This is a genomic window from Pseudomonas sp. TMW22089 (assembly GCF_022496645.1).
In the GTDB taxonomy this organism is placed as follows: Bacteria; Pseudomonadota; Gammaproteobacteria; order Pseudomonadales; family Pseudomonadaceae; genus Aquipseudomonas; species Aquipseudomonas paraversuta.
In genome coordinates this window covers 57216-154990 of the sequence record NZ_SCFG01000011.1, presented here as the reverse complement: position 1 = coordinate 154990, position 97775 = coordinate 57216, and the positions used below count along the sequence as shown (strand labels likewise).

The following is a 97775-nucleotide window of genomic DNA, read 5'->3' as shown; positions in this document are numbered from 1 at the left end:
CCTTTGTAACATCAACCACTTGCGCTTTCGATCTCTCGTTAGCGGGAGGCGAATTCTACAGCGTTACACGCTGCTGTCAACACCTCATTTCCTGCTTCGATGACTTGAAGCTGACACTGCCGAAGAATCATCCAACTCATTGAAACTCAAGGAGTTTTCCGTTTCGACTGCGCCGGAAGTGGGCGAATTATAGGCCGTTGGAATTCTGAGTCAAGCATTCGTTGCGACTATTAAACAAAGCACCTTAATAGACAATGAAAAGCCCTGATTTGCGCACTATATTGCACATCGAGCCTTATTTAAGCATGATGCGCTGCTTCTGACACCTATAGCCCGGGCCCACCACGTAATGACCAAGCTCACCCAAAGCCTTGCATCGACACTATTCCCCGTCGGCTTGCTGCTTATTGCCATGGCCTCGATACAATCGGGTGCTTCGCTGGCTAAAAGCATGTTCCCCATAATAGGTGCCCAAGGCACTACAACCCTGCGATTGCTGTTCGCCAGCATTATCATGCTGTTGATCCTGCGACCCTGGAGAGCCAAGCTCACCGCCAGATCCTTAAAAACCGTGATCGTTTACGGGATAGCGCTGGGGGGCATGAACTTCCTCTTCTATATGTCACTGCGTACGGTTCCACTGGGGATTGCTGTGGCGCTCGAGTTCACAGGACCACTGGCTGTCGCTATTTATTCCTCGCGCAGGCCCATCGACTTTGCCTGGATTGGTCTGGCGATCATCGGCCTTCTACTGCTTATCCCCACCGGCGAAAGCACTCAGGGCCTCGACCCTGTCGGCACCGGCTATGCACTGGGCGCCGGAGTCTGCTGGGCGCTGTACATTCTATACGGGCAAAAGGCCGGCGCTGACAACGGCGTGCAAACCGCAGCTTTAGGCGTAATGATCGCGGCGCTGTTCATTGCACCCATCGGGATTGTCCATGCCGGTGCCGCCTTGCTGACCCCAAGCTTGATCCCCATCGCCATTGGCGTCGCAATATTGTCCACCGCCCTCCCCTACACTCTTGAGATGATTGCTTTGACACGCATGCCCACGCGTACATTTGGCACTCTCATGAGTATTGAACCCGCCTTCGGTGCACTGTCAGGTCTGTTGTTTCTGAATGAGGTCCTGTCCTTTAGCCAATGGATGGCAATCTCTTGCATTATCATGGCTTCGGTCGGAGCCACCTTGACGATGCGCAACCACTCGAAACCGGTATTGACTGACAATTAGTCGTCTATTTGACAGAAGTCTGGTAATTGACTCTCATTTAAGGGATGTTTGTTCGTTATGAATGTTGCTTGGCGCGGATAAGGACTTCCTCAAACGCCAACGATAGAGGATTGATCCACACCCGCACTCCGTGAACCCGACGCAAACGCTTAAGGACAGGAATGAAACGAATTTTGGCCGTTTTAGCCGTGCTTGCTGTTGCCGGCTGCGCCGCAACCTCCCAGCCAGCTGTAAAGCATGGCAAACGAGGCCTGCATATCAACTGCTCCGGCTTATCCTCTTCGTGGGACAAGTGCTACGCCCAAGCCGTCAAATCTTGCGGGGACAAGGGCTACAGAGTGATTGCCAAATCTGGAGATACCGCACAGGAGCCAGGGGATTATCCTTTCGGCTTGAATCCTGCCGGATACACCAGCCGAAGCATGATTGTGCTCTGCAAGTGACAGCCTTGAACATTCTGAAGCGCAGCTGAGCAAGCTGGCCGCGCTTCAGAACTGCCTCAGGCAACTTTCGAAAGAGGCACCGTTCGCGCCAGCAGCCACTCCAGCGCAGCCCCTTCAAGCAGCGGGCTCAAGCGTTCACGCACCTGTGCATGATAAGCATCGAACCACTCCAGCTCTTCACGGGTGAGCAGGCCGGGTTCCAGGCAACGGCTATCGATCGGGCACAGGGTCAATGTTTCAAACTTGAGAAACGAACCGAACTCCGAGGCGCCCGCCTCGCGATTCAATACCAGGTTTTCAATGCGCACACCCCAGCGCCCCGGACGATATGTCCCGGGTTCAATGGAGGTAATCATTCCCGGCTGCATTGCTGTATGGGGTGCCGGCACCGCCTGATAGGCAATGACCTGAGGCCCCTCATGCACATTCATGAAGTAGCCCACGCCATGCCCGGTTCCGTGCCCGTAATCCACGCTTTCAGCCCAAATCGGAGCTCTGGCAATCGAGTCCAGCAAGGGCGACAAGATACCTTTTGGAAACTGGGCCCTGGACAAGGCAATCACGCCTTTAAGGACACGGGTGCAATCGCGCTTTTGCTCCGCGCTCAAGGTGCCAATCGGTACCATCCGGGTGATGTCAGTGGTTCCGCCCAGGTATTGACCGCCAGAGTCTATTAACAGTAGGCCATCCCCTTCAATCACGGCATGTTCTTGCTCAGTCGCGTGATAGTGCGGCATTGCGCCATTGGCATTAAAGGCAGCGATAGTGTTGAAGCTCAGCGACACGTACCCCGGGCGACGCGCACGGGCAGCGGTCAACTGCTCATCAATGGTCAATTCGGTGATGCGCTCACGCCCCAGAGCAGTTTCCAGCCAGGCAAAAAACTCACAAAGAGCAGCACCATCCTGCTCCATGGCCTGACGGATATGAAACGCGTCATCCAGACTCTTCTGCGACTTGGCCAGGGTAGTCGGGTTCAGCCCTTCCACCAGCGTCACGTCAGGGTGCAGATGGCTGAGCAAGCCGCAGGTCACACGCGCCGGATCCACCAGTAACCGGGTCGATACTGACAATGCTGCCAGCGCGTCATTGATTTCAACGTACTCGCGCAACTCAATACCATCACGCCCAAGTGTCTCTTGCAGGGCGGGACTGACCTTGTTCAGGTCCACAAACAAGGTGGCTTGCGCCGAGTCGATCAATGCAAACGAAACAAATACCGGGTTGAAAGAAACATCCGAGCCACGCAGGTTAAATAACCATGCAATGTCATCGAGGGTTGCTATGAAATGCGCATCGGCCTTGCGCTGCACCAGTGAGTTACGCAACTGTGCCAGTTTGTCCACGCGACTGACTGTTGCTTGTGGCGGTAGATGCTCATACACCGCCTGGACCGGCAGCGCAGGACGATCCTCCCAGACCAGCCCCAGCAGATCGATATCTGTGCGTAAAACGGCACCGCGCTCTTTGAGTTTGCTTTCCAGTATTCGTGCAGAGGCCAGTGCCAGCACCGCCCCATCAACCGCTACCACAGCACCTTCAGGTGCCTGTTCGGCCAGCCACTCCAGTGGCCCCGGTTGACCTGGCATCAGCTTGACCAGTTCGATGGTACTACCGGCAAGCTCTTTGGCCGCCTGTTCCCAGTAACGGCTGTCAGCCCAAAGACCGGCAAAGGTCGGGGTCACAATCAAAGTGCCGACTGAACCGTGAAAACCCGACAACCATTGCCGGCCCTGCCAATAGGCGGGCAAGTATTCTGAAAGATGGGGGTCGGCCGAGGGTACCAACAGTGCCTGTATTCCGTTCTGGCTCATCAAGGCTCTGGCGCGCGCCAAACGCTGCACTACCAATCCCGGATTCAACGACTGAGTACTCATTCCGCCTCCTGCTAGTCACTACTAATATTATTCCCTCCGGATAATGAATCAGCGGCTAAGACTGGGCAACCGCCCAGAAAGGTGCAGGCGCGGTAACGGCTGCTTTAATCGCATTTACTGCGACATCAATATCCTGCTCGCGGGTAAAGCGCCCGAGACTCAATCGAATGGTTCGACCGGCTTTTTCAGCATCATGGCCCAACGCGAGCAACACATGGGACGGGGTTTTACTGGCCGAGTTACATGCCGAAGTAGCCGAATACGCCAGCACAGCGCTCAATGCCGAACTGTTGAAATGCCCTTCGCTGAAGGTCAGGCTCAAGGTATGGGGAATTCGTTGCGTTGGACAGCCATTGCATTGCACCCCCGGCACATCGGCCAACTGCTCCAGCAACCGCTGACGCAGAGCGCCGATATGCGCCAGCTCCTGGGCAAATGATTCGCTGGCCAGGGCAAAAGCAGCCCCCATGCCGGCTATCTGGTGAGTGGCCAGGGTTCCGGAGCGCAGCCCCGACTCATGACCGCCACCATGGATCTGGGCCTGCAAACGATCCTGTGCCCGTGGCCCCACATACAGGGCGCCAATCCCCTTGGGCCCGTAAACCTTGTGCCCCGAAAACGACATCAGATCCACGGCCCAGGCCTCCAGGTCGATGGCTACCTTGCCAGCGCCCTGGGCGGCATCAACATGAAACAACGCACCGTGTTCGCGAACCCGTAAACCAATACCCGGGATGTCATTCACTGTCCCGAGCTCATTGTTCACCAGCATCAGCGACACCAGCAGAGTGTCCTCTCGCAACGCATCGCTGACTTGCTGCGCGCTCACAAGCCCATGGCTGTCGGGCGCCAGATACGTCACATCAAATCCTGACTCTTCGAGGAACCGGGCCGTGTCCAGCACCGCCTTGTGTTCAATCTGACTGGTGATGATGTGCCCGCGCGCCTTGCCGCTGGCCAGTGCCACACCCTTCAACGCAAGGTTATTGGACTCGGTAGCACCCGAGGTCCAGATAATGTGCTCGGCCCTGGTATTGATCAGCTGTGCAACCTGTTCGCGAGCCAGCTCCACCGAGCCTCGGGCCTGCTGACCGAAAACATGTGAGCCCGAGGCCGGGTTGCCAAAGTTTCCTTCAAAGCCAAGACAATCGACCATCACCTGAATGACACGAGCGTCCACGGGTGTGGTGGCAGCGTAATCGAAATAAAGAGGTCTTTTGTTCATTGTGCAAACCTACTGAGCGTTCCGGAATCAGGCAGTGCTTGATATCAGAAGAGTGAAGCCACCTTGAAAACGTGGCCATTAGAAATACCCGATTAACCTGGGTGACAAAAGAAGCCGCTTCAACAAATGTCGTAGGAGCCTTCCAAAATTCACGAGATCAAAAAACCATAGCCCTATAAAGCGCTAAAAGTACCTGTCTGCGCAAGTCTGATATGCCATAAGGATATATAAATATGGAATTACGTTAGTTTACGGAATAACAAAAGCTCTTTATAAAGCAGCCTTCGGCTTTCCTTTTGTGGGTATAGCCCTCCCCCGATAAAAGGAGCTGTACATGCAGCTTTTGACACTGCCTGCCACTCCGGCACTCGCGACCTCCATACGGGCCACAGCCCAGGTTTTTGCAGACCCTGCCTCCAAGGCGTTGCTCGCGCATCTGCAACAAATAGCGCCCAGTGATGCCAGTGTGTTGATCATCGGAGAAACCGGCACCGGCAAAGAGATTGTCGCCCGCCATATTCACCAGCTCAGCCACCGCCATCAACAACCGTTTGTGGCGGTAAACTGCGGAGCCTTCTCCGAATCACTGGTCGAAGCCGAGCTGTTCGGCCATGAGAAAGGGGCATTCACCGGTGCACTCGGGGCTAAGGCCGGCTGGTTTGAAGAGGCTGACGGCGGCACGTTGTTTCTGGACGAAATCGGCGATTTACCATTGCCCATTCAAGTGAAACTGTTACGTGTGCTGCAAGAGCAAGAGGTGGTGCGGCTTGGGTCGCGCAAAAGCACGCCGATCAATGTTCGCGTGCTGGCGGCAACCAATGTGAATCTGGAGCAGGCTATCGATGCCGGTCACTTTCGCGAAGATCTGTATTACCGGCTGAACGTGGTCAGCCTTGTTCTGCAGCCCTTGCGCGAGCGCCAGGGCGACATCCTGCCGCTGGCAAGGCATTTCCTTCAAACCTACCGGCAACGACTGCAACACGGCCCTACAGCATTAAGTACATGCGCTGAACAGGTGCTTATGGATCACCCCTGGCAGGGCAATATTCGCGAGCTTGAAAACGTCGTGCACCACAGCTTGCTCCTGTGCAGCAATCAGACCATCACCGCCCGGGACTTGCGCCTGTCGCAGTCACGCAGCAAACGCCTGGAGCCTGCTGCGCCACAACCATCCACCACCACTGACCACTTGTTACAGCGTGCATTTCAAAAGCTGTTCGAAGAAGAACCTGGCGCCCTGCACGAAACCGTAGAGGACAGCCTGTTGCGCGCGGCTTACGAGTTCTGCCATCACAACCAGGTACATACTGCCAAACTGCTGGGCTTGAGCCGCAATGTCACCCGTACTCGTCTGATCAAACTCGGGGCTCTGGCCGTAAACACACGAAGGCTTGATGCACAAACGGCGTTGTGAGTGGACACCTCGGCAGCAACCCGGCATTGCTGCCGGGCTTTCCCTCAAGCCGGGGTTAACTCCTCAAGCCGGCGCGCTTCCAGCTCTCTTACCAGAGGCAGCACCCGACGTCCGAAATACTCCACCTCTTCCTGAAAATGCAGAAACCCCGCCAGCACCAGATCCACGCACAAGGCCTTGAGCGCCACGATCCGCTGTGCGATCTGCAGCGGCGTGCCAATCAAATTGGTTTTAAAACCATCGTTGTACTGCACCAGATCCTCAAAGGTTGACTTGGCCCAGTTACCTTCTCCCTCAACTGAAGACTTGCCCGCCTGTTTCGCTGCGTCACCAAAGGCATGGACCGCCTCAACGTCGGCATTTTCGATGATTTCCTGCAACACCGCCCGCGCCTCTTGCTCCGTGTCACGGGCAATGACAAAAGCATTCACCCCGACCTTCACCGAGCGCTGGTTGGCAGCCGCCTTGACACGAATGTCGTCGATCTGTGCCTTGATCCCTTCCGGGGTGTTGCCATTGGTGAAGTACCAGTCCGATACGCTGGCTGCCATATCCCGCGCAGCACGCGAACTGCCACCCTGAAATATTTCCGGATGCGGCAAACCCAGCGGCTTGGGCTTGAGGGTGTAATTGTTGACCCGGTAGAAATCCCCTTTGAAGGTGAAGTTATCCTGGGTCCAGATCCCCTTGAGGACACGAATGAACTCCTCCGAGCGGCGGTAGCGCTCGTCATGCTCCAGCCAGTGCTCACCGATGGCATTGAATTCACCCTTGAACCAGCCACTGACAATATTGACCGCAATCCGGCCCTCCGTCAGCTGATCAATGGTGGCCAGTTGCTTGGCTGCCAGCGCAGGCTTCCAGGGCCCCGGCAGGATCGCAGCGATGACTTTCAAGTGGGTGGTAGCAGCCAATAGCGCGTGGCTGAACGCTACCGACTCGTGCTGAAATTCTGCGCCGTAACCCGCAGTGAAACGGATCTGGGTCAGGGCATATTCAAAACCTGCCGCCTCCGCCAGGCGCGCCAGCTTGCGGTTGTAATCGATCCCCCAATCGGTACGTTGCTCAATCTTGCTGACCACCAGACCACCGCTGACGTTAGGCACCCAGTAGGCAAATTTTATGGCTTGCTGACTCATTGGCATGATCTCGGCGTTAGGAAATGTCCCAACCACAGAGCAGCATCTATGCCAACAGGTCTAAACCGCTCTTACCGCCACAGGAAACCGGCGCGAGCTGTCTGTCTGGCGCTTATTTGTTGAATGACTGTTGGCCCGACAACACTTTTCGAGCGCAAAAGGTCTATCGCCGCTGTCGACCGTTATCGGTAAGATGACGCCCTTCCCGCGCTTGTGCGCCGTACGCCCCGCCGAATTAAGTCGATCCCATGCCTTTTGAACTCAGCGTAGATTTGACCACCCTCGCCATTCTGGCCGCAGTGGCCTTTGTGGCCGGCTTTATCGATGCCATTGCCGGTGGCGGTGGCCTGCTCACCACCCCGGCCTTGCTCACTGCCGGCTTGCCCCCGCACCTGGTGCTGGGCACTAACAAACTCAGTTCGACGTTCGGCTCGGCCACTGCCAGCTTTACGTTCTATCGACGCAAACTATTCCATCCCAGAGAGTGGAAGCTGGCTATTTTCGGGACTTTGGCAGGCGCACTGATCGGTGCCATCGTGGCCCATTACATGCCCGCCGAGTGGCTGAACAAGATGCTGCCGGTGATTGTTTTTGGCTGTGGCCTGTATCTGTTGTTCGGTGGCACACCCAAAACCCCGATCGACAACGATGCACCGATCAAAAAGAAATGGCAGCTGCCACAAGGCCTGGGTCTGGGCTTCTATGACGGCGTAGCCGGCCCCGGAACAGGCGCCTTCTGGACCGTCAGCAGCATGCTGATGTATCCCATCGACCTGGTGAAGGCCAGCGGCGTGGCCCGCAGCATGAACTTCGTCAGCAACATTGCGGCGCTGTCGGTATTTGTTTTTTCGGGGCATGTGGACTGGGTGATCGGCCTGACCATGGGCTTTGCCGTAATGGTCGGTGCTTTCTTTGGCGCCCGCAGCGCGATCAGCGGCGGGGCCAAATTCATTCGCCCGGTGTTTATCACCGTGGTCCTGGGACTGACCGTACGCCTAGCCTGGCAACACTGGTTCGGCCAGGCCTAAGCGCCGCGCCACATACAGGTCGATGAGATAGCGCGCAATCGAGCGCGATGCTGGCAGCGGCGGCAAATGATGCACATTGAACCACTGTGCATCTTCTATCTCGTCCGCCTGGGGCACGATATCACCCCCTGCATATTCCGCATGAAAACCCAGCATCATCGAATGCGGAAATGGCCAGCACTGACTGCCCATGTACTGGATATTCGTAACCTCCAGCTGCACTTCTTCATGCACCTCGCGAATCAGGCAATCTTCCGCCGACTCCCCCGGCTCGGCGAATCCCGCAAGCGTGCTATATACCCCCGGCACAAAGCGCGGCGAACGCGCCAGCAGCACCTCATCGCCCCGGGTAATCAATACAATCATGCTCGGCGAAATACGCGGATAACTGCGCAGGTTACAGGGCGCGCAGTACATCGCACGCTCCCCGGGTACCTGCGTCATGGCCCGCCCGCAACTGCCACAGAAACGATGCTCTGTGGCCCAGGTGCCTATTTGCGCGGCGTAGCCCAGGACCTTGTAAAGGGTGTGATCGCCCTCCAGCATAAAAGCCCGCAAGCCCTGCCAGCGGCAGCCTTCAACCTGCGCCGGACGCTCCAGCTCCAGCAGATATACCGGCTCGCCGTCCAGATGCCCGATACCATGCTCGGCCAGCAGCGGCAGGTCCTGACGCTTGAGCCATTCACGGGGGAACAGCGGGCCATTATCGTCAAGCAGAAATCCGTCGGGGCCGCGCACCACAGCCAGGCCGCCAGGTAGGTCTGCATCCAGTACTGCCGTGGTCCAACGCGGTGTCATGAAACGATCCTTGGTCAGGTTAAAAAGTGTCAGTCGAGAAATTCAGGCTTTTGCTTGGTCATATGTGCGGTCATCGCCAACCGCAAGTCGCTTGACTGGAGCATGGCCGCGTTCCATGTCGCGACATACTCCAGACCGTCATCTACGCGGTGATCACGCATATAACCGATCATCTGCTTGGTCCCGCCAATGGCAATCGGCGACTTGCCGGAGATCTCTTGCGCGATCGCCATAACGCCTTCGAGCAACGCCTGATGATCACTGTAGACCCGATTGACCAGGCCGATCGTACGCGCCTCGTCAGCGAGCACCATGCGCCCGGTGTAGGCCATTTCACGCAGCATGCCATCGCCGATGATGCGGGGCAGACGTTGCAGTGTGCCGACATCGGCAGCCATGCCCATGTCGATTTCCTTGATCGAGAACTGCGCATCTGCTGCTGCATAGCGCATGTCGCAGGCGGCGATCAGGTCAATGGCACCCCCCAGGCAATAACCCTGAATGGCTGCCAGAACTGGCTTGCGGCACCCATCGACTGCATTGAACGAGGCCTGCATCTGCAGAATTTTACGCCGCAGTAAACGCGCGTTACGCCCTACATCCTTGCCCAGTTCATTGGCCACAGAGGCCAGCAACATCAGATCAATACCGGCCGAAAAGTGCTTGCCCGCCCCACTGAGTACCACTACGCGGACGGCATCGGTTTCATCGATCCATTGAAAGATTTCGACGATTTCGCTCCAGAACGCCGCATTCATCGCATTGACCTTCTCAGGTCGATTGATCTGCACGTGGGCGATGCTGCCCTGTAACTCAACCTTGAAAGCCTGGTAGTCGGACATAAGCTCAATCCTTTGTGGGGCGCAGTGCCGGTCAATAAGTCGCGGACTATAACAAGCACTGCGGGCCTCAGGCAGGCCGTTATTACGCCAAAAACCGGGCTACAGAATAAAACGCTCGATCGCCTGGGCGACACCGTCTTCAAGGTTGCTGCCCGTCACGTACATCGCCTGCTTGCGTATTTCTTCCGGGGCCTGGCCCATGGCAATCGAAATCCCTGCCCGATGAAACATCGCCGGATCATTGCCGCCATCGCCGATGGCCGCCGTGCGCACCAGCGGCACATCCAGAAACTCGGCCAGAGCCACCAGCGCATCGCCTTTGTTGGCCTTGAGTGCGGTGATATCCAGATAACGGGCCTGTGAGCGACTGGCGACCGCGAGCCCGCTCAACACCGGTTGCAAACGCTGTTCAAGGTCCAGCAATAACGGCGCATCGCTGCAGGTGGCTACGATCTTGTGCACCTTGTGCAGATAAGGCTCATAGCTTTCAACCACCTTTGGCGCATACCCGAGGCCGTGCTGCTCGTGAGCGACCATTTCGCCGGACGGATCACGTACCAGCCAGTCTTCATCGACAAACAGCCAGACCTCAACCGGGTGTTCCGCCAACAGGGCCAGGGTCTTTAGCACCCCTTCATAGTGCACATGATGGGACTGCAGGTATTCGCCCTGGGCGTTGACCAGCAACCCGCCATTGAACCCGGCGACCGGCAATTCAATGCCCAGTTGCTGGCTGATCTCGCGCATGGCTCTGGGCGGTCTGCCGGAGGCCAGCGTGAAATGAACACCCGCCGCCTGCAGCTTTTTCACTGCAGCCAGGTTGCGAGGACTGAGGCTGTGGTCAGGCGACAGCAGGGTGCCATCCATGTCACTCAGCACCAGCTCAATGGACTCTTGCTTCACGTCACTCATCCTATGTTCAGCCAAGCGCGACCATCGCGTGCCAGCAGTTGTTTTGCTGCTTCGGGACCATCCTGTCCAGCCGGATAGGACTGCACGTCCGTGTGTTCACGCCATGCATCGAGAAATGGCTGCACACCGCGCCAGCCGTTTTCAATATTGTCAGCGCGCTGAAACAAGGTCTGATCGCCCGTCAGGCAGTCGTAGATCAATGTTTCGTAGCCGGTGGAAGGCTGCATTTCGAAGAAGTCTTTGTACGCAAATCCAAGGGCGATATTAGCCATTTTCAGCCCCGGCCCCGGTCGCTTGGCCTGAAGGTCAAACCACATGCCTTCGTTGGGCTGAATCTGGATCCGCAAATAGTTTGGCTGCAGCCGGTCTACTTCGGTGTCACGGAACTGCGCATAAGGCGCGGGCTTGAAGCAAATTGCGATTTCAGTATCACGGGCACTCATGCGCTTGCCGGTACGCAGATAAAATGGCACCCCGACCCAGCGCCAGTTATCGATCATGACCTTGAGCGCAACAAAGGTTTCAGTGTTGCTGTCAGGGGCCACGTTGTTCTCTTCGCGATACCCCACGACCGGTTTGCCACCGGACTCACCCTGGGTGTATTGCCCGCGCACCGAGTTTTTCAGCGCTTCTTCCTTCGACCAGGGGCGGATTGCTCCAATCACCTTGGCCTTTTCACCCCGCACCGCATCGGCGCCAAAAGCTGCGGGGGGCTCCATTGCCACCATCGCCAGCAGTTGAAACAAATGATTGGGCAGCATGTCGCGCAGTGCGCCGGTGTGCTCGTAAAAACTGCCACGTGTCTCGACCCCGACGGTTTCTGCCGCGGTGATCTGTACATGGTCGATGTAATGATTGTTCCAGAAGGATTCGAAAAGCCCGTTGGAGAATCGGCTGACCAGAATGTTCTGGACTGTTTCCTTGCCCAGGTAATGGTCAATCCGGTAGATCTGCTTCTCGCTCATGACGGTCAGCAGACAGGCATTCAATGCCTGCGCCGTTTCAACGTCTGAGCCAAAAGGTTTTTCAATAACTACCCGGCGAAAAGCTTCCGGGGTTTCTTTTAGCAACCCGCCAGCACCCAACCGCTGCACCACTTCGCTGAAAAAGCGGGGGGCAGTGGCCAGGTAGAACACCGCGTTGCCGGTGCCACTGGCGATGATCTTCTGTTCCAGCGCGGCATAGGTGCTGTCATCCAGAAAATCGCCCTGCACGTAACTGATGTTCTTCGCCAGCGAAGCCCACAATTGGGCATTCAAGCCCTGGCCCTCAGGATGATCCACTTTGCTGGCGGCTTCATTGCGAATGAAGTCCTCCAGCTTTTTGGCAAAGCCCTCATCACTGATTGCATTGTGGTCGACGCCCACAATATGCAAACCATCGTCCAGCAAACCATCGCGACTCAAGTTGTACAGCGCCGGCATCAGCAAGCGCTTGACCAGATCACCGTGAGCCCCAAACAGGAACAGCGTGGTAGGCGGTGCCGGTTTGGTGTTGGATTTGCTGGACTGATCGGTCATTTCTTAGGTGTCTCCACATGGCCGCCGAAACCAAAGCGCATGGCCGACAACAATTTGTCGCCATACAGGCTTTGCTGGCGTGAGCTATAGCGGGCAAACAAGGCGTTCGACAATACCGGTACCGGGGTCGACTGCTCCATGGCCGCTTCGATGGTCCAGCGGCCTTCACCGCTGTCCGCCACGGCGCCCGAGTAGCCGTCAAGCGGCGCGTCGGTGGCCAGGGCATCGGCGGTCAGATCCAGCAACCAGGACGACACGACACTGCCACGACGCCACACTTCGGCGATATCACCCAGGTTCAGGTCAAAACGCTGATCTTCCGGCAGATTCTCACCGCCCTTCATCTTCATCAGGTTGAAGCCTTCGGCGTATGCCTGCATCAGGCCGTACTCAATACCGTTGTGCACCATCTTGACGAAGTGCCCGGCACCCGCAGGGCCTGCATGGATATAACCACGCTCTGCGCGATCATCTTCAGAAACACGGTCTTTGGTGCGCGCAATATCGCCCATACCCGGGGCAAGTGCGGCGAACAGCGGATCCAGATGTTTAACGACTTCAGTGTCGCCGCCAATCATCATGCAGTAACCGCGCTCCAGGCCCCAGACGCCGCCCGAAGTTCCGACGTCAACGTACTGCAGGCCTTTTTCGGCCAGCGCCCGGGAACGACGGATGTCATCTTTATAAAAGGTGTTGCCGCCGTCGATGATGATGTCACCGGCGTCGAGCAGTTGGCTCAGGGTCTCGATGGTGTCTTCGGTCGGCGCACCGGACGGCAGCATCACCCAGACAGCACGGGGCTTGGCAAGGCCAGCTACCAGCGCCGGCAAGTCGGTGACGCCTGTGGCGCCTTCCTGCTCGAGGGCACTGACAAAGTCGGTATTGCGGTCAAAAACCACGGTTGTATGCCCATTGAGCATCAGACGCCGCGCGATATTCCCGCCCATACGGCCCAATCCAATAATTCCCAACTGCATGTACTGTTGCTCCCAACGACAAATAAATAGGTGTACAGCACCTTAGTGCAGCATTGCTTAAGGTGCCCGGCTGAGGATTAGTCCTAGCGCATGCTGCATAGTTTCGCACAAGCAGCCACCCAGATTCGCGATTCAATACACTCAGAAGACGAACGAGCACGCCAAGACCGCAAAAAAATTAAAAGTTCACATCATTCAAGAAAGAAATCACAATCGCTCCCGACAGTGATCCAGTCCTGCAACGGGCAATTTGGATACTCGATTTAAAGTTGCCAGAGGCGAAGCGAACCATGACCACCGTATTGTCCGCACAACCTGCCCAGACCCTCTATGTCACAGTTCGCCGTGACGAGCTGCGTCAACTCAAGGACGAGTGCGTGCAGTTGCGCCAGGAGCTCGCACAATTGCGCCAGCAATTACAAATCGCCCAGGCCGGCCAGCTTTTTAATGGCGGCGCCGAGCACACCCGCCACAGCGACTGATCACGCCGATACAAGCGGCGAGCCAAAGCCTGCCGTCATCTGTGACAAAGTTTTCACATCCCGTTAGCAATACTGAAACACTTTGTGGCTGCTCAATATTGAGGCGGCCCTCACTTGTTGTGCCGGGCTAAACGGCATCTACGATTCAAGTTGTTATCAGCTGGAGCGCTGTATGGGGATGTTCAAACGCAGTAACACATCTGCGAAAGGTTTCGACTGGGCCGGACTCGGCTGGCTATTTCTGTTCTTCTGGTACTTCTCCGGCATTACCCAACTGCTGATCCAACTGACGGGTACCTCCGGGTTTTCGGGCTTTCGTCAGGCCTTCATAATGAGTTCCATCTGGCTCGCGCCGATGCTCATGTTTCCCAAGCACACCCGTGTAATGGCAGCCGTCATTGGCGTCTTGCTGTGGGCGTGCTCCATGGCCAGCCTCGGCTACTTCTTCATCTATCAGCAAGAATTCTCGCAAAGCGTCATCTTCATCATGTTCGAGTCGAACATCTCTGAAGCCGGCGAATACATGACCCAGTACTTCGCCTGGTGGATGGTACTGGCATTCCTTGCCCATACCGCCTTCGCCGTATTCCTCTGGACCCGCTTGCGCCCGGTATACATGCCCCGCGTACAAGCCTGGACAGTAGCAATCGCTTTGCTTCTGGCAGTTGTCGGTTACCCGATCATCAAGCAAACAATCAAGCACGACACCCTGGCCGCTGCCATGGAAAGCTTTGAAAGCCGGGTAGAGCCCGCAGTGCCATGGCAGATGGCGGTGGCGTATCGCCGTTACCTGGAACAACTGGACAACATGCAGGGCATGCTCGCCAGTGCCAGCAAAATTCCGCCCCTGACCAACCTCAAGGACAATGAAGCCGGCAAGCCCACCACGCTGGTGCTGGTCATTGGCGAGTCCACCAACCGCCAGCGCATGAGCCTCTATGGCTACCCGCGCGAGACCACGCCCAACCTCGACAAATTGCGCGACCAGCTGGCGATTTTCGACAACGTCGTGACGCCGCGTCCTTACACCATCGAAGCACTGCAGCAAGTCCTGACCTTTGCTGACGAAGAAAACCCTGACCTGTACCTCAGCACCCCATCGCTGGTCAGCGTGATGAAGCAAGCCGGATACAAAACCTTCTGGGTGACCAACCAGCAGACCATGACCAAGCGCAACACCATGCTCACCACGTTCTCCGAGCAGGCAGACCAGCAGGTCTATCTCAATAACAACAGGAACCAGAACGCGCGCCAGTATGACGGTGACGTGCTCGAACCCTTCAACAAGATCCTGGCCGACAGTGCACCACGCAAGCTGATCGTGATTCATCTGCTCGGCACGCACATGAGCTATCAGTACCGTTATCCGCCGACCTTCGACAAGTTCACCGATCGCACCGGCGTCCCTGCCGGCCTGACCGATGATCAGGTGCCGACTTACAACAGCTACGACAATGCCGTTTTGTATAACGACTTTGTGGTGTCGAGCCTGATCAAGGATTTTGCCAAGACCGACCCCAACGGCTTCCTGCTGTATCTGTCCGATCACGGTGAAGACGTGTTCGATTCGGTTGGCCACAGCACGCTGGGCCGCAACGAAGCCAGACCCACAGCGCCGATGTACACCATTCCGTTCATGGCCTGGGCTTCGCCAAAATGGCGTGAGAGCCATGCATGGAACTTCGCCAGCGACCTTGGCCGTCCTTACAGCAGTTCACAGTTCATCCATACCTGGGCAGACCTGGCCGGTTTGAGCGCTGACGAACTGGACGACAAGAAGAGCCTGGTGAGCGATCAATTTGTCGCCCGACCTCAATTGATCGGAGATCCGTACTCGCGCCCGCAAAAAGCCTTGATCGACTTCAGTCTGATCAAACCCAAGGCCCCTGCCGCGAGCGATGTGGCCAAACAGTAAAAACGCAACGGGGAGCCAATGGCTCCCCGTTCAGTTTCAGTTGATCCCCGCCCTGCCAAACAGCGCCGTGCCTCTACAGATATTTGTTCCAGAACAGCATCTGACCGTGGGCCGGGTTGAGCTGGCCCTCGCTAAATCCGAACTTCCTGTAGGAACCTTGAGCGACCGGGTTGCCCTCAAGCACCTCGAGAGTGATCTTGCAGCAATCACGTTCACGGGCAATCTCCTCGACCTTGAGCAGCATCTGCTGACTCAGGCCCAGACCGCGGAATGTATCGACCACCGACACGTCGTGCACGTTGACCAGAGGCTTGCCGGCAAAGGTCGAGAAGCCTTCAAAACAGTTGACCAGCCCCGCCGCCTCGCCATTGACAAACGCCAGCACGCTGAACGCATGGGGACGCTTGGCCAGCTCTGCAGGCAACTGCTCCAGCACCTGGGGCGACAACGCCTCACCGCCGCCCATAGGGTCTTTGGCATAGTGATTCAATACGTCTCTCAAAGCCTGGGCGTGAACCGGGTTTGTATAGTTTGCTTGCACTACCACGACATCCGACATTGCTTGGATTCCTTGACGACTGGGTTCTTGGTGTCCGATTTTGATGACACCCGACCTTAGCGTGCCTGAAGCGCCACAGACAAGTGCCCGCGTCATGTGTGGCCAGAGGGATCCAGGGTTTGCATCAGCACCTCGACTTGCGGCACCAGGCAGTCGGCGTCCGGGTAAATCAGTACATGGCGAAACTGTTGATTGTCCTGGCGATACGCCTCGGCATCCACAGCCGCAACATCTGCCATCTTCTGGCTGAGCAGCAGTAAATCGAAATCATGGACCTGAGCGTCATACAGGCTCACTAACGCCTGCAGGTCATACAAGGGGGCAATTCGGAAATACCCCGCAGCATTAAGCGACTTTTCTATTTTTAAAGCCTGAGCCCAATCGGCATCGGCAATCAGTATTCGCAATGACTTGGTGGGCATGATGTCTGAACCATCGTCAAATGCATTCTGTTAGACCGGGACACGCCAGCTTTACCACTGGCACCAAAGCGCAAATGGGTGCGCTCCGGGACATTTCAAGACACCGCTTGTCACGTCATTGATTCCTCAGCCGAGCCTCGGGCCATCTCCCCCCGGAGCGCCAGGCGGCACTCCGTGTCATGTTCGAGACTGCCGGCTACGCCCTCACTGCCAGCCGAACTTGCGGATGTAGAAACCTTTCACTGCTTGGGTCAGCGCCATGTAGGCCAGCAGAATCATTGGCAAGAACACAAAGTACAGCGGCGGCAACGCCTGCAATTTGAAGTAGCCAGCCAACGGCCCCATTGGCAAGAAGATACCTACCAGCATGATCACAGCTGTCATGACCATCAGCGGCATCGCTGCACGGCTTTGCAGAAATGGAATTTTCGGCGTCCGGATCATGTGCACGATCAGCGTTTGAGTCAGCAGCCCGACCACGAACCAGCCCGACTGGAAAAGAGTCTGGTGCTCAGGTGAGTTGGCTTTGAACACGTACCACATCAAACCGAACGTGAGGATGTCGAAAATCGAGCTGATCGGTCCAAAGAACAGCATGAAACGCCCTACCTCGGCGGGTTGCCAGCGCTGGGGCTTTTTAAGCATTTCTTCATCGACGTTATCGAACGGGATAGCAATTTGTGACACGTCGTACAGCAGGTTCTGGACCAGCAGGTGCATCGGCAACATAGGCAAAAACGGGATAAACGCACTGGCGACCAACACCGAGAACACGTTGCCGAAGTTCGAGCTGGCGGTCATTTTTATGTATTTGAGCATGTTGGCGAAGGTCCGGCGCCCTTCCAGTACACCCTCCTCCAGCACCATCAGGCTTTTTTCCAGAAGAATGATGTCCGCTGCTTCCTTGGCGATATCCACCGCACTGTCCACGGAAATTCCGATGTCCGCGGTACGCAGCGCAGGTGCGTCGTTGATCCCGTCCCCCATAAAGCCAACCACATGGCCATTGGCTTTGAGCAAGCGCACGATGCGCTCTTTGTGAGTGGGGGTGAGCCTGGCAAACACGTTGCTGGTTTCGACGGCCACCGCCAGTTCAGCGTCGGTCATGCGTTCGATGTCGTTACCCATCAACAGCCCTTGCTGCTCCAGGCCCACTTCACGGCAAATCTTCGCAGTGACCAGTTCGTTATCGCCAGTCAGAACTTTTACCGCGACCCCGTGTTCGGCTAACGCCTTGAGTGCTGGCGCAGTACTCTCCTTTGGCGGGTCAAGGAAAGCGACATAACCAATCAGCGTCAGGTCCTGCTCGTCTGCCAGGCTGTAAGTGTCACGACCCGTCTCAGTCATTGACCGTGCAGCAACCGCCACCACCCGCAAACCCTCTTCGTTAAATGCCGCGGTCACCTGGCGAATACGCGCCAGCAACCCATCGCTCAGGGCTTCTTCCCGTTCGCCATGGCGCACGGTTTTGCAAACGGCCAGCACTTCTTCGACAGCGCCTTTGCAGATCAGCAGATGAGGCTGATCCTGCTCGGCCACCACAACCGACATCCGCCGCCGTGTGAAGTCGAAAGGAATTTCATCGACCTTGTTAAAGGCTGTGCCCACATTCAACTCGCGGTGCACCTCGACATGCTCCAGCACCGCCACGTCCAGCAGGTTTTTCAGTCCGGTCTGGTAGTAGCTGTTGAGATAGGCCATTTCCAGAACGTCATCCGACTCTTGCCCCCAGACATCGACGTGGCGTGCGAGAAAGATTTTGTCCTGGGTCAAGGTGCCGGTTTTATCGGTACACAGTACATCCATCGCACCAAAGTTCTGGATCGCGTCCAGCCGTTTGACGATGACTTTTTTACGTGACAGAAACACTGCGCCTTTGGCCAGGGTTGAGGTCACGATCATCGGCAGCATTTCCGGGGTCAGGCCCACTGCCACCGACAAGGCAAACAGCAAGGCTTCGGTCCAGTCACCCTTGGTAAAGCCATTGATGAACAGCACCAGCGGCGCCATTACAAACATGAAGCGGATCAGCAACCAGCTGACTTTGTTGACCCCGGTCTGAAACGACGTCGGCCCCCGATCCGTCGCGCCAACCCGCTGTGCCAGCGCGCCGAAGTAAGTGTTGTTGCCGGTGGTCAGCACCACTGCCGTGGCCGCGCCGGATACCACGTTGGTGCCCATGAACAGAATATTGTCCAGTTCCAGCGGGTTACTGGTCTGGCTGTCGGACTGCCGCGCAAACTTCTCCACCGGCATTGATTCACCGGTCATTGCCGCCTGGCTGACAAACAGGTCTTTGGCGCTAAGCACCCTGCAATCTGCCGGAATCATGTCGCCCGCGGACAACACAATCAAATCCCCCGGGACCAATTGCTTGATCGGCAACTCAATGCGTTGCGCACCTCTGATTTGCTGAGTTACGCCGGAGAACTTGCCAAACATCGGGGTGGTGTCAGCATTGAAATCACGCCGCATGACCGTGGCGGTGTTACTCACCATCGCCTTGAGTGCGTCCGCTGCTTTGTTGGACTTGGCTTCTTGCCAGAAACGCAGCAACGTCGACAACACCACCATGGTGCCAATCACCACCGCAGCCTGAATGTCATCTGTGGCCAGAGAGACCGCGGCAAGCAAAGTCAGCAACAAGTTGAACGGGTTCTTGTAGCAATGCCACAAGTGCACCCAGCGGCTGAGTGGCTGCTCGTGTTCAACCTCGTTCAGCCCATGTTGCTGGCGCAGCGCCTCGGCCTCGGCCTCGCTGAGGCCATCGGTATGGGTGCCCAGACTGTCGATCAATACCGCGCTGTCGCGGTTGGCCGCAGCCACCAGGGTTTGTGCCAGCGTCGGCGGGACTTCCCGGCTGACCGTGGTGTTGGTCAAACTATCAAGCAAGGCCAAACGTCGGAAATGCCGGCCGATATGGCGAGTGCGCAAAAATCCGGCGAAGAATTCTTTGAGGGTGAGTTTCATCGTGCTACTCCTGCGCCGTCTGCACTCACCCTTTGAGAGTGACTACGCAGACGGCCTTGATCTGGAACCGTCGTTCATGGTTTGAGTCCGGATGCTCGCGCTTAATCAAACAATCGAACACAGCCCGGCAACCTGGGCCGATGTTGGCGCCGGCGCACCGGGATAAAAAAGTTGCCCATAACGATTCCCCTGACGGTCTACGAAACCAGGCAGCAGGCACGGCAAGAGCGCGCGCGAGTACCAAAAGGCACACGCGCGCAGCATGTCGCGACCATGCCGCCAAGGGCATTGATCACACACGTTTCAGTATCGATGAGAGGGCTTCCGGGGACGGGTCGTGGATGACCCGATAAAGGTGCCGTTTCTCGCTAGTCAGCAAGACAACGGCAGGGGAATCTGCGCGCTAGCTTGCCGAGAATATGCCGGTGTTCATAACCGGCCGACTACTGTGACTCGAGCTGCTACCCACTGAAAACCTGCGCTATTAATGAAAACGCCGGCAGCTTACGCCCGGCGTTTTAGAGAGTAAACCGCAGGAAGGCTGCCGTTTTATGAATCAGATGGATCTTCAGGCAGGGTTCAGTTTCATCCGGAGAATGTCATATGAGGCAGTATTGCGGCGCGCATAAAGGGCCGAAACTCAGGGGCTTTCCCATTGCCTGAGACGAACCCGGCAATGCTTCATTGCGTTGACAATATGTTTCTCCACCATGCTTCGCGACACACCGAGGCGCTCGGCAATTTCAGGATGCGACAAGCCTTCAAGCTTGCGCAGCAAAAAGCAGTCGCGGCACGCCGCAGGCAGCTCGGCCAGCGCCCGCTGGAGCAGGTCCAGACGCTGATTGCGGTCCATCAACACCTGCGGCGAAGGGCTGAAAAAACGCTCCTCAGAGTCCAGTACCTCCAGCGGCTCAACCTGGCGCAAGGCGTTGCGCCGATGACCATCGATCACCAGGTTGAGTGCCGTGCGATACAAAAATGCACGGGGCTGCTCAATGGGTGCATCACTGGTGCGCTCAAGCACTCGTACGTAAGCATCATGCGCGACATCTTCGGCCGCCTGAGCATTGCCCAGTCGGGCACTCAAAAACGTGACCAGTTCACGATAGTAGTTTTCCAACATGACTCCTGGCCGCAACGTCAGCGGCAACATTCCATGAGCGCAGAAACAGTCCGAATCGATAGCGGCGCGATGATGGCACTTCTGAAGATGCAATTTATAGCAATTCTCATCTAGATTTAAGATGCATGCCCTTGAATCGCACAGAAACATTAAGTAACACCTATAAAAACAAACAGTTAAATCCGCGCCCCACACCTTCGTCTACTCAACAGCTCCCCGTGTCTGTCGGTTCGCCGAGGCTGTTGGCTTTTGCCCTTAACAGCTGCAAAAACCTGATCACGGACCGATTTCCATTGGCCGGAACCCTGCATGAAACGCCCTGGACAGACCCGCCGCGCACTTCTCATCGCCCTGTGTTGCTTGCTGGCTGGCGCCCTGGCTGCGTGGTCATTTCTGCCCCTGGGTGGCGAAGCCTATGACACCGTGCCTGTTACCCGCGGCGACATTGAAAGCAGCGTGACCGCCCTGGGCACCCTGCAACCCCGGCAATATGTCGATGTGGGTGCGCAGGCCTCCGGGCAAATCAACAAAATCCATGTCGAAGTCGGTGCTGAAGTCAAAGAGGGCCAGTTGCTGGTCGAAATCGACCCCGCGACACAAAGTGCCAAACTCGAGGCCAGTCGCTTTGCGATTGAAAATCTGCAGGCCCAGTTGCAAGAACAACGCGCCTTGCACGATCTGGCCAAACAGAAATATCAGCGCCAGCTGCACCTCGCCAAAGGCGGTGCCACCCGAGAAGAAGACGTACAAAGTGCAGACGCAGAAGTGCGTACTACCCGGGCCCGAACCGAGATGTTCCAGGCGCAAATCCGTCAGGCCCGGGCCAGTTTGCGCAGTGACCAGGCAGAACTCGGCTACACCCGTATCTACGCCCCCATCTCCGGCACCGTGGTAGCGCTGGATGCGCGCGAAGGCCAGACCCTGAATGCCCAACAGCAGACACCCTTGATTCTGCGCATAGCCAAACTCTCACCCATGACCGTCTGGGCTGAAGTCTCGGAAGCGGATATCGGCTACGTCAAACCGGGCATGCCCGCATATTTCACCACCCTGAGTGGTGGCAACAGACGTTGGAACAGCAGAGTGCGGCAGATTTTGCCCGTACCGCCCAAACCGCTTAATGAAGCCAGCCAGGGGGGCGGCAGCCCGGCCAGCGCAGGCAAAAGCGGAAGTGCCCGGGTGGTGCTGTACACCGTATTGCTCGATGTCGACAACACCGATCAAGTGCTGATGCCCGAAATGACCACCCAGGTATTTTTCGTCTCCGGCCAGACCCAAGACGTATTGCTGGCCCCCATCATTGCGTTACAGGCCAGCACTGAAGGCGACCGACAAACCGCCCGTATCGTGGCCAAAAACGGCAAGTTGCAATTGCGCGAGATCCGCACCGGGATTAGTGACCGCTTGCGGGTGGAAATTCTCGATGGCCTGAATGAAGGCGATCGCCTGCTCATCGGCCCGGCCACCGGCAACGGAGGCTAGATGTCCACTCCCTTGATCGAGCTGCAAGAGATCCGCAAGGTCTACGGGGGTGACGGCACGCCCGAGGTTCAGGTACTCAAAGGGATCAGCCTGGCGATCCATGCCGGAGAGTTTGTCGCGATTGTCGGGGCCTCTGGCTCAGGCAAATCGACCCTGATGAACATTCTCGGCTGCCTCGACCGCCCGACCTGCGGCCGCTATTTGTTCGCCGGTGAAGACGTGGCCTGTCTGGACAGTGACGAACTGGCCTGGTTGCGCCGTGAAGCCTTCGGCTTTGTGTTTCAGGGTTACCACCTGATCCCCTCGGCTTCGGCCCAGGAAAACGTCGAAATGCCGGCCATCTATGCCGGCATGCCCGCCGCCGAACGCCACGCCCGCGCCGCCGCCCTGCTCGATCGTCTGGGGCTGGCCGAACGCACCGGTAATCGCCCGCACCAACTCTCTGGCGGCCAGCAACAGCGGGTATCGATTGCCCGGGCCCTGATGAACGGCGGACACATCATCCTCGCCGACGAGCCCACCGGCGCTCTGGACAGTCACAGCGGCGCCGAAGTCATGACGCTGCTGGATGAGCTGGCCAGCCAGGGTCACGTGGTGATCCTGATTACCCACGACCGCGAAGTCGCAGCCCGGGCCAACCGCATCATCGAAGTGCGCGACGGCGAGGTGGTCAGCGACAGCGCCAACGCTCAACCCTGTGGGCACACCGAGAATCCCGACGCCTTGCAGGCCGTCGATTTGCGTAAACGCCTGAATGAAGGCAGCGAAGCCCACGGGGCCTGGAAAGGCGAACTGGTGGACGCGGTACAGGCCGCCTGGCGGGTGATGTGGATCAACCGCTTTCGCACCGCCCTGACGCTGCTGGGTATCGTCATCGGCGTGGCGTCGGTGGTGGTTATGCTGGCCGTTGGCGAAGGCAGCAAACGTCAGGTCATGGCGCAAATGGGCGCGTTCGGCTCCAACATCATCTACCTCAGCGGCATGTCGCCCAGGCCCCGTGCGCCCCCCGGCATCGTCACCCTCAACGATGTAGCGGCACTTTCGACCTTGCCTCAAGTGCACATGATCATGCCCGTCAACGGTGCCGAAATCGGCGTGCGCCATGGCAACCTTGATCACACGATGTATACCGGCGGCAATGGCGTCGCCTTTTCTGCGATTTTCAGCTGGCCGGTGGTGCAAGGCAGCTTCTTCACCCAGGCGGATGAAGACGCCGCCGCCGCGGTCGCAGTGATCGGCAAGAAGGTCCGCGACAAGGTCCTCAAGGACGTGCCCGACCCCATTGGCCAGTACATCCTGCTGGAAAACGTACCGTTCCGCGTGGTTGGCGTGCTGGCTGAAAAAGGCGCCAGCTCTGGCGACTCCGACAGTGACACGCGCATCGTGGTGCCCTACTCCGCTGCCAGCGTGCGCCTGTTCGGCACGCACAATCCGGAATACGTGGTGATCGCTGCCACTGATGCGAGCAAGGTCAAACAGACTGAAACTGCCATCGAGCAACTGATGCTCAAACTGCACCACGGCACGCGGGATTTCGAGATCACCAACAATGCAGCGATGATCCAGGCCGAAGCCAGAACCCGTAATACGCTGTCGCTGATGCTGGGGTCGATTGCCGCCATCTCACTGCTGGTTGGCGGTATAGGGGTGATGAATATCATGCTGATGACCGTCCGTGAGCGAACCCGCGAAATTGGTATCCGCATGGCCACCGGCGCCCGTCAACGCGACATTCTGCGCCAGTTCCTGACCGAAGCCCTGATGCTCTCGGTGGTCGGTGGCCTGGCAGGTATAACCCTGGCTTTCATGGTCGGCGGGATACTGCTGATGTGCGATGTAGCTGTGGCGTTCTCACCGTTTGCGGTCCTCGGTGCCTTTGCTTGTGCACTGGTGACAGGCGTTATCTTCGGCTTCATGCCGGCCCGCAAGGCTGCCCGGCTCGACCCGGTCACGGCCCTTACCAGTGAATGATTCGATGAAGCTGCCCTTGAGCCTGCTGACCGCATGCCTGCTGCTGAGTGCGTGCAACCAGACCCGCCTCCACAACGAGCCTGCGCCGATCCCCCCTGCCAACTGGCAAGGCGCCCATACGCTGAGCAGTCCAGCGGGCAATCAGCAGTGGTGGACGCATTTTTCCAGCCCCGAACTGGACCGTCTGATTGCCCAGGCCCGGGCTGGCAGCTACGACCTTGCAGCCGCCGTCGCACGCGTGCAGCAGGCCCGGGCCAGTGCCGTGATCGCGGGGGCCCCGCTACTGCCCGAAGTGTCATTCGGCGCCAGCGCCAATCGCCAGAAGCTCTTGCACGGCAAGGGCTATAACCAGCTTGATGGCAACGATGACAAGCAGGCCGTGGACTATTTTGATGCCAAGCTGAGCGCCAGTTATGAAGTGGACTTTTGGGGCGGCAAATCCGCAGCACGGGACAGCGCCGTGCAGGCACTCAAGGCCAGTGAGTTTGATCAGGCCACGGTCGAGCTGACCTTGCTCAGCAGCGTGGCCAACAGTTATGTGCAAACCCTGGCCTTCAACGAACAACTGCGCATTGCCAGGCTCAACCTGGCCAATGCGCAGAACGTCATGCAGGTCGTGCAAACCCGCTATGACGCCGGCTCGGCCACGGCCGTGGAACTGGCCCAGCAAAAGAGCCTGGTGGCCGGCCAGCAACGGCAATTGCCACTGGTTGAGCAACAGGCCCAAGAGGCGCGAATTACCCTGGCCGTGTTGCTTGGGCAACCGGTGCAAAGCCTTGTTCTGGGCAACACTGCCTTCGACCAGTTGCAATGGCCATCGATTGGCAGCGGCTTGCCCAGCGCACTGCTGACCCGGCGCCCCGACATCGCCAGTGCCGAAGCCAGGCTCGCCGCAGCAGCGGCCGACATCACAGTGGCCCGTGCAGCCATGCTGCCCGGCCTGACCCTCAGCGCGAGCCTGGGATCGGGCTCAGACCGTTTCAGCGAGCTCCTGCGCAGTCCGCTCTACAGCCTCGCCGCCGGGCTGGCAGCCCCGATCTTCAATAACGGCCGCCTCAGCGCCGAGCGCGACAAAGCCACGGCGCACCAGCAAGAGCTGCTGCAAATCTATAGGGGGAGCATCATCAACGCCTTTGCCGACGTCGAAAAAGCCCTCAACAGCGCCAGCGGCCTGGACCGACAACGGCAATGGCAAGACGAAGAACTGAAACAGGCGCAGCAGGCATTCGATATTGCCGAACAACGCTATAAAGCCGGGGTCGAGATGTTGCTGACGGTCCTGGAGACCCAGCGCACGCTGTATCAGGCACAGGACCGGAACGTTCAATTGCGCGTGGCCCGGTTGCAGGCCAGCATCGCGCTGTACAAGGCATTGGGCGGCGGCTGGCAGGTTCAGTCTCCTCCTGATGTACCTCCCCTGTAGGAGCGAGCTCGCTCCTGCAAGAGTTACGGTAAGCCACTGGATGGAACTCTGAATGACGGGGGCAATCAGTGATTCATGCCCTGCGGTTAAATGTGCTTTGCCCGACTTGCGGTTTTTCCGGCTGGGAAAGGCGAGGATACTCAGCCTGATTCTTACGACCCCCAAGGAGTTATCCATGACAGTTCCAGCATTCGGCGTCGGCACTTTCCGCCTTAAAGGCCAAGTGGTGATTGATTCAGTCAAAAATGCTCTTGAGTTGGGCTATCGGGCCATCGACACCGCCCAGATCTATGAGAACGAAGCCGAGGTCGGCCAGGCCATCGCCGAGAGCGGCGTACCCCGCGATCAACTGTTCATTACCAGCAAGATATGGGTCAGCAACTTCGCCCACGACAAACTGATTGCCAGCCTCAAGGACAGTTTGAAAAAGCTGCGCACCGACCACCTGGACCTGACCCTGATTCACTGGCCTTCGCCGAACAATGAAGTCCCGGTCGCAGAGTTCATGGGCGCGCTGCTTGAAGCCAAAAAACTGGGCCTGACCAAAGAAATCGGGGTTTCCAACTTCACTATCGAGCTGCTGAAAGACGCCATTGCCGCCGTCGGTGCCGAAAACATCGCCACCAACCAGATCGAACTGCATCCGTATTTGCAGAACCGCAAACTGGTTGAGTTCGCACAGAGCAAAGGCATCCATATCACGTCTTACATGACCCTGGCCTACGGCGAGGTGCTGAAAGATCCGGTGATCAAGGCCATTGCCGATCGCCATGGGGCGACCAGCGCCCAGGTGACCCTGGCGTGGGCCATGCAACTGGGCTACTCGGTGATTCCGTCATCCACCAAGCGTGCCAATCTTGAGAGCAATTTCAAGGCCCGCACCCTGACCCTGAGCGAAGAAGACATGGCGCAGATTGCAGCGCTGGATCGCGGCCATCGCCTGACCAACCCGCAAAGCGTTGCGCCGAAGTGGGATTGACCGCTGCACTGTGACAGGCAGGAACGAGCTTGCTTCATGATCCCCGCAGGCGATCCGGCTGAAACCATCGCGAGGCAAGCTCGCCCCTGCAGTCGTTATTTCTGATTCGTCCCGAACCTCTGTAGCTGCATCTCCTGCAGCCGGCTCAGGGTGCGGCGAAAGGCAAACTCCAGATAACCTTGGGTGTACAGCTGATTCATTGGCACTTGCGCCTCAATGCACACCGGTACTTTGCGGTCGTAGCACTCGTCTACCAGTGCGATGAAACGTCGTACGCTGTCGTCGAATCTGGACAGCTGCGGCAATTCGCGATCTCCTGCCTCGACCTTTACCGGGCCATCTTCGGTACCCCGGGCAATCTTGCCCTCCCGTTGCTCGGCACTCAGGCAAGGCACATCACTGAGCAGTATCACTTTGAAGCGGTCACAGATATCCATGAACTCACCGGCGGCCAACGGCTGCTCGCACAGCTCATGAAAGTTGCACCACAGCACAGTGTCGCTGGCTTGCACCACCCGCACAGAGCGATGTCCGACGCTAATCGGCAGGTCAAAGGCAGCCTGCCCCCGGGTCAGTTCTGCAAACACTGGCGGCATGACACTCGGCTGCCCCGGACCGGTCACCCAATAGCGTTGTTTGGCAATGCCGGGATGCAAGCGATGATCCTCGGTGCCGTCGACCGAGACGATGTCCATATGCTTGAGAATGGCGCTAATCGCAGGGGCAAAGCGTTCTTTGTTGTGCCCCTGGCTATACAGCTGCTCCGGCGGTTGATTGGAGGTACAGACCAGTACCACCCCCTCATCAAACATCACCTGAAACAAACGCCCGAGAATTATGGCGTCACCGATGTCATTGACGAACAGCTCGTCAAAACACAGAACCTTGAGCTCTTCGCCCAACTCCTTGGCCAGAACGTTAAGCGGGTCGGTGGTACCGGTCAGTTGAAACAGCCGCTGATGCACCCATTGCATAAAGTGATGGAAATGCTGGCGCCGCGCCGGGACTTGCAGGCTCTGGTAAAACTGATCCATCAACCAGGTTTTCCCCCTGCCCACCGGCCCCCACAGATACACGCCCCTGACCTCCCGGGAGCCTTGCTGCAGAGCCTCGTGGCAACGTTGCAGCACCTGTACCGCCTGCCATTGGGCCGGATCATGGACAAAACCTTGCTGCTCGACGGCCTGTTGCCAGGCACTGAGGGGGGACTCAACATTCATTGCGATGACGGGCTCCGGAATCAGATCCGCCAGTATGCCAGCAAGGCCATGACTTTCGGCACTTGAAATTGTCCAGGGCATCACCACATTGTTACCCGAGCGGTAACAGAGCATTTTGCCATCAGGCCTTTTTACTTTGATGGATCGGCGTATCATTTAATGGGTGCAATGAACTGTAATTGAAACAACAGGACACTTCGTACGACGCTTATCGATTCTTTAACTCGCGCCGTAACTTCTTTCCGCCTGCATGGCAAATGAAGTGAGTCAGTTTGATAACTTTAGAGGCCACTCCCATGAAAACTTTAATTGCGTTATTCCTTGCCGGCTTTGCCAGCCTGGCCGTTGCAAGTGGAAGTACAACGCAGCCACCCTCGTCGGTCGAGCACTACAGCTACGGGTCGAAACTGGACATTGCGAAAGTGATCAGTCTGTCCAGCATCCCCGATGTATGCGAGGTTGTTCCGGCGCAAATGATCTATGAAGACTCCCATGGTCAGCGTCACACCCTTGAATACCAGGTGATGGGCGACGGTTGCAGCAACCGCTAGACACAGGCAGTTGCACGCACGGACGCAACCCCCGGGCCCCCTCTTTCGAGGGGGCTTTTTATTGGGCGGGCAAAACACCCGATTATTACTGATCCGGAAAGACTGCATGGTAAAGGTTTGACTTTAATCAATACGGCAGACGCGTATTCTATGTTCATCCCTCAGCACAACATTGAAACAGGGCACGGTACTTCGTATTACGTCGCACGTCTGACGGCGTAATAACTTCTCCCGCCGACACGGCAATTGAAGTCAGTGATACGTGATTGTTTTAAGGTCTCTACAATGAAAAGTTTGATTGTTCTTGCACTGATTGGTTTTTCAACACTGGCGGGCGCTGATGAACTTCAAGTCGCGCAACAACCGGCTGTAGAACATTACACCTATGCCACCAACCTCGATATTGCGAAAGTTATCAGTGTGTCGCCTCTGGATGACGTCTGCGAAGTCGTTCCGGCGCAAATGACCTACGAAGACCATCAGGGTCAGCGTCATATTCTCGAGTACCGCGCAATGGGTAACGGCTGCAGTAACGGTTAATACAGGCGCGACTGCAGGACGAGGTCGATAACAATCGGGGGTTCTGGTTGTCATCGCCCTGGCAGGGTCAGAATTTGATGAGCGAGGCCGCGCATGACCTGGGATCGAGGCAAATGTCGCAACGTAGCGGCATGGGTCTGGTGAGCAGCGAAGAATGCGACTTTGTCAGTGGCAAGTTTGCCTGCGACTTGCGGGAGATAACCCGGGAGTAATGGCTGGCACGGCAAAACCGCACCTCAAACAAAGCCCGACCCTGCACTGGCAGGGTCGGGCTCGAAGCGCTTGGCCAGCGGTTCGTGAAAGACGTCAGAATCAGTCTTTTTTCTCGGAAATCACTTTGCCGCTATGGTCAAAAGTGGTTTCGACCTCGACTTCCACGCCGTCAATTTTCTTCAGGCCTTCAGCTTTCCAGATGCCTGCAGCCGGGTCTTGCAGCTCGATTTTCTTGATCACGGTGTAACCATTTTTGCCCTGAAGCACTTGAACTGCTTCTTCGGAGAAGGCCCAGTTCGGACCCGGAGTAGCAGCCATCGCAGCGCCGGAGCTCAACAGGACAGCGGCAGTGATCGCAGCAGCAAAGGTTTTCTTCAACATTGTCTTAACTCCATTAATTGATGTTGCGTCTGGTACTCAATGTGACTGGAACAACCGTAGCAGATATAAAACAGCCCATGGAGCTAAATGGCATGCTTTTGATCTGGCTCAGGTTCTCGTTAACTCCGGCACAGGGTTAGAATGCTCGGCCTCAAGGAGAACCAATGAGCGATACGCGCCACGCACCAGCCCAATACGATGCCATCACCGAAGCTGCTGCTCAGTGGTGCATGCGTTTGCACGAGCCCGATTGCACAAACCAGGAGCGTGAAGCATTCGCTGTGTGGTTGCACGCAGACCCTCTCCACGCCATCGAGTACGAAGCCATGCTCGATATCTGGGATATCAGCGAGCACTTGCCCCGCCCGGCGCAAATCACTGCGGGCCCTGAAAAACAGCGTCGCAGTACCTGGCAACGCCTGAGCATTGCTGCCGCAATCCCCCTGATCGCGGTTCCACTGGCCGCTTATGGCGGCTGGCAACTGGGCTGGGTGCCCAGCTCCTATCAGCGCCTTGAAGCAGGTAATAGCGTAAAAACCGTGACCCTGGCCGATGGCAGCCAAGCAGAACTTAATCTCGGTACGCAACTGACCTTCAGCAACTACAAGGACCAGCGCCGGGTTTCCCTGAAAAATGGTGAAGCCTTTTTCAAGGTAAGCCACGATGCCTCGCACCCCTTCGTGGTGCAGGCGGCCGAAGGACGGATCCGGGTCACCGGCACCCAGTTCAATGTGTGGATGTATGAAGACCAGGTGCGGGTGACACTGGTGGAGGGCTCGGTGCTGGTGACCAGCAACAAGAATCTGAAGAGTGACGGCTTGCGCCTCGAACCGGGAATGCAGGCACGCTATAAAGCCGGCGACTACGCCCCGCAGATCAGCCAGACTTACACCAACGCACCGGAGCTTGCATGGCGCGACGGCAAGCTGGTGCTGGACAACCTGCCGCTGGCCGACGCCTTGCCCCTGATCAATCGCTATCTCGGCACACCTCTGGTGCTGGCCGACAACGCCGCCGGAAAATTGCGCATTGGTGGCGTCTTCAATACCCGGGACATCAATCAGTTGGTGAATTCCCTGCCCAAGGTGTTGCCGGTGTACCTGAGCCTGGGCCAGGACGGCAAACCGCTGATCAGCTCTTTGCCCCGCGGCTAACCCCGGGGCAATCAAATACCCCCATCCCTGGCAAGCCCGCGCCTGCAAGACCGGCGTCAGCGCGCCCCGTATTCACACCCGCTAACCGGATCCACCCTGCCCCCTGCAAACTCACATTCAAGGGCGTCCCTCGGCAGGGCTGTCTGTTGAACTTTGCAGTCCGGCAGGTGCCAGTACAGAAAACGAAGCACATTAAAAAAAATTAATAATCGGTTAAAACACCCGCCCGTAAAGGGCCCTTGGGTGAATGCGACGATTTCACGACAAATTTTCTACATTCCGCTGTTCATGATTTACACCGCTCATTCGTCTAATTAACCGAGAGCATTTTTTATTTTCCTGATCAGGCTCTGAAAAGGAGTTTTTTGCATGCGAGACCAGCAAATGCCAACGGACGGCCAACAGCATCGCGAATCCACATTCCAGCCTGACCCCCGGTTGCTGGAAGCGCTTGCGCCGTTGCAAGGCAATGAACGGATCCGCCACTTACTTAAATGCTTCGGGCTGCGTACCAGCCTGGTACGGCTCAAGGTCATCGATGCGTTGCTGACAACAGCCGGAAGTGATCGCCGGCTGGGGGTGCGCGGCATGCACAGTCACTTGCTGGCACTGGATATTCCACTGTCGTTTCTGAGTGTACGAGAGGTGCTCAAGCGTCTGTGCAGCGAGGGTGTGGTGGTACTGAACCAGGACAAAAGCTACAGCCTGCATCCACAGGCTGAAGCCGTATTGACTGGCAAAATCGAGGCTTAGATCTTGGTCTTGCGGCGCATCACGCCGTTGATCACTACCACCACCACTGCCACGCCGATGGCAATGTACTGGAACATTTTCTCGGAAATCATGCCGGCGTTCTGCATGTACGAAAGGCCGAACATGATCCCCAGAACCACCAGTGAAATCAGAATCGAGTATTTCAAGCGCTGTGAAGAGGTCATTACCTGTTCCTGAAAGTAAGGCTAAAAATGTAAGCCGGAAATTTAACAAATATGCCGGGTTTGCGGAGATGATTTGAAACAACCGTGGTCTCATCTTACAGCCGGGGACGCTTTTTAGCTCCCTGGCGATAACCTTGAGGATTTACCCATGTTGCGTCGAATCACCCGGCTGGTTCCGCTGTTGCTCATCCTGGCCATGAGCGGTTGTGTGTTTTTCCCAGGTCACGGATGGCATCACGATCACCGTTACTACGATGGCGGCCCTGGTTATTACCACCGCTAATGCTTGACCCCGAGCCTGCCCCGCAGGCTCGGGTCAGTGTCGAAAGCCGCTACCGGGCCGCGCACACAAATCCACCAGCCAGTCGACAAACACCCGCACCCGTGAAGACAGCTGGCGATGTGACGGGTACAGCGCCGTCAACGCCAGACGCGGCGGTAAACAATCGCTCAGTACCTCTTGCAAACGCCCTTCGCGCACCAATTGAGCCACGTGATAATGCGGCGCCTGTACCAGACCGTATCCCGCCGTGCACGCTGCCAGATACCCTTCTGCACTGTTAACCGAAATTTTCCTGGGCAGGTCGATCATGCGCACCTGCTCACCGTCCTGAAACTCCAGCCCGTAGCGCTTGCCCGACACACTGGAGAAATACTCCACCATCTGGTGCCCGCTCAAATCCTCGAGGGTTTGCGGTACACCGCGGGCTTGCAGATAGTCGGGGCTGGCGCAGGTTACCTGATCCATCATCACCAGCGGGCGCGCCACCAGCGAGTCATCCATCGTCAGCCCGCCGCGGATCACGCAATCCACACCCTCACGAATCAGGTCTACCGGACGATCGCTGAGGCCGATTTCCAGCTCGATCAACGGGTAGCTGCGGGTGAACTCAGGCAACGCCGGGAACACCACCAGACGCCCCACGGCCGCTGGCATATCGACCCGCAATTTGCCTTTTGGCTGGTGGCTGTTGAATAGCCCTTCGGCTTCTTCCAGATCGGCCAGCAAACTGACGCAGCGCTGGTAGTAGGCGGCGCCATCCAGGGTGGGACTGACCTGACGGGTGGTGCGATGTAACAACTGCACCCCCAAATGCGCTTCCAGTTGCTTGATCAGCACCGTGACCGAGGCGCGGGGCATTTGCAGGCTGTCTGCGGCCCTGGCAAAGCCACCCAGCTCGACGATCCGGGTGAAGACCAGCATGGCGTTGAATCGGTCCATGGTCTTTCCACTGTTTAGATTTTACGAACAGTCATAATGCTTTTACCCGGTTTATCTTGCCAGTGTCGGGGTTAACAATAGTCCCTCCACTACTCAGGAGCACCCCGCATGCATACTCGCCAGCTTGGTAAAGACGGGCCGCAGGTCAGCGCTATTGGCCTGGGCTGCATGGGCATGACCGATTTCTACACCACCGGCAGCGACACCCGCGAAGCCGTGGCCACCTTGCACCGCGCGCTGGAACTGGGGATCAACCTGCTCGACAGCGCCGACATGTACGGCCCGCACACCAACGAAGAACTGATCGGCCAGGCGATTCGCGGCAAACGCGATCAGGTTTTTCTGGCCAGCAAATTCGGGATTGTGCGAGACCCGGCCAACCCTGCGGCCCGAGGCGTGAATGGACGTCCCGAGTACATACGCCAGTCCATTGAAGGCAGCCTCAAGCGTCTGGGCGTCGAAACCCTGGATCTTTACTACCAGCACCGCATGGACCCGAGTGTTGCGATTGAGGAAACCATCGGTGCCATGGCTGATCTGGTAAAGGCCGGCAAGGTCCGCTATCTGGGCCTGAGTGAAGCCTCGGTCGCGACCCTGGAGCGCGCCCACAAAGTGCATCCGATCAGTGCCCTGCAGAGTGAGTACTCACTGTGGAGCCGTGACCCCGAGGACAACGGTTGCCTGGCGGCATGCCAGCGTCTGGGCATTGCATTTGTGCCCTACAGCCCGTTGGGCCGGGGATTTTTGACCGGATCCCTGAAGTCCCCGAACGACTTTGCTGCCGACGATTACCGTCGTCTCAGCCCGCGTTTCCAGGGAGACAACTTTGCCAAAAACCTGCTGCTGGTCGAGCAAGTGCAAACCCTGGCCGCAGCCAAGGGCGTGACTGCCGGGCAATTGGCCCTGGCCTGGGTACTGGCCCAGGGTGATTACCTGATCCCGATTCCGGGTACCAAACAGCGTAAATACCTGGAACAGAACGTCGCCGCACTGGAAGTCAAACTGAGCCCCAGCGAACTGGCGGCACTTGAAGCGATCTTCCCGGCCAGCGCCGTGGCGGGACAGCGGTATGCAGAAGAGTCGATGAAGCAGCTCAATCGCTGAGTCCTCGACTCCTCAGGACATAACCCGCACCTGGCGCCCCTTGAAAACGCTGCAGGAGCTGGCTTGCCAGCTCCCACAAACAAGCCAGAGCCTCAGAAATCCCGTTTGTAGAAGATATCCAGCGAACTGGCGACGCCGCTGGCAACCTCCACATACACCCGTTTGCTGAGCTTGTAGCGCAAGGCAATGGTGCTGGCGGGTTCAAATACACCAACCCCGTAGCGCACGCTCAATCGTTCGTTGATCTTGCCACTGGCCACCACTGCAGTGTCATTGCCACTGCCTTCGGTATCGAGCTCAAAATCCTTGATCCCCAAATGATTGGCCAGATCCGTGGTAATTCCCGAACTGCCCATCAGCCCTAAGCCCAAAGCTGCCTGAGCGAGCAAGTTGTCATCTTCGCCAGTGCCTGTCAGCGGACGCCCCAGAACCAGGTACGACAAGGCCTGCTCCTGACTCATGGCCGGCTCCGAGAAGATTTGCGTGGTGGGCTGCTCCGCGCTGCCCGTCAAGCGAATCCCGGCGATGACGTCGTCGGTCTGGCGAACCGCTTCAATGTCCAGATACGGCTGATCGATAGGGCCTGCAAACAGCAGACGCGCCCGGCGAATGGTCAGCCTCTGGCCATAAGCACGGTAGCGACCATTGTTCAGACGCAACTCACCCCGGGTGTCCATGTTGTTGCCAATATGCACCTGGCCCGCCAGATCGGCATTCAGGCCAAAGCCCGAAAACGTCAGCAGCTCTTGCCCAACCACCACGTTGATGTCCATGTCGACCACCATGGGGGGCGCCTCATCCGACACCTGTTGCCCGACAATCACAGTGTCATCCGAAATCTTGACCGTCGAAGGCGGCAATTCGCGAACCACGATTTCACCTTTGGGTACGTTTACCGTGCCCGCAATCATCAGGGTGTTATTGGCGTTAAGCGAAATTTTCAGGTCCGGCGCAACCTCTAGCTTGGCGTATGGCTCAACCGTGACCGGAAGATGATTGCCCTTGACCAATACATTGACCGCCGTGGCCTTGCCCCAGGCCACATCGCCGCTGATGCTGCCCTGCCCCTGCTTGCCGCTGGTCCAGCCACCATTGAGCTGCGCGGTTTCGCCGTTGATATTGGCCGTCAGTTGCAGGTTCTCGAAGTTGGTCGGCAGTTGCGGGCCCGACACCTCACCACCGGTCAGGGCCACATTGCCGTTGATGTGCGGCGCCAGCAAACCGCCCGCGATCGTGCCCGAGCCATTCAACTGCCCCGTGAGCTTTTCAACCATGGGTACAAAGGGGCGAACGACCGAAACATCCAGCCCGCTCAGGCGGAACTCACCGGTAATCGGCTTGTTTTTCGGCAATGGATTGATCCGTGCGCTGAGCATCAATTGCCCCAGCTTGCCACCGTCAAAATCGAACCGCGTGTCGACCCGGTCAGGGGTCAGGTTGCTGGTCAATTTGAACGTCTGATACGGGAAGTTCAGCCACTGGCCCTTATCTTTGATACGCAAAGTGCCACCGCTGGCATCCACCACAACCTGGCCCTTCGGCCCGCTGGCAGGCAAGTCCAGCAACAGGTCTGCGTTGAGCTGACCCTGCCACTGGAAATCCTTGGGCAACCACTGCGCCAGACTGTCGAGGGGGAACTGCTTGAGGTGCAACCGCAGTTGCGGGTCCGGCACCAGACGCTGATCTTCACTGCACAGGCTGGCAGGACCGGAGATCCAGCATTGCGCCCCCAGGTTGACCCGGCCATCGGCCAGACGCTCGAGACGCGCCGGTTTTTGCAGCTGCCAATCCTGGCCCCCAGCCTTGATGTCACCACTGACCAGTCGTCCACGCCATTTGTCTTTGTCCAGGCCACCGTCCAGTGCCATACCCAGCTGCAGAGTTGGCCCTTGCAAAGCCAGTTTCAGCTGTTGACGCTTGATATCGCCGCTGCCGTTAGCGGTCAGTACACCGAACTGAGTATCACCGGCCTGAATTCCGCTGCCTTTGAGGTCGATCCGGCCTCGCTGATTGCCATCGAGGCTGGCGTTCAGGGTCAGGTTTTGCAGGTGGTTGTCAGCAAAAGCCAATTGCTGGCCATTCAACACAACCTTGCCTTGCGGCGCCTTGAGCGTACCGGCAACGTCGACCTGCCCTTTAAGTTGCCCGCGCAGTTCAGGCCATAGCTGACCCAGGCGCGGCAAATTGAGGTCCAGTTGTGCCTTGATCTGTTGCTGCAAACTGGCGGTGCCGTTAATCCGGTTATCCCCCAGACGAATGTCCAGCGCACTGACGGTCCAGGCCTCGCCTTCACCCGCGGCTTTGGCCTGAAGCATGGCGGGCAAGCCACGCAGACGGCCTTTGAGGTCAAGATTGGCATCCAGCTTGAGGCGCTCGTTCTTGAACTCGCCGGCGCTACGCAAGGGCCCCGCCAGCGTGCCAGGCAATTCGGCAACCCAGTACGCGGGGTTGATGGCGCTCAAGTCCAGCGCGGTGTCCCAGGCAACCCCGTCGGCAAACTGAACATTCACGTGGCCCTCGGCTTTGCCCTGCCCGGCAACCAGCTTGAGCTCCGGCAGGAAGATTTTGCCCAGATCGCCACTGAACGGGCTGCTGAGGCTGAACTTGCCTGCAGGCCCGTCGAGGTCGGCCTTGAAGTTGCCCAGGTAATTGCCGTCGCGGTAGGAGACTTCGCCGCTAAAGGTACGAAGATCCACATCAGGTTTGGCGATGACCGGGTAAAGGTTATGCCAGGGGAATTCCAGCCAGTCGATCTTGGCCTCGGCGCTCAATCCCTGATGCCAGTCCACCTGCCCCGAGAGCTTCAAGTGTTGCTGGGGGCCGGAGGTCAATTGCAGTGCCGCGATCTGTGCGCCCCTGGCATCCACTCGCCCTTTGAGCAGCAGATTTACCGGCGTATTTTCAGCCGGCAAGGTGGCGCTGCCGTTCAGCTCGTAACCGTCCTTCAAATCACCTTTGGCGCTGAGCACCAGCTGTTCGACTTGCAAGGTGTCCGGCAGGTCGAAGCCGGGGTTGAACTGCTCCGATGTGATCTTCAACTGTGCCGGCAGGTTGTCGGCCAAGGGTTGAAGCTCGCCCGCGATATGAGCATTGAGATAACCGCTGGTATCCGCTGTCAGGTTCAGCGTGGTGCGCACATTGCCATCGACCTTCAGCGCCAGTGCCAATAGTTTGCCATCCGGCGCAGGCAGGCTGATGTTGCCTTGCAGGGCAAGCGGCCAGTCGCCATTGGGCTGCAACAGCCCGGACATCTCTACATTCAGGTCTTCACGTTCGACATGCACCGAGTCTATCCGCAGTCCCTTGGCGGTCCATTGCGCCGCCATCTGCATGCCCTTGAGCTGCTCGATACCGTTGAACAGTACATTGCCGACTTTCACGTCCCCGACTTCGATCGCCAGCGGCAATTTGAGATCAGGCAAGCTGACCGGGCCGCTGCTGCTGTCGTCACCCGGCGGAAATTGCAGGCTGACCCGGTCGGCCTGCAACTGGTCGATACACAGCGTCATGCGGGTCAGGCAGCCCGGCGACCAGGCAAAAATCGGCCGATTGACTTCGACACGGCTGCTGCCTTGTTCCCACAATAAGTAATCGGCACTCCACTGGCCGCCCAGGCGCCCGGCAAAGTTTTCCACCTGCAAACCGGGCACTTGTCCCAACACCCAGCGGCTGCCCGCCTGGGTGCCGAGAACCACCCCCAGCCCGACAACCACCAGCAGCACCAACGCCAACAGCACAAGGCCAACTATTTTCAAACCACGAATCACAGCTCAGGCCCCATCGAAAAGTGCAAACGAACCCCGCCATCGTCATCCAGCGCATGGGCCAGATCGAGACGTATAGGGCCTACCGGCGAAATCCAGCGAATACCGACACCAACACCGGTTTTCAAGCTCGGGAAGTCCAGGGTGTTGAACGCATTGCCCTGATCGACAAAGGCCGCCCAGCGCCATTTTTCAGCGAACTGATACTGATATTCGAGGCTCCCTGCCAGCATGTAGCGCCCGCCGATGCGATCACCGTCCGAGTTTTTTGGCGACAGGCTCTGGTAGTCATAGCCACGCACGCTTTGATCGCCACCGGCAAAGAACCGCAAGGACGGCGGAATCGACTTGTAGCCGTTGGTGGCGCTGCCACCGAACTGGACACGGCCCAAAAAGCGGTGCTTGTCCCACAGGGTGGTCAGGGCCTTGAACTTGATATCGCCGTGCAGCAGGTTGGTATCCGACATCAGGCCTTCTTTGGCCACCTGCACATCGGTGTTGATGCTGTAACCGTGGCTCGGGTCGATGCGGTTATCACTGCGCAGGACCGAATAACTCACCCCCGGCATCAGTAAGGTACTCAGACCCGAGTCATCGCCCAGACGGTATTCTTCGCGCTGCCACTTGAGCGAAACAATCCGCGTCCAGCCGTTATCCAGCTTGCTGTGCCACTCGGGCCCAACCGTCAGCAGCTTGCTCAAGGTATCGGTATTGGCAATTTCTTCGTACTGATAGCCCGCAGCCAGGCGCAGCTTGTCCGTCAGGGGCGGGTCCAGCGGAATGTCATACCAGGCGCCGACGTTTTGCTTGGGCTGGGAAATCTCGGACTCAAAGCCATAGCTGTCGCCCCGCGGGTTGTCCCAGTGCCGGGTCCAGCTGGCTTTGCCCCGGGGGCCGGTGTCGGTCGAATAACCAAGACCCAGGGTCATGGTGCGCGGTTTGCGCGTTTGCAGATCCACGTCGACCGGAATCACCTGCCCCACAGCGGTACTCGGTGCAGCATCGACGCGCACAATCTCAAAATAGCCGCTGCTTTGCAGGTTTTGGTTGAGCTCGGCGATCAGCTCCGAGTCATAAGGGGTGTCGGGTTTAAAGGGCACCATGCGTTGCAGCAGGGTTTGATCAAAGGGCGCATCACCGGCAAAACTGACTTTGCCGAGCACATAGCGCGGCCCGCTTTCGTAGACCAGATTGATATCGGCAAACCCGCCTTTAGGATCGACCAGCAGTTCGTGCTTGATGAATTTACCGTTGAAAAAACCGTAGCGCAGGGCACGGTTCAGAATCATCCGTTTGGCTTGTTCGTAGTTGCCCTGATTGAGCACCGCGCCGGGTTTGAGATCATCACTGGCGGGGATTTGAAAGGCCTTGAGCGAGGCAGCCGGGCCTTCGACACGCACGTTGACGTTGCGCAGATGCACCGGCTCACCGGGATCGATACTCAACTCCAGACGCGGCGGATCACCGGGTTTGACCTCGACATCAATGGTGGGTTGGTAGTAACCCAGGGCCTGGGAGGCTTTCAGGGCTTGCTCCTGGGCGCCACGCTTGAAGCGCAACAAAGCCGCCTCGTCGCGATCGCCGAGGCTGCCGATATAGCCTTCCACATTGGCCTTGAGGGCATTGTTTGCCGGCTTGACCTTGACCACCAACTCGCTTTGGGCAAATGCCGCGAAGCTGCTGATCAGCAGGACAAGACCACTGGTAAATCTTCCTGGAAACTTCATAGGCGCGGATGCTATCACGGGCAGGAGTGCGCATAGAGCGCACCAACGCGCAGAAGTTCGGTTTTAAGCCATGTCTGTATGTAACACCTGCGGATTGGCGTGAAAAAACACGCGCTCAACCACCGGGCCGATCGCCACTTCACCGATCTCCACATACCCCTGACGTTTGTAGAAATCCTGATAATGCGGGTTGCCCGTATCGAGCACCACGCCTTCGGAATGCTCGTCCTCGGCGCACCAGTTGTGCACGGCCTCAAGCAACTGTTCGCCATAGTGCAAGCCTTGAAGTTCAGGATGGATGCCCAGCAGTGGCAACATGTGTACCGCGTCGCCGGGCACGCAGGCCAGGACCGCCTGATGATAGTCAAGATAGCGCCGCGTGCAGCGCAACCCCGTGCTCAGCAACATGCGCAACTGCCACGCCCAGCTTTCCGTAATGCCCAGCCGCCGTTGTGGCGGGGCAATCAGGGCAATGCCCACCAGCCGGTCATTGACCAGCAATCCCAGCGCGGGCAGATCCTGCAGGAAATGCTGCTTTACCAACTCGCGAACCGTGGTCCGAACCCGTTGCTCATAGCCCCGGCGCTGCGCCTCAAACAAGTAGCGAAACGTCGGTTCATGCCTGTATGCCTGATAAAGCAGAGAACGCGCTTCCCTGGAATAGCCGCTGTCGAGCATTTGAATCTGGCTGGCGGCGTTCGACGTTTGCGTCATGACGGTCAATCTCCCTGGCGGATGGCGGCACTTCTAGTGAGTACGAGCCCCCGAGGACCACAACAGTTCAATCGTGGCCACGTGCTTCCTACGTTAGCAGCGCATTTGCCGCACTGCACGCAGGCCGCTAACATCGCAGTTTTGCTCAGGACTGCCCGCCCATGAAAATCGTTTCTTTCAACATCAACGGTCTGCGCGCCCGGCCGCATCAGCTGGCAGCGCTGATTGAAAAACACCAACCCGACGTGATCGGCCTGCAAGAAACAAAAGTCCATGACGATCAGTTCCCCCTGGCCGATATCGAAGCACTGGGCTATCACGTGCACTTTCATGGGCAGAAAGGCCATTACGGGGTCGCCCTGCTCTCGCGCCAGGCACCGCTTGAATTGCACAAAGGCTTCGCCGGCGATGAAGAAGATGCCCAGCGGCGCTTTATCTGGGGCACGTTCGCTGACGAAAACGGCCAGCCGGTAACCATCATGAATGGTTATTTCCCACAGGGAGAAAACCGCGATCACCCGACCAAATTCCCTGCCAAGCAACGCTTTTACAGCGACCTGCAACAACTGCTCGAGAGCCAGTTCAGCAACGAGCAGCCATTGATCGTGATGGGCGACATCAATATTTCCCCGCAAGACTGTGACATCGGCATCGGCCCGGACAACGCCAAGCGCTGGCTGAAAACCGGCAAGTGCAGTTTTTTGCCCGAAGAGCGCGAGTGGATGGAACGCCTCAAGGGCTGGGGGCTGGTGGACAGCTTTCGCTACCTGTACCCGGATGTGACTGATCGCTTCAGCTGGTTCGACTATCGCAGCCGTGGTTTCGAAGACGAGCCCAAGCGCGGCCTGCGCATCGACGTCATCCTGGCCTCCCGGGGGCTGGTGCCCCGGATCAAGGCTGCAGGTGTCGACTACGACCTGCGCGCCATGGAAAAGCCTTCGGACCATGCGCCGATCTGGCTGGAATTGAGCTGAACGGGTGCAGCAGCAAGCTCGCCCCTGCAGGGTTATGTGATGAAAATTACAGAACCTGCGGGAGCGGGCCCTGGACCTGTGTCATCGGGCTGAAACACATCTGACTTAAATTGCTGGCATTTCCCTGGGGAAGGTGCCCGTCGATGCTGCGCTTAATGTTGCTATGCCTGTTATGGGCGATAGCCAGTCCGGCCCATGCCGCCGATTTGCGAATTCAGGGTTCAAACACCATTGGTGCCAATCTCGGACCGGCACTGGTGACGGCCATGCTGATACAACAAGGTCTGCACGACGTCCACAACGTCCCTGCATCCCCTCCCAACGAGCACAGCATTGTCGGCACCAATGCGCTGGGGCAACAGGTACGGGTGGATGTAGCAGCCCACGGCTCCGGCACCGGTTTCACTGCATTAAAGGCAGGGCAAGCGGATTTAGTGGCCTCCTCGCGCCCGATCAAGGATCGGGAACTGGTGGAACTCGAAGCCCTTGGCGACCTGAAAAGCCCCGACGCCGAGCAAGTCATCGCCATCGACGGACTGGCCATTATCCTTCACCCGGGCAACCCGATTTCTCAATTGAATACCGAGCAACTGGCACAGATATTCAGCGGTCAGATCAGCACATGGGACGCTCTGGGCGGTATCCCGGGCCCGATTCATTTATATGCCCGAGATAACCAGTCCGGCACTTGGGAGACCTTTAAAGAGTTGGTGCTGAGCCGTACCGAACATCCGTTAAGCAAGACGGCGCAGCGCTTCGAGTCCAGCGAGCAGCTGTCAGATGTCTTCAGCCATGATCCCCAAGGCATAGGTTTTATCGGTCTGCCTTACATCCGTGGCGCCAAAACCCTGGCCATCGTGGACGGGTCGTCCCAACCGATGCTGCCGCTCAACAGTTTGATTGCCAGCGAAGATTACCCGCTGTCGCGACGCCTGTTCTTTTACCTGCCACCGACCAGCAGCAACCCCTGGGCCCGAGCACTGATTAGCTTCACCCAAAGTGCCCAGGGCCAGGCCATCGTTGCGCAAAACGGTTTTGTCGCCCAAAGGGTCCAGGCCAGCAGCGTGCTTCCCGGCGCGCATATGCCCCGGGACTACCAGACGTTGACCACACAGGCGCAGCGTTTGTCAGTCAATTTCCGTTTTGAGGAAGGCAGTGCATCACTGGACAACAAGGCACGTCAGGACTTGCTGCGGGTGGTCGACTATTTAAAGGCCAATGGCAAGTTGGACCGGCAGGTGACACTGGTGGGTTTTGGCGATGCCAAAGACGACCCCGAACGCGCGCAACTGCTGTCCAAACTCAGAGCCATGGCGGTACGCCGCGAGCTGGTTAAAAGCGCTGTAGTGCTGCGTGAGATCCGGGGTTACGGCGCGCAGATGCCAGTGGCGGCCAATACCGAAGATGAAGGCCGCCTGAAGAATCGCCGGGTTGAAGTGTGGGTTCATTGAACCGGCAGCTGGCTTGCCAGCGATGGCATACCAGCTCCCGCAATAGACAAGCCTCAGGGCTGCAGGGCAGCGTACTTGTCCAGTTCAAACTTGCCCACCGCAGCCCGGTGTACTTCATCCGGCCCGTCGGCCAGACGCAGGGTGCGTTGCATCGCGTACATGTAGGCCAGCGGGAAGTCTGCCGAAACCCCGGCGCCACCATGGAGCTGAATGGCCCGGTCAATCACCTTCAGTGCGACGTTGGGGGCAATGACCTTGATCTGCGCTATCTCGCTTTTCGCAACTTTATTGCCCGCCACGTCCATCATGTAGGCCGCCTTCAGAGTCAGCAGCCGGGCCATATCAATCTCCATGCGCGAGTCGGCAATCTTGTCGATATTGCCCCCCAGCCGCGCCAGCGGTTTGCCAAAGGCCGTGCGCGCCAGCGAGCGCTTGCACATCAGCTCCAGTGCCCGCTCGGCCATACCAATTGAGCGCATGCAGTGGTGAATACGCCCCGGGCCAAGGCGGCCCTGGGCAATCTCAAAACCGCGTCCTTCGCCCAGCAAGACGTTTTCGTACGGCACCCTTACATTATCGAACAACACTTCGGCATGACCGTGGGGTGCATCGTCGTAGCCGAACACCGGCAATGGCCGTACGATTTTCACCCCCGGCGTGTCGACGGGCACCAGGATCATCGAGTGTTGTTGATGGCGCGGGTTCCCGGGATTGCTCAGCCCCATGAAAATCAAGATTTTGCAACGCGGGTCACAGGCTCCCGAGGTCCACCATTTGCGGCCATTGATCAGCCACTCATCGCCGTCCCTTACAGCACGGGCCTCCATATTGGTGGCATCGGACGAAGCCACCTCGGGCTCGGTCATGGCAAACGCCGAACGGATCTCGCCACGCAGCAGCGGTTCAAGCCATTGCTGCTTTTGCTGCGCACTGGCGTAGCGCACCAATACTTCCATGTTGCCGGTATCCGGCGCCGAGCAGTTGAAGGGCTCCGGACCGAGCATCGAACGGCCCATGATTTCAGCCAGCGGTGCGTACTCCAGATTCGTCAGCCCGGCGCCCAGGTCCGATTCAGGCAAAAACAGGTTCCACAGCCCTTCAGCCCTGGCCTTGCGTTTCAACTCTTCCATCACAGCCGTTGGCTGCCAGCGATCACCTTCAGCCACTTGCCGGTCGAAAATCGCTTCCGCCGGATACACATGAGCGTCCATAAACGCTGTCACGCGCTCGCGCAGGGCCTGAACTTTCGGGGAATAAGCGAAATCCATGGGTGGCTACCTTTTACCGGGAATAACGAAATGTGATGCCCGATCCTAGAACAGCCACCTACCATTTACCCTGCCTATTTACCGCGTGTATTACCATTCATAAGCAATATATGATTCGCCGCAGTCAACAACTGAACAAGAGCCCCGGGCCATGAATCTGAACAAGGTCGATCTCAATCTGTTTATCGTCTTCGACGCTATCTACACCGAAGCCAATCTGACTCGCGCCGGGCAAATCATCGGTATCACCCAGCCGGCGGTATCCAATGCCCTTGCACGTCTGCGCGAGAGTTTTAACGACCCGCTGTTCGTGCGCACGGCCCAGGGCATGGTGCCGACCCCCATGGCCCAGAACATCATCAGCCCGGTGCGCAGTGCCCTGGCCCTGTTACGTGTGTCCGTCCAGGAAAGTCGTATTTTCAATCCGCTACAAGCCAGTAAAACGTTCCGGATCAGCATGACCGACCTGACCGAGGCGGTGATTTTGCCCCCGCTGTTTCAGCGCTTGCGGCGTCAGGCACCGGCAGTAGTGATCGAAAGTTTTCTTTCCCATCGACGTGAAACCACCAGTGACCTGGCTGCCGGGCGCCTGGATTTTGCCGTGGATGCGCCGCTCAACACCGACCCGCAGGTACGTCACGTCAAATTAATGGAAGACCGCTATGTCTGTGCCATGCGCCAGGGCCATCCATTAGCCAGCAAGCCCGTGATCAACCTGGATGAATATCTGGCACTGACCCATATCCATATCTCGACCCGCCGCAACGGCCTGGGGGAAGTCGACCTGGCGCTGGGCAAAATGGGCCTGCAGCGCAAGATCACCCTGCGCTCGCAGCACTACCTGATGGCCTCCAATGTGTTGCAACAAACCGACATGGTAATGACCGTACCCGAGCGTTTTGCCCGGCGTCATGCCCTGCACTTTGTCAAATTGCCGCTCAACGAACTGCCCAACGTCGAAACCCATTTGTACTGGCATGAAAGTACCGAGCAAGACCCGGCCAATCGCTGGATGCGTGAGCAACTGATTGAAGTGTGCCGGGAACAAGTCATCCGCGAAAATGAAGCCGGGGCCGCCAGCTTGCTTGACGTAAACGTCAAGCAGCCATTAGCTTAAGGGCATGAATTCTCAAGAGCCCGCCCATGAGCAGCCAGACGTACAGTATTTCCGACCTTGCCCGCGAGCTCGACATCACCACCCGGGCCATCCGCTTTTACGAAGAACAGGGCCTGCTCGCCCCCGAGCGACGCGGCCAGGAACGGGTGTACTCCGCCCGGGACAAAGTCAGCCTGAAATTGATTTTGCGCGGCAAGCGCATCGGCTTTTCACTGGCCGAATGCCGCGAGCTGATCGAGCTTTACGACCCCAGCAGCGGCAATCAAAAACAATTGAACAGCATGCTGGGCAAAATCGCCGAGCGCCGTGAGCAACTGGAACAGCAATTGCTGGACATTCAACAGATGCAGCTTGAACTCGATACGGCTGAAGAGCGTTGCATCCAGGCCCTCGAACAAACCATAAAAAACCTGCCGGCCTCCTGAGGCCCAAGCTCCCCCAGGGCGCATACAAAAATACGGTGAATCCCATGACACTCCCTACCCATGTGCGTCTGATTGAAGTCGGCCCGCGCGACGGCCTGCAAAATGAAGCCCGCCCCATAAGCGTGGCGGACAAGGTGCAACTGGTTGACGCCCTGACGGATGCCGGGCTTGGCTATATAGAGGCCGGTAGTTTTGTCTCGCCCAAGTGGGTGCCGCAAATGGCCGGGTCTGCCGAAGTCTTTGCCCATATCCGGCGCAAGCCCGGTGTGGTCTATGGCGCTCTGGCGCCCAACATGCGCGGGTTTGAAGACGCCATGGCAGCGGGTGTGAAGGAGGTTGCGGTATTTGCCGCTGCGTCCGAGGCGTTCTCCCAACGCAATATCAACTGTTCGGTCAGCGAAAGCCTGGCCCGCTTTGTCCCCATCATCGAGGCCGCCCGGCAACATGGCATCAGTGTGCGCGGCTACGTGTCCTGCGTGCTCGGCTGCCCCTATGAAGGCGACATCGCACCGCAACAGGTCGCAGCGGTGGCACAAGAGCTGTATGCCATGGGCTGTTACGAGGTTTCACTGGGTGACACCATCGGTACCGGCACTCCGACGGCGACACGGACAATGATTGAGGCGGTAAGCGCTCATGTCCCGCGGGAAAAACTCGCCGGGCATTTCCATGACACCTATGGCCAGGCGCTGGTCAATATCTACGCCAGCCTGCAAGAGGGCATCGCGGTGTTTGACAGCTCGATCGCCGGGCTGGGCGGCTGCCCGTATGCCAAGGGCGCCAGCGGCAACGTGGCCACCGAAGACGTGTTGTACATGCTCAACGGCATGGGCATCGAGACCGGGGTCGACCTGGACAAACTGCTGCTGGCCGGCGAACACATTTGCAAGGTACTGGACCGTGTTACCGGCTCCCGGGTAGCAAGGGCGCGCCAAGGGGCATAAGTGTGGCTGAGTGTTACCTCGTCATCCCCCAAACGAGTAACACGGAAACAAACCGGCCTGCTCCGCGGCCGGTTTTTTATTGCCTGTAATCTCAACCCATTGATTTATAAGGATTTTAAAAAGTTGGCACGGCTCCTGCTATCTCTATGGCATAACAAGAATAAAAATCGCAGCAACATAATAAAAACAATACGAAACGACTCTGACATAACAAAAACAACACGACAGAGACGCAGCTAACAGATTTTTTTGGAGAAGGTTTACTTTTCCGAGGAGCCAAAAGCCACCTCGCAACCGGGCAGAGAATAATAAAACTACCTTCAGGTAGCACCCGCACAGGTTGGATCACAGGTTTGATAGCCGGTGATGAAAGTGGATCAGCGCTCAAAAAAATACGTTTGCTCTTGATCCTGCATGGGGATCGCACAAAACAGCAACAAAGGGCCACGGTTCCAAAAACAACAATAGACCGCCCCTCAATAATAAAAAAAGAGCACGCAACGACATATTAAAGGGGAGCCTCGGCTCCCCTTTGTGTTGTCTGTAATCCCCGTTTTTCTGCAGGAGCGAGCTTGCTTCGCGATGGGGAGGTTGGCGCAACCGTTGCAGTCACGCCGTATTGATCCTGTCGCGAGGCAAGCTCGCTCCCGCAGGGATTTGAGCAAGCCTTAAGGTGTGCCGATTTCCTGAATGCTGATTTCACGCATTTTGAATTTCTGAATCTTGCCGGTCACCGTCATCGGAAACACATCCACAAACTTGAAGTAACGCGGCGTCTTGAAGTGCGCGATGCGCGACTTGCACCAGGTTTGCAGTTCCAGCTCGTTGGCTGTGTGACCCGGATGAAACTTGATCCAGGCGACGATCTCTTCGCCGTACCTGGCATCGGGAATGCCCACCACCTGTACATCTGCCACCGCAGGGTGAGTGAAAAAGAACTCTTCCAGCTCCCGCGGGTAAATGTTTTCACCCCCGCGAATAATCATGTCCTTGTTGCGCCCGACGATGCGCACATAGCCCTGCTCATCCATCTGCGCCAGATCACCGGTATGCATCCAGCCTTCGCTGTCGATTGCCTCGCGGGTGGCCTGCGGGTTGTTCCAGTAGCCCAGCATCACGCTATAGCCCCGGGTACACAACTCACCGATCGCGCCCCGGACCACAACATTGCCCTCGGCATCGATCAGCTTGTTCTCCAGTTGCGGCTGAGTTCGTCCTACGGTGGTAACGCGCAATTCGAGATCATCCGCAGGCGCGGTCTGTATCGATACCGGACTGGTTTCTGTCATGCCATAGGCGATCTGTACTTCCCCCATGTGCATCTCGCTGATGACCCGGCGCATCACCTCTATCGGGCAAGTGGCTCCGGCCATGATCCCGGTGCGCAGGCTCGACAGGTCAAATTCAGCGCGCTGCGGGTGGTCGAGCATGGCGATGAACATGGTGGGTACACCGTACAGGGCCGTTGCCCGCTCCTGGGCAACGGCTTGCAGGGTCAGGCCAGGGTCAAAGGCTTCACCGGGATAGATCATGGTGGTGCCATGGGTCACGCACCCCAGGTTGCCCATCACCATGCCGAAACAATGATAGAGCGGCACCGGAATCACCAGCCGGTCACTGGATGTCAGGCCCAAGCTTTCGCCAACCATATAGCCATTGTTGAGGATGTTGTGATGGCTGAGGGTGGCACCTTTAGGAAACCCCGTGGTGCCCGAGGTGTACTGAATGTTCACCGCTTGACCGGGCTGCACACTGGCCTGACGCCTGTCGAGTTGTTCGGCATTGACCCCGGCGGCCAGCGTGCTCAGTTGCGACCAGGGTAAAAAGCCTGCAGGTGGCTGTGCATCGAGACTGATGACTCCGCGCAACGCGGTAAAGCTTTCATTCTCCAACTGCCCTGCCGCCGAATCGGCCAGCGCTGGAATCAGCTCCTGGAGCATGGCGTGATAGTTGGAGGTTTTGAACGAGCCGGCACAGACCAGCCACTGACATGCTGACTGTTGAAGGACATATTCCAGTTCAGACAGCCGGTAGGCAGGGTTGATGTTGACCAGAATCACGCCGATTTTGGCGCTGGCGAACTGGCACAGGAACCATTCAACACAGTTCGGCGCCCATACTCCCAGCCGGTCTCCGGGCCGCAAGCCCAATGCCAGCAACCCTCTGGCATGCAGGTCAACGGCTGCTGCCAGCTGAGCCCAGGTGAACCGCTGCTGTTGATGGCAGACCACCAGCGCGTCGTTGCCGGCATAACGGGCGGCCGTTTGATCGAACGCCTGACCGATGGTCATCGCCAGCAACGCTTTGTCCTGCGGACCCTGGCTGTAACTGGGGACAGATGGTGACTTCATGAAAACTCCTCTTGTGATTGTTTTGGGAGCATGAGTACGCCGCCTGCAGGCGGCATCTCGATTGAAGAGCAAGAATGACTCTGCCTCAAGTTGACGTTAACGTAAAGGTCATTGACAGCTATCTACGCCAGGCTTACGTTAACGTAAAGCTTACCCATGGCGACGCAGCAAACGCCTCCCTATAAGAACAACGTACAAGGTGCCCCATGAGCTATCCGACTTTGAACTTCGCCCTTGGCGAAACCATCGACATGTTGCGCGATCAGGTGCAGGCCTTCGTTGCAGCAGAGCTGGCGCCACGGGCGGCGCAGATCGACAAGGACAACCTGTTCCCGGCGGATATGTGGCGCAAGTTCGGTGACATGGGCCTGCTGGGCATCACTGTTGCAGAAGAGTACGGCGGTACCGGGCTGAGCTATCTGGCCCACGTGGTGGCAATGGAAGAAATCAGCCGCGGCTCAGCCTCGGTCGCCCTCTCCTATGGCGCCCACTCCAACCTCTGCGTCAACCAGATCAACCGCAACGGCAGCCACGCACAGAAACTCAAGTACCTGCCCAAACTGATCAGCGGCGAACACGTCGGAGCCCTGGCCATGAGTGAGCCGAACGCCGGCTCCGATGTGGTTTCGATGAAGCTGCGTGCCGACAAGCGTGGCGACCACTTTGTACTGAACGGCAGTAAAACCTGGATCACCAACGGCCCGGATGCCGATACCTACGTGATCTACGCCAAAACCGATATCGAAAAAAATGCCCATGGCATCAGTGCGTTCATCGTCGAACGCGACTGGAAAGGCTTCAGCCGCAGCAAGCATTTCGACAAGCTCGGCATGCGCGGTTCGAACACTGGCGAACTGTTTTTCGATGATGTGCAAGTCCCGCAGGAAAACCTGCTGGGCCCTCTGAACGCCGGGGTGAAAGTCCTGATGAGCGGCCTGGACTACGAACGTGTGGTGCTCTCGGGTGGCCCCACCGGGATCATGCAAGCCTGCATGGATCTGGTGGTGCCTTATATCCACGACCGCAAACAGTTTGGCCAGAGCATCGGCGAGTTTCAGTTGATTCAGGGCAAAGTCGCCGACATGTATACCCAGCTCAATGCCAGCCGCGCTTATCTGTATGCGGTGGCGGCCGCCTGCGAACGTGGCGAAACCACGCGCAAGGATGCAGCCGGGGTGATTTTGTACAGCGCTGAACGTGCCACCCAAATGGCCCTCGACGCGATCCAGATTCTGGGCGGCAACGGTTATATCAATGAATTCCCAGCCGGACGCCTGTTGCGCGACGCCAAGCTGTATGAAATCGGCGCGGGCACCAGCGAGATCCGTCGCATGCTGATTGGCCGCGAACTGTTTAACGAAACTCGCTAAGGAGCGCGCATGTCCATTCTGCACACGACAATCAACCCGCGTTCGGCCGAATTCCTGACCAATCGTGACGCCATGCTCAAACAGGTTGAGGCCCTGCACACCCTGCTCAACCAGGTACAGCAAGGTGGCGGCGCCAAGGCCCAGGAGCGCCATACCTCCCGTGGCAAACTCCTGCCCCGAGAGCGCATTGATCGCTTGCTGGACAGCGGCTCTGCGTTTCTCGAACTCAGTCAACTGGCCGCTTACGGTGTATACGGCGAAGACGTCCCGGCGGCCGGAATAATCGCCGGTATCGGTCGTGTTGAAGGCGTGGAATGCATGATTGTGGCCAACGACGCCACGGTCAAAGGGGGCTCATACTACCCGCTAACGGTAAAAAAACACTTACGGGCGCAGACCATTGCCGAGCAAAACCGCCTGCCGTGCATCTATCTGGTGGACTCTGGCGGCGCCAACCTGCCGCGTCAGGATGAAGTGTTCCCGGACCGTGAACACTTCGGCCGGATCTTCTTCAATCAGGCCAATATGAGCGCGGCCGGCATCCCGCAAATCGCAGTGGTGATGGGCTCCTGCACCGCGGGTGGCGCGTATGTACCGGCCATGGCTGACGAAGCAATCATGGTGCGCCAGCAGGCGACGATTTTCCTGGCCGGCCCGCCGCTGGTGAAAGCCGCCACCGGCGAAGTGGTCAGTGCCGAGGACCTGGGCGGTGCCGATGTGCACTGCAAAATTTCAGGAGTGGCCGACCATTACGCCGAAAGTGATGAGCACGCCCTGGCCCTCGCGCGTCGCAGCGTAGCCAACCTCAATTGGCGCAAGCATGGCCAGTTGCAACAGCGGCTAGCGCAGGCACCGCTGTACAGCTGCGAAGAGCTGTATGGCATCGTGCCTGCCGACGCCAAGCAGCCCTTTGACGTACGCGAAGTGATCGCGCGTCTGGTGGACGACTCGGTATTCGATGAGTTCAAGGCCCTGTTCGGCACCACCCTGGTGTGCGGCTTTGCCCATTTACACGGTTACCCGGTGGCGATTCTGGCCAACAACGGCATCCTGTTTGCCGAAGCGGCACAAAAAGGCGCGCACTTTATTGAGCTGGCATGCCAGCGCGGTATTCCGTTGATTTTTCTGCAAAACATCACCGGCTTTATGGTCGGGCAAAAATACGAAGCCGGTGGCATCGCCAAACACGGCGCCAAACTGGTGACTGCAGTCGCCTGCGCCAAGGTCCCCAAATTTACAGTGATCATCGGCGGCAGCTTTGGCGCCGGTAACTACGGCATGTGTGGCCGGGCCTATGACCCGCGCTTTCTGTGGATGTGGCCAAACGCCCGGATCGGCGTAATGGGCGCCGAACAGGCCGCCGGGGTACTGGTACAAGTCAAGCGCGAGCAGGCCGAACGCAACGGCCTGGTATTTTCCAGCCAGGAAGAAGCCGCAATCAAACAACCGATCCTTGACCAGTACGAGCATCAGGGCCACCCCTACTACTCCAGTGCCCGCTTGTGGGATGACGGCGTAATCGACCCGGCGCAAACCCGTGATGTATTGGCGCTGGGCTTGTCGGCGGCGTTGAACGCTCCGATCGAAGCCACGCGCTTTGGTGTGTTTCGCATGTAACCCGCCCGGTGCCTGCAACGCTGGCGAGCCAGCGCCCACATCCATTTAAGGACTGACGGACATGATCGATTTCAACACCCTGGAACTGCACAACGACCCCCGGGGCTTTGCCACCCTGTGGTTGAGTCGCGAGCAAAAGAACAATGCTTTCAATGCCGAGATGATCCGCGAACTGATCCTCGCCCTGGACACCGTGCAAGGCGATCCGGCCCTGCGCTTTCTGGTGCTGCGCGGACGGGGCAAGCATTTCAGTGCCGGCGCCGACCTTGCCTGGATGCAACAGTCAGCCGAGCTCGATTATCACACCAACCTCGATGACGCCCGGCACCTGGCTGAACTGATGTACAACCTGGCCAAGCTGAAAATCCCGACCATAGCGGTGGTGCAAGGCGCAGCCTACGGCGGTGCCCTGGGCCTGATCAGTGCTTGCGACATGGCCATCGGCAGCGAGGATGCGCAGTTCTGTCTGTCCGAAGTCCGAATCGGCCTGGCGCCGGCCGTGATCAGTCCGTTCGTGGTACAGGCCATCGGCGAGCGCGCTGCACGCCGTTATGCCCTGACTGCGGAACGCTTCAGCGGTGAGCGTGCCCGTGAACTGGGGCTGCTCTCTGAGTGTTATCCCGGCGCCGAGCTTGAACGGCAAGTCGCCCTCTGGACCGACAACTTGCTGCTCAATAGCCCGCAGGCCATGCGTTCGTGCAAGGATCTGCTGCGCGAAGTCAGCCATGGAGCCACCACTACGGCCATTCGCCGCTACTGCGAAAACTCCATTGCCCGAATCCGGGTCAGCCCCGAAGGCCAGGAAGGCTTGCGCGCCTTTCTGCAAAAACGTGCGCCAAGCTGGCAGACCGACACCTCGTCCCGGGAGCCACGCCCATGAGCGCGCTTCAGATTACGTCTGTACTGGTGGCCAACCGGGGCGAAATTGCCTGCCGCGTGATGCGCACGGCCAAGTCTTTGGGCCTGACCACCGTAGCTGTCCACAGCGCCACCGACCGTGACGCACGGCACTGCCGCGAAGCTGATATCTGCGTCGATCTTGGGGGCAGCAAGGCCGCCGACAGCTACCTGAAAATCGACAAGATCATTGCTGCGGCTAAAGCCAGCGGGGCACAGGCGATTCATCCGGGTTATGGATTCTTGTCCGAAAACGCCGGTTTCGCACGCGCCATCGAGGACGCCGGACTGATCTTTCTCGGCCCCCCGGCTGCGGCGATTGATGCCATGGGCAGTAAATCGGCAGCCAAGGCGTTGATGGAAATTGCCGGGGTGCCGCTGGTGCCGGGCTACCACGGTGAAGCGCAGGATCTGGAAACCTTCCGCGCCGCAGCTGAGCACATCGGTTATCCGGTGTTGCTCAAGGCCACGGCCGGTGGCGGCGGCAAAGGCATGAAAGTAGTCGAGGACGTCAGCGAACTGGCCGAAGCCCTGGCCTCGGCACAACGTGAAGCGCTGTCCTCGTTTGGCGATGCGCGCATGCTGGTGGAAAAGTATGTACTCAAGCCACGTCACGTGGAGATCCAGATTTTTGCCGACCGCCTCGGTAACTGCCTGTACCTCAATGAGCGCGACTGCTCGATTCAGCGCCGTCATCAAAAGGTGGTTGAAGAAGCGCCGGCCCCGGGCCTCAGTATTGAACAACGCCGAGCCATGGGCGAGTCCGCGGTACGGGCGGCGCAGGCCATCGGTTATGTCGGCGCCGGCACCGTGGAGTTTTTGCTGAATGCACGGGGCGAGTTCTTCTTCATGGAGATGAACACCCGCCTGCAAGTGGAGCATCCGGTAACCGAAGCCATCACCGGACTGGATCTGGTGGCCTGGCAAATCCGCGTGGCCCGCGGTGAGGCGCTCCCCATCAGTCAGTCTGAAGTGCCTTTGCGCGGCCATGCGATTGAAGTACGCCTGTATGCCGAAGACCCGGGCAATGATTTTCTGCCGCAAACAGGACGTCTCGAGGTGTACCGCGAATCTGCCGCCGGGCCGGGGCTCCGGGTCGACAGCGGGGTCAGTGAAGGGGACGAAATTTCACCGTTCTACGATCCGATGCTGGGCAAGTTGATTGCATGGGGCGAAGACCGCGAACAGGCGCGCCTGCGGCTGCTCGCAATGCTTGATGAGTTCGCCATTGGCGGTTTGAAAACCAACCTGGCTTTTTTACGCCGCATCATCGCTCATCCGGCCTTCGCTACAGCCGAACTGGATACGGGCTTCATCCCCCGTTACCAGGAGCAATTACTGCCAGCCACCCTGCCTTTGCCTGCAGCATTTTGGTCCGCCGCGGGTGAAGCATTTCATCAGAGCCAGACATCCCAGGTGCGCGAAGATGACCCAGCCTCGCCCTGGGCCATCCGCAACGGCTTTCGCAACGGCCTGCCCCCGCAGACCCTGCTGGCCTTGAGTTGCAACGGCGAGCAGCAGGTCGTCAACCTCCACACGCCGTCAGCGGTGTTGCGCGACGAGCAATTGCTGATTGAACAGAACGGTGTGCGTCGCCAGCATCTGGCAATTCGCCGCGCAGAGACGCTCTACCTGCGCTGGGACGGCGAGTTGCATAGCGTCAGGGTCTATGACCCGATCGCCGCGGCAGGTGCCAGTCATGCCCAGACAGGTGGTTTGAGCGCCCCCATGAACGGCAGCATTGTGCGCATCCTGGTTGAAACCGGACAGACTGTCGAAGCCGGTACCCAATTGGTGGTGCTGGAGGCCATGAAAATGGAGCACAGCCTGCGGGCGCCCCACGACGGTGTGGTAACAGCGCTGTTTTGTCAGGAAGGCGAAATGGTCAGCGAAGGTACGGTGCTGGTTGAACTGACATAGAAGCAACAGCCAAAAAAGGCGGCCCTTTTTCAGGGGGCCGCCTTTTTTGGTTTCTAGAACTTGGCAGTGGCCTGTACTACCACTCCGATAACCCGGCAATGCTCATCAAACACTGTCTTGGGATAGGTCGGGTTCAGCGGCTTGAGATAGCGCTGGCCGCTCTCTTCAATCAACTGCCGGAAGGTGGCCTCTTCAGTGCCCGGAATGCGTGCGATCACCATTTTTCCCGGTTCGGGATCAATATCGGGATCCACCAGAATCATCATCCCTTGTGCAACGCTGATTCCTATCGGAGCGGTCATGGCATCGCCCCGCACTTGCAACCAGAACGCAGCACCTTTGGCGTAATGATCGCTGACCTCGAACACCTCGCCGGGTTGGTAGCCGGCCTCTCGGGCCTGCTCGTTGACCTGCCCCGCCGTCACCCAATTACTGACCGGATAACGAAAAGCAGAAGTGATGTCGTAGGAGCATTCGTTAGCAGCAGACTCATCCGCTGCAGCGCTGCGCTCGCGGATGACCAGGGCAATTTCCAGATGCTCCAGCCCCAGGGCGTGCAGCACTTTGTTCATTGTCGGCAAGTCGGGTTGACGGCGTTTATTGAGCCAATGACCGACACCGCCCTGGGAAGCCCCGACGCGTTCGGCTAGTTTTTCCTGCGTGAGCTTGAGCTCGCGCAATTTGGTTCTGACTAAAGCGATCCATTTATCCATCAGCCGAACAATACGGATTGAACTCGAGGCAACAATACACATTCTGTATTATTTATACCAATAATATAAATACCTTATGTACTAATCTGCTAATGGCTGATTCGATTAATCTTAGAGCGCAGGTAAATCATGACTCCCATAACAAAAATAACCCCGGAAACCGAGATTGAAATCGAGCTCGAAACCTTCAAGGACAGTGCCGCAACCCAGCGTGCACTCGACTATTATTTGAAACCGGCTGTTTCTCAGCACTATTTCGAGAAAAAACTGTTCATCGTACGCAGCGATCTGAGCCAGGAAGAAGCGCTGGTCAATGCATCAGATTTTCTGCGCTGTGCAATCGCTACCGCCCAGGGCGCAGCTGAAAGCCAGCAAGGCTCTCATCGCGACCTGTTCCTGAGCGTGGCGCACTGCGTCGAATCGGCCAAGATGCTGTTGGACAAAGCACTGGACGTGCAACAAGTCTCAGCGCGCTGAGAGACCAAAAGCCCCTGGCCAGTCCAGCTGGACCGGCTGGAATTTCGGTATGCCAGAGGCGCGACTCACAATGGAGGCACCGGCCCCATGAGCCAACGCCGCTCAATCAAGGGATCAGGCGTGTAGCCTCTGCTTTGCCGCGCAGTAAGATCTGACGCAATGGCTGACGTACTTGTTAAGGCGCCCCCCTGCAGTACACCCAGGACACATCAATAATTGCGCGCCCATTGATTACCTGGTCCGGCGCATGCAGCCCATCGCACCGCCACAACCCTTCGGTATGCCTGCTCACGGTGATGAGCGATGACATCGACAGGGCGATCACTGGTTGTACAAGCTTCAGGTTCAGCAGGCACAGCCACGTATCGCATTGGGCCAGGTCAAACCATCACGGTGTTGCTGCTGGGGTAAAAAAATTTCTGGCCCTAAAGGCCTGAGATAGAGGGGTCTAGCGGGGAATGAGCGGGGAAACCAGGACAAAGCAAGGAAAACAGCTTGACCTGCAAATAAGAATGATTATTATTGCACTTAGCTGGTCGCGAGATCAGTCGATAATTCAAGGAACCTTAGGTCGGTTTTTTGAATTAGCTCCTCATCAGGCTAATCACGGTTATTTGACCCGGCTTCTGGCCGGGTCTTTTTTTTTGCGGCCAGTTATCTGGCTCTGCGTGCTTCAGGCTAATGAAGTCTGGTGTGCGGCCGGTTTTTTTCGGTGACCGCTACGATGCGGGCGATGATAGCAAAAGAACATCGACCAACGGAAGCCTGAAGTCCCGAAACAACGGCCGTTACGGCAAGTTAGCACTTGAGAATCACTCGCAAATACACTATCGTGGCGCTGCGTCAAGGATGACGCCCCCCCTCCCTTCTCCCCGCTTCCCGTTCTCCAAAATTCCGTATTGGCCCGGCGCCGTTGCGATGTAAAGTAACGCCCACAATTATCAGATTCCGGGACTTTGACGATGACCGTGGCGCCCTCTTCCGTTCGCATCAGCAGTGACTTTGACAGCGGCAACATCCAGGTGCTGGATGCCAGTGACCCGCTGCACCTCAAGCTTGCGATCAAGCCCGATACCCGCAGCCCGCACTTTCAATGGTTCCACTTCAAGGCCGAAGGCCTGATACCCGGCCAGACCCACCATTTTCAGTTGAGCAACGCCAGCCAGTCCTCTTACAACAAAGCATGGGATGGCTACCAGGCCGTGGCGTCCTATGATCACGAAACCTGGTTCCGCGTTCCCACCGAGTTCGACGGCAAAGCCTTGAATTTCAGCGTGCAGGCCGAGCACCCAGTCATCTGGTTTGCTTACTTCGAACCCTACAGCCGCGAGCGTCATGATCTGTTGATCAAGAATGCACTCCAGTGGTCGGGCTGCGAACTGCTGGCAGTCGGTAAAAGTGTTGAAGGTCGCGACATCCAGCTCTTGCGCAAGGGCAATGGCGCCAGCCACAAACGCAAGATATGGATCATTGCCCAGCAGCACCCCGGTGAGCATATGGCCGAGTGGTTCATGCAGGGAGTCCTTGAGCGCCTGGAACAGGGCAGCGACCCGCAGCTGCGCAAGCTACTGGACTACGCCGACCTGTACCTGATCCCCAATATGAATCCGGACGGCGCGTTCCACGGCCATTTGCGGACCAACGCCAACGGCCAGGACCTGAACCGGGCCTGGCAAAACACCGACCCGAACGTAAGCCCTGAGGTGTTCTTCGCTCTGGAGCAAATGACCCGATACGGGGTGGACCTGTTTCTGGATATTCACGGGGACGAAGAAATCCCTTATGTGTTCACTGCAGGCTGCGAGGGCAACCCGGGGTACACCGAGCGCCTGGCGACCCTGGAAGAGCGTTTCCGCACTCATCTGAGTAACCTGACCCCTGACTTCCAGACGACCCACGGCTACACCCGGGACGAACCCGGCCTTGCCAATATGACCCTGGCCTGCAACAGCGTCGGCCAGCGCTTTGACTGCCTGTCGCTGACCCTTGAGATGCCGTTCAAGGACAACAACGATGCACCGCAGCCACAAACCGGCTGGGACGGTAAACGCTCCATGCAACTGGGCAAGAGTGTGCTCAGCACCTTGTCGGACATGGTTCGCGAGTTGCGCTAAACCCGGAGTAAGCGGCGGCCAGAGATCTTCCCCCCTGGCCGCCATATCAATAGATTCTCACGAGTACTCAAAGCTCCTTTATGGATACCCTCGCTAAATTGCGCGCCGGCCAACTGGCGGGCTGCAAACGCCTTGATCTGTCCTGTGGACTGACCGAGTTCCCGGCCGAGATTTTTCAGCTGGCGGACTCACTGGAAATTCTCAATCTGAGCGGTAACGCCCTGAGCAGCCTGCCCGAGGATTTACATCGCCTGACTCATTTGCGGATTCTGTTTTGCTCGGACAACAGGTTCACCGAACTGCCCGATTGCCTGGGGCAGTGCGCGCAGTTGAGCATGGTTGGCTTCAAAGCCAACCGCATCACCTCAGTGCCCGGCACTTCGCTGCCGCCCCTGCTGCGCTGGTTGATACTGACCGACAACAGCATCGAGCACATACCCGAAGAACTGGGTCAGCGACCGTTACTGCAAAAATTGATGCTGGCAGGTAACCGCCTGCAACAACTGCCCACCAGCCTGGTTAACTGCAAGCGCCTGGAGTTGATCCGCCTGGCGGCCAACCAATTGCACGAAGTGCCCGACTGGCTGCTGACATTGCCGGGGCTGAGCTGGCTGGCCTATGCCGGTAATCCGCTGCACGAAGACGCCAGCGCGCAGCTTACAGCCGACAACACGCCGGACATTCACTGGTCACAGCTCGAGCTTGAACAAAAGCTGGGCGAAGGCGCGTCGGGCATCATCTCCAGAGCCCTTTGGAGCGCACCCGGCCAGGCAAGCAGATCCGTTGCCGTCAAACTCTACAAAGGCAGCATCACCAGCGACGGCTCACCGCTCAATGAAATGAACGCCTGCATTGCCGCCGGCCAGCATCCGAACCTGATCAAAGTCCTGGGCCGTGTCGCGGGTCACCCTGACAACACCGCGGGGCTGGTCATGGAATTGATCGATCCGTCCTTCGCCAATCTCGCCGCCCTGCCAAGCTTCGATACCTGCAGCCGTGACGTCTATCAAACACACACCCGCTTCAGCGCCGACTGCGCGCTACGCATTGCCCGCGGCGTGGCCTCGGCAGCCGGTCATCTGCACGCGCAGGGCATCTGTCATGGTGATCTGTACGGGCACAACATCATGTTCAATGCCCAGGGCGATTGCCTGCTCGGCGACTTTGGCGCAGCGTGCTTTCACGCCATTGACGACAGCCCGCACACCCGCGCCTTGCAGCGCATTGAAGTGCGTGCATTCGGGATTTTACTGGGGGAATTGCTGGAGCGGATCGACACGGGGTTGAGCGATCAACAGCAAGAACGGCTGCACGACCTGCAGCAGCGCTGCATACAACCCGATGTACTGGCACGCCCGGGTTTTGCCGAAATCACCCGGGCATTGGGCTAAAAGCCTGATGCAGTAGTCGCTGGCGCAGGCTGCGACAAGGAGCGCAGGGCTGCTGCCACAGGCAGCCTGTGGCAGCGACCGGGGTTATGCCAACGCCACAAACATCTCTTGTACGTCGTCCTGCTCTTCCAGCTTGGCCAGAAACTCTTGAACTTCAGCCATTTGCTCATCGGTCAAAGCGCTGACCGGGTTTTTCGGCTGATAGCCCAGCTTGGCCGACAATACGGTGAAGCCTTGCTCCGGCAGGGCTTTTTGCACGGCATCGAGGTCCGTCGGCTCGGTGATGAACAGCGTAGTGCCTTCTTCTTCACCTTCCTCAAAGTCCTGGGCGCCAGCTTCAATCGCGGCCATCTCAGGATCTGCATCCGGGGCGTCCGGCTTGGCTTCGATCATGCCGACATGGTTGAAGTCCCACGCTACCGAACCCGAAGCGCCCAATTGACCCTTGCGGAATGCCACGCGGATTTCAGCCACGGTACGGTTAATGTTGTCAGTCAGGCACTCGATGATCAGTGGTACCTGATGCGGAGCAAAACCTTCGTACGTGACGCGGTGATATTGCACCGCCTCAGTACCGATACCGGCGCCTTTGTTGATCGCGCGCTTGATGGTGTCCGCCGGCATCGACGCCTTTTTGGCCTGTTCATATACCAAACGCAGATGCGAATTCATGTCCGGGTCTGCGCCATTACGGGCAGCGACCGTCAGCTCCTTGGCCAGCTTGCCAAAAATCTTGCCGCGGCTGTTGGCGGCGTCCGCTTTGTGTTTAACCTTCCACTGTGCGCCCATTACTCACTCTCTCAATCTGGTGTGTCGCGGCGGGTTGGCCGTCGAATGGGCGCAAGTTTATACGGCAAGAAGTCCTCAATCGACCAAAAAATCCAATCGATCGGTCCTCAACCTTTGTCAGCCTTGCCCGCAGCGGCGGCAAATTTGGCCAGACGTACGTCCAGATGCCTTGGCCGGCGCCCGTGGTCCTCCGCCCGTTCCTTGCGTCGAATGGCGTTGCGCACCATCAACGAGCCCAGGTAGCGGATAGGTTCAGGCGGAAAATACCCCAGCGGACCATTGACCAGCGGCGAACGTGTCCAGTCGTTGGCCTGCCCCTGCACCAGCGAGGCCAGAATCTGCCCGCCCATGTGACAGGGCCCCACTCCGCTCCCTGAGTAGCCGAAACCATAAAACACATTGCCATGGCCGCTCATCTGGCCGAAGAACGGCAAGCCGGTCACTGAGCGGTCCGAGGGACCGTTCCAGGTGGCCTCGATACCCACCCCGGCAAATGCTGGAAAAAACTGCTGCAAACTTTTCTGCAACGACCCGGCGTAGGGCGAAGGCTGATCAAACACCGGCAGCATGCGCCCGCCATAGGCAAAGGTATTGCCGCCCTTGCCGAGCATGATCCGGCCGTCCGGAGTGTTGTGGTAGTAGTGCACAAAAATTCGCGAATCGAGCACTGTCACGCCGCTGGTCAGGCCGATCTCTTGCAGTAAGTCCGGGCGCGGCTCGGTGATCAGCATGTCGCTGGAGACAATCGCCACACTGCGGGAAAACTGCGGGAATGCCCTGGCCATCCAGGCGTTCATCGCCAGCACCACGCGCTCGGCGCGAATGCTGCCGGTCGGGGTCCGGATCAGGGCCGTGGCACCTTCTTCCAGACCGACCATAGGGGTGTTTTCATGGATCCGTACCCCCAGCTGCAAAGCCACCCGGCGCAAACCGCGCACCAGTTTGCCCGGCTGTACACTGGCGGCGGCCGGAGAGAACCAGCCCTCCGCATGTTGAGCCGAACCCGCACGGCGCTGCACTTCGTCCACCGCCAGCTTGCTGAACGAGTTGATGGCCTGACGCTCCAGCGCTGCAATCACCCCGTCCGTCGAGCCGACCTGGGCCTGATTGGTCGCGGTGTACAGCGTGCCGTCCAGCCGGTAATCGGCATCTACCCCGTACTTTTCGCAGAACGCGCCAATGGCATAAATGCTTTGCTCGGAGGCCTTCACCAGGCGCACCGCCTCCTCTACCCCGAACAGACGCTCCAGGGTGAAATACTTGGCCGACCACGACAATGCGCAGCCGCCATTGCGCCCGCTGGCCCCTGCCCCGCAGATATCGGCCTCTATCAGCAGCACATCCAGCTGCGGGTTCTGCTCCTTGAGCATGATGGCCGTCCACAGCCCGGTATAACCGCCGCCCACAATGCAGACCTGGGCACGGGCCTCACCCGTCAATGCTTCACAAGGCTCGACATGTTCCAGGGCAAGCGCCTGCTCCAGCCAAAAAGGTCGCATGGATAGTTCTCCCACTCAGGTACGAAAAGGTTTGATCAACAACGGATGATTGGGCACGAAGGCACATTCGCGTTTGTACCCGTCAGGACGACTGTTCCAGTGCGGGATCAGTACCAGCGCGCTAAAGAGTGCGCAGACGGCAAAGACGATAAACACTGTGACCGTGTCGAAATAGCCCGGCAGCAGACCACCCAGCACCGCCCCGACCGAGCCGCAGCCGTTTACAAACCCCGCCGCCGTAGCACCGGCTTTGGCCGTACCAAAATCAATCGCCGCGGCGCCACAGATCATCGAATCCGGGCCGTACAGGGTCAGCCCCATCACAAACAGCAGGGCGACCACCAGCAGCACACTGCCGGACTGCAAGGCCCCCATAAAGAAAGCCAGGGAAACGGTTAGCGCCAGCAGGCTCAGAATGCAGGCGGGCATGCGCCGGGCACCGAAGATTTTGTCCGACGCCAGCCCAATCATGATCGGCCCCAGCAAACCGGCCAGCTCAAACGCCGTAGGAATAATCGCAGCGCCAACCTTGCCCACTTGTGGCATCTGTTCGAAGACAATTACCGGCCCCCACAACAGAATCGCGTAACGCGCCGGCTTGAGCATGAAGTACGCAAGCCCCAGGGTCAGCACCGTTCGATTGCGCATGATTTCGCGTAGTGGCGCCCAGATACTGAGGCGTTTTTCCGCAGCTTCTTCCTCGGCCGTCATCTGCGGCTCGGGTTCGACGGCTGGCAAACCGACATCTTCAGGCTTGTTGCGCTGAAAGATGAAAAACAGTACCGCGACCACCGCCACTACCGCCGCACTGGAAATAAATGCCGCGTGCCAGGTGCCCATCAGGGTGTATGCCCACCAACCGGCAAACGGCGAAGCCACCAGCCCGCCAAAGGCGTAACTCGAACTCCACAACCCCAGCACCCGACCACGCTGTTCTGCCGGAAAGAAGCTGCCAATGTTTTTGCACAACGCCGACCAGCCCGTGGATTGCGCCAGGCCCTGAATCAGCATGCATGTGGCGAAGATGGGCAAGGTGGCAAAAGTGCCCATCATCAGGGCAGCCAGGGCCGAGATGATCAGCCCGCCCATGACCACCACCCGCGGCCCATAGCGATCGGCGAGGATGCCCCAGGTAAATTGCCCGATGGCGTAAGCCGCAAGATAGACCGCATCGAGGTTGGCCATCGCCATCTTGTCCAGATGGAAGGTCGGATCTTCACCAATTCCCAGCTTTGCTACGGAAAATGCTTTGCGCGTGAAGTAAAAGGCCGCGTAGGCCAGCCAGGTGATGGCAAAAACCTGCATCCGCCAACGCTTGATGGTGCCAATGGACTTGTTCATGTCGGGTCTGACCTCTGATGTGGATGTGCCGGCAGAATCAGAAAAGATCGCCTGTTTTTTTATTGTGTTGAGCACTTCAATGCCGCTGTTCAGACCAGGGCGGCATCAATCAGACAAACCATGACGGTCCTGTTTTTATTGGATTTCAGGATCGCTCAGGGGCATGTCACAACCCGGCGCTATCGAGGACATAACGCCGGGCCGGAATCGATCAAAGCAATTACTGACTAATAGGTAAAATCGATTTATCGTATTTCACTAATAAGCTCAGCTTGTAAGAGGTTGTCCGATGCCGGTTTCCCATGCGCAGTTGAAAGCCTTTCATGCGGTTGCCGTCCACGGCAGTTTCACCCGCGCCGCCGAGCGGTTGTTTTTGAGTCAGCCGGCAATCTCCGATCAGGTACGAAAACTCGAAGAGCGCTTCGGTGTTTTGTTGTTCCATCGCAACAAACGTTCGGTGCGCCTGACCGATCTGGGGGAGCGCTTGCTGAGCATCACCCAGCGCCTGTTTGTGGTGCAGGCCGAAGCCCAAGAGTTGTTACAGGACTCCCAGGCCCTGCAAACCGGCAGCCTGGTGCTGGCCGTAGATGCGCCTGTACACGTACTGCCGCAGATCGCCAGGTTCTGCGAACGCTACCCCGGCATCAGCGTCAAAATCGAAACCGGTAACACCGACGAATCTCTGGCCCGGCTGTTCAACTATCAGGCCGATCTCGCGTTGCTGGGGCGCGAGGTCAGTGATGACAGGCTGCTTAGTCTGCGATTGCGCAGTGATCCCATGGTGGCGTTTGTTGCCCGCACCCATCCGTGGGCCGGTCGCAGTTCGATATGCCTCTCCGACCTGGAGGACACCCCGCTGGTATTGCGTGAAATCGGCTCTGTAACCCGCCAGACCCTGGAAGAAGAAATGAGTCAGGCGGGTCTGCGGATGCGGGCCGCGATTCAGGTGGAAGGTCGCGAAGCCGCGCGGGAGGCAGTGGTGGTCGGGATTGGCGTAGGGGTGGTTTCAGCGGCAGAGTTCGGCTCGGACTCACGGGTGATCGCCTTGCCCATCACTGACTGTAAACGACGCCTGACCGAGACCCTGGTCTGCCTGCAGGAGCAGAGTTCCCGGCGGGTGGTGGCGACATTTCTGGATATTGTGCGCGAGAGTTTGTAAGCCCTTGCCAATCGCCCCCGGGAAAGAACCACCCCCTCTGTAGGAGCGAGCTTGTCTCGCGAGCTTTTCAACCACCACAAAGAGCTCGCGAGCAAGCTCGCTCCTACGGGGTTTGTGCCGTGCAGAAATGCGGGAGACAAGGCAGATCGCAGCCTTCTCCGCCCAGGCCGGCAGGCACCCCATGCATGAGGCTGCAATTGCACCTGTAGGAGCGAGCTTGTCTCGCGAGCTTTTCAACGAAACCGCAAAGAGCTCGCGAGACAAGCTCGCTCCTACGGGATTTGTGCCGTGCAGAAATGCCGGAGACAAGGCAGATCGCAGCTTTCTCCGCCCAGGCCGGCAGGCACCCCATGCATGAGGTTGCAATTGCACCTGTAGGAGCGAGCTTTTCAACCAAACCGCAAAGAGCTCGCGAGCAAGCTCGCTCCTACGGGATTTGTGCCGTGCAGAAATGCGGGAGACAAGGCAGATCGCAGCTTTCTCCGCCCAGGCCGGCAGGCACCCCATGCAGAAGGTTGCAATTGCATCTGTAGGAGCGAGCTTGTCTCGCGAGCTTTTCAACCACCACAAAGAGCTCGCTCCTATGGGATTTGTGCCGTGCAGAAATGCCGGAGACAAGGCAGATCGCAGCTTTCTCCGCCCAGGCCGGCAGGCACCCCATGCATGAGGTTGCAATTGCATCTGTAGGAGCGAGCTTGTCTCGCGAGCTTTTCAACCACCGCAAAGAGCTCGCGAGCAAGCTCGCTCCTACGGGATTTGTGCCGTGCAAAAATGCGGGAGACAAGGCAGATCGCAGCTTTCTCCGTCCAGGCCGGCAGGCACCCCATGCAGAAGGTTGCAATTGCACCTGTAGGAGCGAGCTTGTCTCGCGAGCTTTTCAACCACCGCAAAGAGCTCGCTCCTACGGGATTTGTGCCGTGCAGAAATGCCGGAGACAAGGCAGATCGCAGCCTTCTCCGCCCAGGCCGGCAGGCACCCCATGCAGGAGGTTGCAATTGCATCTGTAGGAGCGAGCTTGTCTCGCGAGCTTTTCAACCACCGCAAAGAGCTCGCGAGCAAGCTCGCTCCTACGGGGTTTGTGCCGTGCAGAAATGCCGGAGACAAGGCAGATCGCAGCTTTCTCCGTCCAGGCCGGAAGGCAGCCCATGCAGGAGGTTGCAATTGCACCTGTAGGAGCGAGCTTGTCTCGCGAGCTTTTCAACCACCGCAAAGAGCTCGCTCCTACAAGGGATCTCCCACGAGGTGTCAGACCGTTTCAAATGCCGGGGCCAGTTCCATAAACGCCTTGATCAGCCGCAATCCGGCGCGCCGCTCCATGCAGCCGAGCATGTGCCGGTTGAGCAATCCGGCCCCGTTGATCGGCACCGCTCGTACGCGAGGGTCATGGCTGACCTCCAGCGACGACACGATCCCGATGCCCAACTGTGCCGCCACGGCTTCGGTCACCGCCTCGCGACTGTCCAGCTCCAGCAGTACCCGCGGAGTCACGCCGACGCCCTCGCATGCCTCATCAAAGGTGCGCCGGGTGATTGAGGTGGGCTCACGCAACACCATGATCACCTGGTCCAGCAGGGAAATGTCGATGCCATCCGCCAGCGCCAGCCATGGATGACTGGCCGGCACCAGGGCACAAATCCGGGACTCCCCGAGTGCCCGCAAAGTCAGCCCTTTACGCGGTTCAACCTCCGTCAGCACCGCCACATCGGCGTGTTCTGAAAGCAGGGCAGCCAGGGTTTCCTGAGCATTTCCCAGACGCAAGTTGACGGTGATCCCGGGGTAACGCGCCCGCAGGCTCGCCAGCATCGGCATGACCATGTGCGGACCGTCCGCCGCCACTTCAAGCCGCCCTGTGAGCAACTGGCGATTAGCCTCAAGCATAACCTGCGCTTCATCCACCAAACCGAACATGGCACGGGTGATGGCCGCCAGCTTTATCCCCTCCTCCGTCAGTTCCACACGCCGGGCAGTACGCCGCAGCAAGGTAATTTGATAGTGCTCCTCAAGGGTCTTGATATGCCCGGTCACCGCCGGCTGGCTGATAAACAATCGGGCTGCGGCGCGGGTAAAACTGCCCTCACGGGCCACAGCATCAAACGCACGGAGCTGGAACAAATTCATCGCATAAGTCTCACTGATGACTGGCATAACAATAAACAATTTGATTGATATCAACTCAAACTGCAACTTATGCCGTGTATCCAGTAGCCATCCCAAAGTTTGTGAGGAAACCAGAATGAGTACTGTCGCGCCGATCCTGCTGACCCCTGGCCCACTGACCACTTCGGCGCGTACCCGCCAGGCGATGATGGTCGACTGGGGTTCATGGGATGACAGCTTCAACCAGCTGACCGCCAGCCTCTGTGAGCAACTGCTGGCCATTATCAATGGCGCCGGGAGTCATCACTGCGTGCCCTTGCAGGGCAGCGGCACCTTCGCCGTCGAAGCCGCAATCGGCACACTGGTGCCACGCAATGGCAACGTTCTGGTCCTGATCAACGGCGCCTACGGCAAACGCCTGGCAAAAATCTGTGAAGTCCTGGGCCGGCGTTTCAGCACCTTTGAAACAGCCGAAGACCAGCCCACTACTGCCGCTGACGTTGAACGCCTGCTGCAGGCCGATCCGGGCATCACCCATGTGGCATTGATTCATTGCGAAACCAGCACCGGGATTCTTAACCCGCTGCCGGAAATTGCTGCAGTTATTGCCCGACATGGCAAACGTCTGATTATCGATGCCATGAGTTCTTTCGGTGCCCTGCCCGTCGATGCACAAAAAGTACCCTTTGATGCGCTGATCGCGGCCTCGGGCAAATGCCTGGAAGGCGTACCGGGGATGGGCTTCGTATTCGCCCGCAAAGAATCATTGGCTGGCGCAACGGGTAACTCCCACTCACTGGCAATGGACCTGCAAGACCAGCATGCCTACATGGCCAGGACCGGACAATGGCGGTTCACCCCGCCGACCCACGTGGTCGCCGCCTTGCATGAAGCCCTGCTGCAATACAACGAAGAAGGCGGCTTGCCGGCGCGTCACCGGCGCTACGCCGACAACTGCCAGGTGCTGCTCGACGGCATGGCCGCACTGGGCATTCGCAGCTTCCTGCCAGAGTCAATCCAGGCTCCGATCATCGTCACGTTCCACGCGCCGATAGACCCGCGGTATCAGTTCAAGGAGTTCTACGAGCGCGTCAGGGCCAAGGGTTTCATCCTGTACCCGGGTAAATTGACCCAGGTCGAAACCTTCCGTGTGGGCTGCATCGGCCATGTCAATCAGGCCGAAATGCAAGCCGCGGTGAACGCTGTGGCCCAGGTGCTGCAGGAAATGGAAGTGCAGGAAATCTGAAGTTCGCAACGCTCAAAACCAACCTAATTATTGCGTGCGGCCACGGCTGCTCATACAGGACTTACTGACATGAACTACACCAATCCGAGCAAACTTCAGGCCGCCATTCTCGACTGGGCTGGCACCGTGGTCGACTTCGGCTCGTTCGCTCCGACGCAGATCTTTGTCGAAGCCTTCGGCGAGTTCGACGTCCAGGTCTCCATCGAAGAAGCCCGCGGGCCGATGGGCATGGGCAAGTGGGATCACATCCGCACCCTGTGCGATCAGCCTCAGGTCGCCGAGCGTTACAAAAAAGTATTTGGCCGCACACCCACCGACGAAGATGTGACCGCGATTTATGAGCGTTTCATGCCACTGCAAATCGAAAAGATCGCTGACCACTCGGCACTGATTCCCGGCGCTCTGGAAACCATTGCCGAGCTGCGCCAGCAAGGGATCAAAATCGGTTCGTGCTCGGGCTATCCGGCGCAAGTGATGGCCAAGGTGGTCGAGCTGGCCGCAACCAACGGCTACATCGCCGACCACGTCGTTGCCACCGACGAAGTTCCCAACGGTCGCCCATGGCCGGCCCAGGCACTGGCCAACGTGATTGCCCTGGGTATCGACGATGTGGGTGCCTGCGTGAAGATCGATGACACCGTTCCGGGTATCCTCGAAGGTCGTCGGGCCGGGATGTGGACGGTGGCACTGGTGTGCTCCGGCAACGCCCTGGGCCTGACCTACGAGCAGTACAAGGCGCTCGACGCGCAAACCCTGGCCAGCGAACGCAAACGCATCCACACCTTGTTCGAAGGCTCACGCCCGCACTACATGATCGATACCATCAGTGATCTGCCGGACGTGATTGCCGATATCAACAAGCGCCTGGCCAATGGCGAGATGCCACAAAGCAGCTGAGTCTGCAGAAACAAAAACGCGGCAGCCTGTGACCAGGTCTGCCGCGTTTTTTATTTGCAGGTCGGCGCGTCTAAAGCTTCAGACCTTGTGCTGCTGTTCGACCCACTTGGCAAATTCGTCGATGAACTTCTGCAAAAATGGCCGGGTTTTCTCGGACAATTTGCCCGCCGCATCAAACGCATCACCTGCTCCGCTCAGATAGGCTTCTGGCTGTTGCATGCACGGCACATTGAGAAATACCAGCGACTGGCGCAAATGATGGTTGGCCCCGAAGCCACCGATCGCCCCCGGCGAGACGCTGATCACGGCTCCCGGCTTGGCGTTGAATACGCTTTGACCATAAGGCCGGGACCCGACGTCAATGGCGTTTTTTAATACCCCGGGGACCGAGCGGTTGTACTCAGGAGTGACAAACAGTACGGCATCGGCCGGACGGATCAGATCGCGAAAGGTCGTGTAAGACGCAGGTGGCGGCGTCACATCAATGTCTTCGCTGTACAGCGCCAGTTCGCCAATCTCTACAATCTTCAGTTTCAGCTGGGCCGGTGCCAGTTCTGCGAGCGCCAGGGCCACCTTTCGGTTAAGGGAATCCTTCCTCAAACTGCCGACCAACACTGCAACGTTGTAGACCTTGCTCATAAAAAACCTCGAGAGTCTGGCGATAGGAAGACTAGTTATAGATGATCGGAAGCCTTTCTTGCACCCCGGTTCACCTTATCGGCTTGCAAGCCTGTAAAGTAGACGGACTATTTTTTCCAAATCGTTAAACTTCCCCTACTGATCAACGGTCTACAGAACCGCAAATTGGGTGTTTATCTCCAGAGGTTCTCTACAAATGGCTGCAGTTCTCGTTGGGCAATTTCATGCAAGGGACGCGGAAGGTCGTGTCTATTCCGTGCATGAGTTTGAAAATTTAGAAGCAACAGGCGACCAGCCCGTAACAACGTACAAACTGGCTATTGGCGATCGCGTCAAAAAGACTGATGACGACAACTTCGAACTGGTGCAGTCGGGCGTCATTCTGATTCGCGAAACCGAGTATGTCGCACCTGTAGTCCCTGTAATCCCTGCATAACCTGCTGCACTCGGCATACCGCTGAAGTCACAGGATGAGACTTGGGTCAGGCTTCACAACGCTGAAACCTCATCCGCTGAACATGGACTTCACGCATGCGCTTACGCCATATCGAAGTGATTCAGGCCATCTTGCAGACCGGTAGCCTCGACCATGCTGGCGAGCTGCTGCAAATGCCAGTGGCCACCCTCAGTGCCACGCTGCATGAGGCCGAGCAACAGCTCGGCTTCATGTTGTTTGCCAGCGTACGCGGACGGCTGCAGGCCAGCCGCGAAACCCTTCTGCTGCAACCCCTCGCCAATCAGCTGTACCTGGACTTCGAGCCACTACGCCGGCTTGCCGACGCCTTGCGCCAGCATCAGGAGCCCGTATTGCGCGTGACCTGTAGCGAAACACTGGCCCAGACCCTGCTGCCCTACAGCATTGCACTGCTGCGACGGCGCATTGCCGATACGCCCAGCACCTTGAGCAGCGCGCCCTGCGGCGAAATCGCGCGCCGCTTGTTGATGGACGAATGCGATGTGGGCTTCAGCCTGCACCCGGCTGAACAACCGGGCATTGATTGCCTCAAGCTGACCCAGGGCAAGGTGCAGTTGCTGGCCCCCCACGGCTGGTTATCCCCCAAGCAAAAATACATAGGTCTGCAAGATCTGGCAGGCCAGGCAATGATTGGCCTGCAACACCAAGACCCGCTGAGCCGCGTGCTGGACAGCAAGCTGCAAGCCTTGCGCCCGGCACCCGTGGTGCAGATTCAGGTTCAGAATTATCAGATGTTGCGCAGCATGGTGGAGGCTGGCGAAGGGTTGGCCCTGGTCGACCCGTTTACCGCTGCGGGTGCCAAAGCCGGCGGGCTGGACGTGTGCCCGCTCTCGCCTGCGATCCCGGTGACCCTGTATGCACTGACTCCCAAGGGCTCGGAGCCAGCCCCGGCGTTGCAGGCATTGTTCGATATCGTGCGGCAGAAGGCCGAAGCCTTGCTGGCTGATCAGGGGTTGATGGCGCTGTAATCCAATCGTGCATCTTGCTGGCGATCCCGTCGCCGGCAAATCAGTTCCTGCAACGTCAGCAGTGGTTTTCGAACAACAGATACCAAAAAATCGCGACCTCGCGGGTCAGCGGGTCAATGCCTCGATAACGCAGATGATCGATACCCCCCACCTGATACCCGCAGCGCTCATACAGCCGACAGGCGCCAATGTTGTTGTTCTGGGTTTCAAGCATGATGCCTGGCAGTTTTTTCTTCAGGCTCCAGAACCTGACCACGTCCAGTAATGACTTGGCCACACCATGGCGCCGGGCACAGGCGGCGACAGCCAGTTCATCGACATGGGCAAAACCGTTCCAGTTGGTGCTGACCACAACATGGCCGACCGGCTGGTTGTCCAGATACGCCATGAAGATCGCACTGTCTGGCGCCCCGCGGTAGCTGGCGAATTCGTCAGGGTCAATCCCGTAGCATTTGCGGTAAGGCGTGATCGTATCCAATGGCCAGTGCTCGACCTTTTTATGTTGGTCGACACGGGCATAGGCACAGACGTCAAAACTGAAATCATTGCCCCACACGTAGGGAGCAAAGCCTTCATCGGCCAAACGCACAGAGACTTCCGGGTCCTTTGGATTCATAACCAGGTACATGAAAAATCCTTCTTCGTGCGCAATAGCCCCGGCGTCAAACGGGGTTATTGCAGTGTCTGTTCTTTGGCTTCGAGAAGCTGGGCCCACAGCGATGGCCCACCCGCAGACTTGGCAATAGCCTCAAGACGAGCCGCGTGCTCGGCCAGGTCGCTTTCACTTGCACGGATAATCCGGCCAGGCTGGCGATCGGCTGACAAGCGGATGATTTCGCTGGCCTGGTTGCCTGAACCTTCGCCGGAACCATTGCCGTCAGATGCGTTACCGGCCAGCGACAGGCTGGTCTGGCCACCGGTCATGGTCAGGTAAACGTCCGCCAGAATCTCGGAGTCGAGCAGTGCGCCGTGCAGTTCACGCCCCGAGTTGTCGACGCCATAGCGTTTGCACAAGGCATCCAGGCTGTTGCGCTGACCCGGATGACGCGCTCGCGCCATCGCCAGGGTGTCGAGAATAGTGCAATGGCGGGTGATGTCGGCGCGGTCGGTCTGCCCGATCAGGGCAAATTCGTTATTCAGAAAGCCCACGTCGAACGCGGCGTTATGAATGATCAGTTGCGCGCCTTTGATGAAGTCAAAAAACTCGTCGGCGACTTCTGCGAAACGGGGCTTGCCCACCAGAAATTCGTTAGTAATGCCGTGAACGCCAATTGCGCCCTCGTCACTTTCACGATCGGGTTGCAGATACACGTGAAAATGCCGGCCGGTCAGACGGCGGCCCATCAACTCGACGCAACCGATCTCGATCACCCGGTGGCCATCGGTAACCGGCATACCGGTGGTTTCAGTATCGAGAACAACACTACGCATGCTTGATGCCCCTCATTTCGTCCACCCCGCGATTGGCCAGCTGGTCGGCGCGCTCGTTGCCATAATGGCCGATATGCCCGCGTACCCATTGCCACTTCACGGTGTGACGATTGACTTGCTCATCGAGCAACTTCCACAGGTCGGCATTTTTAACCGGTTCTTTGGCCGCAGTTTTCCAGCCGCGTTTTTTCCAGTTGACCATCCACTCGGTAATGCCTTTCATCACGTACTGCGAGTCGGTCACCAGCAACACTTCACAGGGGCGCTTGAGCTCTTCAAGGCCACGAATGGCCGCCATCAGCTCCATGCGGTTGTTGGTGGTAGCGGGTTCGCCACCCCAGAGTTCTTTTTCGACCCCCTGGCAGACCAGTAAAGCACCCCAGCCGCCCGGGCCAGGATTGCCCTTGCAGGCACCATCGGTGAACATCTCAACGCTATCGCTCATTACAAACTATCCAGAAAAGGCTGCCTTGGCCTGCCAATCGAGGATCAGCAGCACCTGAGGCCGGGCAAACCCGACCTGACATTAATTAAGGTTCAGTGTGACGCCGATTGACCTTGGCCATCTGCAAGGGGATCAGCTTGCCCATCGGCTCTCTGCGCATCGGATTGACGGGACGCAAGCCCACCACCATTTTACGCGCGACCAATACATAGAAGCCGCCACCGGCCAATTGCCAGCTACCGGCCTTGCGCTCCCAGCCTGAAAATCGGCTTTGCCACGCTTTCGATGCGAGCGGCGGACGATAGCACCCAAAGCGGCGTTTCTCCAGCGCAAAGCCCAGCAGGTTCAGCCAGTCGGCCACTCGCGAAGGTGAGATGCAACGAGCCTTGCTAAGGGCATCCTTGGCGAATACATGGCGCAATCCCCAACCGCTCCAGGGGTTGATACCGACAATCAACAAATGGCCGCCGGGACGCACGCTACTGGCCGCTTCACGCAACAGGCCGTGGGGCGACAGACAGAAATCCAGGCCATGCTGCAACACCACGACATCGGCGGCGTGCTCACATAAAGGCCAGGCCTGTTCTTCACAAATGATTTCGACACCGGGCAGGGGGGCCCCCAGGCGTACATTGCGTTGCACTTGCGGCGCCTTGGGCGGGCTGTCGGCGCCAGGGCCGTAATGCACCAGATAACCGCCGAAATAGCGCCCGAGCTCCTCCTCGAGAACCCGCTGCTCATCGTTGAGCAGCACTTGTCCAAGGGGGCTGGACAACCACTCTCGGGCTGAACTGATCAGCTCCAGCCACTCAGGATCTGCCTGAGCCAATGCTTTATCGGTCATTGCTCCTCCAACTCGCCATATGCCTATTACCAAACCCGGGGCTGCTGTACATCGTGGCTCGCCATGAACCGGCAACAACCCCTAAGATGCGCCATTGTTTCGCACTTGGGAATTGCACCATGTTACAGATCGACGCCCTGCCCGCCTTCAGCGACAACTACATCTGGTTGTTACAGGACATGACCCGCAAATGTTGCGCCGTGGTCGATCCGGGTGACGCCGCGCCTGTTCTGGCCTGGCTGGCCCGACACCCGGACTGGGTGCTAAGCGACATTCTGGTGACCCATCACCACTTCGACCATGTGGGGGGTGTTGCCCAGCTTCACGAGCACACTAACGCGAAGGTCTGGGGACCTGCACTCGAGACCATCCCGTCCCGACAAGTGGCACTCAACGACAGCGATCAAATCGAAATCCTGGGCCTGACGTTCAAGGTTCTGCTCGTGCCCGGCCATACCCTGGGACACATTGCCTATTATCACGCTGACCAGGCGGCGCCGATATTACTGTGTGGCGATACCCTGTTCGCCGCCGGTTGCGGCCGGCTGTTCGAGGGCACCCCCGAACAGATGCACCAGTCCCTGAGCCGGCTGGCCGCACTGCCCGCCAACACGGCGGTGTACTGCACCCACGAATATACTTTGAGCAATCTGCGCTTCGCCCAGGCGGTAGAGCCTGGCAACCCGGATATTGCCGCGCGAATCGCTCAAGTCACCGAATGGCGGGCAACAGGTCACATCAGTCTGCCATCAACTATTGCCCTCGAATTGCTCACCAATCCGTTTCTGCGGGTCAATGAAACATCCGTTAAAGAAAAAGCTGACGAGTGGAATTCCCGTGACAATGACTCGCCCAGTGCGGTCTTTGCCAGCTTGCGCAGCTGGAAAGATAAGTTCTAAACAGGGTCGCGGTTGGCACAAAAATTCTGAACAGTTGACCGCGTCTCCCCTGCTTTCTAGAATCCCCCGACATTTTTGCCTGAACTATCTTCTAGCCAATGTCGTCATCTATAGGTAACTCCATCAATTCAGACGCATTGACGCGCTTGGTCAAAGCTATCGCGGTGGCTGTCTCTGCCATTCTCGCGGGCTGCCAATCCATGGACCATTCGGCTCAGCCAACCGAACGCGCCAGCCTGAAAATCACCAAACGTATTCCTCAGGAGCCTCTCTGGCTCAGTGAAAAACCTAGCCCCGTGGCCCCGCAAGATGTATGGGAACGGATGCGCCAGGGCTTCAAGTTGCAAGACGGTCAGAACGTTAACCCGCGCATTGAACAGCAGCGTTTGTGGTTTGCCAGCAACCCGTCCTTTCTCGAAAACGCCGGAGAGCGCGGCAGCCTCTATATCCACTACATCGTTGAACGCCTAGAAGAGCGCAACATGCCGCTGGAGCTGGCGCTGCTTCCAGCCATCGAAAGCGCCTACAACCCGATGGCGTATTCCCACGCCAATGCAGTCGGGCTCTGGCAGTTCATTCCTTCGACAGGCCGTTACTTCAATTTGCGTCAAACCCGTGCCTACGACGGTCGCCGCGACATTACGGCCTCCACCATCGCAGCGCTGGACTACCTTAACCGCCTTCACGACATGTTCAACGGTGACTGGCTGCTGGCACTGGCCGCTTACAACTCCGGTGAAGGCACCGTAAGCCGGGCCATCGAGCGCAACCAGAAACTGGGGTTGCCTACTGACTACTGGAACCTGCCCCTGCCGCAGGAAACCAAAGACTATGTGCCCAAATTACTGGCACTGTCTCAGGTGGTCATGGCTCCTGAGGCCTATGGCATCAACCTGAACCCCATCGCCAACGAACCCTACTTCGAAATGGTCGAAATCAAACAGTCCATGGACTTGTCACGCGTGGCAGCGCTGGCCGAGATCGACGAAGACGAGATGTTCCAGCTGAACCCGGCCTATAAACAGCGCGCCACCATCGACGGCCCGCAGCACTTGTTGGTCCCCACTTCCAAAGCGCAACTGCTGACCGCCAGCCTGTCCAACCTCAACCCTGAAGAGCTGATCAGCCTGCGCCCTAAAAAGCCGGTATTTGACAACGTTGCAAGCGTTTCACCAACCCGGCTTAACCGTAAGTACCGGGTCAAGAGTGGCGACAACCTGACGCTGATTGCCAAGGCCAACAAGGTCAATGCCAAAGACCTGCAGCACTGGAACAAATTGAGCGGCAACAACCTCAAGGTCGGCCAGATTCTGGTCATGCAAGACACACGCAAACCGGCAGGCAAAAAACCGACGCAATACAAGGTTAAAAAAGGCGACTCGCTGTACATCGTTGCCAAGCGTTTCAACGTTGAAATGCAGCACCTCAAGCGCTGGAACCCGAGCAGCGCCAAAGCCCTGAAACCAGGGCAAATGCTGACGGTTTCCAAACCTCGCTAAGCTCCTGACTGGCAATATTGCGGGCAAGCTGTTTCCTACAGATATGTAAGAAGCAGCTTGCCCGCAGTGCTTTCCAGAGTGGCCTTTTTCCCACAGATACAAGCTGTTACTGTACGGAAACCCTAAGCCCAACGCCTGGATCGGATCTCTTGCCTTGATGCGACCCCTCCTCCCGTTATTAATCGGCCTGGCCTTGAGCTTCCCCGCAAGCGCAACCCTGAGTGAAAGCCACGGTTATGCGCAGTTCGGCACCCTCAGGTACCCGGCCACGTTTACCCATTTCGACTGGGTCAACCCTGACGCGCCTAAAGGCGGGACGCTGAAGGTCATGGCGTTTGGAACCTTCGACACGCTCAACCCCTACACCTTCAAGGGCACCAGCCCGGTATCGACCGCAAATTTCCTGCAGTACGGGGTCAACGAGCTCAACGAAACCCTGATGGCCGGGACTGGCCAATACGCCCCCTCCGGCGATGAGCCCACTTCCAGCTACGGGCTGATCGCGCAATCGGTGGAGTACAACGAAGGCCGCAGCTGGGTAGTGTTTAACCTGCGCCCGGAAGCGCGCTTTCACGATGGAACGCCCATCACCGCCTACGACGTAGCGTTTTCCTACAACCTGCTGCTCAAAGAAGGCCATCCGCAGTACCGGACCAACCTTCAGGAAGTCCAGCGCGTAGATATCCTGGGGCCCAAGCGCATTCGCTTCGTGTTCAAGCGCGCGGGCAACCCCTTGCTGATTCTGCGCCTTGGTGAATTACCCGTCCTGCCACAGCACTACTGGGTAAACCGCAACTTTAAAGCCACCACCTTCGAACCGCCGCTGGGCAGTGGCCCCTATCGCATCACCAAGGTCACACCCGGCCGGCAACTGGTGTTTGAGCACGTCAAAAACTGGTGGGGGGCCAACCTGCCGGTCAATCGCGGAAAATACAATTTCGACCGGGTTGAAGTGGAGTTCTACCGCGACAGCGATGTGGCCTTCGAAGCATTCAAGGCGGGCGAGTTCGACATTTATATCGAACACCAGGCCAAGAACTGGGCCAATGGCTATAACTTCCCGGCCGTCCGTCGCGGCGAGGTGATCAAAGCCGAAATCCCCCACCAGATCCCGACGCAAACCCAGGGCTTGTTCATGAACAGCCGGCGTCCTGCCTTTGCCCAGGCAAAAGTCCGTGAGGCCCTGGGCCTCATGTTCGACTTTGAATGGACCAACCGCACGCTGTTCAACGGTGCCTACAAGCGCGCCGCCAGTTACTACCCCAACAGCGAGTTCTCGGCCAGCGGCATTCCACAAGGGCATGAGTGGCTGATGCTCTCACCCTGGCGCAGTCAGCTGCCGCCAGAACTGTTCAGCCAGGCCTTTGGCCTGCCGCAGACCGGAGGCCGGGGCATTCCCCGGGACACCATGCGCCAGGCACTGGGTTTACTGGCCGAAGGTGGCTGGAAACTTTCCGGACAGCGCCTGCTCGATATAGATGGCAAACCGCTGCGCTTCGAAATACTGCTGGTAAACCCCAACCTTGAGCGCATCCTGCAACCCTACGTGGAGAACCTGGCCAGTATCGGGGTCGATGCCCGGCTGCGCACCGTGGACCGCGCTCAATACAAACAGCGCCTGGATCAATTCGACTTCGACATGATCCTGATGACCCTGGATCAGACCTTGAGCCCCGGACTTGAGCAGTGGCAGTACTTCCATTCCAGCCAGGCCAATGTCAAAGGCAGCAAGAACTATGCAGGCGTGGCGAACCCGGTGGTGGATCAATTGCTCGAACGCCTGCTGGCAGCCCAGACCCGCGAAGAACAACTGGCCGCAGGCCGGGCGCTGGATCGCGTCCTGCTCTGGCAGCACTACAGCATTCCTAACTGGTATTTGAATTATCACCGCCTGGCGTACCGCAACCGGTTCGCCTTCGTGACTACGCCGCCCTACGCCCTGGGCCTTAGCGCGTGGTGGCTCAAGCCTACGGAGAAAACCCGATGATGCCTTTGCGTACGTTGCTCAAACCTCTCTGCGCCATGCTGCTGGCGAGTCTTGCCTGCGCGGCACTGGCGGCCCCGCAGCATGCTTTGACGCTCTACGATGAGCCACCGAAATATCCGGCCAACTTCAAGCATGTGGATTACGTCAATCCGGATGCCCCCAAGGGCGGCATCTTCCGAAAATCGGCGCTGGGTACTTTTGACAGCCTTAACCCCTTTATCAACAAAGGCGTGCCGGCCGATGACATTGATCTGACCTTTGACACGCTGGCCCGGCAAAGCCTGGACGAACCTTTCACCGCCTATGGCGTGATCGCCGAAAAGATCGAGAAAGCGCCGGACAACAGCTGGGTGCGCTTTTACCTGCGCCCCGAAGCCAAATTCAACGACGGTCATCCGATTCGCGCCGAAGACGTGGTGTTCAGCTTCGATACCCTGATGAAAAATGGCTCGCCGCTGTACAAGGGCTACTACAGCGATGTTGACCAGGCCATCGCGGAAAACCCGCTGCAGGTGAAGTTCACGTTCAAGCACAACAAGAACCGCGAGTTGCCACTGATCCTTGGTCAACTTCCCGTCCTTCCCAAACACTGGTGGGAAAACCGGGACTTCGGCAAGGGTAATCTTGAAATCCCGGTAGGCAGCGGCCCCTACACCATCAGCGAGATCAAGCCGGGGCGCTCAATTCGTTACGAAAGGAACAAAAACTACTGGGGCAAGGATCTGCCGATCAACAAAGGGCTGTACAACTTCGACACGATTACCGTCGATTACTTCCGTGACAACAGCGTGGCCTTTGAAGCACTCAAGGCCGGGCAGTTCGATTACTGGTTCGAGATCAGCGCCAAGAACTGGGCCAGCGCCTACAACGCCCCGGCGTTCACTCAGGGACGCTTGAAAAAAGAAGAAATACGCAACCACAACCCCACAGGCATGCAAGGTTTTATCTTCAACCTGCGCAAGCCCATGTTTCAGGACGTTCGGGTACGCGAGGCGCTGAGCCTGCTGTTCGACTTTGAATGGGCCAACAAACAGTTGTTCAGTGGCGCTTACGCACGGACCAACAGTTTTTTTGAAAACTCGGACATGGCCGCAAAAGCACTGCCCACGGCCGAAGAACTGGCCATTCTGGAGCCCTTGCGCGGCCAGATCCCCGACCAGGTGTTTACCGACGTGTTCAACCCTGGGGTCACCGATGGCAGCGGCATGATTCGCGACCAGCAGCGCCGTGCCTATCAATTGCTGCAGGACGCCGGATGGCGGATTGTCGACGACAAGATGGTCGACGCCCAGGGCAAGCCGGTAAAAATCGAATTTTTGCTGGCGCAAACCGAGTTCGAACGAATTCTGCTGCCTTACAAACGTAACCTCAGCGACCTGGGCATCGATTTGCAAATTCGTCGGGTTGACACCTCCCAGTACCTCAACCGCCTGCGCTCCAGGGATTTCGACATGATCGTCGGCGGGTTCCCGCAGTCCAGCTCCCCTGGCAGCGAGCAGCGCGAGTACTGGGAATCGCAGAGCGCCGATAAACCCGGCAGCCGCAATTTCATAGGTCTCAAAGATCCGGCCATTGACCAGCTGACCGAGGGGCTGATCAACGCTGAATCGCGTCAAAGCCTGATCAATCACGCCCGCGCTCTGGACCGCGTCTTGCAGTGGGGCTTCTACGTGATTCCCAACTGGCACATCAAAACCTGGCGCGTGGCCTATTCAAATCATATCGGCCATCCCGCGGTCACCCCCTTGTACGACATTGGAACCACTACGTGGTGGGCAAAGCCTGACACCAAACCCGCGACTCCAACCGAAACCAAAAGTGCAAACCTGGAGCCTTAAATGCTGGCGTATATATTCAGGCGACTGCTGCTGATCATTCCGACATTGCTCGGTATTTTGCTGATTAACTTCATCATCATCCAGGCCGCACCCGGGGGGCCGGTTGAACAGATGATCGCCAAACTTGAAGGCTTCGATGGCGCAACCAGCCGCATTGCGGGCGGTGGCTCCGAAGTCTCGGTGGCGGGCTCCAACTATCGCGGCGCCCAGGGGCTGGACCCGGCCCTGATCCAGGAAATCGAAAAGATGTACGGCTTTGACAAGCCCGCCCCCGAGCGCTTGTGGATCATGATCAAGAACTACGCCCGACTGGACTTCGGCGAGAGCTTTTTCCGGGATGCCAAGGTCATCGACCTGATCAAGGAAAAGATGCCTGTCTCCATCTCGCTGGGTCTATGGAGCACGCTGATCATGTACCTGGTGTCTATCCCGCTGGGCATTGCCAAGGCCACGCGACACGGCAGCCAGTTCGACGTCTGGACCAGTTCGGCCATCATTGTGGGCTACGCCATTCCGGCCTTTCTGTTTGCCATCCTGCTGATCGTGGTGTTTGCCGGCGGCAGCTATCTGGACTGGTTTCCGTTACGGGGCCTGACCTCCAACAACTTCGACGAGCTGAGTCTGGGGGGCAAGATTCTCGATTATTTCTGGCACCTGGCCTTGCCCGTCACAGCCCTGGTGATCGGCAACTTCGCCACCATGACCCTGCTGACCAAAAACAGCTTTCTGGATGAAATCAACAAACAGTACGTAGTCACCGCCAAGGCAAAAGGCCTGACCAACCACCGGGTGCTCTACGGCCACGTGTTTCGCAATGCCATGTTGCTGGTAATTGCCGGCTTCCCGTCGGCCTTTATCGGGATTTTCTTTACCGGTTCATTGCTGGTCGAAGTGATTTTCTCGCTGGACGGACTGGGACTCATGAGTTTCGAAGCGGCGATCAATCGCGATTACCCGGTGGTCTTCGGCACCCTGTTCATCTTCACCCTGGTCGGACTGCTGGTGAAACTGATCGGAGACCTCTCTTACACCCTGGTTGATCCGCGCATCGACTTCGAAAGCAGGGAGCATTGAGATGAAACTGTCCCCTCTTAACCGGCGACGTTTTGAACGTTTCAAGGCCAACAAGCGTGGTTGGTGGTCGCTGTGGATCTTTGTGCTTCTATTCGGACTCAGCCTGGGTGCTGAGCTGATCGCCAACGATAAACCGCTGGTAATCAATTACGACGGTGAATGGTATTTCCCGGCACTCAAGCGTTACCCGGAGACGGACTTTGGCGGCGAGTTCCCCCTCGAAGCCAACTACAAGAGCCCCTATATCCGTGAACTGCTAGCCAAGAAAGACGCCTGGGTCTTGTGGCCGCCCATCCCGTACAGCTATCAGAGTATTAACTACGACCTGAAAGTCCCGGCACCGGCCCCGCCTTCCGCCGAGAACTGGCTGGGCACCGATGACCAGGGCCGCGATGTATTGGCGCGGGTGATTTATGGTTTCCGGATCTCGGTGCTGTTCGCCCTGACACTGACCATTTTGAGTTCGATCATTGGCGTGATCGCGGGAGCCCTGCAGGGTTTTTATGGTGGCTGGATCGACCTCGCCGGTCAGCGCTTTCTTGAGATCTGGTCAGGTTTGCCGGTGCTGTATCTGCTGATCATTCTCGCCAGTTTCGTCCAGCCGAACTTCTGGTGGCTGCTGGGGATCATGCTGCTGTTCTCATGGATGAGCCTGGTAGATGTGGTACGCGCCGAATTCCTGCGCGGACGCAATCTGGAATATGTGCGCGCCGCACGGGCCCTGGGCATGCAGGACATTGCGATCATGTACCGACATATCCTGCCCAATGCGATGGTTTCGACCATGACTTTCATGCCGTTTATTTTGACCGGCGCCATCGGTACCCTCACCGCGCTGGACTTTCTGGGCTTCGGCCTGCCCCCCGGCGCGCCGTCGCTGGGCGAACTGGTGGCGCAAGGCAAGTCCAACCTGCAAGCGCCATGGCTGGGCATCAGTGCTTTCGCCGTGCTGGCCATCATGCTCAGCCTGCTGGTGTTTATCGGCGAGTCCGCTCGCGATGCTTTCGACCCGAGGAAATGAGATGACGCAGGAAAATCTGATCGAAGTGCGTGATCTCTCCGTCGAGTTTGTCAGCGCTGAACAACCCCATCGTGTAGTGCAAGGCATCAGTTTCGATATCAGGCGCGGCGAAACCCTGGCGCTGGTTGGCGAAAGCGGCTCGGGCAAATCGGTGACCGCGCATTCGATTCTGCGCCTGTTGCCATACCCCCTGGCCCGCCACCCCACGGGCAGCATCGTCTATGCCGGCGAGGATCTGCTGACGCTGCCGGAGAAAAAGCTCAGGCATATTCGTGGCAATCGCATTGCCATGATTTTCCAGGAGCCCATGACCTCGCTGAACCCGTTGCATTGCATTGAAAAACAAATCAATGAAGTGCTGGGCATTCACAAGGGATTAACCGGCAAGGCAGCCACCCTGCGCACCCTGGAGCTGCTGGAGCTGGTTGGCATACCTGAGCCCCACAAACGCCTCAAAGCGCTGCCACACGAGCTCTCAGGCGGCCAGCGCCAGCGCGTGATGATCGCCATGGCCCTGGCGAACGAACCCGAACTCCTGATCGCAGACGAACCCACCACGGCACTGGACGTTACAGTGCAGTTGAAAATTCTGGAATTGCTGAAGCAATTGCAGGCCCGCCTGGGGATGGCGCTGTTACTGATCAGTCACGATTTGAACCTGGTTCGACGAATTGCGCATCGGGTATGTGTCATGCAGCGCGGTTTAATCGTCGAACAGGCATCGTGCGAACAGTTGTTCCGTTCGCCACAGCATCCGTACACCCGGGAACTGCTTAGCGCAGAGCCCAGCGGAGGCCCGGCCGATACGGTTGCGGGGCCGCCATTGCTGGAAATCGAGGACCTGAAAGTCTGGTTCCCGATCAAAAAGGGACTCCTGCGCAAGACCGTGGATTACGTCAAAGCGGTCGACGGCATAAACTTCAGCCTGCCACAGGGACAGACCCTGGGCATTGTGGGAGAAAGCGGATCGGGCAAGTCGACCCTGGGCCTGGCGATTTTGCGTTTGATTGCCAGCAAGGGTTTGATCCGTTTCGAAAACAAACGGCTAGACTGTCTTTCCCGCCAGGAGGTCAGACCGCTGAGGCGGGAAATGCAGGTGGTGTTCCAGGATCCGTTTGGCAGTCTCAGCCCACGCATGAGCGTCAGCGAGATTGTCGGTGAAGGTTTGCGTATTCACCGCATGGGCACCGCTGAAGAACAGGAAGTGGCAATTATTGAAGCCTTGCGCGAAGTAGGTCTGGATCCGGAAACCCGGCACCGCTACCCTCACGAGTTTTCAGGCGGGCAGCGGCAACGAATCGCCATTGCCCGGGCATTGGTTTTAAAACCGGCGTTGATTCTGCTGGACGAGCCAACCTCCGCGTTGGACCGGACCGTACAACGCCAGGTGGTTGAGCTGTTGCGCTCGCTGCAAGCCAAGTACAACCTGACGTATTTGTTTATCAGCCATGACCTGGCTGTCGTCAAAGCGCTTAGCCACCAACTGATGGTGGTCAAGCATGGCCAAGTGGTCGAACAGGGTGATGCGCAAAATATCTTTGCCTCACCGCAACATCCATATACACAGCAGCTGCTGGAAGCCGCCTTTTTGGCGCCAGTGGCTGTCGATTAACCTGATAGAGGAACAACACATGGGTTTTCTCGCCGGTAAGCGCGTCCTGATCGTCGGTGTCGCTAGCAAATTGTCCATCGCTTCTGGCATTGCTGCCGCCATGCACCGTGAAGGCGCTGAACTTGCTTTCACTTATCAGAACGAAAAGCTTAAAGGCCGCGTTGAAGAGTTCGCTGCAGGCTGGGGTTCCAACCCTGAACTGTGCTTCCCTTGCGACGTAGCCAGCGATGAAGAAATCGCCAAGGTCTTCGAAGACCTGAGCAAGAAATGGGACGGCCTGGACTGCATCGTGCACTCCGTTGGCTTCGCACCTGGCGATCAACTGGACGGCGACTTCACGGACGCAACTACCCGTGAAGGCTTCCGTATCGCTCACGACATCAGCGCCTACAGCTTCGTAGCCCTGGCCAAAGCCGGCCGTCCGATGATGAAAGGCCGCAATGGCAGCCTGCTGACCCTGTCCTACCTGGGCGCCGAGCGCACCATGCCTAACTACAACGTGATGGGCATGGCCAAGGCCAGCCTGGAAGCGGGTGTACGTTACCTGGCAGGCAGCCTGGGCCCGGAAGGTACGCGCGTTAACTGCGTATCGGCTGGCCCGATCCGCACCCTGGCAGCATCGGGGATCAAGAACTTCCGTAAAATGCTGGCGGCCAACGAAGCGCAGACCCCTCTGCGTCGTAACGTCACCATCGACGAAGTCGGCAATGCCGGCGCGTTCCTGTGCTCGGATCTGGCATCCGGCATCAGCGGTGAAATCATGTACGTAGACGGCGGCTTCAACACCACCGCAATGGGCAGCCTCGAAGAGTAAATCTTTGCTTGCAGCCTGTACCCGAAACGCCCGGTGCATTGACTGCATCGGGCGTTTTGCGTTGCGGGCTTTTATAAACTCATTGCCCGTGGGCAGCCACACTTGCCCCCCCGCGGGTGCGGGAAGCAACATCCATACTTCGCTCCTGAGCGAATTATCGGCCAAAGGGATGGGAGAAAGTCACGGTTCTTCATGAAAAGGACGCTCTGAATGACACCCTTCGAGGCTGCAACCCACCCCGACCCCTATACCTTTTATGCGCAACTGAGACACAGGGCCGACCTGTACTTTGACTCCCGACTGGGATGTTGGGTCGCAAGCGGTGCAAGGGTCATACAGGCCATTGTGCAACATCCTGATTTGCTGGTACGCCCCCCACATGAGCCCGTTCCACCGGCCATAGCACAAAGGCCTTCAGGCCAGGTGTTCGGCAACTTGATGCGCATGAATGAAGGGCCGCGCCATCAGTGCCCCCGGCACGGGATAGAACCGGCACTGGCGTCAGTGTCGGCAGCAGACATCGCAACACTGGTTGCACACCTCTTCCCCATCACAGACAGCTCTGCCGATAGCCTGAACTCACTCATGTTCAAATTGCCGGTTTCAGTGCTATGCCGCTTGCTGGGCTTCGATGACCACCAGCTTGATACCCTGAGCGCTTTGACCGGTAATTTCGTGGCCTGCCTTTCTCCTTTGGCCAGCGAGTTACAACTGCGCAGCGCTGACATTGCAGCAACCCGGCTGAGCCAGATATTTGAGGTTCTGTTGAACGACGAAGCTGGACACAGCGCTTTTCTCAACGCTATTTGTCCAGCTTACCGATCTGGCACCCAGGCCGATCGCCCCGCGCTTATCGCCAATTTGATCGGTCTGCTATCTCAGACCTGCGAAGCCACTGCCGGCCTGATCGGCAATGCACTGGTGGCCCTGCAGCAACAGCCTGAGCTGCTTGAAGCGGTCAGCCGAAGCCCGGCGCTTGTCCCCGAGCTGGTTGCCGAGGCAGCACGTCACGACCCATCGGTACAGAACACCCGGCGCTTTGTCGCGAAACGCTGCGTCATCGGCAATTGCACTCTGCAAGCCGCAGATACGGTTCTGGTGTTGCTGGCATCTGCAAACAGAGATCCGGCCATCAATCATGACCCGGACTGTTTTCTGCTCAACCGGCCCCTGCGTCAAAATTTCAGCTTCGGCCATGGCCGGCATCAATGTCCGGGTCAACAAATAGCACTGGCGATCGCCGCACAAACCATCGCAGTACTACTACAACGCCATGGCACATCCTTTATCCGGACCTGCCACTGGAGCTATGTCCCATCACTCAATGGCCGAATTCCACGATTCCGCCAGCAGCCGGAGATTGCGCAATGATTGCCGTTATTTTCGAGGCGTGGCCACGCACCGACCAATACCAGCGTTACCTGGACCTTGCAGCCGAACTCAGGCCATTGCTCGCTGACCTTGAGGGCTTCATTTCCATCGAGCGCTTCCAGAGCCTCAGTGAACCCGGGAAGCTGCTGTCGTTGTCATTCTGGCGCGACGAAGACTCCATCCAGCGCTGGCGCCAACTGGAACAACACCGCATGGCCCAGGCCGCAGGACGCACTCAAGTCTTCGAGGACTATCGTTTGCGCATCGCCCATGTTTTGCGCGACTACTCCCTCACTGAGCGATCCGAGGCGCCGGCTGACAGCCGTAAAGATCACTCGTGAGCGCAGGCTTGCTTGAATCCGCCCCATAAAAAAGGCCGCTCAATGAGCGGCCTTTTTCGTCGTGCGGATGATCCAGCGCTTAGTAGCGCTCGACCTTCGCCTCATTTTGCAACTGCTTGCGGTAGGCTTCGAAGTCTTGCTGGCCCACACGCGAAGCGAGGAAGCGACGGTACGACGCCTTCTCTTCTTCAGTCGGCTTCGCAGCATCGTTCACGCCATCCAGACGCAGTACAACAACGGTGCCATCGGCCAGGGTGACGCTACCAAAGGTCGGTTTGTCCTTGGATACTGGCTTGGCCAGGCGGAACACAGCTTGCAGCACGGCAGGGTCAATACCTTCCTGACCGCGGGCAACTGCCTCGTGAGCCTTCCACGACAGGCCATCAACCGGCTTATCCAACGGCAACTTGCCATCGCGTAGACCTTTGATGATTTCTTCAGCTTTGGTTTTAGCCGCTGCACTGGCGTGCTCTTTAACCAATTGCCCACGAATGCTTGCGGCAACGGCTTCCAGAGGCAACTGCTCAGGCTTGAGGTGTTCCTTGACGCGCAACACCACTACCGTCTCGGGATCGAGTTCGATGGCAGTACTGTTTGCCCCCTCATCCATCACTTCAGTGCTGAATGCTGCCTGGATCACGTCACGGTTGGCAGCAATCCCCTCCCCGCCCTGACGACCGAACGGTGCAGAGGTATGCACGGTCAGCTTCAGTTCCTGAGCAGGTTGAACCAGATCGGACGCCTCAAATGCGGAGTCTTCCAGCTGCTTGGTTGCATCAACAAAGCGACGCTCAACCTGTTGGGTTTTCAGGTCACGGGTCAGCTTGTCTTTCAGGCTGGCAAAGCTCGGCACTTCAGGTGCCTCGACGCCCATCAACTTGATCAGGTGGTAGCCAAAGCTGGTGCGAACCGGCTCAGAAACCTGATCTTTTTTCAGAGCGTAAAGCGCTGTTTCAAACACAGGATCGTAAACACCCGGACCTGCGAAACCCAGATCACCGCCATTGGCAGCCGAGCCTGGATCCTGAGAGAACTCTTTGGCCAAAGCCTCGAAGCTTTCACCCTTGGCCAGACGCTGCTCAATATCAGCAATCTTGGCTTTGGCCTGCTCGTCGCTGACCTTGTCGTTCACTTCAATCAGGATGTGTGCAGCACGGCGCTGCTCAGCAAGGTTGGCGGTTTCTTTCTGATAAAGGGCTTGCAGCTCTTCATCCTTCACAGCCACCTGATCAAAGAACGAAGACTTCTTCAACTCGATGTAGTCGATCACGACCTGATCGGGCGTCATGAATTCTTTGGCGTGCTCGTCGTAGTAGGCCTTGATTTCGTCGTCGCTGACTTTCACCGCAGCCGGGTCGGCCTTGATGTTCAGAGAAGAGAAATCACGGGTCTGTTTTTCGAGACGGGCAAAAGCGTTCACTTGCTCATCGGTCACGAAACCACTGCCCGCCAAACCGGCGCGCAGCTGACCAATCAGCATTTCCTGGCCCAGCATGTCGCGGAACTGCAGGCGACCGTAACCCAGCTGACGAATCACCTGGTCGAAACGTTCAGCGCTGAACTGGCCGTTATCCTGAAACTCAGGTGTCTGCAGAATGACCTGATCCAGGGCCGCTTCAGAGAAGGAGAACTTCGCCTGATTAGCACCCTGCAGCAGCAACTTACGATCGATCAACCCTTTAAGGGCTGCTTCACGCAGCATTTTCTCGTCCAGCAAAGAAGCGTCGAAATCTTTGCCCAGCTGTTGCATCAGCTGACGACGTTGCATGTCGACAGCCTGGCTGAGCTCAACTTGAGTGATTTCGTCACCGTTGACCTTGGCCGCATCCTGGCTGGTCGAGGTGGCTTGAAAAATAGCATCGAAACCGGTCAACGCCATTAACGCGACGATGACACCGATGATGGTCTTGGCAATCCAGCCTTGTGAATTGTCCCTGATATTTTGCAGCATGCTTCCCCCAGAAACGGTCTTGCATAATGAGCAACCGTGGAGCGTGGGTAGAGTCCGGATAGAAGAAAGGCGCATCCGAGGATGCGCCTTCTCGTAACTGGCGGAGCGGACCGGGCTCGAACCCGCGACCCCCGGCGTACCACGTCGATATAACCATCGACTGCACTACCGCTCCGCTGCCAAGCCTGGCGTGCGCCTGACCCGGTTGGGTAACAAGTGTTACAAAAACTTAGTTAACCGCTTCTTTCAGTGCTTTACCGGCTTTGAAGCCTGGTTTTTTAGCAGCAGCAATTTCCAGTGCTTGACCAGTCTGTGGGTTACGACCAGTGCGAGCAGGACGATCAGTCACAGAGAAAGTACCAAAACCAACCAGTACCACAGAGTCGCCAGCCTTAAGAGCGCCAGTGACGGATTCGATTACTGCGTCCAGCGCACGGCCAGCTGCAGCTTTCGGGATATCAGCAGATGCAGCGATAGCATCAATCAGTTCCGACTTGTTCACTCTAAGTCCCCTTATATCTATCTGAGTATGTTTCTAAAGTTTTTTGGTAAAAGCAAACGATTGCTGAAGCACTTACGGACACTTATAGAGCCGCTTTATAACAAGGGCTCTAAAAAGCGTCAAGAAAGCCCGTCAGGCAAATCCGTATTAATGCGTGCTAATTCTTTCCTTAGAGTCAGACTCTCGCTTGTCATCCTTGGCAACGATCTCGGGAGCCACATCCGGCAAGGGCTCCGGCGCGTATTGCAGCGCAATTTGCAGGACCTCGTCAATCCATTTAACCGGTTTAATCTGAAGATCCTGTTTGATGTTGTCAGGAATTTCCTTCAGATCGCGGACATTCTCTTCAGGAATAATTACAGTCTTGATCCCACCTCGGTGAGCAGCCAGTAACTTTTCCTTCAAGCCCCCAATCGCCAGCACCTGGCCACGCAGGGTAATTTCGCCGGTCATCGCAACATCCGCACGTACTGGAATCAAAGTCAGCGCAGAAACCAGAGCTGTACACATTCCTACACCAGCACTAGGACCATCTTTGGGCGTAGCCCCTTCCGGCATGTGAATGTGAACGTCACGTTTCTCGTGGAAATCCAACGGGATACCCAGGCTCTTGGCGCGACTGCGAACCACTGTCAACGCAGCAGTAATCGACTCCACCATCACGTCACCGAGAGAACCGGTCTTGATCAACTGGCCCTTGCCCGGCACTACCGCAGCTTCAATTGTCAGCAATTCGCCACCGACCTGAGTCCAGGCCAGACCGGTCACCTGACCAATCTGGTCCTGCACCTCGGCCAGTCCGTAGCTGTATTTTCGCACACCCAAAAAGTGCTCGAGAAGCTCGGGCGTCACAGTCACTGCAAAACGTTTTTCCATCGCGTGTTCTTTGACCGCCTTGCGGCAAATTTTCGCAATTTGGCGCTCAAGGCCCCGCACACCGGCTTCGCGGGTGTAATAGCGAATGATGTCGCGGATGGCTTCGTTGTCGAACGCTATCTCGCCTTTTTTCAAGCCATTGGCTTCAATTTGCTTGGGGGCGAGGTATTTGACGGCAATGTTGATTTTTTCGTCTTCGGTGTAACCCGGCAGACGAATGACTTCCATCCGGTCCAGCAACGCTGGAGGAATATTCATCGAGTTGGAGGTACACAGGAACATTACGTCAGACAGGTCGTAGTCGACCTCGAGGTAATGGTCATTGAAATTGTGGTTTTGCTCGGGATCGAGCACCTCAAGCAATGCAGAGGCCGGGTCACCGCGCATGTCGCTGCCCATCTTGTCGATTTCATCGAGCAGGAACAGAGGGTTGCGCACCCCCACTTTTGTCATCTTCTGAATCAATCGACCTGGCATCGAGCCAATGTAGGTACGACGATGACCGCGAATTTCCGCTTCGTCACGCACGCCACCCAAGGCCATACGTACGAATTTGCGGTTTGTTGCATGGGCTATGGACTCTGCAAGGGAGGTTTTACCTACACCAGGAGGTCCTACCAGGCACAAAACCGGACCACGGATTTTCTTCACCCGTTTTTGCACGGCGAGGTATTCGAGAATCCGCTCTTTGACTTCATCCAGACCGTAGTGGTCTGCATCCAGAATGTCTTCAGCGCGCTTGAGATCCAGGCGGACCTTGCTCTGTGCTTTCCATGGCACCTGAACCAGCCAGTCAATGTAGGAGCGCACGACAGTGGCTTCAGCGGACATGGGGGACATTTGCTTGAGCTTGTTCAGCTCAGCCTGAGCCTTGGCCATTGCATCCTTGGGCAAACCAGCGGACTCGATGCGCTTTTTCAGCTCTTCGATTTCGTTATGCCCATCATCACCATCGCCGAGCTCCTTCTGAATGGCCTTCATCTGCTCATTCAGGTAGTACTCGCGCTGGCTGCGCTCCATCTGCTTTTTGACACGGCCACGGATACGCTTTTCAACTTGCAGCAGGTCAATCTCGGCATCAAGCAATGCCAATACGTGCTCAACCCGGGTTTGCAGGTCGATAATTTCAAGAATCTCCTGCTTCTGCTCGATCTTGAGTGCCATATGGGCAGCCATGGTATCGACCAGACGGCTTGGTTCGTCGATGCTGTTAAGCGAGGACAGAACCTCAGCCGGGACCTTTTTGCCCAGCTGTACATATTGCTCGAACTGCGAGATCAGGCTGCGGACAAAGACCTCGGATTCACGCTCCGGGGCAGCCACCTCATCAATCAGGGAGACTTCGGCACTCAGATAGCCTTCAGCCTGGCCAAAGCGCTCGACAGCGCCACGCTGCTCGCCTTCGACCAAAACCTTGACGGTGCCATCCGGCAGCTTGAGCAACTGCAGAACGGTCCCAATGGTACCTACACGATAGAGCGCGTCTTCGCCCGGATCATCGTCAGCAGGATTTTTTTGGGCCAACAGCAAGATCTGCTTGTCGCCCGTCATCGCAGCCTCGAGGGCCTCGATTGATTTCTCGCGTCCCACGAACAGTGGGATCACCATGTGCGGATAGACCACAACATCGCGCAATGGCAGGAGAGGCAATTCAATGGTTGTCTTCATGATTTCGCCTCTACGGCGGCCATAAGGCCGTAATCAGATGGAAGTAAGCTTGAAGCCAAGATGGGGGCAGTTCCGAAAAAAAACAAGCGTTGGACGACAGGAAAAAAAAAGGGGCCCGAAGGCCCCTTCTTTAACACGCAATGTGTAATACGCAGCAATACACTTACGCGTCAGGTGCAACCTTGGCAGTCGCTTCGTTGTTTTCATAAATCAACAACGGCTTGGACTTACCTTCTATAACGCTTTCGTCGATCACCACTTTACTCACCTCGGACTGCGAGGGGATTTCAAACATGGTGTCGAGCAGAACGCTCTCCAGAATCGAACGCAAACCACGCGCACCAGTCTTGCGCTCAAGCGCACGCTTGGCCACGGCTTTCAAGGCATCAGCACGGAATTCGAGATCAACACCCTCCATCTCGAACAACTTTCCATACTGCTTGGTCAGCGCATTCTTCGGCTCGGTCAGAATCTGCATCAATGCAGCTTCATCCAGCTCATCCAGTGTCGCCAGAACAGGTAGACGGCCAACAAACTCCGGGATCAGACCGAACTTGACCAAATCATCAGGTTCTACTTCACGCAGGGACTCGCCAACCTTCTTGCCCTCTTCCTTGCTGCGTACTTCGGCACTGAAGCCGATGCCGCCGCGAGTAGAGCGTGCCTGAACAACCTTCTCCAGGCCCGAGAACGCACCGCCACAGATAAACAGGATGTTACGGGTATCAACCTGCAAGAATTCCTGCTGCGGATGCTTGCGACCGCCCTGAGGCGGTACGGAAGCCACAGTGCCTTCGATCAGTTTGAGCAAAGCCTGCTGCACGCCTTCACCGGAAACATCACGGGTGATGGACGGGTTGTCAGATTTGCGCGAAATCTTGTCGATTTCATCGATATAGACGATACCCATCTGGGCTTTTTCTACGTCGTAGTCGCACTTCTGCAGCAGCTTCTGAATGATGTTTTCCACATCTTCGCCTACGTAACCCGCCTCAGTCAGCGTGGTTGCATCAGCAATAGTGAAAGGTACATTCAGCAGACGAGCCAGGGTTTCGGCCAGCAAGGTTTTACCCGAGCCAGTAGGTCCGATCAGCAGAATGTTGCTCTTGCCGAGTTCGACGTCGTCATTTTTCTTGTCACGCTGGTTAAGGCGCTTGTAGTGGTTGTATACCGCTACGGCCAAAACCTTTTTGGCACGTTCCTGACCAATGACGTATTGATCAAGGATGCCGCTGATTTCTTTTGGCGAAGGTAATTTATGCGCACTGCTCTCGGCCTGGGCTTCCTGCACCTCCTCGCGGATGATGTCATTGCACAGGTCGACGCATTCGTCGCAGATAAAGACCGAGGGGCCGGCAATCAATTTGCGCACTTCATGCTGGCTTTTGCCACAGAAGGAGCAATAGAGCAATTTGCCGTTGTCCTCGCCGTTGCGGGTGTCAGTCATTCGATCGATCCAAATCCGATAGGCTTGCAACACAAGATGAAGGCAACTGCGGGCTTTTTCAAGCCCGCAGGAGGTCAGTTAATCCAACCGCCTTCATTTGTACTACTTAAGCGGGCATTTGACGCTTGCTGAACACAGAGTCGATCAAACCGTATTCGGTTGCACGCTCAGCGCTCATGAAGTTGTCACGTTCGGTGTCACGCTCGATGGTTTCGAGCGACTGACCGGTATGGTGGGCCAACAGCGAGTTCAAACGATGACGAATGTTGAGGATTTCCTTGGCATGGATGTCGATATCCGACGCCTGCCCCTGGAAACCGCCCAACGGCTGGTGAATCATCATCCGCGAGTTAGGCAGGCAATGACGCTTGCCCGGAGCACCGCCGGCCAACAGGAAAGCACCCATGCTGCACGCCTGACCGATACAGATGGTCGACACGTCTGGCTTGATGAACTGCATGGTGTCGTAGATCGACATCCCTGCTGTTACCGAGCCGCCCGGGGAGTTGATGTAGAGATGAATGTCCTTGTCCGGGTTTTCGGCTTCAAGGAAAAGCAGCTGCGCAGCAACCAGGTTCGCCATGTAGTCTTCGACAGGGCCTACCAGGAAGATGATCCGCTCCTTGAGGAGGCGCGAATAGATGTCGTAGGAGCGCTCGCCACGGGCAGACTGCTCAACAACCATCGGGACCAGGCCGCCAGCGGCCTGAATGTCAGAGTTCTGCTGAATATAAGAATTGCGGGACATGTCCGGCAGTCACTCCCAAATAGTCTTGTCTGGAATACGCATAAGCCAGCTCGAGGCTGGCTTATGGTTGTGTTTTCTAACGAGTCAGAATTCAGTCGGCTTGTGGAGCTTCCACCGGCTTAACTGCTTCTTCGTAAGAGACCGCTTTATCGGTCACCTTAGCCTTCTGCAGAACAGTATCCACAACTTGCTCTTCCAGCACAACCGAACGAACCTCGTTCAATTGCGCGTCATTTTTGTAGTACCAAGCAACAACCTGCTCAGGCTCCTGGTAAGCGGAAGCCATTTCCTGAATCATTTCGCGAACACGATCTTCGTCAGGCTTGAGGTCGAATTGCTTGACCACTTCAGCCACGATCAGACCCAGAACCACACGGCGATTGGCTTGTTCTTCGAACAGCTCGGCCGGCAGTTGGTCAGGCTTGATGTTGCCACCGAATTGCTGAACAGCCTGAACGCGCAGACGATCAACTTCGTTGGACAGCAGCGATTTTGGCACTTCGATCGGGTTGGCAGCCAACAGACCGTCCATTACCTGATTCTTGACCTTGGATTTGATCGCCTGACGCAGCTCACGCTCCATGTTCTTGCGAACTTCGGCGCGGAAACCTTCCAGACCTGTTTCCTTGATACCGAACTGGGCGAAGAACTCTTCGTTCAGCTCTGGCAGCTTAGGCTCGGAAACAGTGTTGACAGTAACGGTGAACTCGGCGGCTTTGCCAGCCAGGTCCAGGTTCTGATAGTCAGCAGGGAAAGTCAGGTTCAGAACGCGCTCTTCACCAGCTTTAGCGCCTACCAGGCCTTCTTCGAAGCCAGGAATCATACGGCCCGAACCCAGAACCAGCTGAGTACCCTTGGCGGAACCGCCAGCGAACTCTTCACCATCTACCTTGCCAACGAAATCAATGTTCAACTGATCTTCGTTCTGAGCAGCACGCTCAGTCAGCTCAAAACGGGTGTTCTGCTTGCGCAGCACGTCCAGCATTTTGTCCAGGTCGGCATCAGCCACTTCGGCGCTCAGGCGCTCGATAGCGATGGTGTCCAGACCGGTAACTTCGAATTCAGGGAATACTTCGAAGGTCGCAACGTATTCCAGATCCTTGCCTTTTTCGAAGACTTTAGGCTCTACCGAAGGTGCGCCAGCCGGGTTCAGCTTTTGCTCAACCACTGCTTCATAGAACGAAGCCTGGATCACGTTGCCCAGTGCTTCTTGACGCGCATCAGCTTCGTAACGCTGACGAATCACGCTCATTGGCACCTTGCCTGGACGGAAGCCCGGGATTTTGGCCTTTTGGGCGGTCTGCTGCAGACGCTTGTTGACTTCAGCCTCAATACGCTCAGATGGCACGCCAATGGTCATGCGACGCTCAAGAGCGGAAGTATTTTCAACAGAAACTTGCATGGATATTCCTCGTTGCACAGACATTAGCCGGCCGTTTCCGACCCCATAATCAAGGGCATGCATTCTAGTGGGTCAAACTCAAGAAGTCACCCTACCGCAATCGCGCACAGAAACAGCAGGCACATTATTAAGCGCAAGCAGTGATCTGCTTAAACACCCGAATACACAAAAATGCTTACATAGCCCCAACTCAGAGCCTCCTTCCTTATATATAGAAGAAGGCATCAAGCAAGAGCATGACAACACCCGCACCGACACACGGACGCAAGACAGGCATCATTCAGCAACACAATGCCGCCCGCCTGCCCCCTTCAAAAAAGCCGGAACGAAAAAAAACGCCAGATTATTAATCTGGCGTTTTCTAAATATGGGGTGGACGAAGGGGATCGAACCCTCGACAACGGGAGTCACAATCCCGTGCTCTACCAACTGAGCTACGCCCACCATATTGCATTTACAGCTCTATTTGCATCGCTACGAATGCGCATCAAAGCGCAGCTTCGTAAAAGAATAAAGCCGCTCTAGGCGGCTTTATTCATCAGCCTGGCGAACCCGATTCAGGCATCGCCAAACCTTATTTGGTGCGGACGGAGAGACTCGAACTCTCACACCTTGCGGCGCTGGAACCTAAATCCAGTGTGTCTACCAATTCCACCACATCCGCATTCAAACTTTTGAAGCAAAGACGCCAGACTATTAATCTGGCGCCTTTCTAAATATGGGGTGGACGAAGGGGATCGAACCCTCGACAACGGGAGTCACAATCCCGTGCTCTACCAACTGAGCTACGCCCACCATATTGCCTTTGTAACCCTACTTGTGCCAAAGCTGCCTAATGGCGCACCCGGCAGGACTCGAACCTGCGACCATCCGCTTAGAAGGCGGATGCTCTATCCAGCTGAGCTACGGGCGCCTTGTTAATCTGTATTCTGTGACGACTACAAACTAAGTGCTTTCAGTATCACCAAGCCAGACATCAACTTCGCTCTACCTTCTTAACCAGTGCTAGGCTGTGCCCGACAAGTGCGACGAATATTATAGGCGACCCCGAAAGCCGTCAACTCTTTTTTGAAAAAAGTTTAGAAATATAAAGGAGTTAGGGGAATAAGCAGACCAAGCGCCTTTGCCCTTACGTCACGGCATGCGAGAATGCACGTCCTTTTTCCACCCTTTACGATGGTTAATCACGCGTAATGACTGCACAACTAATCGACGGCAAAGCGATCGCCGCCAGCCTGCGCAAGCAGATTGCAAAACGTGTCGCCGAGCGTCACGAGCAAGGCCTGCGCACTCCCGGCCTGGCAGTGATTCTGGTCGGCAGCGATCCTGCCTCCCAGGTTTATGTTTCGCACAAGCGTAAAGACTGCGAAGAGGTAGGCTTTCTTTCACAAGCCTATGACCTGCCTTCGGACACCAGCCAGCAAGCACTGACCGACCTGATTGACCGTCTTAATGAAGACACGGATATCGACGGCATTCTGCTTCAGCTGCCACTGCCCGAGCATCTGGACGCCTCCAAGTTGCTGGAGCGCATTCGTCCGGACAAGGACGTAGACGGCTTCCACCCCTACAACGTCGGCCGTCTGGCCCAGCGCATCCCGCTACTGCGCCCCTGCACCCCTAAAGGCATCATGACCCTGCTGGAAAGCACCGGCCAGGACCTTTACGGAATGGACGCAGTAATCGTTGGTGCCTCCAACATCGTTGGTCGCCCGATGGCCATGGAACTGTTGCTGGCCGGCTGCACCGTAACGGTTACCCATCGTTTCACCAAGGACCTGGCCGGCCACGTAGGCCGTGCAGATCTGGTGGTCGTGGCTGCCGGCAAGCCGGGCCTGGTCAAAGGCGAATGGATCAAGGAAGGCGCGATCGTGATCGACGTCGGCATCAACCGTCAGGCTGATGGCAAGCTGGTAGGCGATGTGATTTACGAAACCGCCCTGCCCCGCGCCGGCTGGATTACACCGGTTCCTGGCGGCGTTGGCCCGATGACTCGCGCCTGCTTGCTGGAAAATACTTTGTACGCCGCCGAAACGCTGCACGCATAAGCCCCGGCATCGATACCAGCAACGGCACCTTCGGGTGCCGTTGTTATTGGTGCAGCCAAAACCCGGACAAACAAAAGCCCGCACTTGGCGGGCTTTCGTTCAAACAGCGATAAACCTAGTCAGCCAGGCGCCAGGTCGTACCGCCTTTACCATCTTCAAGCACAACACCCATGGCGGTGAGCTGATCACGAATCCGGTCCGATTCAGCCCAGTCCTTACCGGCACGAGCCGCCAGACGAGCCGCGATCAAGGCATCAACCTGGACCGCATCCACCCGACCTTCTGCGCCAGCCTGCAAGAAATCATCCGCCTCAAGCTGCAATACACCCAGCACATCAGCCAATTCTTTCAAGCGCGCAGCCAGGCCAGCCGCGGCCTGCAAATCGGTATCGCGCAAGCGGTTGATCTCGCGAACCATCTCGAACAGCACCGCGCAGGCTTCCGGAGTACCGAAGTCATCGTTCATCACCTGGGTAAAACGCTCAACGAACGCTTCACCACCGGCCGGCGCCACTTTTGGCAGCCCCTTGAGGGCGTGATAAAAGCGCTCAAGAGCCGCTTTCGCGTCCTTGAGGTTATCTTCGGAGTAATTGATCGAGCTGCGGTAGTGGCTGGACACCAACAAGTAACGCACCACTTCCGGGTGATATTTCTCCAGAACGTCGCGAATGGTGAAGAAGTTGTTCAAGGATTTGGACATCTTCTCGCCATTGATGCGAATCATCCCGCAATGCATCCAGGCATTGGCGTAGGTTTTACCCGTCGCCGCCTCACTTTGGGCGATTTCGTTCTCATGGTGCGGAAACTCAAGGTCGCTGCCGCCACCATGAATATCAAAGGTCTCGCCCAGGCAGCAGGTCGACATCACCGAGCACTCGATGTGCCAGCCCGGACGACCTGCACCCCACGGCGACTCCCAGCTCGGCTCGCCCGGCTTGACGCCCTTCCACAGCACGAAGTCCAGCGGATCGTCCTTGGCTTCGTCGACTTCAATACGTGCACCGATACGCAGATCTTCGATCTTCTTGCGCGACAGCTTGCCGTAGCCCATGAACTTGGCGACACGGTAATACACGTCGCCGTTGCCCGGGGCGTAGGCATAACCCTTGTCGATCAGGGTCTGGATCATCGCGTGCATGCCGGGGATATAATCCGTGGCACGCGGCTCCATGTCCGGCTTGCGGATATTGAGTCGCGCTTCGTCTTCATGCATTGCAGCGATCATGCGCGCGGTGAGCACCTCAAACGCTTCGCCGTTTTCACGGGCACGGTTGATGATCTTGTCTTCGATGTCGGTGATGTTGCGCACATAGGTCAAATCGTAACCGCTAAAACGCAACCAGCGTGTTACCAGGTCAAAAGCCACCATGCTGCGGCCGTGACCCAGATGGCAATAGTCGTACACGGTCATGCCGCACACGTACATGCGCACATTGTTGCCGTCCAGCGGCTTGAAAACTTCTTTGCTCTTGGTGAGCGTGTTGTAAATCGTTAGCACGATGGCTCCCTCAAAACTTGATCACTGACCCCAGGAATCACGCAAGGTCACAGT

Annotated in this window: 84 protein-coding genes, 4 tRNA genes and 1 pseudogene (1 of these 89 only partly in view); 46 read left to right on the top strand and 43 right to left on the bottom strand. The window is 57.5% G+C overall.

The window, feature by feature from the left end:
- Nucleotides 1-349: 349 nt before the first annotated feature.
- Nucleotides 350-1237, top strand: coding sequence for a threonine/homoserine exporter RhtA (gene rhtA / locus EQV90_RS13220; RefSeq protein WP_010655800.1), 888 nt, complete (start codon nucleotides 350-352; stop codon nucleotides 1235-1237).
- Nucleotides 1238-1398: 161 nt separating this feature from the next.
- Nucleotides 1399-1680 (top strand): hypothetical protein, encoded by a 282-nt coding sequence (locus EQV90_RS13215; RefSeq protein WP_081481296.1) that lies wholly within the window; start codon nucleotides 1399-1401, stop codon nucleotides 1678-1680.
- 56 nt (nucleotides 1681-1736) lie between these two features.
- On the opposite strand, the gene EQV90_RS13210 is transcribed toward EQV90_RS13215, so the two are convergent.
- Together EQV90_RS13210 and EQV90_RS13205 are read right to left on the bottom strand one after the other, a co-directional pair.
- Nucleotides 1737-3557, bottom strand: a complete 1821-nt coding sequence (locus EQV90_RS13210) for an aminopeptidase P family protein (RefSeq protein WP_240878203.1) — start codon at nucleotides 3555-3557, stop codon at nucleotides 1737-1739.
- A 55-nt stretch (nucleotides 3558-3612) separates the two neighbouring features.
- On the bottom strand, nucleotides 3613-4782 hold the full coding sequence (locus EQV90_RS13205; protein WP_240878201.1) for an aminotransferase class V-fold PLP-dependent enzyme: 1170 nt from the start codon (nucleotides 4780-4782) through the stop codon (nucleotides 3613-3615).
- A gap of 328 nt (nucleotides 4783-5110) precedes the next feature.
- Between EQV90_RS13205 and EQV90_RS13200 the strand changes: the two genes are divergently transcribed.
- Nucleotides 5111-6196, top strand: a complete 1086-nt coding sequence (locus EQV90_RS13200; protein ID WP_269465424.1) for a sigma-54 dependent transcriptional regulator — start codon at nucleotides 5111-5113, stop codon at nucleotides 6194-6196.
- A gap of 44 nt (nucleotides 6197-6240) precedes the next feature.
- Here the strand turns inward: EQV90_RS13200 and sfnG are convergent, their stop codons facing one another.
- Nucleotides 6241-7341: a dimethylsulfone monooxygenase SfnG gene (gene sfnG, locus EQV90_RS13195; protein ID WP_240878205.1), complete on the bottom strand. Its 1101-nt coding sequence runs from the start codon at nucleotides 7339-7341 to the stop codon at nucleotides 6241-6243.
- Nucleotides 7342-7583: 242 nt separating this feature from the next.
- Between sfnG and EQV90_RS13190 the strand changes: the two genes are divergently transcribed.
- Nucleotides 7584-8363 carry a TSUP family transporter gene (locus tag EQV90_RS13190; RefSeq protein WP_003441533.1) on the top strand — a complete coding sequence of 260 codons (780 nt, stop codon included), beginning with the start codon at nucleotides 7584-7586 and terminating at the stop codon, nucleotides 8361-8363.
- Here the strand turns inward: EQV90_RS13190 and nudC are convergent.
- From nudC to gnd, 5 genes are all read right to left on the bottom strand, one after another.
- Nucleotides 8331-9161, bottom strand: a complete 831-nt coding sequence (gene nudC, locus EQV90_RS13185) for an NAD(+) diphosphatase (protein WP_240878200.1) — start codon at nucleotides 9159-9161, stop codon at nucleotides 8331-8333. The genes EQV90_RS13190 and nudC overlap by 33 nt on opposite strands.
- Before the next feature lie 29 nt (nucleotides 9162-9190).
- Nucleotides 9191-10003, bottom strand: coding sequence for a crotonase/enoyl-CoA hydratase family protein (locus EQV90_RS13180; RefSeq protein WP_003441526.1), 813 nt, complete (start codon nucleotides 10001-10003; stop codon nucleotides 9191-9193).
- A gap of 99 nt (nucleotides 10004-10102) precedes the next feature.
- Entirely contained in the window at nucleotides 10103-10915 is an 813-nt protein-coding gene (locus tag EQV90_RS13175; protein ID WP_037001458.1) for a Cof-type HAD-IIB family hydrolase, read from the bottom strand.
- The gene (gene zwf / locus EQV90_RS13170) at nucleotides 10912-12435 is read right to left on the bottom strand and encodes a glucose-6-phosphate dehydrogenase (protein WP_003441519.1); all 1524 of its coding nucleotides are present in this window, start codon (nucleotides 12433-12435) and stop codon (nucleotides 10912-10914) included. Before zwf ends, EQV90_RS13175 begins: the two co-directional genes overlap by 4 nt.
- Entirely contained in the window at nucleotides 12432-13412 is a 981-nt protein-coding gene (gnd, locus tag EQV90_RS13165; protein ID WP_003441516.1) for a phosphogluconate dehydrogenase (NAD(+)-dependent, decarboxylating), read from the bottom strand. Before gnd ends, zwf begins: the two co-directional genes overlap by 4 nt.
- 290 nt (nucleotides 13413-13702) lie before the next feature.
- Here gnd and EQV90_RS13160 point away from each other — a divergent pair, with 290 nt between their 5' ends.
- Nucleotides 13703-13894, top strand: a complete 192-nt coding sequence (locus tag EQV90_RS13160) for a DUF6026 family protein (protein ID WP_127196548.1) — start codon at nucleotides 13703-13705, stop codon at nucleotides 13892-13894.
- Between the two features lie 172 nt (nucleotides 13895-14066).
- Complete coding sequence (locus EQV90_RS13155; RefSeq protein WP_240878199.1) at nucleotides 14067-15809, top strand: phosphoethanolamine transferase CptA; 1743 nt, start codon at nucleotides 14067-14069, stop codon at nucleotides 15807-15809.
- 73 nt (nucleotides 15810-15882) lie between these two features.
- Here the strand turns inward: EQV90_RS13155 and EQV90_RS13150 are convergent, their stop codons facing one another.
- The 4 genes from EQV90_RS13150 to EQV90_RS13135 all read right to left on the bottom strand — a co-directional run bounded on the left by EQV90_RS13150 (nucleotide 15883) and on the right by EQV90_RS13135 (nucleotide 20883).
- Nucleotides 15883-16368, bottom strand: coding sequence for a GNAT family N-acetyltransferase (locus EQV90_RS13150; RefSeq protein ID WP_003441508.1), 486 nt, complete (start codon nucleotides 16366-16368; stop codon nucleotides 15883-15885).
- Between the two features lie 92 nt (nucleotides 16369-16460).
- On the bottom strand, nucleotides 16461-16790 hold the full coding sequence (locus tag EQV90_RS13145; protein WP_240878198.1) for a hypothetical protein: 330 nt from the start codon (nucleotides 16788-16790) through the stop codon (nucleotides 16461-16463).
- 204 nt (nucleotides 16791-16994) lie between these two features.
- The gene (gene mgtA / locus EQV90_RS13140; RefSeq protein WP_240878196.1) at nucleotides 16995-19760 is read right to left on the bottom strand and encodes a magnesium-translocating P-type ATPase; all 2766 of its coding nucleotides are present in this window, start codon (nucleotides 19758-19760) and stop codon (nucleotides 16995-16997) included.
- 640 nt (nucleotides 19761-20400) lie between these two features.
- Nucleotides 20401-20883, bottom strand: a complete 483-nt coding sequence (locus tag EQV90_RS13135; protein ID WP_178092391.1) for a sigma-70 family RNA polymerase sigma factor — start codon at nucleotides 20881-20883, stop codon at nucleotides 20401-20403.
- A gap of 309 nt (nucleotides 20884-21192) precedes the next feature.
- Here EQV90_RS13135 and EQV90_RS13130 point away from each other — a divergent pair, with 309 nt between their 5' ends.
- The 4 genes from EQV90_RS13130 (at nucleotide 21193) to dkgB (ending at nucleotide 26738) form a co-directional block, all read left to right on the top strand.
- Nucleotides 21193-22365 carry an efflux RND transporter periplasmic adaptor subunit gene (locus EQV90_RS13130; protein WP_240878195.1) on the top strand — a complete coding sequence of 391 codons (1173 nt, stop codon included), beginning with the start codon at nucleotides 21193-21195 and terminating at the stop codon, nucleotides 22363-22365.
- Nucleotides 22366-24336 (top strand): MacB family efflux pump subunit, encoded by a 1971-nt coding sequence (locus EQV90_RS13125; RefSeq protein WP_240878194.1) that lies wholly within the window; start codon nucleotides 22366-22368, stop codon nucleotides 24334-24336.
- Between the two features lie 4 nt (nucleotides 24337-24340).
- Nucleotides 24341-25759 carry an efflux transporter outer membrane subunit gene (locus EQV90_RS13120; protein WP_240878193.1) on the top strand — a complete coding sequence of 473 codons (1419 nt, stop codon included), beginning with the start codon at nucleotides 24341-24343 and terminating at the stop codon, nucleotides 25757-25759.
- A 175-nt stretch (nucleotides 25760-25934) separates the two neighbouring features.
- A complete protein-coding gene (gene dkgB, locus EQV90_RS13115; protein WP_240878192.1) occupies nucleotides 25935-26738 on the top strand; it encodes a 2,5-didehydrogluconate reductase DkgB in 804 nt (267 codons plus the stop codon).
- Between the two features lie 95 nt (nucleotides 26739-26833).
- Here dkgB and zapE read toward each other — a convergent pair whose 3' ends face one another.
- Entirely contained in the window at nucleotides 26834-27958 is a 1125-nt protein-coding gene (zapE, locus tag EQV90_RS13110) for a cell division protein ZapE (RefSeq protein ID WP_240878191.1), read from the bottom strand.
- A 296-nt stretch (nucleotides 27959-28254) separates the two neighbouring features.
- On the opposite strand from zapE, the gene EQV90_RS13105 reads away from it, so the two are divergent.
- The 3 genes and pseudogenes from EQV90_RS13105 to EQV90_RS13095 form a co-directional block, all read left to right on the top strand.
- Nucleotides 28255-28509: a DUF2790 domain-containing protein gene (locus EQV90_RS13105; RefSeq protein ID WP_003441480.1), complete on the top strand. Its 255-nt coding sequence runs from the start codon at nucleotides 28255-28257 to the stop codon at nucleotides 28507-28509.
- A 285-nt stretch (nucleotides 28510-28794) separates the two neighbouring features.
- Nucleotides 28795-29049 carry a DUF2790 domain-containing protein gene (locus EQV90_RS13100; RefSeq protein ID WP_003441477.1) on the top strand — a complete coding sequence of 85 codons (255 nt, stop codon included), beginning with the start codon at nucleotides 28795-28797 and terminating at the stop codon, nucleotides 29047-29049.
- A gap of 11 nt (nucleotides 29050-29060) precedes the next feature.
- Nucleotides 29061-29261: pseudogene (locus tag EQV90_RS13095) on the top strand (GNAT family N-acetyltransferase); the annotation flags it as partial.
- Nucleotides 29262-29361: 100 nt separating this feature from the next.
- Here the strand turns inward: EQV90_RS13095 and EQV90_RS13090 are convergent.
- Nucleotides 29362-29643 carry a PepSY domain-containing protein gene (locus tag EQV90_RS13090; protein WP_003441471.1) on the bottom strand — a complete coding sequence of 94 codons (282 nt, stop codon included), beginning with the start codon at nucleotides 29641-29643 and terminating at the stop codon, nucleotides 29362-29364.
- A gap of 164 nt (nucleotides 29644-29807) precedes the next feature.
- Between EQV90_RS13090 and EQV90_RS13085 the strand changes: the two genes are divergently transcribed.
- On the top strand, nucleotides 29808-30797 hold the full coding sequence (locus EQV90_RS13085; protein WP_010655815.1) for a FecR family protein: 990 nt from the start codon (nucleotides 29808-29810) through the stop codon (nucleotides 30795-30797).
- Between the two features lie 369 nt (nucleotides 30798-31166).
- The gene (locus EQV90_RS13080) at nucleotides 31167-31550 is read left to right on the top strand and encodes a hypothetical protein (protein WP_003441463.1); all 384 of its coding nucleotides are present in this window, start codon (nucleotides 31167-31169) and stop codon (nucleotides 31548-31550) included.
- Here EQV90_RS13080 and EQV90_RS13075 read toward each other — a convergent pair.
- Nucleotides 31547-31735, bottom strand: a complete 189-nt coding sequence (locus EQV90_RS13075) for a hypothetical protein (RefSeq protein WP_003441459.1) — start codon at nucleotides 31733-31735, stop codon at nucleotides 31547-31549. The genes EQV90_RS13080 and EQV90_RS13075 overlap by 4 nt on opposite strands.
- Nucleotides 31736-31883: 148 nt before the next feature.
- Between EQV90_RS13075 and EQV90_RS21710 the strand changes: the two genes are divergently transcribed.
- Nucleotides 31884-32018 carry a hypothetical protein gene (locus EQV90_RS21710; RefSeq protein WP_003441457.1) on the top strand — a complete coding sequence of 45 codons (135 nt, stop codon included), beginning with the start codon at nucleotides 31884-31886 and terminating at the stop codon, nucleotides 32016-32018.
- A 33-nt stretch (nucleotides 32019-32051) separates the two neighbouring features.
- Here the strand turns inward: EQV90_RS21710 and EQV90_RS13070 are convergent, their stop codons facing one another.
- Entirely contained in the window at nucleotides 32052-32957 is a 906-nt protein-coding gene (locus EQV90_RS13070; protein WP_240878190.1) for a LysR family transcriptional regulator, read from the bottom strand.
- Between the two features lie 108 nt (nucleotides 32958-33065).
- On the opposite strand from EQV90_RS13070, the gene EQV90_RS13065 reads away from it, so the two are divergent.
- Nucleotides 33066-34061, top strand: coding sequence for an aldo/keto reductase (locus EQV90_RS13065; RefSeq protein WP_240878189.1), 996 nt, complete (start codon nucleotides 33066-33068; stop codon nucleotides 34059-34061).
- Between the two features lie 92 nt (nucleotides 34062-34153).
- Here the strand turns inward: EQV90_RS13065 and EQV90_RS13060 are convergent, their stop codons facing one another.
- From EQV90_RS13060 to EQV90_RS13050, 3 genes are all read right to left on the bottom strand, one after another.
- Nucleotides 34154-37828, bottom strand: a complete 3675-nt coding sequence (locus tag EQV90_RS13060; RefSeq protein ID WP_240878188.1) for a translocation/assembly module TamB domain-containing protein — start codon at nucleotides 37826-37828, stop codon at nucleotides 34154-34156.
- On the bottom strand, nucleotides 37825-39552 hold the full coding sequence (locus EQV90_RS13055; RefSeq protein ID WP_003441426.1) for an autotransporter assembly complex family protein: 1728 nt from the start codon (nucleotides 39550-39552) through the stop codon (nucleotides 37825-37827). The genes EQV90_RS13060 and EQV90_RS13055 overlap by 4 nt, the downstream gene beginning before the upstream one ends.
- 63 nt (nucleotides 39553-39615) lie before the next feature.
- Nucleotides 39616-40266: a GNAT family N-acetyltransferase gene (locus tag EQV90_RS13050; RefSeq protein WP_240878187.1), complete on the bottom strand. Its 651-nt coding sequence runs from the start codon at nucleotides 40264-40266 to the stop codon at nucleotides 39616-39618.
- A gap of 161 nt (nucleotides 40267-40427) precedes the next feature.
- Between EQV90_RS13050 and xthA the strand changes: the two genes are divergently transcribed.
- Together xthA and EQV90_RS13040 are read left to right on the top strand one after the other, a co-directional pair.
- Nucleotides 40428-41240: an exodeoxyribonuclease III gene (gene xthA, locus EQV90_RS13045; protein ID WP_003441423.1), complete on the top strand. Its 813-nt coding sequence runs from the start codon at nucleotides 40428-40430 to the stop codon at nucleotides 41238-41240.
- 143 nt (nucleotides 41241-41383) lie between these two features.
- Nucleotides 41384-42691, top strand: coding sequence for a phosphate ABC transporter substrate-binding/OmpA family protein (locus EQV90_RS13040; protein ID WP_240878186.1), 1308 nt, complete (start codon nucleotides 41384-41386; stop codon nucleotides 42689-42691).
- 53 nt (nucleotides 42692-42744) lie between these two features.
- Here EQV90_RS13040 and EQV90_RS13035 read toward each other — a convergent pair whose 3' ends face one another.
- The gene (locus tag EQV90_RS13035; protein WP_003441421.1) at nucleotides 42745-43959 is read right to left on the bottom strand and encodes an acyl-CoA dehydrogenase; all 1215 of its coding nucleotides are present in this window, start codon (nucleotides 43957-43959) and stop codon (nucleotides 42745-42747) included.
- Nucleotides 43960-44110: 151 nt separating this feature from the next.
- On the opposite strand from EQV90_RS13035, the gene EQV90_RS13030 reads away from it, so the two are divergent.
- Genes EQV90_RS13030 through EQV90_RS13020 form a run of 3 tightly spaced genes read left to right on the top strand, consistent with a single transcriptional unit; the run spans nucleotide 44111 to nucleotide 46445 of the window.
- Complete coding sequence (locus EQV90_RS13030; RefSeq protein ID WP_003441420.1) at nucleotides 44111-45076, top strand: LysR family transcriptional regulator; 966 nt, start codon at nucleotides 44111-44113, stop codon at nucleotides 45074-45076.
- A 26-nt stretch (nucleotides 45077-45102) separates the two neighbouring features.
- Entirely contained in the window at nucleotides 45103-45501 is a 399-nt protein-coding gene (locus tag EQV90_RS13025; RefSeq protein ID WP_003441419.1) for a MerR family DNA-binding transcriptional regulator, read from the top strand.
- A gap of 44 nt (nucleotides 45502-45545) precedes the next feature.
- Entirely contained in the window at nucleotides 45546-46445 is a 900-nt protein-coding gene (locus EQV90_RS13020) for a hydroxymethylglutaryl-CoA lyase (RefSeq protein ID WP_003441418.1), read from the top strand.
- 668 nt (nucleotides 46446-47113) lie between these two features.
- Here the strand turns inward: EQV90_RS13020 and EQV90_RS13015 are convergent.
- Nucleotides 47114-48796 carry an AMP-binding protein gene (locus tag EQV90_RS13015; RefSeq protein ID WP_160628219.1) on the bottom strand — a complete coding sequence of 561 codons (1683 nt, stop codon included), beginning with the start codon at nucleotides 48794-48796 and terminating at the stop codon, nucleotides 47114-47116.
- Nucleotides 48797-49002: 206 nt separating this feature from the next.
- On the opposite strand from EQV90_RS13015, the gene EQV90_RS13010 reads away from it, so the two are divergent.
- The 4 genes from EQV90_RS13010 to EQV90_RS12995 all read left to right on the top strand — a co-directional run bounded on the left by EQV90_RS13010 (nucleotide 49003) and on the right by EQV90_RS12995 (nucleotide 54600).
- Nucleotides 49003-50166, top strand: a complete 1164-nt coding sequence (locus EQV90_RS13010) for an isovaleryl-CoA dehydrogenase (RefSeq protein WP_003441416.1) — start codon at nucleotides 49003-49005, stop codon at nucleotides 50164-50166.
- A 9-nt stretch (nucleotides 50167-50175) separates the two neighbouring features.
- Entirely contained in the window at nucleotides 50176-51783 is a 1608-nt protein-coding gene (locus EQV90_RS13005) for a carboxyl transferase domain-containing protein (protein ID WP_240878185.1), read from the top strand.
- A 61-nt stretch (nucleotides 51784-51844) separates the two neighbouring features.
- Nucleotides 51845-52663, top strand: coding sequence for a gamma-carboxygeranoyl-CoA hydratase (locus EQV90_RS13000; protein WP_003441413.1), 819 nt, complete (start codon nucleotides 51845-51847; stop codon nucleotides 52661-52663).
- Entirely contained in the window at nucleotides 52660-54600 is a 1941-nt protein-coding gene (locus tag EQV90_RS12995; RefSeq protein WP_240878184.1) for an acetyl/propionyl/methylcrotonyl-CoA carboxylase subunit alpha, read from the top strand. Before EQV90_RS13000 ends, EQV90_RS12995 begins: the two co-directional genes overlap by 4 nt.
- Nucleotides 54601-54653: 53 nt before the next feature.
- Here EQV90_RS12995 and EQV90_RS12990 read toward each other — a convergent pair whose 3' ends face one another.
- Nucleotides 54654-55313, bottom strand: a complete 660-nt coding sequence (locus tag EQV90_RS12990; protein ID WP_010655820.1) for a S24 family peptidase — start codon at nucleotides 55311-55313, stop codon at nucleotides 54654-54656.
- Between the two features lie 129 nt (nucleotides 55314-55442).
- On the opposite strand from EQV90_RS12990, the gene EQV90_RS12985 reads away from it, so the two are divergent.
- The 3 genes from EQV90_RS12985 (at nucleotide 55443) to EQV90_RS12975 (ending at nucleotide 59295) form a co-directional block, all read left to right on the top strand.
- The gene (locus tag EQV90_RS12985; protein ID WP_003441410.1) at nucleotides 55443-55790 is read left to right on the top strand and encodes a DUF3077 domain-containing protein; all 348 of its coding nucleotides are present in this window, start codon (nucleotides 55443-55445) and stop codon (nucleotides 55788-55790) included.
- Between the two features lie 962 nt (nucleotides 55791-56752).
- Nucleotides 56753-57904: a M14-type cytosolic carboxypeptidase gene (locus EQV90_RS12980; RefSeq protein WP_240878182.1), complete on the top strand. Its 1152-nt coding sequence runs from the start codon at nucleotides 56753-56755 to the stop codon at nucleotides 57902-57904.
- Nucleotides 57905-57984: 80 nt separating this feature from the next.
- Entirely contained in the window at nucleotides 57985-59295 is a 1311-nt protein-coding gene (locus EQV90_RS12975) for a leucine-rich repeat-containing protein kinase family protein (RefSeq protein ID WP_240878181.1), read from the top strand.
- Between the two features lie 84 nt (nucleotides 59296-59379).
- Here the strand turns inward: EQV90_RS12975 and EQV90_RS12970 are convergent, their stop codons facing one another.
- The 3 genes from EQV90_RS12970 to EQV90_RS12960 all read right to left on the bottom strand — a co-directional run bounded on the left by EQV90_RS12970 (nucleotide 59380) and on the right by EQV90_RS12960 (nucleotide 62924).
- Nucleotides 59380-60084: a YebC/PmpR family DNA-binding transcriptional regulator gene (locus tag EQV90_RS12970; RefSeq protein WP_003441407.1), complete on the bottom strand. Its 705-nt coding sequence runs from the start codon at nucleotides 60082-60084 to the stop codon at nucleotides 59380-59382.
- A 107-nt stretch (nucleotides 60085-60191) separates the two neighbouring features.
- Entirely contained in the window at nucleotides 60192-61583 is a 1392-nt protein-coding gene (locus EQV90_RS12965; protein ID WP_010655824.1) for an FAD-dependent oxidoreductase, read from the bottom strand.
- 15 nt (nucleotides 61584-61598) lie between these two features.
- The gene (locus EQV90_RS12960) at nucleotides 61599-62924 is read right to left on the bottom strand and encodes an MFS transporter (protein ID WP_003441405.1); all 1326 of its coding nucleotides are present in this window, start codon (nucleotides 62922-62924) and stop codon (nucleotides 61599-61601) included.
- Here EQV90_RS12960 and EQV90_RS21705 point away from each other — a divergent pair.
- Both EQV90_RS21705 and EQV90_RS12955 read left to right on the top strand, forming a co-directional pair.
- On the top strand, nucleotides 62923-63048 hold the full coding sequence (locus EQV90_RS21705) for a hypothetical protein (RefSeq protein WP_255401988.1): 126 nt from the start codon (nucleotides 62923-62925) through the stop codon (nucleotides 63046-63048). The two genes, EQV90_RS12960 and EQV90_RS21705, sit on opposite strands and share 2 nt — an antisense overlap.
- A 165-nt stretch (nucleotides 63049-63213) precedes the next feature.
- A complete protein-coding gene (locus EQV90_RS12955; RefSeq protein WP_010655825.1) occupies nucleotides 63214-64083 on the top strand; it encodes a LysR substrate-binding domain-containing protein in 870 nt (289 codons plus the stop codon).
- A 1245-nt stretch (nucleotides 64084-65328) separates the two neighbouring features.
- Here EQV90_RS12955 and EQV90_RS12950 read toward each other — a convergent pair.
- Nucleotides 65329-66201 carry a LysR substrate-binding domain-containing protein gene (locus EQV90_RS12950; protein ID WP_010655826.1) on the bottom strand — a complete coding sequence of 291 codons (873 nt, stop codon included), beginning with the start codon at nucleotides 66199-66201 and terminating at the stop codon, nucleotides 65329-65331.
- Nucleotides 66202-66316: 115 nt separating this feature from the next.
- On the opposite strand from EQV90_RS12950, the gene EQV90_RS12945 reads away from it, so the two are divergent.
- A complete protein-coding gene (locus tag EQV90_RS12945; RefSeq protein ID WP_240878180.1) occupies nucleotides 66317-67426 on the top strand; it encodes a 2-aminoethylphosphonate--pyruvate transaminase in 1110 nt (369 codons plus the stop codon).
- A 69-nt stretch (nucleotides 67427-67495) separates the two neighbouring features.
- Nucleotides 67496-68323, top strand: coding sequence for a phosphonoacetaldehyde hydrolase (phnX, locus tag EQV90_RS12940; protein ID WP_010655828.1), 828 nt, complete (start codon nucleotides 67496-67498; stop codon nucleotides 68321-68323).
- Nucleotides 68324-68401: 78 nt separating this feature from the next.
- On the opposite strand, the gene EQV90_RS12935 is transcribed toward phnX, so the two are convergent.
- Nucleotides 68402-68962 carry an NAD(P)H-dependent oxidoreductase gene (locus EQV90_RS12935; protein WP_003441395.1) on the bottom strand — a complete coding sequence of 187 codons (561 nt, stop codon included), beginning with the start codon at nucleotides 68960-68962 and terminating at the stop codon, nucleotides 68402-68404.
- Between the two features lie 196 nt (nucleotides 68963-69158).
- Here EQV90_RS12935 and EQV90_RS12930 point away from each other — a divergent pair, with 196 nt between their 5' ends.
- Together EQV90_RS12930 and EQV90_RS12925 are read left to right on the top strand one after the other, a co-directional pair.
- A complete protein-coding gene (locus tag EQV90_RS12930; protein WP_003441392.1) occupies nucleotides 69159-69398 on the top strand; it encodes a hypothetical protein in 240 nt (79 codons plus the stop codon).
- Nucleotides 69399-69493: 95 nt separating this feature from the next.
- Nucleotides 69494-70405 (top strand): LysR substrate-binding domain-containing protein, encoded by a 912-nt coding sequence (locus EQV90_RS12925; protein ID WP_003441390.1) that lies wholly within the window; start codon nucleotides 69494-69496, stop codon nucleotides 70403-70405.
- A 55-nt stretch (nucleotides 70406-70460) separates the two neighbouring features.
- On the opposite strand, the gene EQV90_RS12920 is transcribed toward EQV90_RS12925, so the two are convergent.
- The 4 genes from EQV90_RS12920 to EQV90_RS12905 all read right to left on the bottom strand — a co-directional run bounded on the left by EQV90_RS12920 (nucleotide 70461) and on the right by EQV90_RS12905 (nucleotide 73125).
- On the bottom strand, nucleotides 70461-71033 hold the full coding sequence (locus tag EQV90_RS12920) for a GNAT family N-acetyltransferase (RefSeq protein ID WP_003441389.1): 573 nt from the start codon (nucleotides 71031-71033) through the stop codon (nucleotides 70461-70463).
- A 44-nt stretch (nucleotides 71034-71077) separates the two neighbouring features.
- Entirely contained in the window at nucleotides 71078-71836 is a 759-nt protein-coding gene (gene dnaQ / locus EQV90_RS12915; protein ID WP_003441388.1) for a DNA polymerase III subunit epsilon, read from the bottom strand.
- Nucleotides 71829-72281 carry a ribonuclease HI gene (gene rnhA / locus EQV90_RS12910; RefSeq protein ID WP_003441387.1) on the bottom strand — a complete coding sequence of 151 codons (453 nt, stop codon included), beginning with the start codon at nucleotides 72279-72281 and terminating at the stop codon, nucleotides 71829-71831. Before rnhA ends, dnaQ begins: the two co-directional genes overlap by 8 nt.
- 85 nt (nucleotides 72282-72366) lie before the next feature.
- Complete coding sequence (locus EQV90_RS12905) at nucleotides 72367-73125, bottom strand: class I SAM-dependent methyltransferase (RefSeq protein WP_240878179.1); 759 nt, start codon at nucleotides 73123-73125, stop codon at nucleotides 72367-72369.
- Nucleotides 73126-73244: 119 nt separating this feature from the next.
- On the opposite strand from EQV90_RS12905, the gene gloB reads away from it, so the two are divergent.
- From gloB to EQV90_RS12855, 10 genes are all read left to right on the top strand, one after another.
- Complete coding sequence (gene gloB / locus EQV90_RS12900; protein ID WP_010655831.1) at nucleotides 73245-74024, top strand: hydroxyacylglutathione hydrolase; 780 nt, start codon at nucleotides 73245-73247, stop codon at nucleotides 74022-74024.
- A gap of 98 nt (nucleotides 74025-74122) precedes the next feature.
- Nucleotides 74123-75523 (top strand): transglycosylase SLT domain-containing protein, encoded by a 1401-nt coding sequence (locus EQV90_RS12895; protein WP_029612344.1) that lies wholly within the window; start codon nucleotides 74123-74125, stop codon nucleotides 75521-75523.
- 157 nt (nucleotides 75524-75680) lie between these two features.
- Nucleotides 75681-77510 (top strand): extracellular solute-binding protein, encoded by a 1830-nt coding sequence (locus EQV90_RS12890; RefSeq protein ID WP_127196569.1) that lies wholly within the window; start codon nucleotides 75681-75683, stop codon nucleotides 77508-77510.
- Nucleotides 77507-79348 carry an extracellular solute-binding protein gene (locus EQV90_RS12885; protein WP_003441382.1) on the top strand — a complete coding sequence of 614 codons (1842 nt, stop codon included), beginning with the start codon at nucleotides 77507-77509 and terminating at the stop codon, nucleotides 79346-79348. Before EQV90_RS12890 ends, EQV90_RS12885 begins: the two co-directional genes overlap by 4 nt.
- The gene (locus EQV90_RS12880) at nucleotides 79349-80422 is read left to right on the top strand and encodes a microcin C ABC transporter permease YejB (protein WP_003441381.1); all 1074 of its coding nucleotides are present in this window, start codon (nucleotides 79349-79351) and stop codon (nucleotides 80420-80422) included.
- Between the two features lies 1 nt (nucleotide 80423).
- On the top strand, nucleotides 80424-81443 hold the full coding sequence (locus EQV90_RS12875; RefSeq protein WP_003441380.1) for an ABC transporter permease: 1020 nt from the start codon (nucleotides 80424-80426) through the stop codon (nucleotides 81441-81443).
- Between the two features lies 1 nt (nucleotide 81444).
- Nucleotides 81445-83055, top strand: a complete 1611-nt coding sequence (locus EQV90_RS12870; RefSeq protein WP_003441379.1) for an ABC transporter ATP-binding protein — start codon at nucleotides 81445-81447, stop codon at nucleotides 83053-83055.
- 19 nt (nucleotides 83056-83074) lie between these two features.
- Complete coding sequence (fabI, locus tag EQV90_RS12865; RefSeq protein WP_003441378.1) at nucleotides 83075-83869, top strand: enoyl-ACP reductase FabI; 795 nt, start codon at nucleotides 83075-83077, stop codon at nucleotides 83867-83869.
- A 585-nt stretch (nucleotides 83870-84454) separates the two neighbouring features.
- Nucleotides 84455-85240: a cytochrome P450 gene (locus tag EQV90_RS12860; RefSeq protein ID WP_346769534.1), complete on the top strand. Its 786-nt coding sequence runs from the start codon at nucleotides 84455-84457 to the stop codon at nucleotides 85238-85240.
- On the top strand, nucleotides 85237-85581 hold the full coding sequence (locus tag EQV90_RS12855) for an antibiotic biosynthesis monooxygenase (RefSeq protein WP_240878176.1): 345 nt from the start codon (nucleotides 85237-85239) through the stop codon (nucleotides 85579-85581). Before EQV90_RS12860 ends, EQV90_RS12855 begins: the two co-directional genes overlap by 4 nt.
- 79 nt (nucleotides 85582-85660) lie before the next feature.
- Here the strand turns inward: EQV90_RS12855 and EQV90_RS12850 are convergent, their stop codons facing one another.
- From EQV90_RS12850 to EQV90_RS12805, 10 genes are all read right to left on the bottom strand, one after another.
- Nucleotides 85661-87532, bottom strand: coding sequence for a SurA N-terminal domain-containing protein (locus tag EQV90_RS12850; RefSeq protein WP_010655837.1), 1872 nt, complete (start codon nucleotides 87530-87532; stop codon nucleotides 85661-85663).
- 229 nt (nucleotides 87533-87761) lie between these two features.
- Nucleotides 87762-88034, bottom strand: coding sequence for an HU family DNA-binding protein (locus tag EQV90_RS12845; RefSeq protein WP_003441370.1), 273 nt, complete (start codon nucleotides 88032-88034; stop codon nucleotides 87762-87764).
- A gap of 147 nt (nucleotides 88035-88181) precedes the next feature.
- Nucleotides 88182-90578 carry an endopeptidase La gene (gene lon, locus EQV90_RS12840; protein WP_240878175.1) on the bottom strand — a complete coding sequence of 799 codons (2397 nt, stop codon included), beginning with the start codon at nucleotides 90576-90578 and terminating at the stop codon, nucleotides 88182-88184.
- 163 nt (nucleotides 90579-90741) lie between these two features.
- Nucleotides 90742-92025, bottom strand: coding sequence for an ATP-dependent Clp protease ATP-binding subunit ClpX (gene clpX, locus EQV90_RS12835; RefSeq protein WP_003441365.1), 1284 nt, complete (start codon nucleotides 92023-92025; stop codon nucleotides 90742-90744).
- 106 nt (nucleotides 92026-92131) lie between these two features.
- Nucleotides 92132-92773 carry an ATP-dependent Clp endopeptidase proteolytic subunit ClpP gene (gene clpP / locus EQV90_RS12830; RefSeq protein ID WP_003441363.1) on the bottom strand — a complete coding sequence of 214 codons (642 nt, stop codon included), beginning with the start codon at nucleotides 92771-92773 and terminating at the stop codon, nucleotides 92132-92134.
- A gap of 91 nt (nucleotides 92774-92864) precedes the next feature.
- Nucleotides 92865-94175, bottom strand: a complete 1311-nt coding sequence (gene tig / locus EQV90_RS12825; RefSeq protein ID WP_003441361.1) for a trigger factor — start codon at nucleotides 94173-94175, stop codon at nucleotides 92865-92867.
- 368 nt (nucleotides 94176-94543) lie between these two features.
- Nucleotides 94544-94619 (bottom strand) — tRNA-His (locus EQV90_RS12820).
- Between the two features lie 135 nt (nucleotides 94620-94754).
- Nucleotides 94755-94839, bottom strand: a tRNA-Leu gene (locus EQV90_RS12815).
- 55 nt (nucleotides 94840-94894) lie between these two features.
- Nucleotides 94895-94970, bottom strand: a tRNA-His gene (locus EQV90_RS12810).
- Between the two features lie 41 nt (nucleotides 94971-95011).
- Nucleotides 95012-95088, bottom strand: a tRNA-Arg gene (locus EQV90_RS12805).
- A 280-nt stretch (nucleotides 95089-95368) separates the two neighbouring features.
- Between EQV90_RS12805 and folD the strand changes: the two genes are divergently transcribed.
- Entirely contained in the window at nucleotides 95369-96223 is an 855-nt protein-coding gene (folD, locus tag EQV90_RS12800) for a bifunctional methylenetetrahydrofolate dehydrogenase/methenyltetrahydrofolate cyclohydrolase FolD (RefSeq protein ID WP_003441360.1), read from the top strand.
- Between the two features lie 115 nt (nucleotides 96224-96338).
- Here folD and cysS read toward each other — a convergent pair whose 3' ends face one another.
- Both cysS and EQV90_RS12790 read right to left on the bottom strand, forming a co-directional pair.
- Nucleotides 96339-97721, bottom strand: coding sequence for a cysteine--tRNA ligase (gene cysS, locus EQV90_RS12795; protein WP_003441358.1), 1383 nt, complete (start codon nucleotides 97719-97721; stop codon nucleotides 96339-96341).
- A gap of 21 nt (nucleotides 97722-97742) precedes the next feature.
- A protein-coding gene (locus EQV90_RS12790; protein ID WP_003441356.1) for a glutamine--tRNA ligase/YqeY domain fusion protein crosses the window boundary here: on the bottom strand, nucleotides 97743-97775 show its 3' portion. Its footprint extends 1665 nt past the window's final position; the window shows 33 of its 1698 coding nt (coding positions 1666-1698); the start codon falls outside the window, past its right edge; it ends in the stop codon at nucleotides 97743-97745.

Coding starts and splice junctions, on each gene's coding strand:
- EQV90_RS12970 (WP_003441407.1), bottom strand. CDS start 60,084: ATGGGCGCACAGTGGAAGGTTAAACACAAAGCGGACGCCGCCAACAGC.
- EQV90_RS12935 (WP_003441395.1), bottom strand. CDS start 68,962: ATGAGCAAGGTCTACAACGTTGCAGTGTTGGTCGGCAGTTTGAGGAAG.
- EQV90_RS12945 (WP_240878180.1), top strand. CDS start 66,317: ATGAGTACTGTCGCGCCGATCCTGCTGACCCCTGGCCCACTGACCACT.
- EQV90_RS12955 (WP_010655825.1), top strand. CDS start 63,214: ATGCCGGTTTCCCATGCGCAGTTGAAAGCCTTTCATGCGGTTGCCGTC.
- EQV90_RS13120 (WP_240878193.1), top strand. CDS start 24,341: ATGAAGCTGCCCTTGAGCCTGCTGACCGCATGCCTGCTGCTGAGTGCG.
- lon (WP_240878175.1), bottom strand. CDS start 90,578: ATGAAGACAACCATTGAATTGCCTCTCCTGCCATTGCGCGATGTTGTG.
- fabI (WP_003441378.1), top strand. CDS start 83,075: ATGGGTTTTCTCGCCGGTAAGCGCGTCCTGATCGTCGGTGTCGCTAGC.
- EQV90_RS12890 (WP_127196569.1), top strand. CDS start 75,681: ATGCGACCCCTCCTCCCGTTATTAATCGGCCTGGCCTTGAGCTTCCCC.
- EQV90_RS12885 (WP_003441382.1), top strand. CDS start 77,507: ATGATGCCTTTGCGTACGTTGCTCAAACCTCTCTGCGCCATGCTGCTG.
- EQV90_RS12995 (WP_240878184.1), top strand. CDS start 52,660: ATGAGCGCGCTTCAGATTACGTCTGTACTGGTGGCCAACCGGGGCGAA.
- EQV90_RS13055 (WP_003441426.1), bottom strand. CDS start 39,552: ATGAAGTTTCCAGGAAGATTTACCAGTGGTCTTGTCCTGCTGATCAGC.
- EQV90_RS13090 (WP_003441471.1), bottom strand. CDS start 29,643: ATGTTGAAGAAAACCTTTGCTGCTGCGATCACTGCCGCTGTCCTGTTG.
- EQV90_RS13000 (WP_003441413.1), top strand. CDS start 51,845: ATGATCGATTTCAACACCCTGGAACTGCACAACGACCCCCGGGGCTTT.
- EQV90_RS13030 (WP_003441420.1), top strand. CDS start 44,111: ATGAATCTGAACAAGGTCGATCTCAATCTGTTTATCGTCTTCGACGCT.
- EQV90_RS13150 (WP_003441508.1), bottom strand. CDS start 16,368: ATGTCGGATGTCGTGGTAGTGCAAGCAAACTATACAAACCCGGTTCAC.
- EQV90_RS13160 (WP_127196548.1), top strand. CDS start 13,703: ATGACCACCGTATTGTCCGCACAACCTGCCCAGACCCTCTATGTCACA.
- EQV90_RS13190 (WP_003441533.1), top strand. CDS start 7,584: ATGCCTTTTGAACTCAGCGTAGATTTGACCACCCTCGCCATTCTGGCC.
- EQV90_RS13015 (WP_160628219.1), bottom strand. CDS start 48,796: ATGAAGTCACCATCTGTCCCCAGTTACAGCCAGGGTCCGCAGGACAAA.
- EQV90_RS12860 (WP_346769534.1), top strand. CDS start 84,455: ATGTTCAAATTGCCGGTTTCAGTGCTATGCCGCTTGCTGGGCTTCGAT.
- EQV90_RS12975 (WP_240878181.1), top strand. CDS start 57,985: ATGGATACCCTCGCTAAATTGCGCGCCGGCCAACTGGCGGGCTGCAAA.
- EQV90_RS13025 (WP_003441419.1), top strand. CDS start 45,103: ATGAGCAGCCAGACGTACAGTATTTCCGACCTTGCCCGCGAGCTCGAC.
- xthA (WP_003441423.1), top strand. CDS start 40,428: ATGAAAATCGTTTCTTTCAACATCAACGGTCTGCGCGCCCGGCCGCAT.
- clpP (WP_003441363.1), bottom strand. CDS start 92,773: ATGTCCCGCAATTCTTATATTCAGCAGAACTCTGACATTCAGGCCGCT.
- EQV90_RS13035 (WP_003441421.1), bottom strand. CDS start 43,959: ATGGATTTCGCTTATTCCCCGAAAGTTCAGGCCCTGCGCGAGCGCGTG.
- EQV90_RS12905 (WP_240878179.1), bottom strand. CDS start 73,125: ATGACCGATAAAGCATTGGCTCAGGCAGATCCTGAGTGGCTGGAGCTG.
- EQV90_RS13130 (WP_240878195.1), top strand. CDS start 21,193: ATGAAACGCCCTGGACAGACCCGCCGCGCACTTCTCATCGCCCTGTGT.
- EQV90_RS12920 (WP_003441389.1), bottom strand. CDS start 71,033: ATGTACCTGGTTATGAATCCAAAGGACCCGGAAGTCTCTGTGCGTTTG.
- phnX (WP_010655828.1), top strand. CDS start 67,496: ATGAACTACACCAATCCGAGCAAACTTCAGGCCGCCATTCTCGACTGG.
- EQV90_RS13180 (WP_003441526.1), bottom strand. CDS start 10,003: ATGTCCGACTACCAGGCTTTCAAGGTTGAGTTACAGGGCAGCATCGCC.
- EQV90_RS12870 (WP_003441379.1), top strand. CDS start 81,445: ATGACGCAGGAAAATCTGATCGAAGTGCGTGATCTCTCCGTCGAGTTT.
- EQV90_RS12925 (WP_003441390.1), top strand. CDS start 69,494: ATGCGCTTACGCCATATCGAAGTGATTCAGGCCATCTTGCAGACCGGT.
- EQV90_RS21710 (WP_003441457.1), top strand. CDS start 31,884: ATGTTGCGTCGAATCACCCGGCTGGTTCCGCTGTTGCTCATCCTGGCC.
- EQV90_RS13085 (WP_010655815.1), top strand. CDS start 29,808: ATGAGCGATACGCGCCACGCACCAGCCCAATACGATGCCATCACCGAA.
- mgtA (WP_240878196.1), bottom strand. CDS start 19,760: ATGAAACTCACCCTCAAAGAATTCTTCGCCGGATTTTTGCGCACTCGC.
- EQV90_RS12980 (WP_240878182.1), top strand. CDS start 56,753: ATGACCGTGGCGCCCTCTTCCGTTCGCATCAGCAGTGACTTTGACAGC.
- EQV90_RS21705 (WP_255401988.1), top strand. CDS start 62,923: ATGTCGGGTCTGACCTCTGATGTGGATGTGCCGGCAGAATCAGAAAAG.
- EQV90_RS13070 (WP_240878190.1), bottom strand. CDS start 32,957: ATGGACCGATTCAACGCCATGCTGGTCTTCACCCGGATCGTCGAGCTG.
- EQV90_RS12880 (WP_003441381.1), top strand. CDS start 79,349: ATGCTGGCGTATATATTCAGGCGACTGCTGCTGATCATTCCGACATTG.
- EQV90_RS13105 (WP_003441480.1), top strand. CDS start 28,255: ATGAAAACTTTAATTGCGTTATTCCTTGCCGGCTTTGCCAGCCTGGCC.
- EQV90_RS12850 (WP_010655837.1), bottom strand. CDS start 87,532: ATGCTGCAAAATATCAGGGACAATTCACAAGGCTGGATTGCCAAGACC.
- EQV90_RS13020 (WP_003441418.1), top strand. CDS start 45,546: ATGACACTCCCTACCCATGTGCGTCTGATTGAAGTCGGCCCGCGCGAC.
- folD (WP_003441360.1), top strand. CDS start 95,369: ATGACTGCACAACTAATCGACGGCAAAGCGATCGCCGCCAGCCTGCGC.
- EQV90_RS13205 (WP_240878201.1), bottom strand. CDS start 4,782: ATGAACAAAAGACCTCTTTATTTCGATTACGCTGCCACCACACCCGTG.
- zwf (WP_003441519.1), bottom strand. CDS start 12,435: ATGACCGATCAGTCCAGCAAATCCAACACCAAACCGGCACCGCCTACC.
- EQV90_RS12990 (WP_010655820.1), bottom strand. CDS start 55,313: ATGGATAAATGGATCGCTTTAGTCAGAACCAAATTGCGCGAGCTCAAG.
- EQV90_RS12875 (WP_003441380.1), top strand. CDS start 80,424: ATGAAACTGTCCCCTCTTAACCGGCGACGTTTTGAACGTTTCAAGGCC.
- EQV90_RS12965 (WP_010655824.1), bottom strand. CDS start 61,583: ATGCGACCTTTTTGGCTGGAGCAGGCGCTTGCCCTGGAACATGTCGAG.
- gnd (WP_003441516.1), bottom strand. CDS start 13,412: ATGCAGTTGGGAATTATTGGATTGGGCCGTATGGGCGGGAATATCGCG.
- EQV90_RS13175 (WP_037001458.1), bottom strand. CDS start 10,915: ATGAGTGACGTGAAGCAAGAGTCCATTGAGCTGGTGCTGAGTGACATG.
- EQV90_RS13050 (WP_240878187.1), bottom strand. CDS start 40,266: ATGACGCAAACGTCGAACGCCGCCAGCCAGATTCAAATGCTCGACAGC.
- dkgB (WP_240878192.1), top strand. CDS start 25,935: ATGACAGTTCCAGCATTCGGCGTCGGCACTTTCCGCCTTAAAGGCCAA.
- gloB (WP_010655831.1), top strand. CDS start 73,245: ATGTTACAGATCGACGCCCTGCCCGCCTTCAGCGACAACTACATCTGG.
- dnaQ (WP_003441388.1), bottom strand. CDS start 71,836: ATGCGTAGTGTTGTTCTCGATACTGAAACCACCGGTATGCCGGTTACC.
- EQV90_RS13155 (WP_240878199.1), top strand. CDS start 14,067: ATGGGGATGTTCAAACGCAGTAACACATCTGCGAAAGGTTTCGACTGG.
- clpX (WP_003441365.1), bottom strand. CDS start 92,025: ATGACTGACACCCGCAACGGCGAGGACAACGGCAAATTGCTCTATTGC.
- EQV90_RS13065 (WP_240878189.1), top strand. CDS start 33,066: ATGCATACTCGCCAGCTTGGTAAAGACGGGCCGCAGGTCAGCGCTATT.
- EQV90_RS12960 (WP_003441405.1), bottom strand. CDS start 62,924: ATGAACAAGTCCATTGGCACCATCAAGCGTTGGCGGATGCAGGTTTTT.
- nudC (WP_240878200.1), bottom strand. CDS start 9,161: ATGACACCGCGTTGGACCACGGCAGTACTGGATGCAGACCTACCTGGC.
- EQV90_RS13215 (WP_081481296.1), top strand. CDS start 1,399: ATGAAACGAATTTTGGCCGTTTTAGCCGTGCTTGCTGTTGCCGGCTGC.
- EQV90_RS13210 (WP_240878203.1), bottom strand. CDS start 3,557: ATGAGTACTCAGTCGTTGAATCCGGGATTGGTAGTGCAGCGTTTGGCG.
- EQV90_RS13075 (WP_003441459.1), bottom strand. CDS start 31,735: ATGACCTCTTCACAGCGCTTGAAATACTCGATTCTGATTTCACTGGTG.
- zapE (WP_240878191.1), bottom strand. CDS start 27,958: ATGAATGTTGAGTCCCCCCTCAGTGCCTGGCAACAGGCCGTCGAGCAG.
- EQV90_RS12985 (WP_003441410.1), top strand. CDS start 55,443: ATGACTCCCATAACAAAAATAACCCCGGAAACCGAGATTGAAATCGAG.
- rnhA (WP_003441387.1), bottom strand. CDS start 72,281: ATGAGCGATAGCGTTGAGATGTTCACCGATGGTGCCTGCAAGGGCAAT.
- rhtA (WP_010655800.1), top strand. CDS start 350: ATGACCAAGCTCACCCAAAGCCTTGCATCGACACTATTCCCCGTCGGC.
- EQV90_RS13145 (WP_240878198.1), bottom strand. CDS start 16,790: ATGCCCACCAAGTCATTGCGAATACTGATTGCCGATGCCGATTGGGCT.
- tig (WP_003441361.1), bottom strand. CDS start 94,175: ATGCAAGTTTCTGTTGAAAATACTTCCGCTCTTGAGCGTCGCATGACC.
- EQV90_RS13005 (WP_240878185.1), top strand. CDS start 50,176: ATGTCCATTCTGCACACGACAATCAACCCGCGTTCGGCCGAATTCCTG.
- EQV90_RS13135 (WP_178092391.1), bottom strand. CDS start 20,883: ATGTTGGAAAACTACTATCGTGAACTGGTCACGTTTTTGAGTGCCCGA.
- EQV90_RS13040 (WP_240878186.1), top strand. CDS start 41,384: ATGCTGCGCTTAATGTTGCTATGCCTGTTATGGGCGATAGCCAGTCCG.
- EQV90_RS12930 (WP_003441392.1), top strand. CDS start 69,159: ATGGCTGCAGTTCTCGTTGGGCAATTTCATGCAAGGGACGCGGAAGGT.
- EQV90_RS13100 (WP_003441477.1), top strand. CDS start 28,795: ATGAAAAGTTTGATTGTTCTTGCACTGATTGGTTTTTCAACACTGGCG.
- EQV90_RS12895 (WP_029612344.1), top strand. CDS start 74,123: ATGTCGTCATCTATAGGTAACTCCATCAATTCAGACGCATTGACGCGC.
- EQV90_RS13080 (WP_003441463.1), top strand. CDS start 31,167: ATGCGAGACCAGCAAATGCCAACGGACGGCCAACAGCATCGCGAATCC.
- EQV90_RS13125 (WP_240878194.1), top strand. CDS start 22,366: ATGTCCACTCCCTTGATCGAGCTGCAAGAGATCCGCAAGGTCTACGGG.
- sfnG (WP_240878205.1), bottom strand. CDS start 7,341: ATGCCAATGAGTCAGCAAGCCATAAAATTTGCCTACTGGGTGCCTAAC.
- EQV90_RS12855 (WP_240878176.1), top strand. CDS start 85,237: ATGATTGCCGTTATTTTCGAGGCGTGGCCACGCACCGACCAATACCAG.
- EQV90_RS13010 (WP_003441416.1), top strand. CDS start 49,003: ATGAGCTATCCGACTTTGAACTTCGCCCTTGGCGAAACCATCGACATG.
- EQV90_RS12950 (WP_010655826.1), bottom strand. CDS start 66,201: ATGAATTTGTTCCAGCTCCGTGCGTTTGATGCTGTGGCCCGTGAGGGC.